Source organism: Streptomyces viridochromogenes, from assembly GCF_001270495.1.
In the GTDB taxonomy this organism is placed as follows: Bacteria; Actinomycetota; Actinomycetes; order Streptomycetales; family Streptomycetaceae; genus Streptomyces; species Streptomyces viridochromogenes_A.
On the sequence record NZ_LGUR01000203.1, the window covers coordinates 1 to 85,991 of the forward strand.

The window sequence follows — 85,991 nt, forward strand, 5'->3', positions numbered from 1 at the left end:
GCTGAATGTGCGGGGGCGTCGGGGGTGGGGGTGACTGGAGTGATCGGCATGACGGGAGTGACCGGGGTGGGGACGACCGCTGCCGCTCCCGTGTGCTTCAGCGCGCGCCTGGCCAGACTGATCGGCCTGGCGTCGGCGAACACCTCGTCCAGGTCGATCTCCATGCCCAACTCGTCCTCCAGCACAGCGACGAGTTCCACCGCGCTCACGGAACTGCCGCCCGCGTCGAAGAAGTCGGCGTCCGCTGCGAGGTGTCCTGAGGGGAGGTGCCGGCCGGCCCTGTCGGCGATGGCGGCGGCGAGTGCGTCGACGTCACGGGGTGGGGCGGAGTCGGTGGCCGGGGCCGTCTCCCTGCCCGTGTCCGCGTCCGGAGCCGTCTCCCCGTCCGTGCCCGGGTCCGTGTCCACCGCACCCGCCGCCGCCACCTTGGCCAGCAGTTCGTCCACGCTGAGCCCGACTCCGCCCCGCTCGATCGCCTCCGCGGTCGCCCGCACGGCGGCGTGCGTCGACGTGTCCTCGTTCACCTCACGCATGAGAGCCCTTCATGATGTCGCTCGTCCTTTCGTCGCTCCGGGCGGTCACTGCTGCCGCCAGGAGCGGAACTTCCGCAGCTGCTCCGGGGTGAGAACGGTCTCCAGCCGGTCGTCGTCCTGATCGCCGCCGCCCAGTGCCGCCAGCAGACGGCGGGCCGGGGTGTTGCGCGGGGTGCGTTCCGCGGTGAGGCGGACCTTCGCGCAGTCCAGTTCCTCGGCGCGGTCGGCCAGCCATTGCAGCAGGCGTTCCTCGACGCCCCGACCGAGTGCGCGGCAGCTCATCAGCCAGGCCAGGACGTCGAGTCGGTCGCCCTCGCGGCGCAGGGCGAGGAGGCCGATCTGGCCGTAGTCGCCGAAGCGGTCGCGGGCCGTCGCGGTCCAGATCTCGCCGTGCTCCCGCCACCGGGCGACGTCTCCGCCGTCGGCCGAGCGTGCGCGGAGGGTGAACTGGTTGGTGCGGCTCACGAGTTGCTCCGCACGCCGCACATCGGCGTCGGACAGGGCGCGAACGTCGACCAGCAGGTCCAGCTGTTCCAGGAACTCCTCGAAGCCGGCCTGTTCCCGGACGGCGTCCCGTTCACGCTCCTGCTCGTAGAACCGTGCCCGGAGCCCGTCCTCGGCGGTCGCCGCCGCAGGGACCAGGGGCCACAAGCGGCCCAGGAACCGCGGTAGTTCAGCCGGCGACGGGCAGGTCACCGACAGCACCTGCGGCAGCGCGGCGCGCATCCTGGCGATCTCGGCCGGGTTGTCGTCGAGGAACAGGAAGCTGTCCAGGCCGAGGTCGAGCGTGCGGGCCGCATCAGCGAGGCGGGCCGGCTTCGGGCCCCAGGCCGCGGAGACCACGCTGAAGTGCTCGGCCTTGAGCGGGCTGTCCGGGCGGTCCAGTACGGCGCGGACGGTGTCCTCGTCGTTGTTGCTGACCAGCACCAGCAGCGCGCCCGCCGCCCGCCACTGCAGCAACCTGCGGGCGAGCAAGGCTCGCGGACCGGTCAGGTCCGCGGCGTCGGGGCCGACCTCCCCGGCGACGCCTCCCCACAGTGTCTCGTCGCCGTCGATGGCGATGACCTTCGGTGCCGGGCGCCGTACCGCCCGGACGGCCTCGGCGAGGCGGAGGGCCACGGCCGCCTGGAAGGGCGCGGTGAAGGGGAGGTGGGCCAGGCGTTCGGTGCGCTCGTCGAAGCGTTCCCCGACCGGGTGGTGACGGGTCCAGTCGTCGGGGCCGAGCACGGCGATGCCGGGCACCTCGGCCAACTCGGCGGCTGTCTCCCGCTCCCACCGGAGGAGGCGGTCCTCGCCCTGGGCGGCGGGCAGGAAGCCGACGATCAGCGGCTTGCGGGTGCGCTCGGCCACCGCGCGCAGGGCTGCCGGGTAGGCGGTGCGCAGTTCGGCCAGCAGCGCGTCGTCGACGGGACCGAAACGTTGCAGGTCCGCGGCCCGCAGCAGGACGGCGCCCGCTGTCGTGGCCGGGTCGGCGAACACCCCGGACGGGTCGCGCAGGCTCGCCAGTACGTGGTGGTACGGGGCCTCCGCCACGGTCGTCACGCCGCCGTCCCGTATCGCCTCGGCGATCGCCGTCTCGCACATCAGGGGCAGGTTGCCGAGGGCGAAGGTGGCGGCGAGGGCGAGTCTGCCGGGAGGAGTCGGCGGGGGCGGGCCCTCGGCCGTCTCGGCGAGCAGACTCAGCAGTTCCTCGCCGAGCGCGGTGACCGTCTCCGCGTCCAGGATGTCGAGGTTGTGATCGAGTCGGATCCGGCCCGCGTCCGGGGTCAGGGTGATCATCAGGTCGAGGTCGGAGTAGCCCGTCCCCGCCGGCAGCACCTCAAGGCCACTCAACCCGCCCGCGGCTCGCACGTAGTTGAAGTACACCTCCACCAGGGGCGCGTTGGCCCGGTAGAGCCCCTGCCGGGCCAGCACGGGCAGTACGTCGGAGAACATGGCCCCCTTGGTGAGCACCCGCTCCAGACGCCCGTCGGTGCGGCGCAGCACCTCCTCGATCCGCTCGCCCGCCTTCGCCTCGGCGGGGAAGGGCACCGGCACGCCGAAGAAGCCCACCGCGTCGTAGGCGTCGGCGTGGATGCGGGTGTCCACGGGCACGGCGATGACGAAGCGTTCACGCTCGCGCTTCCTGGCCAGCAGGACGGTCAGGGTGCCGAGGCAGAAGGCGGCCGGTGTCACGACCAGGCGGCTCGCGGCCGTCGAGATCCGGTCCATGAGCCCGTCGGGGATCGGCACCGTGACGCTGCCGGCCCGGTACGAGCGGGTCTCCGGTCGCGGTCGGCTCAGGGTCAGGTCGAGGCGTGCGCTGCCCTCGAACGCCTGGTGCCAGTCGCCCGTGTCGGTGCTCCCGTCGGTGTGCTCGTCCGTGCGCTGTGCCTCGATCAGGAGGTGCACGTCGCGGTTGGTGACGGTGTCGCCGAGCGCGTCCCCGGTCAGCTCCGTGTCGATCTCGGCCGCCACCAGCAGCAGCGACTGAAGATCACTGACGGCGTGGTGGGCGCCGTACACCAGGATCTGGCCGCGGTCCCCACCGTCCAGCAGCTCGAAACGCCACAGCGGCGCTGCCGCCAGGTCGAACGGCGCTGCCAACAACTCGCGCAGCCGGTCGGCGGCTTCGAAGGCGGCGTCGGCCGGCACGACCGTCCACCGGAGCGGCGGCTTGGGCAGTTCGCGGTCCACCCGCAGCCGGCGCCCGCCCTCGGCCGGGGTGACGATGGCGGTGCGCAGGGCAGCGTGCCGTGCGGTGAGGCGGGTGAGGATGCCGGTGAGCGTCTCGCGGGTGGTCGGTGTGGTGAGACGTACGGCCAGGCCGACGGCGTGGGCCGCGTCGGGCATGCCGGGCCGGGCGCTGCGCAGCAGGCGTACGACGTCGCGGGTCACGGGGTGCAGTTCGGTCGCCGGTACCTCGGCGAGGTGCCGCGGCTCGTCCGGTGTCGTGGTGTCCCGTTCGGGGAGGGCCGTGCTCAGGGCCTGGGCCAGGCCGCGGATGTCGGCGGCCGAGAAGACGGTGGCGGCGGGGAGTTCGACGCCGAGTTCGCGGGCGAAGGCGTTGCGCAGCCGCACGAGCATGAGGGAGTCGAGGCCGAGTTCCTTCAGGGCGGTGGTCGCGGAGACCTGGACCGCCCCGCCGGAGACCTCGCCGACCCGGGCGCGGACGTACGCCTCCAGTCGTACGGCCCGCTCGGTGTCGGTCGACGCCGCGAACACCTTGTCGACGAGGTCGTCGGTGCCGGGCGTACCGGTGGGGGCGGTGACCAGGTCGGCCAGGATCGGGCGGCTGCGGGCCGCGTCGGCGTCGAGGGCCAGCAGTTCCCAGTCCAGGGCCATGGGGGCGAGCTGGCGGCGGGCGGTGCCCAGTACGCGTTCGAGGAGCTCGCCGCCGTCCTGCGCGGAGAAGGCGACCAGTCCCGAGCGGCCCGTCTCGGCCTCGCGGACGCCGGACTCCGCCACCATGCCCACGCCCGACCAGGCGCCCCAGTCCAGGCTCAGGGCGCGACGGTCCGCGTGGGCGAGGTGATGGGCCCAGGCGTCGAGGAAGGCGTTCGCCGCCGAGTACGGGCTCTGCCCGGCCGAGCCGAGCAGTCCGGCCGCCGAGGCGAACAGTACGAAGTCCTGTGCTTCCGGGGTCAGTTCGGTGAGGAGTGCCGTCCCGAGGACCTTGGGCGCGAGGACGCGCAGCACCCGCTCGTCGGTCAGGTTGCCGATCGTGGCGTCGTCCAGGACGCCGGCCGCGTGGACGACCCCGGTGATCGGGCCGAGCGCGCGGCGTACGGCGTCCAGGGCGGCGGTCAGGCCGGTCCGGTCGGCGACGTCCGCGTGCGCCAGGTGCACGGTGACGCCCCGCTCTTCGAGCCCGTGGATCCAGCCCATGGCGTTCGCGGTGGGTGCGCTCCGGCTCATCAGGGCCAGCCGACGGGCGCCCCGGCGGACCAGCCGCTCGGCGACGACGCGGCCCAGGCCACCCAGGCCGCCCGTGATCAGGTACACCCCGTCCGGGGTGGTGGCGCCGTGCCCGGCGTCGTCCGGGCGGGTGCGGGTCAGCCGGGGTACCAGTCGTCCGGTGCCGCGGAGCGCGACAAGCCGTTCGTCGTCGGCGTGCCGTAGCTGGGTCCACAGAGCGTCGGCGCCGTCCGTTGCCGGGAGGTCGACGAGGGTGGTCCTCAGCTCGGGGTGCTCCTGCGCCACCGCGAGGCCGAAGCCCCAGGCGAGCGCCTGCTGGGGCTGTGTCACCTGCGTGCTGTCACCGGCGGCTTGGCTGCCTCGTACGACGACGAAGAGGCGGGGCGCCGGTCCCTGGGCCCGCCCGGCGATCGTGCGCACCAGGTGCAGGGTGCTCAGGCAGCACAGCCGGGCCGCCTCCTCGGCCGTACCGGCGTCCTCGATGGCGGGAGCGTCGAGTGCGGACAGCTGCACGACTCGCTCGGGTGGTTCGTTCGCGAAGGCCTCGTCGAGGAGACGGGCCAGGTGTTGTGGATCGGACGGGTCGAGGACGTAGTGGCCGGGGCCTTCGGCGGTGAACTCGTCTCCTCTGCGGGCGACGACATGGGGCACCGAGGTGCCGAGTCGCTCGACGAGTTCGGCGGCGATCCCCGACTCGTCGGCCAGGATCAGCCAACTTCCCGGTGCGGGCGGCTCGTCGGCGGTCGGGCGGGACTGCCAGCGCGTCTCGAACAGGGCTCCGTCCAGCGGAGACAGCGCGGCCAGCGCGAACTCCTCAGCCTCCAGGATCAGTTGGTCCTCCTCGTCGTACAGCCGAAGGTCCACGGTCGCGGTGTCGCCGGACAGGGACCGCAGCTCGCACGTCACCCACACGGGGGTGGTGCGCACTCCGGTGTGGCGCAGTCGTCCCACCCCGGCGGGCACGAAGGCGCGACCCTGCGGCGCGTCGCCGGGCAGGGCGGCCGTGTGGAAGGCGGCGTCCAGGACGGCCGGGTGGAGCAGATGACCGGCGGCGGGCTTGTCGGCGAGCCGGGCGAGAGCGCTGGAGTGGGTGCGGTGGCCCGACTCCAGGCCCCGGAAGGCGGGCCCGTAGTCGATGCCGAGGGCGGCGAGACCGGCGTAGACGGCCGGCAGGTCGGCCTGCTCGGTGCACCGCTCTCGCAGCGCGGCCGGCGGCTCACCCGGGTCGGCGGCGGGTTCGGCGGGCGCGACGGCGATGCGTCCGTCGACGTGACCTTCCCAGCTCGCGCTCCGCGCGCCGCCAGGCGCCGAGGCGATGGTGAAGTGCCGGAAGCCGTCCGCGGCGGGGCGCAGGACCAGCTGCAGCCGTGTCGGCCGGGACTCGTCTAGGCGCAGTGGCCGAAGGAACCTGACGTCGGTGAGCCGTACGTCGTCGCCGCGTTCCCGCACGGCGGACGCGGCCTCCAGCGCCATGTCGAGGAAGGCGGCACCGGGCAGCCACACCTCGCCGGTGACACGGTGGTCGGTCAGATAGGCGAAGCGGCTGTCACGCAGGTCCACCTCGCCCTGGAAGATGTGCCGACCGGCCTCGTCGCTGGCCTCGACGTGGGTGCCCAGGAGCGGCGAGGCGCCGGTCGCGGTGGCCGGGGCGGGTGCGAGCCAGTGGCGTTCGCGGGCGAAGGCGTAGGTCGGAAGGCCGACGCGGCGGCCGACCGGGAACAGTGCCGGCCAGTCGGGCGTGTGGCCGGCCGTGTACAGCTCCCCCAGCCTGCGCAGCAGGTCGTCCCGCCCGCCCCGCTGGCGGCCGAGGGAGCCGACGCTCACCGCGTCGGTCCCGGCCTGTGCCGCCACCGCCTCGACGGACGAGCCGAGCGAGGGGTGCGGGCTGAGCTCGACGAAGTAGCGGTAGCCGTCGTCCAGCATGCGTCTGATCGTGTCCGCGAAGCGGACGGGCTCGCTGAGGTTGGCGTACCAGTAGGCGGGGTCCAGACGCTCGCCGGGCACGGGTTGCGCCAGCACCGTCGAGTACAGCGGAGTCGTGGGGTGCGCGGTGGGTCGGATGCCGCGGACGCGGTCGAGCAGTTCGTCGCGCAGCGGGGCCATCAGCGGGGTGTGCGAGGCGAACGGGGTCGACAGCGGCCGGGCCTCGACGCCCTGCTCGTCGAGGCTGCGGCGCAGCTCGGCCAGCGCGTCGCCGTCGCCGGAGACGGCCGTGGAATGCGGGCTGTTGACGGCGGCGACGAACAGCCGGCCGGTAAAGGGGACGAGCAGTTCCTCGACCCGCGGGCGCGGCAGGTCCAGGGACAGCATGCCGCCCTTGCCCGCGACCGGCACGACCGTCCGGGCGCGCCCGGTCACCACGGCCACGGCGTCGTCCAGGGTGAGCGCGCCCGCGCTGTACGCGGCGGCGATCTCACCCAGGCTGTGCCCGGTCACACCGTCCGGGGTGACGCCGAGCGAGCGCCAGGCGGCGGTCAGTGCCGCGTTCACCGCGAACAGCGTCGGCTGGAGAAACTCGGTCCGCTCCAGCGGGGAGAACTCCTCCGGCGCCCGCAGCGCGTTGAGCACGGACCAGCCGACGTGCCGCTGTACGGCCTCGTCGATCCGTGTCAGCTCCTCGCGGAACGCCTCCGACTCCGCCAGCAGGTCGAGGCCCATGCCGGGCCACTGACCTCCGTGCCCGGAGTAGACGAAGGCGACCTTGCCCGTCTGTTCCTCCCGCAGTGGTGGCAGCGGGATCCGTCCCGCCGCGAACTCGCCCAGCACGGAACGCAGTTCGTCCCGGCCCTCGGCCACGACCGCCGCACGCCGCTCGAAGTGACTGCGATGGCGTGCCAGGGTGTGGGCGATGTCCGGCAGTGCGGCGGAGGCGTCGGCAAGGTGGCGCGCCAGCGCGCCGGCCTGCCCGCGCAGGCCCGCCTCGCCGCGGCCGGACAGGACGAACAGGTGCTTCCCGGAGGGAAGTTCAGCGGCCTCGGACGCGACGTCGGAGTCGTTGTCGGACTCGACCGCGGATCCGGCCCGGGGCTGGACATCGGATCCGGCCTCCTCCACGATCACATGCGCGTTCGTGCCGCTGATCCCGAAGGCGCTCACGCCCGCCCGCCGGACCCGCTCCCGCGTCGCGGGCCAGGCGGTCTCCTCCCGCAGCAGACGCAGCCCGCTGTCCGCCCAGTCGACGTGACGGCTGGGCGTGTCGGCGTGCAGGGTGCGCGGCAGACTCTCGTTGTGCAGCGACTGCACGACCTTGATCAGGCCGAGCACGCCCGAAGCCGCCTGCGCGTGCCCCACGTTGGACTTCAGCGAGCCCAGGTACAGCGGGCGCCCCTCGGGGCGTGAGTCGCCGAAGACCTCCGCGAGGGCGTTCGCCTCGATCGGGTCGCCCAGCGTCGTGCCCGTGCCGTGCGCCTCGACGTGGTCGATGTCGGCGGGCCGGAGTCCGGACTGTTCCAGCGCTCGCCGGATCACCCGTTCCTGCGCGGGTCCGTTCGGCGCGGACAGGCCCTGGCTGCGGCCGTCCTGGTTCACGGCGGTGCCGCGCAGCACGGCCAGGACCCGGTCACCGTCGCGCCGGGCCTCGCTCAGGCGTTTCAGTACGACCATGCCGGCGCCCTCGGCCCAGATGGCACCGTCGGCGCCGTCGGAGAAGGAGCGGCAGCGGCCCGTCGGCGACAGGCCGCGCAGCCGGCTGAACTCGACGAAGGTCTGCGGCGTGACCATCAGGGTGACTCCGCCGGCGAGCGCCAGATCGCATTCGCCCGCGCGCAGCGCCTGCGCCGCCAGGTGCACCGCCACCAGCGAGGACGAGCAGGCGGTGTCCACGGTCAGCGCGGGGCCGTTCAGCCCGAGCGTGTACGCGAGCCGTCCCGAGGCCACGCTCAGCGCGGAACCCGTACCGACGTAGCCGTCCAGTTGGTCGAGCCGGGTGCCGGAGAGGTAGTCGCTGCCGAACATCCCGACGTACACGCCGGTGGTGCTGCCCGCCAGGTCGGCGGGCACGATCCCGGCACGCTCCAGCGACTCCCAGGCCGTCTCCAGCAGCAGTCGCTGCTGCGGGTCCATGGCCGCCGCCTCCTTCGGGGTGATGCCGAAGAAGCCGGCGTCGAAGGACTCGATGTCGTCGAGGAAACCGCCCTCGCGGGCGTACGACTTGCCGAGCGCGTCGGGGTCGGGGTCGTAGAGCGACTCCACGTCCCACCGTCCCGCCGGGAACGGTCCGACCGCGTCCCGCCCCTCCGCGACCAGGTGCCACAGCCCCTCCGGGTCGCTCACGCCGCCGGGCAGGCGGCAGGCCATGGCCACGAGGGCCACCGGCTCGTCCGACGAGGGCGTGGACACGGACTCGGACGCGACTTCACGGCTCGTGCGGCGTGTTGTCGCCAGGGCGCCGGTCAGCAGGTACTCGGCGAGGCGGGTGGGTGTGGGGTGGTCGAAGAGGAGGGTGGCGGGGAGTTTGGTGCCGATGCGCGTGCCGATGCGGTTGCGCAGGTCGACCGCGGTCACCGAGTCCATGCCGAGGTCGCGGAGCGGCTGGTCGGGGCGGACGGATTCCGCCGAGCGCAGGCCGAGCGCGTGGGCGGCCTCCTCGCGGACCAGCGCGAGGACGCGTGCGGCGCGTTCGGGCTCCGGCAGCCGGGCCAGGCGGTCGGCCGGCGTGCGGCTGCCCGCCTGAGCGGGGTGGGGCGCGGGGAGCAGGGAGCGCCACAGCGCCCCGGTCGGCGCGGCCGCCCTGAGCCGAGGCAGGTCCAGTGCCCAGGCGACCAGGTGCGGGGCCTCGCGGCGCAGGGCGAGTCCGGTCAGCTCGCGGCCCTGGTCGGGGGTGAGGGCACGGTGGCCGAGGCGAGCCATCCGCTCCAGGTCGGCATGGTCTGCGGCGAGCCCCTCGCCCGCCCACGCGCCGAAGGAGACGGAGACACCGGGCAGGCCCAAAGCCTGTCGGTGATGGGCGAGTTGGTCGAGGAAGACGTTGGCGGCCGCGTAGTTGGCCTGGCCCGCGTTGCCGACGACTCCTGCCGCCGAGGAGACCAGGAGGAAGAGGTCGAGCGGCCGGTCCGCGGTGAGCCGGTGCAGGTGGGCCGCGCCGTCGACCTTCGGGCGCAGCACCTGTGCGAGGCGGTCGGCGGTCAGCTCGGCGACCACGCCGTCGGCGAGGACCCCGGCACAGTGGACGATGCCCCGCAGGGGTGACTCGTCCCCGATCCGGGCCAGGAGTTCTGCCACGGCGGCAGCGTCCGCGACGTCGCACGGGGCGATCTCCACCTCGGCGCCGAGTGCGGCCAGTTCGGCGACGACGTCCGTCGCACCGGGGTCGCCGGTTCCCCGCCGAGACGTCAGCAGCAGGCGCGGTACGCCGTTCTCGGCGAGCAGGCGAGCGATGCCGCGACCTACCGCGCCGAGACCTCCGGTGATGAGCACGGTGCCGTCGGTGGGGATCGGGGAGGGCCGGCCGGACGGGGCGGGACGGGCCCGTACGAGACGCGGTGCGAGCAACTCTCCAGCACGCAGGACGAGTTCCGGCTCGTCGGCGTGTGCTGCGGCACAGAGCAGCGGCGGTTGGCCGCCGTCGAGGTCGAGCAGGGTCAGCCCGAGATCGGGGTGTTCGGTACGAGCGCCGCGGGCCAGACCCCACAGCACCGACTGGGCGACGTCGGGAACCCTGTCCCCGTCGGTCGCCGCGATCGCTCCCCGTGTCACCCAGATGGTGCGCGTGGGCGCCCGGTCCGGCGGGAGAGCGATCAGAGCCTGGAGTTCGGCCACGGCGGTGGCCGCCAACTGGTGTGCCGCTTCGGCCGGTTCGGTGTCGGGCGCGGTGCGCGGCCAGACGCGTACGACGGTGTCGGCGCCCTCGTCGGTGACCTGGACGCCCGCCGCGCGCAGGTCGCGCAGGGCCGTCATGACGGCCGGGTCCGACCCGTCGCCCCGGACGGCCCACGCTGTGTCGGGCACCTCGGCCGGCTTGTCCGGTGCGGCCGTCCACGCCACCTCGTACAGGTGCCGGCCGTTCTCCGAGCCGCTGTGCAGATCGGCCGGGTTCACGGCCCGCAGGCGTACGCCCTCCAGCCGGCCTGCCGGGAAGCCGTCCGCGTCCCACAGGGTGACGTCCAGGGTGAGGTCCGGTGCGCGGTCCGGTGCGGGGTCCGTGCCGGAGCCGCCTGTCCGGCGTACGGACGCGGTCAGGTCCGTCGCGCCGCCGGGCGGCAGGACGCAGCGGGCCATCGCCACGGGCAACATGACCCGCCGGTCGGAGCTGTCGAGGGCGGCGGCCACGTGGAGAGCGGCGTCGAGGAGCGCCGGGTGCACCGGGTACGGGTCGGCTCCGTCGCGGGCGACGGGCGGGAGCGTGAGGCGCGCCAGCAGGGTCCCGTCGCCGGTCGCGGCGGCCTGTCGTACGCCCTGGAAGGCCGGGCCGTAGCCGAGGCCGAGCTCGGTCAGTCGCTCGTAGGTGTCCTCGGGCCAGGCCGGTTCGGCCGTCTCGGGCCACGTCGGTGGTTCGCCGCCCGGCGCGGCAGCCGGCTCGGCCGCGGACGCGGTGGCGTGCAGGGTCCAGTCCGTGGGCTCCTGGCCGCGAGGACGGCTGTGGACCGTGATCTCCGGCACGGCCCCGGCGGTGACCACTTCCACGGACACCTCGACCGTGCCGGTGCCGGGCAGGGTGAGGGGTGCGAGGAGAAGCAGGTCGCAGACGTCGGCGGGGGTGTCCGGGCGGACCACGGCGAGGGCGGCGCGGCAGAGTTCGAGCAGGGTGGTGCCCGAGACCACGGTCCGCCCGAAGACGGTGTGGTCGGGCAGCCAGTCAGCGGTGGCCGGGGACCACTCGTCGCGGAAGGTCCAGCGGGTCCGGTCCGCCGACTGGAGCTGGACGCCGAGCAACGGGTGCGCGGCGCGGTCGAAGAGGCCGGGCCCGGTGGCGGAGGCGGCGGGTTCGATCCAGTGGCGCTGTGCGTCCCAGGCGTACGTCGGCAGGTCCGCCGGGGTGGTGCACGGGACCGGGCGGCGCCAGTCGATCCGCCGTCCGTGGACGTGGAGTTCGGCGGTGGCGCGGTCCAGGCAGGCGGGGCCGTCCTCGTCGCGGCGGAGTGATCCGACCGCCACCAGGCGTTCGTCGATGGTGTGCAGGGCGGTGAGGAGCGAGGGGTGCGGGCTGAGTTCGACGAAGTAGCAGTAGCCGTCGGCGGCCATGCGCTCGACGGTGGATGCGAAGCGGACGGGTTCGCGGAGGTTGGTGTACCAGTAGTCGGCTGCGAGTTCCTCGGTGACCGGCTCGGCCGTGACCGTGGAGTACCAGGCGACGGACGTGGGGCAGGTGGTGACTCCGTCGAGTTCGTCGAGGATCGTGGTGCGGACCGGCTCGACCCGGTCGCTGTGGGAGGCGTAGTCCACGTCGAGGCGGCGGACGAAGATCTGCTGCCGGTCGAGGTCGGTGAGCAGGGCGTCCACGGCGTCCGCGGCCCCTGCGATGACCGTGGAGCGTCCGCTGTTGACGGCGGCGACGCCGATCTCGCCCCCGTGGTCGGCGAGTCGGGCCTCGACATCGGTGTGCGGCAGGGCTACGACGGCCATCGTGCCGGTGCCGGACAGTTCGGTCAGGGCCTGGCTGCGCAGGGCGACCACCGCCGCGGCGTCGTTGAGGCTGAGCGCTCCGGCGACGCAGGCGGCGGCGACCTCGCCCTGGCTGTGTCCGACGACCGCGTCCGGCCGTACGCCGCGAGCGCGCCACACGGCGGCCAGCGACACCATCACGGCGAACAGGACCGGCTGGACCACGTCGACCCGGTCCAGGGCCGGGGCGCCGTCGTCCCCGCGCAGAACGGATGGCACCGACCAGCCGGTGAAGGGGCGCAGGGCTGCGTCGCAGCGGTCGAGTTCGTCGGCGAACACCGGGTCGCGGTCGAGCAGATCGCGCGCCATGCCGGCCCACTGGGCCCCCTGCCCGGGGAACACGAACGCCAACCTGCCGACGGTGACGGCGTGTTGGGGGCCCGTGATCAGCTCGGGGTCGGGGCGGTCGTCGGCGAGGGCCCCCAAGGCGGCGAGCAGTTCGTCGCGGTCGCCCGCCCGGACGACGGCTCGGTGCTCGAAGTGGGTGCGGTGGTGGGCCAGGGTCGCGGCGACGGCGGGGAGCGGCAACTCCGGCTGTTGATCGAGGGTTTCCAGCAGCCGGCCGGCCTGTGCCCGCAGGGCGGGGAGGGTCCTGGCGGAGAGCGGGAAGAGTGCTGTCCCGGGGAGGTCCGCGGCCGGCTCCCCCGGTTCCTGGGGCGCTTCCTCCAGCACCACATGGGCGTTCGTGCCGCTGATGCCGAAGGCGCTCACGCCGGCGCGCCGCACCCGCTCGGGGTTCCGGGGCCAGGTCCGGGGCTCGCCGATCAGACGCAGACCGCTGCGCGCCCAGTCGATGTGCCCGGTCGGGGTCCCGGTGTGCGGGGACGCCGGTATGAGTTCGTGGCCGAGGGCCAACACGGTCTTGATGACCCCGGCGATGCCCGCGGCGGCCTGGGTGTGCCCGATGTTGGACTTGAGGGAGCCGACGCCGAGGGGGCGGTCGGCCGGACGGTCGGGGCCGAAGACCGCGGCCAGGGCGCCGCCCTCGATGGGGTCGCCCAGCGGGGTGCCGGTGCCGTGCGCCTCGATGTGGTCCAGGTCGTGCGGCTGAAGGCCGGCCACTTCGAGCGCGGCCCGCAACACCCGTTCCTGGGCGGGGCCGTTGGGGGCGCTGAGGCCCTGACTGCGGCCGTCCTGGTTGATCGCCGACCCCTTGACGACCGCGAGGATCCGGTCGCCGTCGCGGCGCGCGTCCGCGAGCCGCTTGAGCAGTACGACGCCACAGCCCTCGGCCCACACCACACCGTCCGCGTCGGCCGAGAACGGGCTGCACCGCCCGGACGGCGACAGCCCGCGCAGCCTGCTGAACTCGACGTGCCCCCGCGGGGTCACCAGCAGCGTCGCACCGCCCGCCAGCGCGAGGTCGCACTCGCCGCCCGCCAGGGCCCGCGCCGCCAGATGCAGGGCGACCAGGGAGGACGAGCAGGCGGTGTCGACGGTGACCGCCGGCCCCTGGAGGCCGAGCGTGTAGGCGATTCGACCGGACGCCACGCTGGACGCGGAGCCGGTGCCGACATGCCCGTCGAGCTGTTCCAGGGCGGCCGAGGCCAGATAGCCGCTGTCGTACAGACCGACGTAGACGCCCGTGGAGCTGCCGTTCAGCGTGTCCGGGACGATTCCGGCGCGTTCGATCGCCTCCCAGCTGGTCTGCAGGAGCAGCCGCTGCTGGGGGTCCATCGCGGCGGCCTCGCGCGGCGAGATCCCGAAGAAGCCGGCGTCGAAGCGGTCGATGCCGGTGAGGTAGCCGCCGCGCAGGGAGTACGCCTTGCCGGTGGCGTCCGGGTCCGGGTCGTGCAGTCCCCGGGTGTCCCAACGACCCGCCGGGACCTCGGTGATGGCGTCCTCACCGGCGGCCAGGAGCCGCCAGAGCGCCTCGTGGTTGTCGGCGCCGCCGGGGAGACGACAGGCCATGGAGATGATCGCGATGTCGTCGTCGGCGCGCGTGGGCGTACCGTCCGAGGGCGGAACGGCCTCCGGCGTGGTCCGCGTGGGTGTCTCGTCGGACACCGCCCGTGCGAGGGCCGCGATGGTGGGGTGGTTGAAGATCAGTGACGGGTCCAGGGGCCGGCCGGCCGAGGCGGACAGGTCGGCGGCCAGTGTCACCAACTGCCTTGATCCCAGCCCGAATTCGGCGAGGGGCCGGTCCGGGTCGACGGCCAGCGGGTCGAGCCCGGCCGCCTCCGCGACGGCCGACTCCAGCCAGGCCCGCACGCCTTCCGGAGTGGTGAGCGACGGCTCGCAGAACTGCTTCGGGGACTCGTGCGCAGGCATCTAGACAGGTGTCCTCGTGGATTCGGGCAGCGGCGGTGGCCGTACGGCGGGGCGGGCAGGGCTCGCTCGGGTGGTACGGCCGACAGGGCCTACGCGGCGTACGGCGGTTACGTCGGTGTACGACGATCGGTGGGCTGTGTCAGCTCAGGGCGGGCGCGGCGATCGCGGCGAGGGTGCCGTCCAGGTAGGCCGCCCGGGTGGCGTGGCGCTGGATCTTGCCGCTGGACGTCTTGGGGATGGTGCCCGGCTCGACCAGGACGACGTCGGGGACCGACAGGCCGTGGTCCTCGCCGATCCGGCTGCGGATGACGTCGATGATCTTCTCCGCCTCGGGAGCCGCGTCGGAGGCGATCTCGGCGACGATGACGGCCTGTTCGCCGCCCGCTCCCCCGGCTCCGCCCTCGATGGAGAAGGCGGCGGTGCAGCCGGGGCGCAGGGCCGGGTGGGCCATTTCGGCGGTCAGTTCCAGGTCCTGCGGGTAGTGGTTGCGTCCGTCGATGACGATGAGGTCCTTGAGGCGGCCGGTGACGAAGAGTTCGCCGTCGCGCAGGAATCCGAGGTCGCCGGTGCGCAGGAAGCGGCCCTCGTGGCCGGTCAGGGTGGCGCGGAAGGTCTCGCGGGTGGCGAGGGCGTTGCGCCAGTAGCCCTTGGCGACGCTCGCGCCGCGCACCCAGATCTCGCCGACCTCGCCCTCGGGCAGTTCCTCGTGCCGCTGGGGGTCGGCGATGACGACGGTGACCTGGTGACCGGGGCGGCCGCAGCTGACGGCCGCGGCGTCGGTCTGGCCGGCGTGCGGGCCGGTTTCGGAGGGCTGGAGGAGGGTGGGCGGGGTGTGGGCCGTGCTGCCGGTGACCATCAGGGTGGACTCGGCCAGGCCGTAGCAGGGGTGGTGCGCCTCGTCGCGGAAGCCGGCCGGGGCGAAGGTCTCGGTGAAGCGCCGGAGGGTGGCGGCCCGGACCGGTTCCGCGCCGTTGACGGCGACCTTCCAGCTGCTGAGGTCGAGGCCGTCGAGCAGCGCGGGGCCGGCGTGCTTGAGGCAGAGTTCGTACGCGAAGTTGGGGCCGCCGCTGGTGTGCGGGCGATAGCGGCTGATCGCGGTCAGCCAGCGCTGGGGCCGTTGCAGGAAGTGCAGCGGCGAGAAGAGCGTGGCGGTGACACCGAGGTAGACCGTGTTGAGGACGGGACCTATGAGGCCCATGTCGTGGTAGACGGGCAGCCAGCTGACGAACATCTCATGGCCGTACTCCTCGATGGTGTCCGGCGTGTGGCCCATGGAATCGGTGAGGATCCGCTCGTTGTCGAGCAGGTTTTTGTGGGTGACCATCACGCCGCGCGGTGCGGCGGTGGAGCCGGAGGTGTACTGGAGGAAGGCGACCGAGTCGGCGGTGAGGTCGGGCTCGCGCCAGGCGGCGGCCGCCTCGTCGGGTATGTCCTCGGTGGCGACGCAGGTGATGTCGGCGAGTTCGGGCAGGTGCTCCACCATGCCGGACAGGGCCGTGACGGCCTCGCGGCCGCCCAGGATCACCTTGGCGTCGGCGTCGGCGATGAGCCGCCGCATCCGGGTCAGGGCACGGTGGTTCCGCGTGCGGCCCTGCGGCGGGACGCCCGGCACGGCGACGACACCGGCCGCGAGGCAGCCCAGGTAGCCGCTGACGAACTCAAGGCCGGGCGGGTACAGCAGCATGGCCCGGGCGCCGGTCAGGCCGCGCTCCTGGAGCCGGGCGGCGATGGCACGGGAGCGGTCGGCGAGGCGGCCGTAGGAGATCTCCTGGATCTCGCCGTCGCAGTCGCCGGTGACCAGGTAGCGATAGGCGGTTCGGTCGGGGTGGTGGGCGGCGTGCTGGGTCAGCAGATCGACCAGGGATCGAACCATGTCGCGAGTCTCACCTGTCTGGATCGGTGGGCGAGGAACTGGAGTTCGAGGGGCGCGCACTGGACGCGCGCAGACACCTCGGTCGGCCCGGCCCCCTTGCCGGACCTGCCGTCTCTACGACCCGCCGAGGAGCGGCGACAGTGATCCGCTCACCCCTCGCGTCCCCCGTTCGGCATTGCTACCGGCGAGTAGCACCATAGCAACTCCGTTCGGTCCGACGGGCCGAACGGAGGTAAACCCTACGTGTCACAAGGCGGTTCGCGCAGTGAAGTATGCCGCACCCGGTCCGCCACCGGCCCTGAACAGGCCAAAGCCCGGACGCCGTGAACTTCCCGGCGTCCGGGCCGTGCGGGCGGCCGCTCGGTCAGCCGCCGTTGAGTCGCCTGCGCAGCAGCGTCTTGCCCAGTTCGGCGCCCTTGCGGCTGTCCGCCTGCGCCTTGCGGAACAGATCGGCCACCTCGGTGTCCTTGCCGCGCTCCGCGTCCTCGATGTAGCCCTCCAGCCGCAGCGCGTTGCTCAGGCACGCCTCCACATACCAGATCAGGTTGTAGTCCTTGTCCTGCGTACCGGTCACGCCACCGGTCTCGGTGCCACTGGTCATTTCGGGCCTCCTCCGGCGTTGTCGTTCCTGGCCTCGCCGAGTACCCGCCGTCCGACCCGGCACACACCGCACCACCGGGGACAGACATGCACCCCAACGTCCCTATCTTGTATGGCAATTCAGACTGTCTGCACAGAAGTAAGCAGAGCCCGGACAGTTTCGAAATGAAGTATCGATCGACCGTGCGAGATCGGTCGATGACGGTGTGTACTGTGCTCCGAGCGCCTCGCCCCACGGCCGTGGAACCAGCCCTGACCACCCGCCCGCGAACCGACCTTCTGGGAAACCGACTCGATGATCGAACTACCGGACCTGGCGACCGGCGGTCTCGCCGTCGGCATGCTGTCCGCACTCGCCCTGGGTGGCGGACTGCTGCGCGCACAGCGACAACAGGCCAAGCAGCGGGCCGAGATCGACGCGCTGCGACGTCGGCTCAAGGGCGTGCTCCCGACGTTCACCGCCGAGGTGGAGCACCTGGCGCACCAGCGCGTTCCCGCCGCCGCCCGGCAGCTGACGCATCCCCACGTCGCCGTGCCGGGGCCGCTGCATCCGCAGACCGCGGGATCCGCGCTGGGCCACGCGTTGGAGCAGGTGCTGGGCAAAGTGCGCACCGAACTGGACACGCAGCGCACACGGATCGACGCGGCAGCGCAGGCCGGCATGCGGGGAGCGACACGCGAGATCCAGGCGGCCCTGTACCGGCTTCAGGACGCCTTACGCCAGCTTCAACAGAAGTACGACGACCCGGAGTTGGCGCAGACGCTGTTCCAACTGGACCACGAGAACGAGCAGTCGCTGCGGCGGGCGCAGGTCGCCGCCGTGGTGTGCGGGGCCTGGGTCGGGCTCGCCCGCGAGGAGTCGCACCTGGTGGAGGCGGTGACCGGCGGCCAGGCCCGGCTCGCGGGCTATCACCGCGTCCGGGTCCACAACCACCTGGCTGCGGGCACCGGGCTGGTGTCCCACGCCGTGGAACCGGTCGCGATCATCGTCGCCGAACTCCTCGACAACGCCCTGCGGCACTCAGCGCCGGACACGGACGTCGTGGTCAACCTGGAGCACGTCCATCACGGCGCCTGTGTCACCGTCGACGACGCGGGCCTGGGCATGACCCAGGACGAACGCGCCCGCGCGCAGCGGTTGGTGGCGGGTTCCGAGCCGATCCTGCTCACCGACCTGGGCGATCCGCCGCGCATGGGGCTGGCCGCGATCGGGCAGCTGACCCGGCAGTTCGACCTGAGCGTGGATCTGTCGTCGCCGTCGCCCTACGGCGGGGTCCGGGCGGTGCTGCGCGTCGACAGCCATCTGCTCAGCGACATCGACCCGGCCGAGCGACCGCCCGCGGCGAGCGCGCCGCGCTCCACCCGCACGGCCACCCGGGCCGAGGCGTCCACCGGCTCCGGAGCCGAGCCGTCCACCGCCTCGCACGGGTACGGGGCCGACCGGGACGACGACGCCTCCGGTGCCGACGCCGACGCCGTGTCCGGGCATCACGCTCCACGCGACGCCGGTGGTCTGCCGCAGCGCCGGCGCCGTGCCCGGGTGGCCGCCGCGGCGAGGGACGTGCCCGCGGCGCGGCCCGCGACACGCCACCCGGACCGGGCCGCCGCCGCACTGGGCGCGCTCCAGGCCGGTACCGCCGCGGCCCGGACCACGGCCGGTGAGCCCACCAAGGACGACTCCACCGCCGTACCGGAAGCCGGGCAGGCGGCGCGGCGGCGGCCCGAAGCCGCGCCGGACGACACCGGTGAGACCGACAAGACCGATAAGACCGATCGGAACGATCACACCCACCAGGACGTCAACGAAGGGGGAACGGCTCGATGACCAGCCGCGATGCGGGAGACACGGCGTGGGTGCTCGAACCGGTCCTGCAGGTGCCGCATGTGGTGGCCGCCGTACTGCTGACGCGGGACGGGCTGGTGACCGGGTACACGGACGCGCTCACCCGGGCCTCGGCCGAGCGGGTGGCCGCGATCACCAGCACCGTGCAGGGGGCGTGCCGTACGGCGGCTGCCGCGTTCGCCGACCGGGACGGGGCCGAGGTGCGGCAGGTCGTCATCGAGTCGGACCACGGCTATGTGCTGATCGTGCCGACGGACCACGGCACCTGCGTGGCCGCTTACGGGGACGAGGAGGTGCGTCTGGACCTGCTCGCGCACCGGGTGCACTCGCAGGTGGCGAGACTGGGCGAGAAGGCGATGGCCGCCGCGCCCCGGGACGCCGACGGCGGCGCACCGGTATGACGGGCCGCCCTGGCGGCCGTCCCCTGGTTCCCGCGTATCTGTCGACCGGCGGCGTGGCCCGGCCCAGCCGGCCCCAGCTGGAGCGGCTGTCGGTGCTCACCGGCACCGGCACCCCGCCGCCCGCCGGTCTGCCCGCCGCCCAGCTCGCCCTGCTGGACGCCCTGGACGACGGTTCCCTGACGGTGGTGGAGGCCGCGGCGCTGCTGCGGCTGCCGGTGTCGGCGGTGCGCGTCCTGGCCGGCGAACTCGTCGACCGGGAGCTGGTGCTGGCCCGTGCGCCGATCCCGCCCGCCGGACGCTTCGACCCCGACCTGCTGGAGAGAGTGGCCGATGGCCTTCGCGCCCTCAAGCACACCTAGCCCCGCACCGCCTGCGGCGGACGCCCACGCGAGCGCGACCGGCGCCGCCCGAGGCGCGAGCGAGGGCGTCCACCTGCCCGACACCGCCCGTGACCTGGTCAAGATCCTGGTCGCCGGTCCCTTCGGCGTGGGCAAGACGACTCTGATCGACTCCGTCTCCGAGATCCGGCCGCTGCACACCGAGGAGCCGCTCAGCGAGGCGTCCGCGCAGGTGGACGATCTCGCCGGGGTGCGGGACAAGTCGACGACCACCGTCGCCGTCGACTTCGGCCGGATCAGCCTGTCCGGCGGGGTCGTGCTGTATCTGTTCGGCACGCCCGGCCAGGAGCGGTTCCGGGCGCTGTGGGACGACATCGCGTACGGCGCGCTGGGCGCCCTGGTGCTGGTCGACAGCCGTCGGATCGACGCGTCCTTCGACGTGCTGGGGCTGGTGGAGGAGTCGGGGCTGCCGTACGCCGTCGCCTTCAACGCCTTTCCGGACGCGCCACGGCACCACACCGAGCAGGAACTGCGCGGCGCCCTGGACCTGGAGGCGGGGACGCCGATGGTGACGTGCGACGCGCGGGACTCCGACTCGTCCGTCGACGCGCTGCTCGCGCTGGTCCAGCACCTGATCGACCGCAACGCTCCGGAGGACGCCCGGTGACCACCCACTCCCCCGACCTGCATGCCTTCACCCGCTCGGCACCCGTGCGGCTGTGGGAGGACGGCTTCGCCCTGGATCCGTACCGCTACTACGACGCGCTGCGCGCCCAGGGCCCGGTCGGCTGGGCGGAGTTGGCGCCGGGCGTGCCCGCGTACGTCGTCACCGACCGGCGGGCGGCGCTGGACCTGCTGCACGACACGGAGACGTTCTCGCACGACCCGCGGCCGTGGGAGGCCACGGTCGCCGACGACTCGCCGATCCTGGGCATGATGCGCTGGCGGCCCAACACACTGTTCGCCGACGGCGCGGCCCATGTCCGGTACCGCACCTCGCTGATCGACACCTTCGACCTGATCGAGCCGCACGACCTGCGGGCGCGGGTGCACCGGGCGGTGCGGGTGCTGGTAGGCCGGTTCGGGCCGAAGGGCGAGGCCGATCTGGTGGGCGAGTTCGCGCGGCCGCTGATGGCGCTGGTGTTCAACAACCTCTTCGGGCTGCCGGACAGCCAGAGCGACCGGCTCGACGGAGCGCTGGGCAAGATGATGGAGGGCGGTGCCGAAGCGGCCGAGGGCGAGGCGGAGTTCGGCGGTTACGTGCTGGAGCTGATCGCGGCCAAGGCCGAGCGCCGGGGTGACGATCTGCCGAGCCGGCTCCTCGACCACCCCGCCGGGCTCACCCCCGAGGAGGTCACCTGGCAGGTGTTCCTCACCCTGGGCGCCGGGCACGAACCGACGGCCAACCTGGTGTCGAACGCGCTGTCCCGCATCCTCGGCAACCCGCTGTACTACTCCACCCTCACCAGCGGGGCGCGCCCCGTGACGGACGCCGTGGTGGAGGTGCTCCACCACGAGACACCACTGGCCAACTACGGCATCCACTACGCCCGGGGCCCGGTGTCCTTCCACGGGACCTGGATCAGGGCTGCGGTGCCGGTGGTCGTCTCCTACGGGGCGCTCGCGCACTTCGCCGAGCGGGAAGCCACCAGCGGCCGCCATCCCAAGGACGCCTCGCATCTGTCCTGGTCGGCGGGCCCGCACGCCTGCCCGGTCCGGCAGCACACGCTGCTCATCGCCACTGAGGCGATCGAGCGGCTCACGCAGTGGCTTCCCGATCTGGAGCCGGTCCTGCCCCGCGAGCGCCTGTCCTGGCGGCCCGGCCCCTTCCACCGCTCCCTGACCGCCCTGCCCGTCCGGTTCAGCCCTCGCTCCCCCGACCAGCCAGGAGTTGCCTCGTGACCGTGACCGACCGCATCGACCGCTTCGCCATCGACCCGTTCGGCGCCGACATCGCCGCCGAGAGCGCCCGGCTGCGCGCCCTCGGCCCGATCGTGCCCGTGGAGTTGCCCGGCGGCATCCCCGCGTGGGCGCCCACGGGTTACGACACGCTCAAGGGACTCATCCTCGATCCTCGGGTGAGCAAGGATCCCCGGCTGCACTGGCGCCTGTGGCCGGAGATCGGCGAACACCCCTCCTGGGGCTGGATCCTGGGCTGGGTCGGCGTGGTCAACATGCTCTCGACGTACGGCGCGGACCACGCGCGGCTGCGCAAACTGGTCGCGCCGAGCTTCACCCAGCGCCGCACGGAGAAGATGCGTGCGCGCGTGCAGGCCATCACCGCGGAGCTGCTCGACGCCCTCGACGACGGCGGGTCGGTGGGCGAGCCGGTGGTGGATCTGAGGGCCGGGCTCGCCCACCCGCTGCCGATGCGGATGATCTGCGAACTGTTCGGTGTGCCCGAGGAGTTGCGGGAGGACACCGGGGCACTCATCGCCGCGATCATGGACACCTCCGACCCGAGTCCGGAGCACACCGCGTTCGTGCAGCGGCAGATCGGTACGGTGCTGGGGGCCCTGATCGCCCACCGCAGCGAGCACCCCGGGGACGATCTGACGACCGAGCTGATCCGGGTGCGCGACGAGGACGGCGACCGGCTCAGCGACGAGGAACTCGTCTACACCCTGCTGCTGGTGATCGGCGCCGGTTTCGAGACGACCGTCAATCTCATCGGCAACGCGGTCGTCGCGCTGCTGACCCACCCCGAGCAGCTGGCCGCCGTACGCTCCGGCGAGATCGGGTGGGACGCGGTGGTCGACGAGACACTGCGGGTGCATCCGTCGATCGCGTCGCTCCCCCTGCGGTTCGCCGTCACCGACATCGAGGTCGGGGACGTGACCGTGCCGGCCGGGGACGCCATCATCACGACGTTCGCCGCCGCGGGGCTGGATCCCGCACACTACGGGCCGGACGCGGACAGCTTCGACGCGTCACGCGGAGCGGACGACCATCTGGCGTTCGGGATCGGGGTGCACCGCTGCATCGGCGCCCCGCTGGCCCGCGTCGAGGCCCTGACTGCGCTGCCCGCCCTCTTCGACCGCTTCCCCGGCCTGCGGCTGGACGTCGATGAGAAGGAGCTGCGTCAGGTGCCGTCGTTCATCGCGTTCGGCTGGCAGGAGATCCCGGTGCGGTTGCGGGCCTGAACGGCTGCGCGCGCGGGGACGCGACCGGTCCCCCGTTCCGGTCGTGCCCCCGCGGGAAGTCGAACTTACGTCTATGGCGGTGGCCTTGGGTATCGCGTCGGTGCCCGCTGCGCCGCCGCCGGGACTCACCTGTGCACAAGTGAGTCCGGAAGGCCCGATTTCGTCGTCGGCAGGGCGGGCTCGTCCAGATCGCCGACCGCGAGATGGGCCAGCACGATCTCGTACAGGTCGCTGCCGCCGGCGAGGAGCTGGCGTTCGAGGACGGGTTCCGCGCTGCGGACGTGCTCCCGGACGGTCTGGGCGTGGACACCGAGGGTCTGCGCGGCGCGTTCGGCGTTGCCGCCCTCCGCGATCCAGGTACGCAGGCTGCGGCGCAGGTCCCGGGTGTCCTTGTCCAGGCCGGCGAGGACGTCGTGCGCCCAGGTGAGCATGGCGGGCCCGGACAGCAGATCGCGCAGCGAGGCATGGCCGGCCTCCGGCGTACCGGTGTCGGCCGGGGCGTCCGCGAGGCTCACCTGGGTGTTGAGCGCCAGGTGGACGACGGCACGGGCCGTCAGGTCGGAGAAGTCCGTGCGCAGCAGTGTTTCCACGCGTTCCATCCGGGCGCGGACGGTGTTGCGGCTGACGCCGAGGACCTTGGCCGCGCTCACGGCGGTGAACTCCAGGCCCAGCCGGGTGGTGGCCAGCAGTTCGGCGCGGGTGTGGTGCGCCAGCGTGTCGAGCGGGCGCAGCAGACGGGCCGCCCAGCCGCGCAGGGGCGCCGGGTCGATCAGGCGTTCGGGGTGGGTGCGTTCGGCGTAGACCGCGGCCTTGTCCGGACGGAAGTGCGCGACGGCCAGTGCGCTCACGGCCTGCCCGTAGGCGGCGGCGGTGCGGGCCAGGCTCTGCCGGGCGCTGCCACCGATGAACGTGCGGGGGCGCGGGCCGATCAGCGACCGCAGGTCCCGGGCCGCGCCGTCGTCGGGCGTCACGACGATCACATGCTCGTCGACCGCCGGGCAGAGCACGACCAGTGCCCGCTCGCCCGTCACGTCCAGGCATTCCACGACGAGCCGGTCGCGCTCGTCGGCGGGGCACTCGACGACGTGGACGCAGGCCGTGTCCGTGTCGAGCAGGCCGGGCCACAGTCCCGCGGCCACCCGGCGGGCGGAGACGGTGTCCTCCACCATCAGCAACTGGAGGATCGCCAGGCGCAGATCGGACGTCGCCCGCGCGAGCCGGCGGCCGGCGGCGATCGTCTCCCCCGCCTTCAGCAGGAGCTCGATGACCTGGACGGTGTGCGTGACCATGTCGGAGACGCGCCGGTCGAAGGGCGCCTCGCGCGACACCGCGAGCACACCCGCCGACGCGGGGTTCGGATACGCCACCCTGACCAGCCGCAGATGACGGCCCTGCCCCTCCCAGGCGGCGGAGGCGATACGGCCGGCGGCGACGGCCGCGACGAGGTTGTCGTCCAGGTGGGGCCGCGCGCCGGCGAGGAGCGTGCCGGTGTCGTCCTGAAGCGAGGCCGTGCCCTGCACGGCGTTCGCGAGCCAGGCGACGACCCGGCCGACGTCCCGCCCGTTCGGCCGCAGGTGGTCCAGCAACTCCTGCGCCCACACCGAGGCGTCGGCGCCGCCCACCCCCGCCTGACGGATCCCGTCCTCTCTGCCAGCCACGTCGGCCTTCACCTCGTCCTGCACTTCACTCACGACATACCGCTCGGGACGTTACCTCACCCCTGCGCGGCGGCAACCCGTGCTCGTATCGGGGACGGGTTTCCCGGGATCCCGGCGCGCAATCCGCCGGCCTGCCCGGGCCTGCGCGTCCGCCAGGCTTCGAGGGCATAGGCTCGGCGGATGGCGAAGTACTTCGACGTGCACCCCGACAACCCTCAGCCGCGCACCATCTCCCAGGTCGCCGACAGCGTCCGGTCCGGTGCGCTCATCGCGTATCCGACGGACTCCTGCTATGCGCTGGGCTGCCGGCTGGGCAGCCGTGACGGCATCGACCGGATCCGGACCATTCGCCGCCTGGACGACCGGCATCACTTCACCCTCGTCTGCCAGGACTTCGCGCAGCTCGGCCAGTTCGTGCTGGTCGACAAGGACGTGTTCCGCGCGATCAAGGCATCGACGCCCGGCAGTTACACCTTCATCCTGCCCGCCACGAAGGAGGTGCCGCGCATGCTCCAGCATCCGAAGAAGAAGACGGTCGGCGTGCGCATCCCCGCCCACGTCGTCACCCAGGCGCTGCTCGCCGAGCTCGGGGAGCCGCTGCTGTCCAGCACGCTGCTGCTGCCCGACGAGGACGAGCCGATGACGCAGGGCTGGGAGATCAAGGACCGGCTCGATCATGTGCTGGACGCGGTGGTCGACTCCGGGGACTGCGGCACCGAGCCGACGACGGTGATCGACTTCTCGGGCGGCGAGGCCGAGATCGTACGCAAGGGGGCGGGCGACACGTCCCGGTTCGAGTAAAGCGGGCCCCAAGCGGGAGGGGCTGCCGCGGGCCGTTGGATGGTGCGTGAAACCATGTGCGCGGCCCGGCTCCACCGGGTCGGCGACCCGTTCGCCGTGAACTGCGCAGAGAGGCAGCCCTCATGACCTCCGTCCAGGGAACCGACGTCGACATCCCCACCGAGGACGGCACCGCCGACGCCTATCTGACCCATCCCGCCGACGGCGAGCCCCGTCCGGCGGTCCTGCTCTACATGGACGCCTTCGGTCTGCGGCCGCAGCTGCGGACGATGGCGGACCGGCTCGCCGAGGCCGGTTACACGGTGCTGGTGCCCAACGTGTTCTACCGCCACGGGCGCGCTCCGGTGTTCGACCTGCCCGAGTTCATCGACACCGGGGCCCGGCCGGAGATCTTCGAGAGCATCGTGCCGGTCATGCAGGCGCTGACGCCCGAGGCGTCGATGCGGGACGCCGATGCCTATCTGCGCTGGCTGGCCGACTGCCCCGTGGCGGCCGGCGGTCCGGTGGCATTGACCGGTTACTGCATGGGTGCCCGGCTGTCCCTGCTGACCGCCGGCACATATCCGGAGCGGGTCGCGGCAGCGGCCGGCTTCCACGGCGGCCGGCTCGCCACGGACTCGCCGGACAGCCCGCACCTGGTGGCCGAACACATCACCGCCGAGCTGTACTTCGGCCACGCCGACCAGGACCCGTCGCTGCCCGTCGAGCAGATCGAACGCCTGGAGACCGCGCTCACCGAGGCGGGGGTACGGCACCACTGCGAGGTCTACCCGGGTGCGGGGCACGGGTTCACGCAGGCCGACAGCGCGTCCTACCACCGTGAGGGGGACGAGCGGCACTGGGCCGCGCTGCTCGATCTGCTGAAGCGGACCTTCTGAGCCGCGTTGCTCGAATGGCGTTCCCCAAACCGGATTTGACGCCGCATCAGCATAGGGCGCGGGCACGACCCGCGGGCACAACCGCCCGTTGGCCAGGGGCAGGAGCACGATGGCCGGGGGCCTGGGATAGCGTCCCTCTCACTTCGGTCGAGTGAGAGGGACGTTGTGCAGGTTCAGGTGCGTGGGCGGCGGGCTCGCTGGTGGGTGGCCTTCGGGACGATCGCGTTCGGGACGGTGTTCCTGGTCGTCGGGTTGATCCTGGCGGGGGTGTCGGTCTCGTTCCTGGCAGACGCGAAGCGTGCCCAGGGCACGGTGGTGGCGCTGGAGTGGCGGACCGACGGCAGCGGCGCCTCCCGTAGGACGAGGGGGAACGACAAGCCCGCCGCTTACCCGGTGGTCGAGTTCACGTCGGCGGACGGCACGCCCAGGACGTTCCGCGGCTCGACGGGATCCAATCCGCCGTCGTACGACGAGGGCGAGCGGGTCGAGGTGCTGTACCGCGCCGACTCCCCCGAGGACGCCCGGATCAACGGGTTCGCCTCGCTATGGCTGTTGCCGCTGATCTTCGGCGGGATCGGGCTGGTGATCGGAGGGATCGGGACGGCCGTCGCCCTGGTGGGCCGGCGGCGTTCCTAAGGCTTCGGATCACTCACGAGGCGATACTTCAGGTGGGTGGCGAGCGGCGTGCCGACCACCCTGACCGGCTCGATATTCCGCGGCCCGGTGCCCACGCCCTCGAAGAGCCGCAGCCCGTCGCCGAGGAGCGCGGGCACCACGTGCAGTTGCAGCTCGTCGATGAGCCCCTCCCTGAGGTACTGCCGCACTGTGCTCGCCCCGCCCGCGATGTCGACGTTCCTGTCCCCGGCGGCGGCCTTCGCCTGGTCGAGGGCGCTGTGGATGCCGTCGGTGACGAAGGTGAAGGTGGTGCCGCCCTCCTTCACGAGGGTCGGCCGGGGGCGGTGGGTGAGGACGAAGACCGGGGCCCGGAACGGCGGGTCGGCGCCCCAGAACTCCTCGCCGGTGTCGTACATCATCCGGCCCATGACCACCGCTCCGGTGGCGTCGAACCACTCGCGCATCAACTCGGAGTCACGGTTCTCCTCCCCGCCGGTCATACCCTGGCGCTCCCGCCAGCTCGCCAGGTCGTGGATCCACTCGAAGAGCGGCTCGGCGCCGTCGCCTCCCGGGTTGTCCACGGCGACGCCGGTGCCGGCGATGTAGCCGTCGAGGGAGATGGCCAGATCCGCGGTCACGGTCACGATGAGGGCTCCTGAATCGTGGGGAGTACTGCCTTCACTCTCACGTCGATCGGCGGCCGCCACATTCGACACACTTCCGCGGGCCCGTCGGCTCGATGACCTGACCGCGGCCCCGCCCTCTCCCCCGCACGACCGCCCGAGCCTGCGATGATGATCCACATGACCAACTCCAGTGATCCCGCGACGCAGGCCGGGCCCACACAGGACATAGCGGAAGCCTTCTTCGCTCGCTCCGGGGCGGGCCCGGATCCCGTCACCGTCCTCACCTACCCGGCCGGAGCCGATCGTCTCGCCCGTCGGGAGGCGCTGCGCCCGGTGTACGAGGCGATCGTGGCGCGGATCGGTCCGCCCACCCTGCTCGGCGGCTCCGTCGCAGGACCCAGCGTGCGGTGGTGCACCCGGGAGCGGATCGTGCTGCTGTCGGGCGACCGCAACCGCGTCGAGCTGTCGGTGCACGACGCCGACAAGTTCGTGGATGACGAATGGAACGCCTTCGAGCGCACTCGTCCCGGGCGCAAGGGAGAGCCCCACCGCTTCGACGCGCTGCCCTACACCTGGCAGCTCGACCGCAAGGGGCCCGGAAACGCTCCGGGGTGGACGTACAACGGGGTGATGGTCGCCGGCAGCTGGGACCACGCGGTCACGGGCCTTGAGCTGATGCTCGGCTCGTGGGTGGAGCAGTATCCCGTGCAGTCCCCGGGAGACTGGATCGGCTTCACTCTGTGGACGTCCCGGGACTGGCGCCGCGACATGATCGTGTCGTACTCGCCGGCCGACCATGGGCGTGAACTGGCCGTCTGTATCCATGACCGGGGTATCGAGCAGACCGGGGAGCGGCAGGCGCAGATGCGTGAGCGTGGCTGGCGCACCCTGGACGAGCATCAGTGGTGGCGGACCGCGTTGCCGGAGACGGATCCTGACGCGCCCCGGCTGATCGCCGAGCTCACCATCGCCGAATGCCTTGCCCGCAAGGCCACCTGTCCCGCCGAACTGCGGGCGCACGACATCAGCGCGGGCGACAACGGCGAGCTGTGGCTCACCGGCCTCGGCCTGCCGACCCACCCCTCCCGGGGCGAGCACTTCTGAGCCCCCGGGCAGGCGATACGGTGCGCCGGGCGTCCCCGGTCCGGCGTGCACCGGTCGGCCTCAGCCGAGGATGCGCTGAGGGACTGCCAGGTCCGGGTGGCCGAACAGACGGGTCAGGGCCGGCGGATCGTCCCGGCGGCAGGCATCGGCGACCTCGTCGATCAACCGGTCGTAATCCGGTCCGGTCGCGCCCTCGTAGGCCGCTGTCATGCGGCCCCACTCGTCCCAGTTCAGGGTCTCGTGCTTGCGAAGCGCGGCGAGGTCGCGGACGGCGTTGCCGCTGATCTCGTGCGGTCCCCAGGCGTGGTCGGTGCCGGCGGTGCCGAAGGTGTGGGGATCGATGACGCCGTCCCGGTACCGGGCCCATGCTTCGCCGCCGGTGAGGAACTCCCCCGGAGCCAGGTCGTCGGGGCGGGCGACGAAGTTGCCGCCGAGGTGTTCGGTGTCGACGCGCACCCATCGGCCCTGGTCGTCGTCCCGGTATTCGGTGATCCAGTGGTCGAAGCCGCGCCCCTGCTGGAAGTAGGTGCCGAAGCCGCACCGGGCGCGGGAGGCGACACCTCGGGCCCGCAGGATCGCGCAGGCGATCGTGGCGAAGTGACGGCAGGTGCCGATCACGCGGGTTCCGGGCGTGCGGGGCCGGTGCAGTGGTGCCGGATCCAGGTCGGTCAGTGTGGCGATCAGCTGGTTGACCGGCCGGATGTTCCTCTCGGCCATCCGGTCCTCGGAAATCCCCAATTCGGCGGCGTCCGTGGGCTGGAGGACCAGGCCCTGCACGGCGGCGCAGATACCGACGGGATCGTCCGGCAGTCCCTCGATGAGCGGGAGTTGCGTCGCGTCCAGGGTCGTCAACGGCCCGGGCTGCGCGTAGTCGAGCTTGTCATCGGCCATGACCGGGCATCGCAGCGGTGGAGGGCTCCGTGTCCGCGTCCCTGGTGGCAGCGGTGGCGGAGCCGGCTCGGTGTGCGGCGACGGCCATGACCAGGACCGAGGCCAGGACGATCCCGGCGCCGACGTAGAGGGGTGCCCGGTAGCCGAGGCCCGCGGTGAGGGCCAGGCCCCCGAGCCAGGCGCCGAGGGCGTTGCCGAGGTTGGACGCGGACACGTTGGCGCTCGCGGCCAGTGCCGCCCCGTGGGCGTGGTCGGTGACGCGGGTGATCATGCCGGGGACGCCGGCGAACCCGGTCACCCCCATCAGGAACACGAGGATCACCGACGCGACGGCGCTGTCGGCCAGGAGGCCGAACACGGCCAGGGTGAGGGTCAGTCCGAGCAGGGAGAGGAGCAGGGTGCGGTCACGGTCGTGGTCGGCCGCCCGCCCGCCGACCAGGTTCCCGACGACCAGGCCGACGCCGTAGACCATCAGCAGCCAGGCGACGTCGGCGGAGGAGAAGCCGCCGACCTCGGTGAAGGTGTAGGCGAGATAGGTGAAGGCGCCGAACATCCCGCCGTAGCCGAGCGCGGTGGCCGTCAGGGTCAGCCAGACCTGCCAGGACCGGAACGCACGGAGCTGGGCCCGCAGGCCGGCGTCCGGGAGCGGGCCGGGACGGCCGCCCGGTGCCGGGGGCGGCGGCGCCTGGCCCGCCCGGCCGGGGACGAGCGCGACGATGCCCGCCAGCGCGAGCACGCCGATCGCGGTGACCGCCCAGAAGGCCGCCCGCCAGCCCCAGCGCTCCCCGACCAGCGCGCCGAACGGCACGCCCAGCACGTTCGCCAGTGTCAGCCCGGCGAACATCACGGCCACCGCGCGGGACTTCCTCTCCGGCGCGACCAGGCTGCGCGCGACAAGCGAGCCGATCCCGAAGAACGAGCCGTGGCAGAGCGCCGCGACGATCCGCCCGAGCATCATCACCGGATAACTCGGCGCGATCGCGGACAACAGGTTGCCGATGACGAACAACGCCACCAGGCCAACCAGGACCTGTTTTCTGGGCAGGCGTGCCGTGGCCGCGGTCAGCGCGATCGCGCCGATCGCGACGCTGAGCGCGTATCCGGAGATCAGCCGGCCGGCCGCCGCCTCGGACACCGCGAAGCTCGACGCGACCTGCGGCAGCAGCCCGGCGATCAGGAACTCGGTGAGCCCGATGCCGAAGCCGCCGAGTGCCAGGGCGATGAGTCCGCTCGGCATCCGACGCCGTTCGGTCATGCGTCCGGGTAAGAGGAAGTCCGGGTCCCCGGCCCTGGATTCGGTCATGGTGCCACCCTCACGCGTGGTGGCGGATGCGGCCATGGACAAAGACCGACGGCGCTTGGACGAACGCGCCGGCGCACCGTGCACACCCGGGGCCCCGGATGTGCGGCGCCGGTGCGGCGGGAGCAAGCTGGAGGAGTGCCCGCTTCGCCCGGGCAGGGCCGCCTGACGCACCAGACCTGTGGGGAGATCCCGGATGACTTCATTGGCGAACCTGCCGGAGGTCGTGTCACGCGAGGAGTGGCTCGCCGCCCGCAAGGAGCTGTTGGCCAGGGAGAAGGAGCTCACGCGGGCCCGGGACCGGGTCAACGCCGCGCGGCGGCGGCTGCCGATGGTCCGCGTCGACAAGCCGTACACCTTCGAGGGCCCGGACGGCCCGGTCGGCCTGCTGGATCTGTTCGAGGGGCGGCCCCAGCTGGTCATGCACCACTTCATGTGGACCTACGACATCGACGCCGACGGCACCGAGCACCCCCGCGACACGGGGTGCAGCAGTTGCTCCTCCGCAGCCGACCAGATCCCCGCCCGACTGCGGCAGCTGCACGTCCGCAACACGTCGCTGGTCGCGGTGAGCCGCGCACCCTACGAGAAACTCGCCGCGTACCGCGCGCGCATGGGGTGGACGTTCCCCTGGTACTCCTCGGCCGGCAGCGACTTCAACTACGACTTCCACGCCACCGTCGACGACCGGGTCGCTCCGGTGCAGGTCAACCTCCGTTCCGAGGCCGAGCTCGCCGAGGCCGGCACGGAGTGGTCGCAGGAGTGGCGGGGCGACTATCCGGGCATCAGCGCGTTCCTGCGGGTCGGCGACGAGGTCTTCCACACGTACGCCACGTTCGGCCGCGGGATCGAGGAGTTCCACAACGGCTACCCGTACCTCGACCTCACCGCCCTCGGCCGCCAGGAGGCGTGGGAGGAGCCGGAGGGGCGCGCGGAACCTCTCGGGCTCGAGGTCGGCGGGCCAGGTATGCGGCTGCCCGACGAGTACGACGCCTGACCGGCCGGTGGCGTGCCGGGCCGGGTCCGGGCGGTGGGCGGCGTTACCGTCGGCGCCATGGACGGTGACCGCCGAGGGTGGCGTGCGTGTGTGCTCAGCGGGGCGGTGTTCGCCGTGTGCATGGCCGGCACCACGCTCCCGACTCCCCTCTACGGCCACTACCAGGAGAAGTTCGGCTTCTCCGAGCTGATGGTCACCGTCGTCTACGCCGTGTACGCCTTCGCGGTCATCGGCGTGCTGCTGCTCGCGGGCAACGCCTCGGACACGGTGGGCAGACGCCCGGTGATCCGGTGGGGCCTGGGCTTCGCGGCCGCGAGTGCCGTCTGTTTCCTGTGCGCGACGGGGCTGGGCTGGCTGTTCGTGGGGCGGCTGCTGTCGGGGCTGTCCGCCGGTCTGCTCACCGGGGCCGCCACGGCGTACGTGATGGAGCTGGCGCCGCCCGGTGGCGCCGCCCGGGCCACCCTGGTGGCGACCGCCGCCAACATGGGCGGGCTGGGCTGCGGCCCGCTGCTTGCCGGAGTGCTGGCGCAGTACGCCCCTTGGCCGCTGTATCTGCCGTTCGCCGTGCACCTCGCCCTGGTGGCGGGCGCGGCCGTCGTGCTGACGTCGCTTCCGGAGACCGTACGGGAGCGGAGTTCACCGCGTGCCGTACGGCCGCAACGGCCCAGCCTGCCCCCGCAGGTGCGGTCGGTGTTCGGGCCGGCCGCCACCGCCTCGTTCGTGGGCTTCGCCCTGTTCGGGGTGTTCACCTCGGTCAGCCCCGCGTTCCTCGCCCAGTCGCTGGACGAACGCAACCACGCCGTGAGCGGGCTGGTCGTGGCGCTGGCGTTCTTCGCCTCTACCGCCGGCCAACTGGCCGTCGACCGGGTGGGGGTCGGGCGATCGCTGCCACTGGGCTGTGCCGGGCTCCTCGCCGGGCTGGCGCTGCTCGCGGGCGCCCTGTGGGGCGACCTGCTGGTGCTGGTCGTGCTGAGCGCGGTCGTCGGCGGGGTGGGGCAGGGGCTGTCGTTCCGTGGGGCGCTGTCCTCGGTCGCCGCGGCGTCTCCGGCGGAGCAGCGCGCGGCAGTGATCTCGACTCTGTTCGTGGTGGCTTACACGGGCATCTCGGTGCCGGTGATCGGTGTGGGGGTGCTGGCGGAGCCGATGGGTCTGGAGGGCGCGGGGCTGGTCTTCATCGCCTGCATGACCGTCCTGGTCTCCACCGCGGCCGCCTATCTGCTGCGTCGGCCGGTACCGGCGAGGACGTGACAACTCACCTTGGCGGCAAGGGGAGTTGAGCACGGGCCCGCGCCGACAGCCCTCGGCGCAGGCACTCGGTGAGGCGGCGGGCGATCGTACCGTCGGGGTCCAGGCGAGGATTGAAGATCGTGATGTCGAGTCCCACGGCTCCCGGGTCGCCCAGTGCCGTACGCAGCACGGTCTCCAGCTCTTCCCAGCTCAGCCCGCCGGGGAGGCGGTAGTCGACGGCGGGCATGACCGCGTCGTCCAGGACGTCGACGTCCAGGTGGACCCAGAACCCGGCTCGGGCACTCAGGCCCTCGACCGCCAGGCGTGCCGCCGCGGCGGCACCGGACGCGCGTACGCCGTCGAGGTCGATCGCGTGCAGCCCGGGCGAAAGCGGCTGCATCCCGGCCTGGGCCGATTCGTCGGCGTCGCGGAAACCGAACGCCACGACGTCCTCGTCCCGCAGCAGCGGGCCGCGGCCTTCGAGGTCGGCGAGCAGTTGGGGGCCGCGCCCCGTGACCAGGGCGAGGTCCATCGAGGCCACCTCGCCGAACGGCTCGGCCGACGGCTGGTAGAAGTCGGTGTGACCGTCGAGGAACAGCAGGCCGTGACGGGGGCCGCGGCGGCGCAGGGCGAGAAGGTTGCCGAGCAGGATGCTGCAGTCCCCGCCGAGGACGACCGGGAAACGGCCCGTGTCGAGGACGTCGCCGACGGTGTCGGCCAGGCCGGCGGAGTAGTCCGCGATGGCGTGCGGGTTGAGGACTCCGGTGCCGGCGTCCCGGGCCGGGTCGTAGGCGGGTGGTTCGACACGGCCGCTCCGCACCGCATCGAGGCCGTCCAGCAGACCGGCGTCGAGCAGGGCCGTCGGCAGGTCCTGGACCCCGGAGGGCCGCAGGCCGAGCACGGACGGTGCCTCGATGATCGCGAGTTCCTGCATGTCCGGCCCTTTCCGCCGACCCCCTGTCCGCCGCCGCCCTCACTCACTGAACGCACTCAGCCGCTGTGCCGTTCAGCCACTCACTCCATCTGTGCCACATCTCGCGGGCGGCCACCACTCGTGACCGGCCGGGGCGGCAAGGGGACGCGACTCGCCGACGCCCGTGCCGTAGCACGCGCCGTCGAGAACAGTCCCCCTCTGGCCAGAACTCGCCCGTACGTGACCTGAGTTGACTCACGGTGATGCAGAGTTCAACTGCTACCGACGGTAAAGGCTTGATTCGCGAACCCCTGACACGTAGACCTGTCCTCCACAACAGGCCAGGACTCTGGGGGGAGTTGGCTCATGCAAGGCACGGTTGACGGGTTCCGCTATGGTGCGGTGACCCCACTGGCGGCCTATCTGATGGCCTGCCTGGGAGGGGCGTTAGGACTGCGGTGCATCGTCCGGTCCCTGCTCAACGGAGAGTCGTGGAAGCCCGGTTGGCTGGCTCTCGGCGCCGCGTCGATCGGCTGCGGCATCTGGACGATGCACTTCATCGCCATGATCGGCTTCCAGGTCGAGGAGGCCCGGATCCGCTACGACGTGGGGCTCACCGTCCTCAGCCTCGCGGTGGCGATCGTCGTGGTCGGCGCCGGAGTGTTCATCGTGGGCTACCTGGGGGCGGGCAAGGGCGCGCTGACCTGCGCGGGCGTCATCACCGGGCTCGGGGTGGCGGCGATGCACTATCTGGGCATGGCGGCGTTGCGCCTCGACGGCAGCATCCGGTACGACGCGCTCACGGTGGGCCTCTCCGTCGTGATCGCGATCGTCGCCGCGACCGCCGCGCTGTGGGCCGCCGTCACCGTCCGCGGCTTCCTGACCAGCCTCGGTGCCAGCCTGGTCATGGGCATCGCCGTGTCCGGGATGCACTACACGGGCATGGCCGCCGTCAGTGTGCATCTGCACGGCACGACCGGCGCCTCCTGGGCGGGCGACTCGCCCTCCTCGCTGCTGCTTCCCATGCTCCTGGGCCCGATCGTCTTCCTCGTACTGGCCGGGGTGGTGGTGATGTTCGACCCGCTTCTGGTCCTGGGCGAGGGCGGGCGGAGCCCGTCCGGCACGGCTCCCCGGACCCGGCCGGCCAACGGCGGCTCCGGGCAACGGCCCGGACGTGACCACGAGTTCGGGCCCACGGCGAACACGCCGCGGCCCAACCGGGAGTCGTACGCCCGTAAGTGGTGAGCCGGGGGCGGGAGTGCGGCGACGCGCCGGGCCCGCGCTCCCCCTGCTCGGCCTTCTCTAGATCATTGTTACGGTGCACGGGTGTCTGACTCCTCACGCGATACCGCCGAGGGCGCCGGCTGGGGCGCCGCCGAACTCGGCACGTACAAGCGGCTGATGCCGCACAAGGTCGAGAAGATCTCCTGGCTCGACCCCAGGATGCTGTGGGCCGCCCGCAACGGCGTCCTGGCGTCCTGGTTCGGGGACCCCACGGGCCGTACCCGCAGCCGGTGGGTGGCACAGCGGACGGCCGCCGGGGCGCCCGCCGACAAGGTGATCCGGCGCGACGACCCGGACCGGTTTTCCTTCCTCGTCATCGGCGACACTGGAGAGGGCGACGATCCCCAATACGCCGTCGTTCCGGGCCTGTTGAAGACGGGTCAGGACACCCGGTTCGCGGTCATCGCGAGCGATGTGATCTATCCGGTCGGCAGCGCCGACGACTACGGCACCAAGTTCTTCCGGCCGTACCAGGACTACCAGGCCCCGATCTACGCGATACCGGGCAACCACGACTGGTACGAGGACCTCGGCGCGTTCATGCGCGTCTTCTGCGACGACGCCCCGCCCCTCCCGCGCGAGCCCGCACCGCGTCCGCCCAGCCGGGCCTGGCTGCGGTCGCTGCTGTGGCACCGCCCCCGCAAGGGAGACGGTCAACGGCTGGCCGAGCACGGGAAGTTGAGGTCGGCGGACGTCCAGCGGGCCGTCCAGCCGGGACCCTACTGGGCGATCGACGCCGGGCCGGTGCGGATCGTCGGCATCGACACCGGGCTGCTCGGGACCCTCGACGCCGAGCAGGGCGCCTGGCTGCGGGAGGTGTCGAAGGATCCCCGCCCGAAGATCCTCATCACGGGCTCACCCCTGTACGTGGACGGCGAACACCACCCCTGTGCGATCGAGGGCGGCGGGACCGTCGACGAGATCGTCCGTGACCCGGCGCACCGCTATGTCGCGGCGATCGGCGGGGACATCCACAACTACCAGCGCTACCCGGTCCAGGTCCACGGCCGCACGATCCAGTACGTGGTCGCGGGCGGCGGCGGCGCGTTCATGCACGCCACGCACACCATCCCGCGGGTCGACATCGCGAACGTCACCGAGAAGGAGTTCCGCTGCTATCCGCTGCGCGGCGACTCCCTGGCCTTCTACAGCACGCTGTACGGCCGCCGGCTGCGCCTGCGCCGCTTCTTCACCCTCACCGAGGCCGAGGCGTCGGCCGTCGTCGCCGAGCGGCTCGGCATCCCGCTGACCCGGGCCCAGCAGACCACGGCCCGCCTCACCTGGCGCACCCGTCTGGTCGCCGGCCTGCTCGGCGCCGGCCGGCGCCCCGACCGCACGGCGCGGTTCCGCCTCCCCGTGCGCAAGATCTACACGCAGTTGTTCTCACCGAGCTCGGCGACCTACAGCCCGCCGTTCTTCAAGTGCTTCCTGCGCCTGGACGTCACGCCGGAGACCGTCCGCCTGCGCTGCTACGCCGCCACCGGCAGCCGGGCGCAGGAGGTCGACCCGCCGGTCGAGGACGAGGTCACGATCCCCTTGAACTGATCACGGGCGCCCTTTGAACTGATCGCGGGCGGCGGGAACAGCGCGGGCCGTGATCGAGTTGGCACCGCCGTAAGCGCCATTGAGAGTTCAATGACGGAGGGGTTCATGCCGCCGACCTCACGCCCGCTGCGCAAGCTGGGCTTCCTCACCATCGGACTCTTCGACGAGGCGGATCCACGCCGGGGCCACGAGTCCACGCTGGAGATCATCGAGCTCGGCGAACGGCTCGGCTTCGACAGCGCGTGGCTCCGCCAGCGTCATCTCCAGTTCGGCATCTCCTCCCCCGTCGCCGTCCTGGCGGCGGCCTCGCAGCGCACCAGCCGCATCGAACTCGGCACCGCGGTCATCCCGCTCGGCTGGGAGAACCCGCTGCGGCTGGCCGAGGACCTGGCGACCGTCGACCTCCTGTCCGGCGGCCGCCTCAACCCGGGCGTCAGCGTGGGCCCGCCCATGCACTACGACCGGGTGCGGGAGGCGCTGTACCCCGACACGGCCGACGCCGAGGACTTCGGCTACGAGCGGGTGCGACGGCTGCTGGACCTGGTGCGGGGCAAGCCGGCCACGGACTTCAGCGGGGTCGAGGTCGAAGCCGCGCGGCGGCAGCCGCAAATCGAATACAGCTCGGACCGGGTACAGCCGCACTCCCCCGGCCTCGGCAGCCGTATGTGGTACGGCGGCGGCAGCCTGAGTTCGGCGCGGTGGGCCGGTGAGCACGGGATGAACTTCCTGACCAGCAGCGTCGTCAAGGCGGAAGGCCCCGAGGACGCGGCATCCACGGCACCGGACTTCGCGGAGATCCAGCGCTCTCACATACGCGCCTTCCGTTCCCGCCACCCCGACGGCGAGAACGCCCGCGTCTCCCAGGGCCTCGTCGTCATCCCTACCGACTCCGCGACGCCGGAGCAGCGCGCACGGTACGAGGAGTACGCCGCGGAGCGCACGCCGCGCACCGCGTCACCGCAGGGTCCGGCACGCCTGCTGTTCGCGCCGGACCTCGTCGGCACCTCGGCGGAGATCGCCGAACGTCTCCACGCCCATGCCGCGTTCCGCGAGGTGGACGAGGTGGCGTTCGCGCTGCCGTTCACCTTCGAGCACGAGGACTATGTGCAGATCCTCACCGACATCGCTACCGGGCTCGGCCCGGCCCTGGGATGGCGCCCGGCGCGATGACCCTGTCCAGCAGATGCAGCGGGGCGGGCCTCACCCCGGCGGCCTCCACCGCGTCCCAGTGAGCGAGGGCGCGGGGCAGGTCGACGAGGCCATGCGTCAGGGGCAGGTCGTTCGGAGGCCGGCCGGCCTCCGCGAGATGGGCGTGGAGCAGTGACTCCAGGCGGCACGAGGCCATGGTGCCCGGGATCCCGGGCGGCCGGACGGCGAGGCCCGCGCTCGCCACTGCCGGCAGCCCCTCGCTGAGCCGTGTCTGCGTCCGGTCGAGGGCCAGCAGTCCGCCTCCGACGACCAGCACGTCCTGTTCGCGGCTCATACGGTCCAGTGCGCTCGCCGTGTCGAAGCAGTGCGGGAAGGAGTCGTCGACCACGATCGTGCCGGGGCGCATCCGGTCGACGTCCAGGAGAGCCGTCGCGCCGCTGACGGCGGTGACGATCAGGTCGGCCTCGTAGACCGCCGCGGGCAGCGTCCGCCCGGACTCCGCGACCTGGACCGGCATCGCCGGATGCCCGGACGACAGGTCGGCTGCCAGCCGATCGAGCCGCTCGCTGCTGCCGGGCAGGTCGCACAGCAGCAGCCGGGCCGGGGGACGGGGTGCCGTCGCCAGCAGCAGTCGTAGGGACGAGGTGCCGATCGAGCCGCAGCCGACGACGGCGAGGGACAGGTCTTCGAGGCCGCGGCCGGTCGCGTCGAGCGCGGTGTGGACGGTCTTGGTCACGGCGACGGTCGTCGACGCGTGTCCGGTGGTGATCGCCGCGCTCGTCGTGGCCTCGCGCAGGACGTCGTAGCCGTAGCCGGTGAGGGACGGGATCATGCCCGCGAGCGAGACGCAGCGGGCGCCGAGGGAGGCCGCGTGCTCGACGGCGCGAGCGGTACGGACGGCCAGATCGCCGGCCGGGCCCAGTTCGTCGGCGAAGAACGGGAGGGCGACGAAGCCGGAGTTCCCCAGCGGGGTGCTCGTCTCCTCCAGCAGGCGGGCGCGACCGTCCGGGAACAGGAACGCCCGGATCTCCTCGCGGCCCAGGCCGGGGCTGTCGTACGGCACTCCGGCGAGGGCAGCCAGGTGGTGCGGGGCGGGCAGGTAGCCGACGAGTGCGGCGTCCAGGCGAGGCGGCCGTCGGCGGCTGCTGTGGTCGGGGGCGGGACCGGTCTCTCCCAGGGCCTCCCGCAGCTGCCTGCGCATCTCCTCGGCGAAGCCGGTGACTTCACCGGGCGTGAGGGCCGCCGCCGAGGCGCGCACGGTGACGCGAAGTCCCTCCCCGTCCGCCAGCGGCCGCACGGCCAGGAACACGTCCGTGCCCAGGGGCGGCGGGGCGAGGGCGGTGTCGGACTCGTCGGCGTGCAGGGTCAGCCTCCCGTCGGTCCCGGAACCCAGGGAGGTGAAGTCGAGGAAGGTGAAGAAGAACTGGGCGTGGCACGGCAGTCCCGCAGCCGTGCGCACCTCGCTGGGGCCTGCGGCCCTGGCCAGGTCGGCCTCGGCGGCGAGACGCCGCAAGTCGTCGTCGAAGGCGGCGCGTTGGTGCCGTCCGTCTCCGCCGGGCAGGGCCGGGCGCAGGGCCACCGCCTCCGCGAACGGGCCGAACACCCGGTGCGCGTCCGCCGTGGACTCCTCGCGTCCGGTGACCGCGAGCCCGAGCATCAGGTCACGCCGTCCGGTGAGTTCCGCGAGGGCGCGGTAGTACGCGGTGAGCAGCGGCGCGTACAGGGTGCGGTGTCCCGAGCGGGCGAGCCGCCGCAATCCCCCGGTCGTGACGGCGTCCACGGTGAACCCCGAGGTGTGGTACGCCGGTTGGCCATCGGCGGGCTCGGCGCTTTCGGGGTTCGGCCGACGCAGTACGGGGGGTTTGTAGGGCGCACCCAGGCGGGCTCGGTATGCCTCGGCCGCGGGGCCGTGCGGCTGGGGGCGTTCGGAGGAGCTGGTCACGTGGTCGCGGAAGGTGGTGTCGAGCGGCGGCAGGCCGTGCGGCAGACCGCGGTCGAGGCGGTCGTACGCGGTGAGCAGTTCCCTGGCGAGGAGGGCGGCGCTGAAGCCGTCGCCGATGAGGTGGTGCGCGTGGACGAGGAGCACGTGCTCGCCGGGTGCCACGGTGAACAGCCGTAGCCGCAGCAACGGCCAGGCCCAGGGCTCCAGTCGGCGCCCCGCCTCCTCGGCGATCCGCTGCTCCAGCAGGTCGGGGTGTGCGAGGGACTCCGTCTGCACGGGCAGGCGCAACGAGTCCGGCAGTTCCTGCTGCACGGGCGGGCGGGCGCCCGCCGGGAAGACGGTGCGCAGCATCGGATGCCGGGCCACCAGGACGTCCACGGCACGCTGGAAGACGTCATGGCGCAGTGGGCCGCGCAACCGGAAGCGGGCGAGCCAGCCGGAGCCCGACCCCGGGTTGATGGCCTCGGCGAGCAGGAAGCCCCGTTGGGAGGGCGTGAGGGGGTAGGGCCCCGGCGGCTGCGCGGGGCCGGGGTCCGCGGCCGGGTCGGGCGGCGGCTCGGTGGCCGCGCTGTCGAGGGCCGCCGCGAGTGCGCCGAGCGTGCGGTGGGTGTAGACGGTGGTCGGCCGTGGGACCGCGGGCAGGTCCTCACGCAGGCGGGCGAAGAGTTCGAGCACCATGATGGAGTCGCCGCCGAGTCCGAAGAAGTCGTCCTCGCGGGTGACGTCCGGTACGTCCAGCAGGGCCGACCAGATACGCGCCAGGGTGCGCTCGGTCGGTGTGGTGGGCGGGGTTCCCGGGCCGCGCCGCCGCGAGGGCTCCTGGGCGGGGTGGCCGTCCGCGGCGTCGCCTCGGCTGAGCCGGCCGTGCCCCTCGGTCCCGTCGGAGTCATCCGTGCCGGGTGTTCCCTCGGACTCGGAGGCGGCCAGCAGCTTGCGGTCGATCTTGCCCGTGCCCGTCAGGGGGATCGCCGCGATCGAGCGGATGCGTCCGGGCAGCATGTAGGGCGGCAGCACACGGGACAGGAAGGCCCGCACCTCGCGCGGGTCCGGATCGGGCGAGCCGGTCCGGGGCTCGGCGTACGCCACCAGGCGTCCCCCGACGAGGAGTACGGCGGCCCGGGCGATGTCCGGGTGGGCGAGGAGCGCGGCCTCGACCTCGCCGGGTTCCACCCGGTGGCCGCGGACCTTGACCTGGTCGTCGAGACGGCCGAGGAACTCCAGTACGCCGTCCGGGGACCGGCGGACCCGGTCACCGCTGCGGTACCAGCGCCGGCCGTCGCGCTCGACGAAGGCCGCCGAGGTGAGCCGCGGTTCGCCGAGGTATCCGGGGGTCAGTCCGGTTCCGGCGATGAGCAGTTCACCGGCCTCGCCGGGCGCGCTGGGACGCCCGTCCTCGGTGACCACGGCCAGTTCGGTCCCGGCCACCGGCCGGCCGATGGGCAGCTGCCGTACGTCGTCGGCCGGCCGGGTGTCGATGATGTGGCAGGTGGCGTTGATGGTGGACTCGGTGGGCCCGTACAGGTTGGAGATCCTGTGCTCCGGTCCCCCGCATCCGTCGAGCAGGTCGAACCACCGCCGCACGTGCGCGGCGGGCAGTGCCTCGCCGCCGACGTGGACCCAGCGCAGGGCCGACAGGTCCGGGGGTGTTCCGTTCCGTCTCACCCGGGTCTCGGCGGCGGTCAGCAGTCGCTCCCACAGCGTCGGCACCGAACTCCACACCGTGATCCGGTCGTTGACGACCAGGTCGAGGAGCGCCTCGGGGTCCCGCAGAAGGCCCCGGGTGAGGGTGTGGACGGTGGCGCCGGCCAGGAGCGGTGCCAGCAGCTGGCGCACGGAGGCGTCGAAGCAGACGGACGCGGTCTGCACGAGGCGGTCCCCGGGGCGGTAACCGAAGGTGATCAGTGACCAGTCGAGGTAGTTGAGCATGGAGCGGTGCGTGATCGGAACCGCCTTGGGGCGGCCGGTGGATCCCGAAGTGAAGATCACGTAGGCGATGGCGTCCGGGCCGGGGGCGGCGTCGGCGGGCGGAGTGTCGTACGCGGACGGCGCGGCTGAGGGCGGTTCGTCCACGGCGACCGGTGTGATCCCGTCCAGCGCGGCGACGGCCTCGCGCGTCGCGCCATGGCAGACCACCACGCCGATCCCTGTGCGTTTCGCCTGGTCACGGACCCGGGACAGGGGATGGGTCGGGTCCAGGGGCACCCATCCGGCGCCCGCCCGAAGGATGCCCACGACGCCGACGACGGTGTCCTGCGCGCCCGGTTCGGTGAGCAGGCCGACCAGGTCGCCGGGGTGTACGCCACTCGCTCGCAGCCGGGCCGCGAGGGTGTCGGAGGCGGCGTCGAGTTCGGCGTAGGTGAGCCTGGTACGGCCGGTGTCCACCGCCACGGCCCCTGGGGCCGCTCGGAACCGGGCGCGGAGGCGGTCGACGATCCCCCCGCCGCTGTCGTCCCGTTCGGCAAGGGCGGGCTGGTCGGCCATGGCCCGCAGTTCCGCCATGTACTCCCCCGCGAGGCGTTCGACGGTCTCGTGTCGGAAGAGGTGCGCGGGGTGGTTCCAGGAGAAGTGCAGGGTCGCGTCCGACTCCCAGCACAGCAGTCCCAGCCGGGTCGCGGCGGACGCGGTGGCCGCCGCGGTCGGGGTCACGGTGAGCGGCCAGTCCTGGCCGTGGCTCACGGGGAAGCGGGCGAAGCTGAACCCGGCCGGGGCGACCGTACGCGGGGCGGTACCGGTAGTGGGCAGCAGCGCGGCGATGTCGGGACTGGCGAGCGTCGCGTGGGCCTCCGCCTCCCGCCAGATCTGCCGCAGCCGCCGGGCCAGCACGGTCACGGGCTCGTCGGGTTCGACGACGGCGAACACCGGCAGGGTGTCGGCGAGCGGGCCCACCAGGCGGTCGATGCCGGGCAGGGGCGCCTCCCGGCGGGCACGCGCCACGTTCACCGCGACGGCCCGCTGTCCGCCGCTCCAGCGGGCCAGACAGCGGCCGTACACCGCGAGGAGCAGGTGGAAGAGGGAGACTTCGTGCCGGGCGGCCATCGCGCGCAGCGCCACCGTGAGCGAGGTGTCGGCGGTGGTCTGGTGGTGAGTGAGCGGCGGCGTCGGGAGCGCCTCCGGGTCGCCGTCGTACGGCAGGTCCGGCTGCCGCCCCTCAGCCGCGGCGGCAGCGGTGTGCTCCGCGACGCGGTCCCGCCAGTACCGCTGGTCCCGGGTGAAGGCGGGGGACTGACGGCCGGCGGTGTCGAGGGCCGCGTAGTCGGCGAACTCGGCGCGAGGGGCGGTCAGTTCGGGTGAGCGGCCATGGGCCAGCTCGGTGTAGAGCGCCCAGAGTTCCTCGCACAGCAGCTTGAGGCTGAAGCCGTCCACCGCGCTGTGGTGGACGGCCAGCAGCAGGTGGGCGACGTGCGCGTCCCGCCGGTCGCGGACCAGGACGGCACGTGCCGGGTCCTCGGTGGTCAGGTCGAACGGCCGGTTGTACAGCCGCTGTTCGAGGTCGGACAGGGGTGGCGGGGTGGCGTCGGGCTCGTGGACCTCGTACCAGCGGGGCGCCCGGTCGGTGGGCTCGGCGGGCGCGGTGTACTGGGTCGGTGGTGTGCCGTTCCCGGTGATCCGCAGGCGCAGCATGGGGTGGCGGGCGGCGAGGTGGGCGAGGGCTCGGCCGAGGAGGCCGGGGTCGAGGGGGCCGCGGACGGTCTGGCGGATGTAGCCGTAGGCGGTGACGCCCTCGTACAGGGCCTTGGTGGTGAGGAAGGCCCGCTGGAGGGGCGTGAGTGGGTACGGCGTGTGGGCCGCCGGGCCGCGATGCACGGTGGCGGGCGCGCGGGATGCTCGCGGGCCCGGTGCGCCGAGGTGGGTGGTCAGTTCGCCGATCGTCCGGTGTTCGAAGAGCAGGGTGGCGGACAGGGGCAGCCCGAGTTCCGTCTCCAGTCGGCGCGCGAGGTCGACGGCGGTCAGCGAGTCCAGCCCGAGGCTGAGGAACTGCTCGTCGTCACCGATGTCCTCGGGGGCACGGTGCAGGGCCTCGGCCAGCAGGCGGCGGATCAGGTCGGCCAGGGGGGCCGGGTCGGGCAAGCAGGCCGGGTCGGGCACCGTCCCGTCTGCGGGCGATGCCGGACGAGTCGCGGAGTGCCGACTGTCGGCCGAGCGGTCCATGGCGACGACCGCCGCTACGGGCGCCGCCGAGGAGCTCACCAGCACGTGCGCGGCACCGGTGGAGATGGCCGTCCGCAACCCCGCGATCGCGACCCGCGCGGTCATGGAACCCAGTCCGCGGGCACGCAGCCGGGCCTCGGCCGGTGACCCGGCGGCCAGTCCCGCGTCCGCCACCGGCCCGAACCCGACCGCCAGCCAGGGCCGGCCCGCCGTGCGCTCGGCCGCGGCGAAGGCGTCCAGGAAGGCGTTGGCGGCCGCGTAGTCGCCGAGTGCGCCGGCGAGACCGGGCAGTACCGAGGAGACGGAGGAGAAGGCGACGCGTACGGCCGGTTCCTGGCCGTGTCGGCGCAGGGCGGCGGCGAGCAGCGCCGTGCCCCGCACCTTCGCGGCGAGCACCTGCTCGATCTCCGCGTCGGTCTTGGCGCGGAGGGTGCCGGGCCGGACCGTACCGGCGGCGTGGAAGACCCCGTCCAGCGGGGGCAGGGTGGCGAACAGGGCGTCGACGTCGGCTTCGTCGGACACGTCCGCCGCCTGGTACCGGGCACGGGCGCCGTGGGCACGCAACTCGGCGAGCAGTTCGTCCGGCACCCTCGCGGAACGTCCGGTCAGGATCAGTTCGCAGGCGCCGCGGCCCGCGAGGTCGCGCGCGAGGGCGGAACCGAGCCCTCCGGCTCCCCCGGTGATCAGGTACGTACCGTCCGCCGGCAACTCCTCGCGTGCCGTGGCCACGTCCGTCACGTGGGCCGGTGTGCGGCTGACCCTGCGCCCGGCGCGCCAGGCGACGGCGCCCTCGGCGCCGGCCTCGTGGGCGGAGTACAGCTCGCGTTCCAGGGCGTCGACGCGGGCGTCGAGCGGGTCGCGGGAGGACAGGTCGACGCTGCGGGTGGCGAGTCCCGGGTGTTCCTCCGGGAGTGCGAGGGCGAAGCCGTGCGGGAGTGCCTGGATCGGGTGTGCCCGTTCCGGCGAAGCGCCGGTGACGTAGGCGTCCTCGGTGACGACCAGTAGCCGGGAGCAGTCGGCGGAAAGCAGGTCGAGTACCTGGCGCAACGAGGTGGTCGCGGTGGTGTGCGGGGCCTGCCGTCCTCCGTCTGCGGCGCCCTCCTCTCCCGCCAGCCACACCACGGTGTCCGCCGACGCCGCGTCCGGCCCGTGAGCGAGGTCGTCCCCCAGGACCGTGACCCCACGGCCGGTGAGCCGCTCGGCCAAGGCGCGGCCCAGCGCCCGGCCGCCCCCTGCCAGCCGTACCACGCGGGGCCCGCCCGCGGGCGTGAGCGGAGCGTCCCCCCAGCCGAGCCGGCACACGACAGGCGCCGCGTCGGGCCTGCGTGGCCAGTGGCGGACGCGCTGGAACGGGTACGTCGGTACCGGCACCCTCGGACGCCCGGCGGCGTGAGCGGTCCGGGTCCGGTCCAGAGCCGCACCCCGTGTCCACAGCCGGCCCGCCGTCTCCAGCAGCGTCCGCGCCCCCGAGGAGTCCGCGTCACCGCCCGCGGCTGAGGGAAGTCCCGTCGTCGACACCGCCACGTCCAGAGCGCCTTGCGCCCTCGCGACCGCGCGGACGGCCCCACCAAGGGTGTTTCCCGGCCCGAGTTCGAGGAAGGTGTCGTAGCCCTCCTCCAGAAGCTTCGCCACTGCCGCACCGAACCGCACCGGCCGCACGGCATGCGCCTGCCAGTACGCGGGCGAGAGACCGGGCTGCCATGCGCCGCTGACCGTGCTCAGCATCGGTACGGTCCCCGACTTGACCGTCAGTGCCTTCGCGGCGTCCCCCAACGCATCGAGGACAGGCTCCAGCAGCGGTGAGTGGAAGGCGTGGGAGACCCGGAGCCTGCGTGCGGCCACGCCCCGGCCGCTCAGTTCAGCGATGGCACGGTCGACGGCGTCCCCGGCGCCCGAAACCACCACCTGATCGGGCGCGTTGACCGCGGCGACGCTCAGCGTGCCGCCGGATGCGGAGACCAGCTCGGCGACGGTGTCCTCGGCGCCCCGGACGGCGGCCATGGTTCCGGGCAGGGCCAGTTCGGCCACCAGCCGCCCGCGCTCCGCGGCGAAGCCCACCGCCTCGTCCAGGGTCAGCGAACCGGCGACACACGCGGCCGCGATCTCGCCCACGCTGTGCCCGGCGACCGCGTCGACCGGCACCCCCCACTCCGCCAGCTGCCGGGCGAGCCCCACACCGAACGCGACGAGCAGCGGCTGGGCCACCTCCGTCCGGGCCAACTCCCCGGGATCCGTACCGGGATCGAGGCACCACTCGGCGAGCGAGCGCCCGCGTATGGGCCCCGTCAGCGAGGACGCCTCGTCGAGAACCTCCCGGAACGCCGGAGCCGACCGGTACAGGGCGCGCCCCTGGCCGGGTCGCTGGGCTCCCTGTCCCGGTAGCAGGAACACCGTCCGTGGGCGGGACCGGGCGGGCGTGAAGTCCGCCGTGCGGGCGGCGTCGAGGCGGTCCGCCAGGTCACCGTCGGCGATCACGGCCAGCCGGTAGGGGCCGTCGTCACGCGCGGTGTTCACGGTGGCGCAGAGGTCCGCCTCGTGCGCCTCCGGGTGCGTGCGCGCATGGGCGGCCAGGTCGACGGCGGCCGTCCGCAGGGCGTCGGCGCTGTGGGCCGACAGCGTGAGCAGGTGGGGGCCGTGGGCAGGGGCGGGAGTCCCGGAGGGGGTCCGTGCGGGTGGTTCCTCCAGGACGGCGTGGGCGTTGGTACCGCCGAAGCCGAAGGCGTTGACGCCCGCGATCAGGGGCCCGGGGGCCCGCCATTCCCGCTGCTCGGTGACGAGTTCGAAGCCGGGCGCGACGCGCGCCAGGTACGGCGCGGACCCGGTGGCGTGCGGAGAGGGCGGGAGCCGGCGGTGCTGGAGTGCCAGGACCGTCTTGACCAGGCTCGGCATGCCGGCCGCGTTGAGCAGGTGCCCGATGTTCGCCTTGACCGAGCCGAGCAGGCGCGAAGTCCCGTCCGCGCGGGGCGGAAAGGCGTACCCGAGTGACTGCGCCTCGACGGGGTCGCCGACCGGTGTGCCGGTTCCGTGCGCCTCGACGTACGACACCGCGTCGGGGTCGATGCCGCACGCGCCGTACGCCCGGGTGATGACCTCGCGTTGGGTGCGCGGGTTGGGGGCGAGCAGGCTCAGCGACCGCCCGTCGTTGTTGACCGCGGTGCCGCGGACCAGGGCGAGTACCGGATCGCCGGCGCGCAGGGCGTCGTCCAGGCGGGTGAGGACGAGGACCGCTCCGCCCTCGCCCGGCACGATTCCGTCGGCGGCTGCGTCGAAGGGGCGGCTGCCGCCCGTCGGGGACAGCGCGCCCGCGCGTTCGAGCAGCCGGTGCCCGGTCGGGGTGAGGGCGAGCTGGACGCCGCCCACCACGGCGACATCGCACTCGCCGCTCTGGAGGCTGCGCCGTGCCAGGTGGAGCGCCACGAGGGCGGAGGAGCAGGCGGTGTCCACCGCCAGGGCGGGGCCGTCGAGGTCGAGTGCCTGGGAGAGGCGGGCGGCGATCAGGTTGGGCAGGTTCCCGGTGAGCGCGCCGGGGTGGCCGGCCAGGTCGCCGTCGGTGGCGGCGGCGAGGATCTCGCGGTATCCGCTGTCGCCGACGGCGGCGAACACGCCGATCCTGCGGCCGGTGCGGCGCGGTCCCGCGTACCCCGCGCGCTCCAGGGCTTCGTGGGCCAGCTCCAGGAAGATCCGCGCCTGGGGGTCGGTCGCACGGGCGTCCTCGTCGTCCATGCCGAAGTAGGCGGCGTCGAAGAGCGAGGGGTCGGGGAGGAAGGAGCCGAAGAATCCGGGGGCGTCGTCCCAGCGGTCGTCGGGTACGGCCGTCAGCGTGTCGCGGCCGGAGAGGAGCAGTTCCCAGAATGCCTCGGGGGTGTTCGCACCGGGGAATCGGCAGGCCATGCCGAGTACGGCCACCGGTCCCCGCCCCGCGTGCTCGCCGGCCGGCGGCGCGACAGCGTCCCGCCGCGCCTCGGACGCTCCCCCGGTCTCCCGGACCAGTGCCAGCACATGGCCGGCCAGTGCGGCCACGGTGTGATGGTCGCGCAGGTCCCGGGGCTCCACCGTGACGGAGAAGGCGTCCTCGATCTCCGCGAGAACCGACATCGCCTTCAATGAGGAACCGCCGAGGGCGAGGAAGCGGTCGTCCCGGCCGATGGCCGCCGGGGGGAGGTCCAGGGCCTGTGCCCAGATCTCCCGGATCGCTTCCTCGACGTCACGCCGGGAGCGTGGCCCGGCCCCCCGCGAACCGCACTCCGCCCCCCGGGCGGTCCGCGAACCCTCGGCCCGCGCGGCGCCCAACCGCTCCTCGACGGCCGTGTAGGCCCCCGCCGCGAACCGCTCCCGCATCAGCGCCCGCCGCAGCTTGCCGCTGGTCGTCCGGGGGAACGCCCCCGGCGGCAGCGGCAACACCCGTACGTCGTCATGCCCCAGCGCCTCGCGAACCCGGGCCGCCGCGGAGTCGAGCACCGGCAGGGCCGTGGCGAGGGCGGGCCGGGCCCACTGCACGAACACCGCCACGCGATCGCCCCCGGTACGCGGATCGGTGGACCCGACCGCCGCCACCGTCCCACCCGGCAGTCCCGGCGTGGCGGCGACGGTCTCCTCCAGATCGGGTGCGTGGAAGGTACGGCCGCCGACGAAGACGACGTCCTTGTGGCGGCCGGTGACGCACAGTCGGCCCTCGTGCAGGAAGCCGAGGTCGCCCGTGCGCAGCCAGCCACCGCGGAACGCGGCCGCGCTCGCCTCGGCGGCGCGGTGATAGCCGCGTGCCACCTGGGGTCCGCGTACCTCGATGTGACCGACCCGCCGGTCGTCCACCGGGTTCCCGGCATCGTCGGTCACCCGGAGCTCGCACTCCGGGACGGGACGGCCCACATCCATCAGTTCGACGGTGTCCGGGCCGGTTCCGGCCGGGACGGCGCGGCCACGGCTGAGGGCCTTCCGGTCCAGTCGCAGGGGCGCGGCGATCTCCCCGAGCGGGGGCACCGTCACGGCGAGCGTGGCCTCGGCCAGCCCGTACACGGGGAGCATGGCCGTGGCGTGCAGTCCTGCCGCACCCCCCTTGGCGCTGAACTCCCGCCACACGCGCGGTGCGATCGGCTCGGCACCGACGAGCATCAGGCGTACGCAGCTCAGGTCCAGTGCGGCCCAGGTGCTGTCCGGCACCCGCCGCGCCGTGAGCGCCAGCGCGAAGTTCGCTGCCGAGAGGAGGGTGGCCCGGTGCCGGTCCACCGCTTCGAGCCAGCGGGCCGGGCGCTTGGCGAAGGTCAGCGGTTCCAGTCGTATCTGCTTCAGGCGTGCCGCCATGGGGACGAGGTGGGTGCCTATCAGACCCATGTCGTGGAAGTACGGCATCCAGCTCGCCACCACGTCGTCCGGCGTGATCGCCATGGCGGCGCGGATCTGCCGGAGGTTGGCGAGCACGGCCTCGTGGGTGAGTTCCACGCCCTTCGGGGCGCCGGTGCTGCCGGAGGAGAACTGGACAAACGCGAGGTCCTGAGGCTCTCGGCGGGGCAGCGCGCGCAACGGGCGGCCTTGGCGCAGCGCGTCCAGCCGCACTGCGCGCACCGCCCCCGGGATCTCGGCGAGCAGGGGGCCGGTGGCGGTGGCGTCGTCCACCACGACGGCGGGCCTGCCGAGGAACTCCCACACCGGCCCCACGCGACGGGCCTCCGGGGCGAGCGGAACCGGCACGAGCCCCGCCGCCAGCGCTCCCCAGAACATCGGCTGGAAGTCCTCGCCGCGATCCGCGAGCAGCGGTACGGGCGTGCCGGGCTCCAGCCCCGCCTCGCGCAGCCCTCCCGCCACGCGCAGTGCGTCGTCGCGGAGTTCGGTGAAGGTGACGGTGTGTTCGCTGCCGTCTCCCCGGACATGTACGACGACCTGTCCGGGTGTCTCCTGTGCGGCGTGCAGCAGCACGTCGAGGAGCGTGGCGGCGGTGCGGCGCCCGGGAGTCGGCATGCGCTTCCTTCCTCGTCGCACGGGGCCCCGCCCGTGGACGCGCCCTGCCGGAGTCCGGTACCCGGGCCGAGCGTTGTCGATCATTCACCTGTACGACGACGAGTTTCGTCGAACGGTTCACCGGCGAAATGACCAGTTGTCGGCTGCCGTACCGCCAAGGGCCCGTGGGAAAGTCGTCGAGCCCGGCCCGAACGGGACTACCAGCGCCCCGGTTCGGTCCCGGTGATCGGCTCCGACGGTTTGCCGTCCACGCCGACCGGCACGTCCCCGGCGAGCATCACCCGGTGCATGGTCCGGGGGAAGTCGAGGTGGGCGTTGTCGCTGGGGGCGAGGTGGATGGTGGCCCGGTTGTCCCAGAAGGCGACGCTGCCGGGCTCCCAGCGGAAGCGGACCGTGTACTCGGGCCGCACCGCCTGCTCCAGCAGCATGTCGAGGATCGCCCTGCTCTCGGCCCGCGAGAGGCCGGCGATCTGCTCGACGTAGTAGCCGTTGACATAGAGCACCCGCTCCCCCGTCTCCGGATGGACGCGCACCAGCGGATGCAGCGAGGCGACCTGGTGGTCCAGCAGATGACGGACGTACGCGTCGTCGCCGGGCCGGGGCTGGTAGCCGACGCCGAGTCGGTGCTCGGCGCGCAGCCCGGCCACGAACTCCCGCACCGGGCCGGAGAGTCCGGCGTACGCGGCCGCCAGGTTCGACCAGGTCGTGTCGCCGCCGTACGGGGGTACGGTCTCGGCGCGCAGGATCGTCGCGGCGGGCGGGTCGATACGGGCGCCGTGGTCGCAGTGCCAGCCGCGCAGCAGGGTGTGGCGGCGGCGCCGCAACCACTCGTCGTGCTCCATGCCGAACTTCCCGCCCAGCTCCAGCCGGTCGGCGGTGGTCTCGATCTCCGGGAAGTCCGCCGGGGAGGCGCTCCCGCGCTTGCGCAGGACGACCGGTTCGCCGAACCGGCGCGCGAACGCCACATGCCCGGCGTGGTCCAGCCGCTGTCCTCGGAAGAACACCACCTTCCAGCGCAGCACCGCCGCCCGGATCGCGGCGACCACGGAGTCCGCCAGGTCACCGGCCAGGTCGACGCCCGTGATCTCCGCGCCGATGTGCCCGGCGACCGGTCGCACCCCGATCCCTGTGCCGTCCGCGATGGTGCTGTCCGTCGTCATGCCCGCTCCGTCGGTCGTCCGTCTCCGCCGGCTCCGGTCCGAGCCGGTTCCAGGAAGATCGTGACAGTGTTCGGCGGGCATGGCGACAGGGCCCGGGACAGCGGTTCACAGCGGCGTCAGACGGCGAACTCCCGTATCACCGTGTTCCGGAACACCGCCGTGCCGTCGATGGTGAACAGGGCGAGCCCGGTGTCGGCCGGGTCCGGGAAGACCTCGGTGGAGTGCACGTACCGGCCGTCGTCCACGAACATCTCGATGGACGTACGGTCGATCAGGATGCGCAGTCGCACCGTGCCCGCGGACGGGGCGAAGGGGCTCCGGCTCTCCTGCCACCGGCCGGTGCTGTCGGGGCTCACGGTGTATCCGCGGTTGACGAAGGCGTAGTCGCCGTAGATCCCGGCGTCGATGTGGCGCCCACCGTCGGAGGAGCGCCGCAACTGGAGCCCCACGCCGGTCAGTCGGTCCCAGCTGATCTCGGTGGTCAGCTCGTAGGCGGTGCCGGTGTAGTCGAGCAGCAGACTCCCGTTCACCTCCAGGTCGCCGAGGTCGACCGTGCGGGAGACGTGGCCGTCGAGGCCGGCGACCGGCTGGGAGGCCAGGTAGTACGTGCCGTCCGTGGCCCGCTTCAGGGTGACCTCGCGGACGATCGAGTCGGTGCCGTTGAAGCCGTCGCACTCGATGGTGGGCGTGGTGTTGGCGTAGTCCCAGTGGTTCATCCAGCCGATCGCGTACCGTGCCGCCGGGTCGAGCGTGCCGCCGGCGTCCCGCTTCTCGAAGGTGACGGCGGCATACCAGTCCCAGCCGTGATCGAGCCACTGCGGGTCGCTCCGGTCGGGCGTGAAGGTGGTGCCGTCGAAGGATCCCGTCCAGTAGGCGTACGTGCTCGGCAGCCCGGATCCCTTCCCGTTGGCGCTGACGCCCAGCACCCACTTCCAGGTGCCGTCCGCAGCCCGGATGCGGAACAGGTCCGGGCACTCCAGGACGCCGATGCCGCCCTTGATGAAGCCTCCGACGTACGTCCACGACTTGAGGTCGGCGGAGTGGTAGAAGCCCACCTTGTCGTTCTCGGCGAGGGCCATCACCCAGCGCCCGCGCTCCTCGTCGCGGATGACCTTGGGGTCGCGGAAGTCCCGGACGCCGGGGTTGGGCAGGACCGGGGCGGTGCCGTGGTTGGTGAACGTACGGCCGCCGTCGGTCGAGTAGTACAGGTACTGCGCCTGGGTGACGTCGCCGGGCGCCATGGTGGCGAGGACGATCACCGCGCCCGCGCCGAAGCCCGCCGTGTTGTCGGTGTCGACCACCGCCGAGCCGGACCAGACGTCGCCGTTGGGTGTGGTGTCCTTCGGCACGGCGATCCCGCGGTCGGTGAAGGAGACCAGGTCGGTGCTGGTCGCCAGGCGCCAGGTCGTGCCGGCGGTCGTGCCGCCCGTCGAGTAGTCGGGGTTGTAGAGGTAGTAGTAGTGGTACTCACCGTCGATCCACACCGGCCGCTGCGGGTCGTTCATCCACTGGTCGGGGACCGTGAAGTGGTACTCGGCGCGGTAGCCGCCGGTGCAGGCGGCGGCCGTCGCGGACGCCGCCACGGCGGGTCTCGGACCGGCCGGCAGCACTGCGCCGGCCGCGCCCACGGCCGAGGCGATTAAGAGTGACCTCCTGGACATTCCGGGCATACCAAATACGCCACGCATGGTGCGGCTCCTTCCCCGACGCCGTCGTCAGGACTGTGGCTCGTGGAGCAGGACTTTGCGACCTAACTCGTTAAAGGTCAAGTGGTTCGCGACTATTGACAGGGACGTAACACCCTTCACATCATCTGGGGCATCACTACTCGACTAACACGAGTTAGGCCCGTTAGATGACCGACGCGCACCTCACTCGCCGCACGCTGCTGCGGTACGGCGCCTACGGCGCGGGAGCCGCCGCGCTGGCCGGCACCGCCGCGAGCTGGGACCGGCTCACGGGAGCCGACATACCCGGCCGGGACGACGGCTCGCTCGTCGTCGCCACCCTCGGCCCCGCATACGGCCCGGAGGCCATCCGCACGCTCACCGAGGGCTTCAAGCAGGTCCACCCCGACATCAAGCTCCGCATCAACGCCGTGCAGGCCGTCGACTGGTCGGACTTCTTCGCGAAGATCCTCACCCAGATCGCTGCGGGCACCGCTCCCGACCTCGTGTACGTCGCCACCGAAGGCGTCCAGCTGTTCGCGCAGCGCCTCGGGGTCCCGCTGGACGACTGGGTGAAGCGGGACGCCGAGGAGCTGCGCGAGTACTTCGCCGACGTCCATCCCTCGCTGGTGGAGTCGATGATGTACGAGGGGAGCCTCTACCAGCTGCCGGTCGAGTTCAACGCCGCCGACATGTACCTCAACAACCAGGTGCTGAAGCGGGCGGGGGCGGACTTCCCGGCGGCCGACTGGACCCGCGACGACTTCACCGGCCTGCTGCGGGACATGAAGAAGTCCAGCGGCTCCCAGTTCACGCCGTACTTCTGGACCAACCGCCTGTGGGGCGGGGTGGTGCCCTGGCTGTTCGCCAACGACACCAACCTGCTCACCGAGTCCAAGGCGCCGGGCGGCGGCTGGCTGTGGGACTCCTTCTATCCGGCCGCGGCACGGCAGGGGCGCGGGGGCGGCTTCCGGTGGACGACGCCGCAGGCCACCGACGCGCGGGTGGAGGAGGCGTACGACTATCTCGCCTCCCTCGTCCAGGAGGGCCTGTGCAGCCGGCCCGAGGGCGGCAACGGCCAGAACCTCATCGGCGTGTTCTCCACCGGCCGGGTCGGCGTCACTCCGGCGGGCGGCTTCTGGGCGGGCGGCCTGCACCTGGCCGGCATGAAGGCGAACGGCTTCGACGTGCAGTACTTCCCGCGCTGGCGCACCCAGCGCATGCAGTACGGCGCGGCGGGCTACGCGCTGCTGCGCACGTCGAAGCGGCAGGAGGAGGCCTGGGAGTTCATCAAGTACGCCGCCCGCCGGGACACCCTGACGCGGCTGTTCGAGACCAACCAGACCACTCCGGCGCGCCGCTCCATGCTGACCGCCGACCGCTACCGCGAGACCGGCCCGAACCACTGGCAGGTCTTCTACGACACCCTCGACAAGTTCCCCGACACCGGTCCGATCCCTGCCCCGCCGCAGGTCGCCGAGGTCGAGCAGGTGCTGCTCAAGCACACCGGTACCGCCCTGGCCTCGCGGCGCTCGGTCGCCCCCGCGCTGCGCCGGATGCAGAGCGATCTGGAGAAGGCCATGGAGCGTGACGTATGACGAACACCCAGATACCGGCCGTACGGCCGCAGCAGCCGGCCGCGCCGCCGGCGTCCGCGCCCCGGCCCCCCACCCGCGACCGTGGCACCCGGCTGCTGGCCACGCTGTTCCTGGCGCCCACGATCGTCGGCATCGTCGTCTTCACGGTCGTCCCGATCATCGGCTCGGTGGTGCTGAGCCTGTTCCACTGGAACGTGATCGACGACCCGAGCTTCGCCGGGGCCGCCAACTACCGCGAGGTCTTCACCGATTCGACGGTGCTGGTGTCCTTCCGCAACACGCTGGTGTTCATGGTGTTCGCGGTCGCGCTGCAACTGGTCGTCGCCCTGGTGCTGGCCCTCGCGGTGAACGGGCGGATGCCGGTGTGGCTGCGCTCGGTGTTCCGGTCGGCGTTCTTCTTCCCGCTGGTGCTGTCCGCCGCGTCGATCTCGGTGGTGATGAAGTACCTGTTCAACCAGGACTTCGGCGTCGTGAACTGGCTGCTCGGGCTGGTCGGCGTCGCGCCGGTGCCGTGGCTGACGTCCGAGAACGCGGCGATGGCCACGGTGATCCTGGTCTACGTCTGGCAGCAGTTCGGGTTCTCGTTCCTGCTGTTCGTCGGCGGTCTGAACAACATCCCCAAGGAGATCCACGAGGCCGCCTCCCTCGACGGCGCGACCGGTCTGCGCAAGCACCTGAACGTGACGCTGCCGCTGCTCTCCCCCACGCTGCTGGTCGCGTCGGTGGTCGGCATCATCAACGCGCTGCAGGTCTTCGAGCAGCCGTACGTCCTCACCAACGGCGGGCCCGGAGACGCCACCCGGACCGTGGTGATGGTGATCTACGAGAGCGCGTTCGAGCAGCTGCGCTTCGGTGAGGCCTCCGCGGTGGGTGTGCTGCTGTTCGTGCTGATCATGGCGGTCACCGCCCTCCAGTTCCGGCTCAGCCGGCGTTTCGTCCACTACCAGTGAGCCGGGTGAGTCCTCCATGAGCCAAGCAACCCTGTCCCTCAGCCGCACCCGGCACTCGCTCGCCCCATGGGCCCGGATCGCCGCGCTGGCCGTGTGCGCGCTGCTGACCCTGGGCCCGGTCGTCTGGACCGTCTCCACCTCGCTGCGCACCCCCGCCGAGGCCTTCGACCTGCCGCCGAGCATCATCCCGACGAACCCGTCGACGGAGGCGTACCGCGGGGTCTTCGACCAGATCGACGTCTGGCTGCTCGCCCTGAACTCGACGCTGGTGACCGCGCTGATCGCGGTGGGCCAGATGATCACGGCCGGGCTGGCGGGGTACGCCTTCGCGCGCCTCGAATTCCGGTTCAAGAAGCCGCTGTTCGGGCTGGTCCTGGCGACGATGATGGTGCCGTTGCAGGTCACGATCGTGCCGGTGTTCCTGGTACTGAAGTCGATGGGCCTGACCGACACGCTGCTGGGCCTGATCATCCCGGCCTTCCCGACCGCGTTCGGGACCTTCCTGATGCGCCAGTACTTCCTGGGCATGCCCAAGGACCTGGGCGAGGCGGCGATGCTGGACGGCTGCGGGCCCTGGCGGATCTTCCGGTCCGTGTACGCCCCGCTGGCCGCGCCCGGTCTGGCGATCGTCGGCGTGCTCGCCTTCAACTACCACTGGAACGAGTTCTTCCGCCCGCTGATCCTGGAGACCTCCGGCCAGAACTACACACTCCCCCTGGGCCTGGTCTCCCTCCAGGGCAATCTGGGCACCGGCTCCATCTCGGTGGTCCTCGCCGGTGTCGTGCTCTCCATGATCCCCGCCGTCGCCGTGTTCGTCGTCGGCCAGCGCCCTCTGCGTGAGGGCATCACGTCCGCAGGAGTCAACCGTTGAGCCTCACCGCTCAGTCCACGGACCCCAGCGCCCCGCGCTTCCGGGTCCGTCCCCCCGCCAACTGGATCAACGACCCCAACGGGCCCTTCCGTTGGCGGGACCGGTACCACCTCTTCTACCAGCACAATCCCGCCGCTCCCGTGCACGCGAACGTCCACTGGGGGCATGTCTCCAGCGCCGACCTCGTGGAGTGGGAGCACCATCCGATCGCGCTCACGCCGACGCCAGGCGGCCCGGACGAGGCGGGCTGCTGGTCCGGGTGCGTGGTCGACGACGACGGTGTGCCGACGGCGGTGTACACGGGCGTCGACCGCCACCACACCGGCCTCGGCGCGATCTGTCTGGCGCGGGCGGTGGTCCCGGAGGACGAGACGCTCACCGACTGGAAACCGCGGCCGACGCCCGTGGTGACCGGTCCGCCCGCCGACCTGGACGTGGTGATGTTCCGCGACCCGTTCGTGTTCAGGAGCGGCGGGCGCCGCTGGGCGCTGGTCGGCGCGGGGCACGCCGACGGGACCCCGTCGGTGCTGCTGTACGACTGCGACGACCTGACCGACTGGCGGTTCGCGGGCGTACTCCTGGACGGCAACGACCCGGTCACGGCGGATGCCTTCGGCGACAAGGCGGTAGGCTGGGAGTGCCCGCAGCTGTACGCGACGGAGGGCGGGGAATGGGTACTGGTGTTGTCGCTGTGGGACGGGGATCCCTGCGCCACGGGGTACCTGACGGGTCGTCTGGAACCGTGCGGTGAGGCGGAGTTGCGGTTCACTCCCCGCACCGGTGGGCGGCTCGACCACGGGCGGGACTTCTACGCCCCCGCCGTGCTCCAGGAGGCCGACCGGGCGTTGCTGTGGGGCTGGTCGTGGGAGGCCCGCGAGCAGGGCGAGGTCGACCGGGTGGGCTGGGCCGGGGTCCTGACGGCGCCGAGGGTCGTGGACGTGCACCCGGACGGCTCGCTGCGGGTCGTACCCGCACCGGAGCTCGAACTGCTGCGTGCGGCCGAGCCGTTCGTCACCGCACCGGGTCGACGCGCCCCGCTCCCTGAGGCGTACGACCTGACCGTCACCGCGTCCGGCCGCACCACCGTCAGCCTGCTGCGTTCCGCCTCGGGCGCGGAGCTGACCGTCGTGCTGGACCCGGACGAGGGCGCCGCGACGCTCGACCGGGGCGACTGGCCCCGGTCCGGGCCCGAGGGTTCGGCGCCGATCGTGGTGCGGGCGCCGGCCGGCGCGGTGCGGATCCTCGTCGACGGCTCACTGTTCGAGCTGTTCGTCGGCGATCGGGCGATGGTCACCGAACGGGTCTACCGGCGCCCGGACGACGTGCCCGAGCTCGTCGTGTCGGGCGGCCCCGGGGCCGCGGTCACCGGGTGGGAGCTGGTCCCACCGACGCACGACTGATCACCGGGCACGCGAGACGCCGTACCGTCGGGGGCGGCGTCCGGCCCGTTTCGATGGCGCCCAGGAGCAGCCGGGCGGCCGCGTCGCCCATCGCCCGGTGGGGCAGCGCGACGCTGGTCAGGGGCGGGGTGAGGAACTCGGCCATGTGTTCCTGGTCGTCGTAGCCGACCACCGACAGTTCGCCGGGGACGGTGATGCCGAGCCGGGTCGCGGCGTGCAGGGCGCCGGCCGCGACCCGGTCGTTGTAGCAGAAGATCCCGGTGGGGCGCCGGTCGGCGGGGGCGCCGTCGAGGACGCGCATCGCGCCCTCGTACCCGCCGGCGATCTCGCCGCCGGTGCGGACGACCCACTCCTTGGGGACGGTGATGCCCTCGGCGCGCAGCGCGTCCCGGAAGCCGCGCAGGCGGTCGACGGAGGCGAGGTCGTCCTGGCCGCCCACCATGGCGACCCGGTGGTGCCCCTCGTCCAGCAGCAGCCGGGCCGCCGTACGGCCGCCGGCGCGCTCGGCGGGGATGACGGCGGGCAGGGAGTCGTCCTCGGGCAGGCAGTTGGCGAGGACGCAGTGGGTGCGGTGCAGGCCCTCGGGGACGCGGACGCGGCGCAGCGACATGGCCGCGTAGATGATGCCGTCCACGCGCCGGTCGAGGAGTTCGGCGACGGCCGCGTCCTCCTTGGCCGGGTCGCCGCCGGAGTCGATGGTCAGGACGAGGTGGTCGCTGTCCCAGGCGGTCTCCATGGCGCCGCGCAGCAGCCGGCCGGCGAAGGGCGAGGAGGCGATCTCGTCGGTGACCAGGCCGATCACGGCCGTACGGCGGCGGCGCAGGCCGCGGGCGACGGGGTCCGGACGGTAGCCGAGCTGGGCGGCGGCCTGGCGGATGCGTTCCTGGGTGGCGGGCGAGAGGTTGCCCTCGGCTCGGCCGTTGAAGACGAAGGAGACGGCGGTGTGCGACACCCCGGCGAGCCGGGCGACGTCGCGTGACGTGGGCCGCCCGGATCCCGCCGGCTGCTTCTCCTCGGTGCCGCCCATGCCGTCCGCTGCCCTCATCCCCACCCGTCCGGTTGATCGATCCTCACCCTATCCGTGACGCTGGGTGTACGGCACAGTCGAGGGAAGGTCCGACAGTGATCAGCATTCCGCTGCACACGCTCAACGACGGTACGACGATCCCCGCCGTCGGCCTGGGTACCTGGCCGATGGACGACACGGAGGCGGAGCAGGCGGTCGGCGACGCCCTGGAGCTGGGCTACCGCCTGGTCGACACGGCGACGAACTACCGCAACGAGACCGGCGTGGGCCGCGGGATCGCCCGCAGTGGCGTCCCGCGCGAGGAGCTGGTCGTGACGACGAAGCTCCCGGGCCGGCACCACGGCTACGAGGAGACCCTCGCCTCCTTCGAGGAGTCCCGCGCCCGTCTCGGCCTGGACTACGTGGACCTCTATCTCATCCATTGGCCGCTCCCCCGGGTCGACAGGTACGTGGAATCCTGGAAGGCCATGATCAAGCTGCGTGAGGACGGCCTCGTCCGGTCGGTCGGCGTCTCCAACTTCACGGCCGGGCACATCGAGCGGCTGGGGAAGGAGACCGGGGTCCTGCCCTCCGTCAACCAGATCGAGCTGCACCCCCTCTTCCCGCAGGCGGAGCTGCGCGCCTTCCACGCCGACAGGGGCATCGTGACCGAGAGCTGGAGCCCGCTCGGCCGGGGCACGGACCTGCTGGACGACCCCGTCGTCGGGGCGGTCGCCGAGGCGCACGGGGTGACGCCCGGCCAGGTCGTCCTGCGCTGGCACGTCCAGCTGGGCGCCGTCCCGATCCCGAAGTCCGGCGATCCCGGCCGGCAGCGCGCCAACCTCGACGTCTTCGGGTTCGAGCTGAGCCCTGCCCAGATGACGGCGATCACGGACCGCGCCCACCGGCGCCTCGGTGGGGACCCCGAGGTGCACGAGGAGTTCTGACCGTGCGTCGCGGGCGCCGCCGCGGGTACTCGGGGCGCCCGGGAAGGAGGCGCTCGTGGGTGAGAACGACCGGTTGCGGGACTACCGCGGCAAGCGTGACTTCGGGCGGACCCGAGAGCCGCAGGGGAGCGCGGAGACCTCCGGTGCGCAGCCGCGGTTCGTGGTGCAGATCCATGACGCCCGCACCCTGCACTTCGACTTCCGGTTGCAGGTCGACGACGTACTGAAGTCCTGGTCGGTACCGAAGGGGCCGTCCGACGATCCCCAGGACAAGCGGCTCGCCATGCCCACCGAGGATCATCCGCTGGAGTACGAGGACTTCGAGGGGGTGATCCCGCGGGGCGAGTACGGCGGCGGCACGGTGATCGTCTGGGACATCGGGACGTACGAGCCGCTGAGCCATGACCGCAAGGGGCGGCCCGTCGACTTCGGGGAGTCGATCGAGCGCGGTCATGCAACGTTCCGGCTGAGCGGGTCGAAACTGCACGGCGAGTACGCGCTCACCCGGTTTCGTGACGGGCTCGACGGTGAGCGGGAGGCGTGGCTGCTGGTGAAGGCCGGCAAGGGCGGGGCGCACGGGCACGGCACGCCCGACCCGTACCGGGCCCGTTCGGTGCGGACCGGTCGTACCCTCGGCCAGGTCGCGGCGGACGGCGACGAGGGGTGAACGTGGCGGCCGGCCGCCGGCGCGGCCGGTGTGTCTTGCGGATCTTCGGGTTCCGCCCCCAACTGGGCTTCTCTGCCCTTATGTTCGCGGCGAAACCCATCCCCAGGAGGCTCTCCGCATGCGCACCGCACTCCGTGCCACCCTCACCGGCGCCGTCGCCGCCGCCACCGTCCTCGTCTGCGGCCCCGCCCACGCGACTCCCCCGGGCCCGGGAGTCACCGGCCGGACCATCAGCCAGACCACCGTCGGCGACACCGACTACGTCCTGCGAGAGGTCACGGTGCCGCCCGGCCAGGCCACCGGCTGGCACTACCACGACGGTCCCGTGTACGGATACGTGAAGCAGGGCACGCTCAGCCACTACCACTCCGACTGCGCCTCCGACGGCGTCTATCCGCAGGGCACCGTCGTGCGCGAGCCGGGCGGACCGAGCGACGTCCACCTCGGCCGGAACCTGGGCGACACCACGCTCGTCCTGGAGGTGTTCTACATACTCCCGCACGGCGCGCCGTTCTCCGAGGACGTGCCCAACCCGGGCTGCCCGTTCCAGTGATCACACCGGCGGCAGCGGCTGTTCCGCCCAGATCGTCTTGCCGCTGCCGGTCTGCCGGCTGCCCCAGCGCTGGGTGAGCTGGGCCACGAGCAGCAGTCCGCGGCCACCCTCGTCGTAGGCGTGGGCCCGGCGCAGATGCGGGGAGGTGGAACTGCCGTCGGAGACCTCGCAGATGAGGGTGCGGTCGCGGATCAGGCGGAGCTGGATGGGCGGGGCGCCGTAGCGGATGGCGTTGGTGACGAGTTCGCTGACGACGAGTTCGGTGACGAAGGACGCCTCGTCCAGTCCCCATGCGGTCAGTTGGTCCGTGGCGGCCTGCCGGGTGGCCGCCACGTGCTCGGGGTCGGGCAGGACGTCCCAGGTGGCGATACGGTCCGCGCCCAGGGCCCGGGTGCGGGCCAGCAGCAGGGCCACGTCGTCGCTGGGATCCTCCGGCAGCACGGCCTTGAGGACGGTGTCGCAGAGGTCGTCGAGGGTCTCGGCGGGCGCGGTCAGCGCACGGCACAGTTCGGCGGTGGCGTGGTCGATGTCGCGGTCGCGGTCCTCGATGAGTCCGTCCGTGTACAGGGCGACCAGCGAGTTCTCGGGCAGCTCCACCTCCACCGCCTCGAAGGGCAGCCCGCCGACACCCAGCGGGGGTCCGGCGCTCACCTCGATGACCTGGCTGGTGCCGTCGGGCAGCACGAGGGCGGGTGGTGGATGGCCGGCGGAGGCGAGGCCGAGACGGCGGGTGACGGGGTCGTAGACGGAGTAGAGGCAGGTGGCGCCCAGTTCGGCGACCTCGGCGGTGTCGTCCCCGGCCAGGTGGGTGACCAGGTCGTCGAGGTGGGTGAGGAGTTCGTCGGGCGGCAGGTCCACGTCGGCGAGGGTGCGTACGGCCGTGCACAGACGCCCCATGGTGGCCGACGACGGGATGCCGTGTCCGACGACGTCACCGACGACGAGGGCGACGCGGCCGCCGGACAGCGGGATCACGTCGAACCAGTCGCCGCCGATGCCTGCCTGCGATCCGGACGGCCGATAGCGGTGGGCCACCTCGACGGCGGCCTGTCCGGGCAGGCCCCGGGGCAGCAGGTTGTGCTGGAGGGCCAGCGCGGTGGTGCGCTCACGGGCGAAGCGGCGGGCGTTGTCGATGCAGACGGCGGCCCGGCTGGCGAGTTCCTCGGCGAAGACGGCGTCGTCCTCGCCGTAGTCGTCCGGCTGTCTGATGCGTACGGCCACGGCGACGCCGAGCGTGGTGCCACGGGCCCGCAGCGGCACCGCCATCATCGAGTGGGCGCCCACGCGGTGCTGCCGGCCCTCCGGGGCCCGGGTGTTGCGTTCCGCGACCCACCGCATGAAGGCCGGCTCACCCGCCTGGCTCTGCAGGACCCTGCTTTCCAGGATCGCCCGCGCCGGCGGCGAGAACGGCGGGTAGTAGTCCACCTCGCCCAGGCGCACGGCGGCTTCCGGAGTGCCCTCGGTGCCGGAGCCGTGGGCGACCCGGCGCAGGGCGATGTCCGTGCCGGACAGGGCGGGCGGCTCCTCCGCTCCCAGGACCCAGTCGAACAGGTCCACGCTGGCGAAGTCGGCGAACCGGGGCACCACGATCGCGATCAGTTCCTCGGCGGTGCGGACCACGTCCAGGGTGGTGCCGATGGCGGCGGCCGCCTCGTTCAGCAGGGCCAGCCGCTGCCGCGCCCAGTACTGGTCGGAGCTGTCGAAGGCGGCGAGCGCGGTGCCGATCAGCTCGCCGGAGGAGTCCCGCACCGGCCACATGTCGGTGGTCCAGGCGTGCTCCCGGTTCAGTGCGGGGGCGCCGGTGAAGCTCTCGTAGCGCAGCGGTCTGCCCGTCACCGCGACCTGGCGCAGATGCCACAGAAAGCCCCGGCTGTGCTTCTCGTCCGCCACTGTCTCCGGGAAGTGGCGTCCGATCAGGACCTCCTCCGGTACGCCCATGACCTTGCAGGCGGCCTCGTTGAGCCGTAGGTAGCGCTGATCGGTGTCGAAGACGGACATGGACATGGACGCCTGCTGGAAGGCCCTCTCCGCCAGGGTGGGTTTGTGCTCGTCGGGGGCCAGAGCGGTGATCGCGTATCCGTCCGCAGCGCCGTCCTGGCCCAGCAGGGCGGACGCCGTCACCTGCAGGGCGACGGTCGAGCCGTCCGGGTGGCGCAGCACGACGGTGCCGGTCAGCGCCGCCACGGCCTCGGGGAGCGGCTGCTCGGCGAGCAGTTCCCGCGCCGGCCGTCCCACGGCCTCCTCGGCCGTACGGCCGGTGAGCTGCCGGGCACCCTCGCTCCACCCCTTGACCACACCCTGGGCGTCGAGGATCGCCACGGCGGAGACGCGCTCCATGTCGTCCAGCATGAGTCCTCCGCGGCACCGCATCAACCGCGACGCCACGACGGTTGCGTCCGCGTGGCGGCCGGGTCAGTCGCGCAGCGCGGCGAGGGCCCGGTCGGCGTGGGTGTTCATCCGCAGTTCGCTGCGGACGACCTCCAGGACCGTGCGGTCCTGCCCTATGACGAAGGTGACCCGTTTGGTGGGGGCCAGCGAGAAGCCACGTGCCACGCCGAACCGCTCCCGGATCGTCCCGTCGGCGTCGGAGAGCAGGGTCATGCCGAGCGTGTGGCGGTCGGCGAACTCCTGCTGTCGTTCGACCGCGTCACCGCTGATGCCCACGGGCCGTGCCCCGACTGCGGCGAACTCGGCGGCGAGATCCCGGAAGTGGCAGGCTTCCGCGGTGCAGCCGGGGGTGAGGGCGGCGGGGTAGAAGAACAGCACCACCGGTCCCTCGGCGAGCAGGTCGGTGAGGCTGCGGGTGGTGCCGGTCTCGTCCGGCAGCGAGAAGTCCTCGACCTTGTCGCCGACCTTCAGCTGTGCGCTCATGCCCGGCCCTCCGCGTTCCTGGCGACGCCCCGCGCCCAGAGCACGAGGGGGATCTGGAGCGGCAGCCGGCCGAAGGCGGCCGCCTTCTGCGGGGCCGGGCGGTGCCGCCAGTCGGCGGCCATCTTCACGTTGGCGGGGAACACGCCGACGAAGAACGCCGCCGTGGCCAGCGCGGCGGCCTTGCGGGTGCGCGGCAGCGCGAGACCCGCCGCCAGCGCGAGTTCGGCGACGCCGCTGGCGTACGTCCAGGTCCGGGGTGTCCCGGGAAGGGCGCGCGGCACGGTCGCGTCGAACTGGCGGGGGGCGGCGAAGTGGGCGACGCCCGCGGTGGCCAGCAGGCCGGCGAGCAGCAGGGGTGAGCGTTGGGACCGGGGCACGGATCCTCCTTGGACGGCCTGCTCCTTTTGGATGGCCTGCCACCGGATGCTACCGGAGGGTAGGCCACCGCCCGGCACCCGCCCCCGCCTCTTCATCGGCCCTGTGATGGGCGGCGGTTGTGGGTTCCGGGCGTGTAGCCGAAGGAGCGGCGGAAGACGTCGATGAAGGCGCTGGCGGAGGACCAGCCGCAGCGGTGGGCGACGGTGGTGACGGGCGTGTCCTCGGCGAGCAGCCGCAGCGCGTGATAGAGACGCGACTGGGTGCGCCACTGTGGGAAGGTCATGCCGAACTCGCTGCGGAAGAGCCGGCTGAGGGTGCGCTCGCCGACGCCGGTCGCGGCGCCGAGTGCGGCGAGCGTGCGGGGGTCGGCGGGGTCGGCGTGGACGAGCGCGCAGACCTCGGCCAGGCGTGGATCCGTGGGGGTGGGCAGCCGCAGGGGCTGCTGCGGCGATGCCCGCAGTTGGTCGCGCAGGACGGCGAGCAGGCGGCGGCGCTCGGGGCTGTCGTCGGCCGGGTCGCGGGTGTAGGCGAGGATCAGCTCGCGCAGGAGCGGTCCGACGGCGAGGACGGTGGGGGCGTCCAGGCCGAGCGAAGCGAGAGGGGGAGGGTCGTCGTCGGCGGGCAGCCCGACCAGGTGCAGGTCCAGACGGCCGTGGGCACGATGTGCGTGCGCGGTGCCGGCGGGGACCCAGATGGCGCGGTTGCCGGGTGCGAACCAGGTGCCGGCGTCGGTGGTGACGGCGAGGACGCCGGAGCCGGCGTAGACGATCTGGTGGTCGTCGTGCCGGTGCGCGTCGATGCGTTCCCCGGCGGCCAGGACCTGGGCGCGGGTCGGCGCGGTCGGGGTGTGGCGGATGGTCGACACAATCAGGCAGATTATCGAAAGCGGGCCAAGGACCGCGCCCGCGACGATCGCAGGGTGTCCACGAAACGCAACCGAGCCATCACCCTGCTGTCCCTGGGCCACGCCTGTGTCGACGTGTACCAAGGGGCCACGGCGGCCCTCGTCCCCTACTTCGTCGCCGAGCGCGCCTACAGCTACGCCGCCGCTTCGGGCGTGGTCCTCGCCGCGTCCTTGCTGTCCTCGGTGGTGCAGCCGCTGTTCGGAGCGCTGACCGACCGGTGGGCGATGCCCTGGCTGCTGCCGCTGAGCGCGCTGACGGGCGGCGCCGGGGTCGCGCTGAGCGGTGTCATGGGTTCCTACGTCCTCACGCTGACGGTCGTCGCCGTTTCGGGGATCGGGGTCGCCGCCTACCACCCGGAGGCCGCCCGCGCGGCCCGCGACGCCGCGCACGGCAGCCACACGGCGATGGGCTGGTTCTCGCTCGGCGGCAACGTCGGTTTCGCGCTGGCCCCGCCGCTGGTGGCCGCGGTGGCCGCCGCCGGTGGGCTCGGCGCCTCTCCTCTGCTGGTCGTACCGGCCGTCGTGGGAGCGGCGCTGTGCGCGGCGGCGGTGCGTTCGGCCCCCGGCGGAGGGGTGGCCGCCGACAAGGCCGCGGGGGTCGGCACCGACGACTGGCGGTCGTTCCTGCGGCTGTCCGGTGCCGTCGCGTGCCGGTCGATCGTGTTCGTCGGCCTGAGCACGTTCGTCTCGCTGTACGTCCGGCAGCGGACCGGCGGTGGGAACGTGGCCGGTACGGCCGCGCTGTGTGTGCTCTACGTCGGCGGCGCGGTGGGCACGGTGGCCGGGGGCCGGCTCGCCGACCGGTACGGGCGGCTCACGGTCGTACGCCACGCGTATGTGCTGACCGTGGTCGCGGTGGCCGGGGTGGTCCTGGTTCCCGGGCCGTCGGTGTATCTGTTCGTCGCGCTGACGTCGGCCGGCCTGTACGTCCCGTTCTCGCTGCACATCACGCTCGGCCAGGACTACCTGCCCCGGCGCGTGGGCACCGCGAGCGGGGTGACGCTGGGGCTGACCGTGAGCGTGGGCGGTCTCGCCGCGCCGGTCGTCGGTGCGCTGGCCGACGCCACCTCGCTGCGGACCGCGCTCGTCCCGCTCGTCGCCCTGCCCGCGCTGGGACGGCTGCTGCTGTGCGGGCTGCGGGAGCCGGAAGCGCCCGGACGGGTTTCCACGGCGCCCGGCGCCTGCGGTCGGCGTCACCGCACGGCGTCGGGGTGACCGGCGCCCGCGCGGTACGGTCAGGCGGTCCCGGCCGGTGCGGTCGGCTGCGGTTCGCTCTCCTCGTCGACGGAGTGGGCGAGGAAGTCGTCGACCATGCGGTGGAACAGGGTGGCGAGCTGCTGCAGCTCTTCGGGGGTCCAGTCGGCCAGGGCGAGCTGCATGCCGCGGGCGCCTGCGTCACGGACCCGGGCGATGGCCTGGCGGCCGGCCTCGGTGAGCTCGATGCGCTGGGCGCGGCGGTCCTGCGGGTCGGGGACGCGGGTGACGTATCCGGACTTCTGAAGCTGCTGCACGGTGCGCGTGACGTGCGATGCCTCCACACCGAGGCGGTTGGCCAGCTCCCCGGGGCGCAGCGACTCCGAGTCGGCGACCTGCCGCAGCAGCGCCACGGCGGCCCGGTCCAGCGGCACTCCGGCCAGGGCCATGAGCCGTTCGTGCTGGCGGGCGCGCGTGCTCAGGTAGGTGATGCGGGTGAGCGCGCGCTCGATCTCGCTGGCTTCGGGGGACGCGGGGGTGTCGGGGAGTTCGGGGAGCGAGGGTGTGGACATGGAGCCATTTTAACATCTCGTTGCGTAACTCAATTAATTTACGCCGGAGGTGAGGCCGAGGGCCGGCGCCCCGAGACGCCGACCGTCCGCCGAGCCCCGGGCCCCGGGCGCGCGCCGCATCAGGCGGGTGCGCCGCCCGGGACGGCCTCGGCAGTCCTCCCGGACGGCACGGTCCCGGCCCAGCCCGCGCCCGTCATGATCGCCTGCCGCCACTGGCGTATCGCCTTCGGCGGCATCCCCACCGCCAGTGCGCCGGTCACCCGGTCGCCCCTGCGGTAGGCGGCCACGAAGCGGCCCTCTGCGAGGTCCCCCGCGACGACGGTGACCTCGTCGTGGCCGCGCAGACAGCCGTACGCCCGGATCTTCATGTCGTACTGGTCGGACCAGAAGTACGGCACCGGCGCGAACGGTTTGCGCGCGTCCGGGTTCAGCAGGTTGCGGGCCGCTGCCATGCCCTGCTCGGCGGCGTTGGTGCGGTGCTCGATCCGCATCGACTGCCCGAACAGCGGGTTGTACCAGCGGGCGACGTCCCCGGCGGCGTACACGTTCCGCGCGGCCTCGCAGTACTCGTCGCACACCACGCCGTCGCCGACGGCGAGCCCGCTGCCGTCGAGCCAGTCGGTGTTGGGCAGCGAGCCGATCGCGATCAACACCTCGTCGGCCTCGACCAGTTCACCGTCGGCGAGGCGTACGCCGCCCTCGGTCACCTCGGTCACGGTGGTCCCGCAGCGCAGGTCCACGCCCCGCTCCAGATGGGCGCGCGTCAGCATCGCGCCGACCTCCGCGCCGACGGCGTGGGCCAGCGGCACGGGCGCGGGTTCGAGGAGCGTCACCTCGCAGCCGAGCCGCCAGGCGACCGCGGCCGCCTCGGCCCCGAGGAACCCCGCGCCCACCACGACCAGTCGCCGGCCCGGCGTCAGCCGGTCCCGCAGCCGCAGAGCGTCGTCCAGGGTGCGCAGCACATGCCCGCCCGCCCCCGGCAGCCGACGCGGACGCACCCCGGTGGCGAGGATCAGGCCGTCGTACGGCAGCGTCGTGCCGTCCGCCAACTCGACTGCACCCCCCAAGAGTTGGAGTCCGGTGGCGGCCACGCCGAGGCGCAGGTCGAGGTCGAGCCCGGCGAGGTCGTCGGGGGTGCGCAGGGCCAGCCGCTCGGGCTCCCACTCGGCGGCCAGCACCTGCTTGGACAGCGGTGGGCGGTCGTAGGGGGCGAGCGGTTCGTCGCCGACGAGGGTGAGGGAGCCGGCGTAGCCCTCGCGGCGGAGCGTCTCGGCCGCCGCGAGCCCGGCGGCCGAGGCGCCCACGACGACGATGCTCCTCACTGGTCCACCAGTCGGATCGCGGCGGCGGGGCAGATCGCCACGGCCTCGCGTACGCCGTCCAGGTGGTCGGCGGCGGGCTGCTCGTCGAGCAGGATCGCGATGCCGTCGTCGTCCTGGTCGAACACGTCCATCGCGGCGAGCACACACTGTCCGGACGCGACGCACTTGTCGGCTTCCAGCTCCACCTTCATGGTCGGATTCCCTTCTTCACGCACGGGGTGTGGTTCGTTGGCGGATGTCGCGGAGCTGTCACCAGGAGACGGGCAGTTCGTGGACGCCGTAGATGAACGCGTCGGTCTTGAAGCGGACGTCCTCCATCGGGGCGGCCGGCCTCAGCGTCGGGATGCGCTTGTAGAGGGTGCCGTAGACGACCTGGAGTTCCATGCGGGCCAGCGGCTGGCCCAGACACTGGTGGACGCCGAAACCGAAGGCGACGTGGTGGCGGGCGTCGCGGGTGAGGTCGAGGCGGCAACAGCCTTGGCCCAGAGTCGATTTCACCGTCGTACTCCTTGTGTCGTCAGCCTGCTGCGGTGGCGTCAGCGGCCCGGCGTGACGGGTGCCAGCCACATGCCGACGACGGCGTCGGTGAGGCCCGTGGCGGCGTCGTCCCAGGTGGACCGTGGGGTGGGGGTGTGCTCGGCGAGGGCGCGCTCGCGCTCGGCGGCGACGTGGACGATGAGGTGGCGGACCATCTCACCGCGTTCGGCGCTCACCTCGGGCGGGAGGTCGGACAGGCGCCGGTTCAGGCCCTCGATGATCTTCTGGAGGGACGGGGCGGCGAGGGCCTCCTCGACCATGATCCGGTGCAGTGCCGGGTCGGCGACGACCTGGGCGCAGAACCGGGCGTACCAGGTGGGGCTGCCGAGTGCGGCGAGGTGTTCGAGGGCGGGACGGACCAGGCAGTCCACCCAGCCGCGCACGTCGTCGGGGTCCGTCAGGTCGGCGACCAGGCGGGCACGGATCTCCTCGATGCGGGTGGCGTGCTTGCGCACGATGGCGCGGACCAGGTCGGCCTTGGTGCCGAAGTGGTAGCCGACGGCGGTGTTGTTGCCCTGGCCCGCGGCCTCGCTGACCTGACGGTTGGAGACCGAGTGGACGCCGTGTTCGGCGAAGAGCCGCTCGGCGGCCGTCAGGAGGAGCTCCCGGGTCGCGCTGGCCTGTTCCTCTCGCAGCGTCCTGCCTGCCACCATGATCACCGCCGCACCGGGACTTCACCGAGCACCGCGACGGCCAGTCCCTCGAGCCGCCCGCGGGTTCACAGACCTACAATCTAAGTCAATTGATTTAAAGAAGTGGTGAACGGTGAACACGGTCAAGCGGGCTACACCTGCGCCCCGGGTGCCCGCGCCCCCGCGCGCCGCGCCCGGCTCGCCAGGCGTGCAGGGCATGCGGGCGACGATGCGGCAGGCCGGACGCGTGACGGTCCGTCTGACGGTGGCCGCCGCGATGGCCTTCGGGATGTACCTCTTCGTCACCGTGCTGCTGATCACCGCCATCGGGACGGTCGCGGTGGTCGGCACCTGGCTGCTGCCCGAGACGGTGCTCCTCGTCCGGCGGATCGCGGGGGCGAAGCGACGGCTGACCACCGCTTGGACGGGGCGGGAGATCCCCGAGGCGTACCAGGCCATCGAGGGGCCGCTGACGCAGCGGCTGCGGACGGCGGTGCGCGACCCCGGCACGGCACGGCGGTGCGGACGAGCGGAGCGCTACGGGGGAGGGCGGTTCGGGCCTGCTCGGGGCCCGGCGCCGGGTCGCCGCGCTCGGCGGCGCCGTACGGGTGTCCAGCCCGGCCGGGGGGCCGACGGTGATCGAGGTGGAGCTGCCGTGCGTGTGGTGAGCCCGCGGCCGTCCGGGGGACCGGCACGGGCTCTCCTGCTCGGGGATGACACGGACGACGGCGCATACTGCGTTCCGAGTAGGCGCGATGGTCGGCAGCCGTACGACGACGTGGCGGGCCGAACCGGGCATGCTGAGCGCCGCCCCACGTTTCGGAACCGGAAGAAACACCACCCATGACCATCCGCGTACTGCTCGCCGACGACCAGGCCCTGCTGCGGGCCACCTTCCGGATCCTGATCGACTCCTGCCCGGACATGGAGGTGGTCGCCGAGGCCACCGACGGCGCCGAGGCCGTCGACCTCGCCCGGACCCACCGTCCCGACCTGGTGCTGATGGACATCCGTATGCCCGGCACCGACGGACTGACCGCCACCTCCGCGATCTGCGCCGACCCGGACCTCACCGCCGTGCGGGTGCTGATCCTCACCACGTTCGAGATCGACGAGTACGTCGCACAGGCGCTGCGGGCCGGGGCGAGCGGCTTCCTCGGCAAGGACGTCACCGCGGACGTCCTGCTCGACGGCATCCGGACCGTGGCCGCCGGTGACTCCCTGCTCTCCCCCACCGCGACCCGCACGCTGATCACGCGGTTCCTGGCCTCCCCCGCCGAGAGCTCGCAGTCTGCGGCGCCCGAGCACCTCACCGCGCTCACCGCCCGCGAACGGGAGGTCATGGCCTGGGTGGCCGAGGGCCACTCCAACGAGCAGATCGCCGAGAAGCTCTTCGTCAGCCCGCTGACCGTGCGCACCCATGTCCACCGGGCCATGACGAAGCTGGGCGCCCGTGACCGTGCCCAACTCGTCGTGATGGCCTATCAGTCGGGCCTGGTGCGGGCCGTACCGCCGCACGAGGGTCACTGACGTACCGGCCGCCGTTCAGGGGAAAACGGCGGCCGGGGTGCGTGGCGGTGGGCCGGGCCGTCGACAACTGACCCGTGAGCCTGCCGCTGATCCCTCCCATGCTCGCCACGCCCGGCACCCTGCCGCCCGCAGCGCAGGACGCGCGCTGGGCCTACGAGACCAAGCAGGACGGCCAGCGCGCGGTGGTCTATCTCGAAGGGGACGGCACCCTGCTGCTGCGTGCCCGTTCCGGGGAGGACATCACGGCCGCCTATCCCGAACTGTGGCCGCTGCGCGACGCGCTCGGCGCCATGCCCGCCGTACTGGACGGGGAGATCCTCGCGCTGGACGACGAGGGGCGCGCCGACTTCCAGTTGCTCCAGTCCCGGATGGGTCTGGCGCACGCCCCGGCGCGGGCCGCTCGGATGGCCGCCCGGACTCCCGTGCATCTGGTGCTGTTCGACGTACTGCACCTGGCGGGCCACTCCCTCCTGAAGACCCCCTATGCCCGGCGGCGCGGACGGCTGGAGGAGTTGGGCCTGGGCGGACCGTTCTGGTCGACACCGGCCGCCCTGGTCGGACATGGCGCCGAGGCGCTGCGCGCCACCCGCGAGCACGGCCTGGAGGGGCTGGTGTGCAAGCGGCTGGACTCGGTGTACGAGCCCGGGGTGCGCTCCCGCACCTGGATCAAGATCCGCAACATGCGCAGTGAGGACGTGATCGTCGGCGGCTGGCTGCCCGGCAGGGGACGCCTCACCGGCCTGCCGGGCGCGCTGCTCGTCGGGCAGTACGCGGCGGGGCGGCGGCTGCGCTACGTCGGCGGTGTGGGCACCGGCTGGAGCGCGGCCGAACGGACCCGGCTGGCCGAACTGTTGCGGGCCGCCGCGAGCGACGTGTGCCCCTTCGATCCCGCGCCTCGGGTCGCGGGCGCGCACTGGGTGCTGCCCCGGATGGTCGGCGAGGTCCGCTACAGCGTCCGCACCCGGTCCGGCATGCTGCGCCAGCCGTCCTGGCTGCGCCTCAGGCCCGACCTCGCACCCGAGGACTCGGCGGCCTACCTTCCCGACGGCAGCTGACACACAGGCTGAGCGGCAAGTCTTGCCCTGTCCTTCATCTTTGGTACGTCCGTGGCTCTTGGCGCGTAAGTGAAAACCGGGGATCCTGAACTGCCTTTCCCCCCACAGCCGTTGGGCTGCGCCCGGACCCCCGAGGAGACGCAGTGTCGTCACAGACCTTCCGCACGCACCGCAGGAGGTGGCTCACCGGTCTGACCGGTGCCGCCGCGCTCGTCATGGCCTTCCCCAGCGTCGCCTTCGCCGCCCCGCCCGCGGCGCTCCCGGCCAACGCCGAGGCGGCCGAGAGGACGTACCAGCCCGCCTTCGACTACGACACCGACGGCTGCTACGCCACCCCGGCCATCGGCCCGGACGGGACCGTCAACGGCGGCCTCAACCCGACCGGTTCGCTCAGCGGCGACTGCCGTGACGCGTCCGACCTCGACAACACCAACGGCTACTCACGCTACAAGTGCAACAACGGCTGGTGCGCCTACATGTACGGCCTGTACTTCGAGAAGGACCAGGCGGTCGCGGGCAGCAGCATCGGCGGGCACCGGCACGACTGGGAGCACGCCGTGGTGTGGGTGCAGAACAACGCGGTGCGGTACGTCTCGACGTCCAACCACGGCTCGTTCACGATCAGCCCCGCGTCCTCCGTGCGCTTCGACGGTACCCACGCCAAGATCGTGTACCACAAGGACGGCGTCCGCACGCACTGCTTCCGCCTCGCCAACTCCAACGACGAGCCGCCGGAGAACCACAAGGGCACCTGGCAGTACCCGCCGCTCGTCGGCTGGAACGGCTACCCGTCGGGGGTGCGCGACAAGCTGGTCGCGTACAACTTCGGCAGCGCCAACTTCGGCCTGAAGGACGCCAACTTCGCGAACCACCTGGCGTCGGCGAAGCCGTCCGGCATCGCGTTCGACCCGAACGCCTGAGCCGGCGACATCATCGGGCGCGGGTCCTAGGACCCGGGCACCCGCGGATTCCGTCCCGCGCCCGATCCCGGCCCGCCGCCGGACGCATAGCGTCACGCTCATGGACACCAGCGACACGAGCGGTACGAGTGAGACGAGCGAGACGAACAAGCCGACCGACACGAGCGGGCGGCTCGAGGAAGCCCTGGACCGCCTGCACGCCTGCGGCCCGGAACGGGACGGCTGGCTCTCCAACCACGCCCCCATGGTCGTGGAGGCGCTCGCCGCGCACGGTCAGGGCGAGCGGGTGCACCACTGGCTGGATCTCTACCGCGACAAGCTGGAGGACTTCCCCGACCGCGTGGCCCCCGTCACCGACGACAACTGGGCCTCGGCGCTGGGCGATCCGCGCCGCATCGCCGACTGGACCGATCATTTCTCCCGCGCCCTGGCCGAACGCCCCTGGCGGGACGTCCTCGCCGAGTGGTGGCCGCGTCTGCTGCCCGGCCTGGTCGGCGGCGCCACGCACACCGTCATCCGGGCCGGCCACGCCGTACGCGCCCTCGAAGCCGACGAGAACGCCCCTCGGCTCACCGAACTCGCGCACGCGCTCGGCTACTGGGCGGCACGGCACCAACCCGTCACCGGCGTCGCCGCCCTGCCGGGCGCACGGACGGCCACCGAGTCCCTGGACGCCGTACCCGCGATCGAGCCGGGGCACCTGGGATTCCGCGACCGGTTGGCCGCCCTGCGCCGACTGCCCGCATGGGCCGAGGAGGTCACCGACCCGGACACCGCGCGTGACCGCCTCACCGAGCTCGTCCGTGCCGCGACCCACCGCTACGCCACCCACGGCCACGGCGAGCCGACCATGCTGGTGCACGCGGCGACCGCCCCCAACGCCGTGCTGCGGACGCTCGATTCGCTGCCGCGCGAACTGTGGGCACCCAGCCTGCACGCGGCATGGACGGCGTCCGCGGCCGTCACCGCGTTGTACGCCCCCGTGAAGCCGGTGGCCGGTACGCCCGCCCGGCTCGCGCCGGAAGAGGTTTTGGAGCGCGCCCTCGCCCACGGGGACGAGCACGTCATCAAGTTCACGGACACCGCCCTGGACGTCGGCGACGAACTCGCCCTCGCGGCCGCGCTGCGGGCGGTCGAGATCAGCGAGCCACTGGTCTGACGCCGCCGTCGACGAGGGTGTCGCCGAGGGCTGTCCGCCCGTACAGCACGGAGTGGCCCTGCCGCCGGGAGTCCAGTAGGCCCGCCTCCTTGAGGACCGAGAGATGGGCCGACACGGTCGACGGGGCCAGGCCGTGCCGTCGAGCCAGCTCCGTGGTCGAGGAGGGGGCGGTGAGTCCGGCGAGGACGGCGGCGCGCTGCCGGCCGAGGAGCCGGGCGAGCGCCTCCGGCGGGCGCGGCGCCGGGGTGGTGTGCAGACGGCCCATGCCGCGGGCGGGGTAGATGACCGTCGGCTGCCAGGGCCGGGCGAAGCCGCTCACCACGTCCGGCCACACGAACACGCTCGGCATGAGCAACACACCCCTGCCGTCGGGACGTTGGGCTTCCGCGACGTTCCGGTACTCGCGCAGGGTGAGGGTGTGGCCGGCCCAGTCGACAGCGGGGTGCAGGCCGGTGAGCAGCGCGTCGAGGCCGTGGTCCGCCGCCCGGCGCGAGCGGTGCGCGATGTCCGCCTCCAGAACGGCACGATGACGGGGCCAGTCCGGGGCGAGCAGGGCGTGCCAGGCCCGTTCGGTGAGGTCGGCGAGGCGCCGTACGGTCGCGGCGGGGTCGTCGAGCACTGCGCGCCCTCGGGGCGACTCGGCGAGTCCCGGGGTGCAGGCGAGCGAGCGGGCCATCTCCGCGTGGGCCAGAGCGGGGTCGGTGGCGCGCATCCGCGCCAACTCGTCCTCGATGGCGGGGTACGGCTCCTGGGGTGGCGCGCCGAGGAAGTCCGGGGTGTAGCCGCCGACAGGCGGGACGAACAGCCACAGCGGCGCCAGGTCGAGGCCGGCGACCGTACGGCGCATGCGGCGCAGCCAGCCCCGGTGGTAGCCATGCCGGGCGGGCCGGCGGAGCATGCGCAGCGCCTCGTGGGTCTGGCACAGCGGCGAGATCGCGAACCGGCAGCGCGTGAGGTCGTCGGTGCCCAGGTGCAGGGCGAGCGGCATGGCGACCCCCGTCATGAGCAGCGATCCGCCCCCCGGACCGCAGGATTCGTCCTGGGTCGAAAGAATAGAGCGACCTGCCGCGGCCCAGCACGCTTGCCCCGACTCCCCCTGGCGAAAAGGCGATCGGAAGGCAGCGGAATGGAGAACGTACGTCGGGTGCCCGAGGCAGCTCCGGCACGCCCCGCAGCCGTGCGGCGTGCCGCCGTCGTCGCGGCCCTGATGCTCGCGGCGTTCACCTTCAACACCACCGAGAACCTGCCGGTCGGCCTGCTCACGCTCATGGCCGACGACCTGCGGGTGTCCCTCGCGGCCGTGGGCGCCCTGGTCACCGGGTACGGCCTGACCGTGGCCGTCGTGTCGCTGCCGCTCGCCCATGTCACACGGTCCGTGCCGCGCCGCCATCTGCTCGCGGGGCTGCTGGGGCTGCTCGCCGTGGGCAGTTGGGTGTCGGCGCTGGGCGGGGTGTCGTACGGGGTGCTGCTGGCGGCGCGGGTGGCGACCGCGTTGGCGCAGGCGGCGTTCTGGGCGGTGATGGGGCCGGTCGCGGTCGGCCTGTTCCCGCCCGAACGCCGGGGGCGGATCATCGGGCTGCTGTCCGTAGGTGGTTCCCTGGCCACGGTGGCCGGCGTTCCGGCCGGGACCTGGCTGGGCGGGCACACCGGCTGGCGGACGCCGTTCGCGCTGCTCGGCGTGCTGGCACTGGTCTCGCTCGTGATGATCGGCGTTCTGCTGCCGTCGTCCCGTCCTGAGGACGGCCACTCGGCGTACGGCGCGACACCGGACCGACGCGGGTTCTCCGTCGTGCTGGCCGTCACCGTCCTGTCGGTGACCGGTGCCTTCGCCGGGTTCACCTATGTCGTCGTCTTCCTCCAGCAGGTGAGCGGGTTCAGCGAGGAGGCCGTGAGTGCCGTGCTGTTGGCGTTCGGCGGGGCGGCGCTGGCAGGGGTCACGGTGGCCGGGCCGCTGCTGGACCGCTTCCCCCGTGCCACGCTGACCGTGCCCGTGGCGGCCCAGGCGGTGGCGCTCCTCGGCCTTCGCGCGGCGGGCCATGTCCCAGCGGCGGCCGTCGTCCTGGTCATGCTGCTGGGCGCGGCGGTCGCGACCACCTTCATGGCGACGCAGAGCCGGGTGCTGTCGGTGGCGCCGGGCCGCACCGAGACCGCGCTCGCGGCCAACTCGGCCGCCTACAACGTGGGCATCGCCGCCGGTGCGCTGCTCGGCGGCGCGTTGCTGCCCGCGGTCGGGGTGCGCGGGACGTTCCTGGTCGGCGGACTGCTCACGGTGGGGGCGCTGGCGGTGCTGGCGTGGGCGGGCGCCGAGGGACGGGCGGGAATAGGGCGGTACCGTGCGGGCGTGGGGTTGTGACGGTCTATCGTGTCCGCATGTCCGTCCCTGAACTGATCCGTATCGTCTCCCGTGACTCGCCCATGGCGCTCGCCCAAGTGGAGCGCGTCCGCGCCGAGTTGGCGGCCCTCCACCCCGGTGTGCGCACCGAGGTCGTGCCGGTGAAGACCACCGGCGACAAGTGGATGGGTGATCTGTCCCAGGTCGAGGGCAAGGGCGCGTTCACCAAGGAGGTGGACGCGGCGCTGCTGGCGGGCGAGGCCGATCTCGCCGTGCACTGCGTCAAGGACATCCCGGCCGACCGGCCGCTGCCCGCGGGGACGACGTTCGCCGCGTTCCTCAAGCGGGACGACATCCGGGACGCCCTGATCCACCCGGGCGGCCGCACGCTGGACGAGCTCCCGGCCGGAACCCGGATCGGCACCTCCTCGGTGCGCCGGGTCGCCCAGCTGGCCGCGACCCACCCGCACCTGGAGTGCGTGCCGTTCCGGGGCAACGCCAACCGGCGGCTGGAGAAGCTGGCGGCAGGCGAGGCGGACGCGCTGCTGCTGGCAGTGGCCGGCCTGGAGCGCATCGGCCGCCCCGACGTGATCAGCGAGGTCCTCTCCCCCGAGGTGATGATGCCGCCGATCGGCGCGGGCATCCTCGCGCTGCAGTGTCGCGAGGGCGACTCCGAGCTCATCGACGCGGTCAGCGGTCTCGGCGACCCGGACACCTACCGGGAGGCCACCGCCGAGCGCATGTTCCTGCACGTCCTCCAGGGGCACTGCAACAGCCCGATCGCCGGGTACGCGCGCGTGGACCGGGGCGGCGAGCTGTCCCTGCGGGCCTGCGTGTTCACCCCGGACGGCAAGACGCGGCTGAACGCCCACGAGTGGGCGGGCCGACTCGACCCGGCCACCCTCGGTACGTCGGTGGCGGTGGCGCTGCTGCGTCAGGGTGCTCGCGAGATCATCGACGGCATCCCGCACTGAGCCCGCCGGGCACCGATGCGTTCGCGCGTCAGGCGGTGCCCTCTTCGGCCTGCTCCCGCAGGAAGTTGCTGACCTGGAGCGCGAGGCCGTCCCGCAGGGTGGTGGCGTGAGCGCCGACGGTGGTCTCCTGGAGGCCGAGGCCGCCGGTCCACAGTCGGCGGTCGGTCCACTCCTCCTCGACGCGCAGCTGGATCTGGACGTCGACCTGGGTCAGGCTCGCCTCCGGGCCGGCGGCGTACATGACGGCGGTGGCCCGGCGCAGCGGGTAGACGTCGAAACCCTCGATGAACTGCGAGTTGCGCCAGTCGATGAACGCCGCCTCGCCGTCCCGGCCGAGCCGCACGTCGATCTGGCCGTCCTCGAGATGGACGCCGAGGTGCCGCTCGCCGCGGTTCTCGATGGTGACGCGAACCCTGAAGTACGTCAGCCCTTCGGCGGCCTCGTCCCGTCCGCGCGGCGGTTCGGCGGCTTCCAGGCAGTGGACGCGGACACGCAGACCGGCATGCTCGTCGTACTCGTGCCAGTCCCCGACCACGTTCGGCTCGTACACAATCCACCTCTCGACCCAGAGAGCTGCTTCCTATCTTTGCGCTCAGCGCACTGTCAAATGAGCAGAATGCGCTGTGGCCAGCCCATTCGCCCCCTTGATCACCGATCAAGCCGTGGGCAGGAAGAATCCGCTTACTGGTGTGCGCACCGGATTCACCTACGTGCCGCACATCACGTTCCGCACCAAGATCAGCGAGCCAGCCGGCCCAGCAGTGAGGAGGCCGCGGCGACGCCGAGTGCGGCAGCCACGAGCAGGACGGCGAAGTCGAGCGCGAGGTGGTGGGGCGTACCGAGGAGGAGGCCGCGCAGCGCGTCGACCTGATAGCTCAGCGGGTTGGCCTTACTGACCGCCTGGAGCCAGCCCGGCATCACGGACAGCGGGTAGAGGGCGTTGGAGCCGAAGAACAGCGGCATGGTGATGGCCTGGCCGAAACCCATCAGCCGGTCGCGGTTGAGGACGATACCGGCGATGGTCATCGACAGGCACGAGAAGAACACCGACCCAAGGACGACGATCGCGGCGACGCCGAGCAGTTTCAACGGGTTCCAGGTCAGCGCGACGCCGAGCAGTGCGGCGATGAGGATCACGACGACGGCTTGGACCAGGGACTTCACCCCGGCGGCGAACGCCTTGCCGGTGATCAGGGCCGAGCGCGGGGTCGGGGTGACGAGCAGCTTGTTGAGGATGCCGGCGTCGCGCTCCCAGATGATCTGGATGCCGTAGAAGATGGCGATGAACATCGCGGACTGGGCGATGATGCCGGGTGCCAGATAGTCGATGTAGGGGACGCCGTCGGTGGGGATCGCCCGGAGCCGGGTGAAGGTCTGGCCGAAGATCAGCAGCCAGAGGGCGGGTTGGACCGCCCGGGTGTACAGCTCGGTGCTGTCGTGGCGCAGCTTCTGGAGTTCCACGGCGCACATGGCCACGACGCGGGCGGGCAGCAGGCGCCAGCCGGCCCTGGGCTCGGGCGGCCGCAGCAGCAGGTCGATGCCGTCGGCGCGGTACTGGTCAGCCGACCCGGCGGGCGGTGCGGCGGGTGCTTCGGACATCGCGGAAGTCTCCTGAACTCTCGTCGAGTCCGCTGCCGGCGATGTCGCGGAAGACGTCCTCCAGCGTGGGCAGCGGGTCGGTGCCGGCCGTTCCCGCGGCACGTCGGCGGGCGCCGAGCCCCTCCCTGAGCTCGGTCGGGGTGCCGAGGGCCCGGATGCGGCCGCGGTGCATCAGGCCGACCCGGTCGCAGTACTGGTCGGCCTCGTCCATGTAGTGGGTGGTGACCAGGACCGTCATGCCGGTGGCGGCGCGGACGGCGCCGATGTGCTCCCACACGCCGGTGCGGGCGATCGGGTCGAGGCCGATGGTCGGTTCGTCGAGGATCAGCAGGCGGGGGGCGCTGACCAGGGCCTGGGCGAGTTCGAGGCGGCGGACCATGCCGCCGGAGTAGGTGCCGGCCAGCCGGTCGGCGGCGTCGGTGAGGCCGACGGCGGCCAGTGCCTGGCCGACGCGTGCGGCGCGTTCGCGGCGGGGCACGTCGAAGACGCGGGCGAACAGGGCGACGTTCTCGCGGCCGGTGAGGCTCGCGTCGGCGGACAGCTGCTGCGGGACGTAGCCGAGCAGGCGCCGTACGGCCATACGGTCGCCCGCGGCGTCGTGCCCGAAGACGCGGACCATGCCGGCGAGTACCGGCAGGAGGGTGGTCATACAGCGGATCGCCGTGGTCTTGCCTGCGCCGTTGGGGCCGAGCAGCCCGAAGACCTCGCCCTCGCGCACCGTCAGGTCGAGCCCGTCCACCGCGTTGGTCTCACCGAAGGCATAGGCCAGCCCGGTGCAGGCCACGGCCTCGGCGACGTCTGGTGTCATGGTCACTCCGCCTCCTCGCGCAGGGTGTCCGCCAGCCTGCGCAGCGCCGGGACCGCCGCGAGCAGCGCCTGACGGTCCGGCTCGTCGAGGCGGGACACCTGACGTCGTACGAGATCGGCGCGCCGCGTACGCCACTCGCTCAGCCGGGCCTCAGCCGCGGGCGTGGGCAGCAGCCGGGCGGCGCGCCGGTCGGCCGGGTCCGTCTCACGGACCAGATAGCCCTGCCGGCCCAGCTGGTTGACGAGCGTGGACACCGAGTTGCCCGCCAGCGAGAGTTCCCTGGCCGCGTCCGAGATGCCGATGCCGGGCCGGTCCACGACCAGCCGCAACAGCTCCACCTCGGCGCCGCGCAGCTGCGGGGCGGGCATGTCGCGGCGCAGTCGGCGCCGGACCAGCCGCTGGACGCCGACCAGCGCGTCGGCCAGATCCTCCGGGAAGGTGTCCTGTTCCACACATCCGAGATTACCTCTGTAGCAGAGGTAATGACTAAAGGAAGAGTCAAGGCTCATCTACGCCCGAACGGCCGACGCCGAGTCACCCCACCGTCACATGTAGTCGTATTCACGAATTTTGTTTCGGATGCACCTTCAGGGGGAATTGACCCATATGTGCTTCGGACCGGAGGCACGTCCGTGGGAGCCGGCAGGCCGAGCCCCGGAGTGTCCTCCGTATGGTCCGAATCCGCGCCTCCCACGGTGTTCGTCAACCCGGCACCTGCTGAGGAGGTGCGCACGGATGAGTGCCACCACCAGAACAAAGCACTCCCACGACGACGCCCCTGACACCGCCGCAGCGTTCGACCGGCTCGTGGGGCTCCCCGACGGGCCGGAACGCAAGGCTCTCAAGGACGATCTGGTGCGGGCCTGGTTGCCCATGGCCGAGCGGATCGCCGTCCGGTTCAAGGGACGCGGCGAGTCCCTGGAGGACCTGTACCAGGTGGCCGCCCTGGGGCTGGTGAAGGCCGTCGACCACTACGACCCGGACCGCGGTCACGCCTTCGAGGCGTACGCGGTGCCGACCATCACCGGTGAGATCAAGCGGCACTTCCGCGACCACATGTGGACGCTGCACGTGCCGCGCCGGGTCCAGGACCTGCGCAACCGGGTGCGGAGCTCCGCGAAGGAGCTGGCGCAGCTGACCCCGGGGCGCCCGCCCACCGTCGCCGAGATCGCCGACCACGCGCATCTGAGCGAGGCCGAGGTACGCACCGGGATGGAAGCCCTGGAGTGCTTCTCCGCGCTGTCGCTGGAGGCGGAGATGCCCGGCACGGACGGATACGCGCTGGGGGACGCGATCGGCGGCCCGGATCCGGCGTTCGACGTGGTCGTCGACCGGGTGACCGTCAAACCGTGCCTGCAACGGCTTCCGGAGCGGGAGCGGACCATCCTCTATCTCCGCTTCTTCGGCGGGATGACCCAGAGCCGCATCGCGCAGCAGCTGGGTATCTCGCAGATGCATGTCTCCCGGCTGCTGAGCGGTTGCTTCGCGCACCTGCGGGAGGAAATGCTCGCCGAGGTCCGCTGACCGGAAGGAGTGAGTCACGGGGTACCCGGCACCCTGATGACTCACTCCTGGGCCGATCCCGGAATCTGCGTCGGGCCGTGACGTTCGAGGGCGTCTTCCAGTTCGCCGCGGATCTCGGGCGGCATCTTCCCGTCCCGGCCCCAGGTGAGGATCAGTTGGGCCACCTGGCGGAGCTTGATGTTGGTGTGCTGGGAGACGTCCTTCAGCACGGCCCACCCCTGGTCGGGTGACACCCGGCCGAGCGCCACGACCATGCCGATCGCCTGGTCCACGACTGCGTGTGAGACCACCGCCTCCTTGAGCTGTGCGACCTCCTCCTCCAGTTCGAGGATTCGGTCGGTCCCGTCGGCGGGCTCGTGCGGTACGTGTGCCACGCCTCCATCCTCGTCGCTCCGACGGCCGCATGCCAGTGAGGCGGACGGGCGGCACCGCGGCCGTTTCGGCGCCCCGCCGGGGGTACTCGACAGGACCCGGAGCGGATCCGGCTGGACACTGGGAGCAGACCGGTGGCCGCCGGTCGGGCGAGACCAGGACGCGACTGCCATGAATCACGATGCGAGAAGTCCCCGGAGCACGGCCGAGGTCGTGTCCACACACTCCGTGTTCGGCGCACCCTGCTGGGTGAGCCTGACCAGCCGCGATCTCGAGGCCACCCAGGAGTTCTACACAGCGGTGCTGGGCTGGCGCTGGCGGCCGGCCAAGCTGGGCGAGCGTTTCCGGATCGCGCTGGCGCAGAGCGTGCCGGTGGCCGGGATCGGAGCGGTCGCCTCGATGTGGCAGATGGCCGTGGCCTGGACCCCGTACTTCGCCGTGCCCAGCGCCGACGAGGCCGTCGCACGGGTACAGGAACGCGGCGGTACGGCGGCGGTCGGGCCGCTCTCGCTGCCGCCCGGGCGGGCGGCGCTGCTGGCCGACCGGGACGGTGCGACCTTCGGGGTCTGGGAGGGCGAGCTCATCTCCAACTGGGAGACCTGGCGCCGCGCCGCGCCGGCCTTCATCCGCCTCCACACCCGCGACGCGTTCGACGCCGCGATGTTCTACGGCGAGGTCCTTGACTGGGCGACCGAGCGGCCCGGCTGCTGCGAGGTCCGCTACGAGGGCGGCGAGGTCGTGCTGCGCAGTGGGGGCGATGTCGTGGCGCGGATCGAGTCAGGGGCGCTGGAGGCTGCGCCGGACCCGACGATTCGGCCGCACTGGCAGGTTCACTTCGCGGTGTCGGACGTGGCGGAGTGTGCGCGGGCGGCGGAGCTGCACGGGGGGAGCGTGTTGTCGAAGGTGAGCGACGAGGCTGTGCTGCGGGATCCCGACGGGGCGCAGTTCACGGTGACGTCGCGTCGGGGGCGGTAGCGGTTCACCGCGCCCCTTGAGCCCGTTGTCGCGAGGGCCTGGACAGGAGCCGTAGGCTGCGGCGCTCTACCAGGACCGCGGTTGACGCCTTGTACTCCGACTCGTCGGGCGGGCCCTGGGGTTCGGCCGTGTCGATCAAGGGCGTCCAGCGTTCGCCGAACGGGGCGTCCGGCAGACGGAACTCCACCGGCTCCCAGTAGCTGTTGAGCAGGAGCAGGAAGGAGTCGTCCACGACGGGCTGCCCGCACCCGTCGGGTTCGGCGATGGCGTCGCCGTTGAGGAAGACGGCGACGGAGTGTGCGTCGGGGCGCTGCCAGTCGTCGTCGGTCATCTCGCGGCCGTCGGGCAGGAGCCAGACCAGGTCGGGCAGGGGCTGGTCCGGGTGGGTCGCGGTCTCGCCACGGAAGAAGCGGCGGCGGCGCAGGACGGGGTGAGCAGCGCGCAGCCCGATGACGTAACGGGTGAAGTCGGCGAGTGCGCGCTGCTCGTCGGTGAGCCCCCAGTCGATCCAGGAGACCTCGTTGTCCTGGCAGTAGGCGTTGTTGTTGCCGCCCTGCGTGCGGCCGAGTTCGTCGCCGTGGCCGAGCATGGGGATGCCCTGCGACAGCAGCAGTGTGGCCAGGAAGTTGCGCTGCTGACGGGCGCGCAGCCGGCGGACGGCCGGGTCGCTGGTCTCGCCCTCGACGCCGCAGTTCCAGGAGCGGTTGTGGCTCTCGCCGTCCCGGTTGCCCTCGCCGTTGGCCTCGTTGTGCTTGTCGTTGTAGGAGACGAGGTCGCGCAGGGTGAAACCGTCGTGCGCGGTGACGAAGTTGACGCTGGCGCGCGGGCGGCGCCGGCTGTGCGCGTACAGGTCGGAGGAGCCGGTCAGCCGGGAGGCGAACTCGCCGAGCGAACCGGGCTCGCCGCGCCAGAAGTCCCGTACGGCGTCCCGGTACTTGCCGTTCCACTCCGACCACAGCGGCGGGAAGTTGCCCACCTGGTAGCCGCCCTCGCCGACGTCCCACGGCTCGGCGATCAGCTTGACCCTGCTGATCACCGGGTCCTGCTGGATCAGGTCGAAGAACGCCGAGAGGCGGTCCACCTCGTGGAACTGCCGGGCCAGGGTGGCAGCGAGGTCGAAGCGGAAGCCGTCGACGTGCATGTCGGTGACCCAGTAGCGCAGCGAGTCCATGATCAGCTGGAGGACGTAGGGGTGGCGCATCAGCAGGCTGTTGCCGGTGCCGGTGGTGTCGTAGTAGTGCGCCCAGTCGCCGTCCACCAGGCGGTAGTACGAGGCGTTGTCGATGCCGCGGAAGGAGAGGGTCGGCCCCCGCTCGTTGCCCTCGGCGGTGTGGTTGTAGACGACGTCCAGGATCACTTCGAGGCCGGCCGCGTGCAGCGCCTTCACCATCGACTTGAACTCGTTGACCTGCTGGCCTCGGGTGCCCTGGGCGGCGTACGCGTTGTGCGGCGCGAAGAAGCCGATCGTGTTGTAGCCCCAGTAGTTGGACAGGCCCCGGTCGAGGAGCACGCCGTCCTGGACGTACTGGTGCACCGGCATCAGCTCGACGGCCGTCACACCGAGGGCGGTGAGGTGCTCGATGATCGCCGGGTGCGCGAGTCCGGCGTAGGTGCCGCGCAGGTCCGGGGGGATGTCGGGGTGGGTGCGGGTGAGGCCGCGTACATGCGCCTCGTAGATGACGGTGTCGGCGTACGGCCGGCTGGGCGGACGGTCGTCACCCCAGTCGAAGTACGGCTCGGTGACCACGCCGAGCATGGTGTGCCCGGCGCTGTCGGCCGGGGCCGGGGCGCCCGGGGTGCGCTCGAAGAGGGAGGCGTGGTTGTCGAACCGGCCGTCCACCGCCCGGCTGTACGGGTCGAGCAGCAGCTTCGCCGGGTTGCAGCGGTGGCCGAGGCCCGGGTCCCAGGGGCCGTGCACCCGGTAGCCGTAGCGCTGGCCGGGGCCGACGCCGGGCACATAGCCGTGCCAGACGAAACCGTCGACCTCGTTCAACGGAACGACGGTGTGCCGGTCCCGGTCGTCGACGAGGACGAGTTCGACGCGTTCGGCGACCTCGCTGAACAGGGCGAAGTTGGTGCCCCGCCCGTCGAAGGCGGCTCCCAACGGGTAGGGGTGCCCGCTCCACGCGAGCACCCCTTTGCTGCGCTTTCGCGCCGTCACCGGGCCTCCTCCAGCACGTCGTCCCGGGTGCCCGCGGCATCGGCGATGGTCGTGACGGGCACCTCGCGGGGCACCTGCAGCGCCTCCCGGAGGTTGGGCGCGGGTGCCGCGGGCACCAGCGGGGCACGTTCGCCGGCGCGGGCGCGCTGCGAGAACCAGATGACCTTGCTGCCGGTCTCGGTGGCGCAACAGCCCCAGCCGTCGCTCATCGCGGCGAGGCGCTGGAGGCAGTCGCGCAGTTCGTGGTCCGGGCGCAGGGCGCGGTCGTTGTCGCCGATGGCGGTGATGAGGTGGTGACGGTTCCACCACATCTCGATCGAGATGTTCTTGTCCGTCGCGTGCTCGTCGATGGCCCGCAGCAGCATCTCCGTGCTGTGACAGACGGGCTCGACAAGTGTCTCCAGGTACCAGTACCTGAGGTGAGCGGCCAGAATTCGGCTGACCTGCCCCACTCGTTCGGGGCTGACTTCCACGTCGAGGTGGTAGTAGCAGGGCACTGCGGTCTTCACCGTCGTTACCTCCTCACCGCGAATGCTCCCGCTCTCCTCGCCCCTGCGGGACGGGCCCCGAGCACGGAGCGTGAGCGCCGATCGCTTCTGAGTCACTTCAGGGTGAGGGCGGTACGCCATTCGTGCAACAGGAGCACACTCCTGAGGTAGTTGAAGATCCAACAGGACGCTGCGTCGCCGAGCATGCACCATGTGTGAAGACCACGATGCCCGTAACGGAACCCGTGCGTGTGCGCGCACGGGTTTCCGCCCGACGGTCGGGAGACGGTCATCGAGCCCGGAAGGTGAACGGCGCCATGCTGCTACCGGCAAAAGCCGAGGTCGCCCGGCATCTGCGGCGATACAGGGCATGGGAGCGCGCCATGCTCGCGGCCCCGGCCGACCTCACGGTCCGTGCCACCTTCGAGGACCACGGCTACACCCTCTGCGTGCTGATGGGAAAGCGTTGCGCACGCGAGGCCGCGGACGCGGCCGAACGCTATCTGCGTATCACCCCGGCCGCCTATCTCCGCGAACAGGACGAACGGCCCCGCGCGGCGAGCATCTCCGCACGACGAGGCCCACCCGGAACACGGCGGTGGAGTTTCCACGCGGGGAGGTGAACAGCTTCCCGCACAGGTTGGATCCCCCGGCCGGGCCTTGTGCCCGGCCTCGAGCACGGTGGAGGTGAACCATGGGCAGGACCAAGAGCAGGACCGGTGCCGGCACCGGGGCCATCGGCCGCATCCCGGTACGGGACGTGCGGCCGGCCGTGGAGTGCGGCAGGCATCCGGCGAAGGCGGTCGCGGGAGAGACCTTCGAGGTCACCGCCACCGTGTTCCGCGAGGGTCATGACGCCGTGGCCGCCAACGTCGTGCTGACCGACCCCGACGGCCGTCCGGGCCCCTGGACGCCGATGCACGAACTCGCCCCGGGCACCGACCGCTGGGGCGCCAAGGTGACACCGTCGGCGGTGGGCCGCTGGACGTTCCATGTGGAGGCCTGGAGCGATCCGGTGGCCACCTGGCGGCACCACGCCCGGATCAAGATCCCGGCCGGAATCGATGTCGGGCTGGTCCTGGAGACGGGCGGCGAGCTGTACGAGCGCGCGGCGGCCGGGGTGCCCGACGAGGCGCAGCGGGCGACCGTGCAGGCCGCCGCCGACGCGCTGCGGGACGACTCGCTCCCGCCCGAGTCACGGCTGGCGGCGGCGTTCGCGGCGAACGTGGACGCGGTCCTGGGCCGGTATCCGCTGCGGGATCTGGTGACGGCGTCGGATCCGCTGCCGCTGCTGGTGGAGCGGGAGCGGGCGCTGTACGGCTCCTGGTACGAGTTC

The 85,991-nt window shown here is 72.6% G+C and carries 63 protein-coding genes and 1 pseudogene; 34 read left to right on the top strand and 30 right to left on the bottom strand.

What is annotated here, in order from left to right; all coding sequences use genetic code 11:
- From ADK36_RS23815 to ADK36_RS23830, 4 genes are all read right to left on the bottom strand, one after another.
- Positions 1 to 533: acyl carrier protein (locus ADK36_RS23815; protein WP_199830233.1), on the bottom strand; the 533-nt coding region annotated here is incomplete at its 3' end.
- A 45-nt stretch (positions 534 to 578) separates the two neighbouring features.
- Positions 579 to 14,300, bottom strand: coding sequence for a type I polyketide synthase (locus ADK36_RS23820; protein ID WP_053198978.1), 13,722 nt, complete (start codon positions 14,298 to 14,300; stop codon positions 579 to 581).
- A gap of 139 nt (positions 14,301 to 14,439) precedes the next feature.
- Positions 14,440 to 16,173: a fatty acyl-AMP ligase gene (locus ADK36_RS23825; protein ID WP_053198980.1), complete on the bottom strand. Its 1,734-nt coding sequence runs from the start codon at positions 16,171 to 16,173 to the stop codon at positions 14,440 to 14,442.
- 364 nt (positions 16,174 to 16,537) lie between these two features.
- Positions 16,538 to 16,774, bottom strand: a complete 237-nt coding sequence (locus ADK36_RS23830; protein WP_048583799.1) for a hypothetical protein — start codon at positions 16,772 to 16,774, stop codon at positions 16,538 to 16,540.
- 294 nt (positions 16,775 to 17,068) lie between these two features.
- Between ADK36_RS23830 and ADK36_RS23835 the strand changes: the two genes are divergently transcribed.
- Genes ADK36_RS23835 through ADK36_RS23860 form a run of 6 tightly spaced genes read left to right on the top strand, consistent with a single transcriptional unit; the run spans position 17,069 to position 22,498 of the window.
- A complete protein-coding gene (locus ADK36_RS23835) occupies positions 17,069 to 18,598 on the top strand; it encodes a sensor histidine kinase (RefSeq protein WP_234329856.1) in 1,530 nt (509 codons plus the stop codon).
- Complete coding sequence (locus tag ADK36_RS23840) at positions 18,595 to 19,017, top strand: roadblock/LC7 domain-containing protein (RefSeq protein ID WP_048583800.1); 423 nt, start codon at positions 18,595 to 18,597, stop codon at positions 19,015 to 19,017. The genes ADK36_RS23835 and ADK36_RS23840 overlap by 4 nt, the downstream gene beginning before the upstream one ends.
- Positions 19,014 to 19,376 (top strand): DUF742 domain-containing protein, encoded by a 363-nt coding sequence (locus tag ADK36_RS23845; RefSeq protein WP_048583801.1) that lies wholly within the window; start codon positions 19,014 to 19,016, stop codon positions 19,374 to 19,376. Before ADK36_RS23840 ends, ADK36_RS23845 begins: the two co-directional genes overlap by 4 nt.
- The gene (locus ADK36_RS23850; RefSeq protein WP_048583802.1) at positions 19,348 to 20,022 is read left to right on the top strand and encodes a GTP-binding protein; all 675 of its coding nucleotides are present in this window, start codon (positions 19,348 to 19,350) and stop codon (positions 20,020 to 20,022) included. Before ADK36_RS23845 ends, ADK36_RS23850 begins: the two co-directional genes overlap by 29 nt.
- Complete coding sequence (locus ADK36_RS23855) at positions 20,019 to 21,257, top strand: cytochrome P450 (protein WP_048583803.1); 1,239 nt, start codon at positions 20,019 to 20,021, stop codon at positions 21,255 to 21,257. The genes ADK36_RS23850 and ADK36_RS23855 overlap by 4 nt, the downstream gene beginning before the upstream one ends.
- Positions 21,254 to 22,498 carry a cytochrome P450 family protein gene (locus ADK36_RS23860; protein ID WP_048583804.1) on the top strand — a complete coding sequence of 415 codons (1,245 nt, stop codon included), beginning with the start codon at positions 21,254 to 21,256 and terminating at the stop codon, positions 22,496 to 22,498. Before ADK36_RS23855 ends, ADK36_RS23860 begins: the two co-directional genes overlap by 4 nt.
- Before the next feature lie 125 nt (positions 22,499 to 22,623).
- On the opposite strand, the gene ADK36_RS23865 is transcribed toward ADK36_RS23860, so the two are convergent.
- Complete coding sequence (locus tag ADK36_RS23865; protein WP_048583849.1) at positions 22,624 to 24,156, bottom strand: helix-turn-helix domain-containing protein; 1,533 nt, start codon at positions 24,154 to 24,156, stop codon at positions 22,624 to 22,626.
- 180 nt (positions 24,157 to 24,336) lie between these two features.
- On the opposite strand from ADK36_RS23865, the gene ADK36_RS23870 reads away from it, so the two are divergent.
- From ADK36_RS23870 to ADK36_RS23880, 3 genes are all read left to right on the top strand, one after another.
- Positions 24,337 to 24,957, top strand: coding sequence for an L-threonylcarbamoyladenylate synthase (locus tag ADK36_RS23870; protein WP_030054015.1), 621 nt, complete (start codon positions 24,337 to 24,339; stop codon positions 24,955 to 24,957).
- Positions 24,958 to 25,079: 122 nt separating this feature from the next.
- Positions 25,080 to 25,835, top strand: a complete 756-nt coding sequence (locus tag ADK36_RS23875; protein ID WP_053198982.1) for a dienelactone hydrolase family protein — start codon at positions 25,080 to 25,082, stop codon at positions 25,833 to 25,835.
- Between the two features lie 204 nt (positions 25,836 to 26,039).
- A complete protein-coding gene (locus tag ADK36_RS23880) occupies positions 26,040 to 26,471 on the top strand; it encodes a DUF3592 domain-containing protein (protein WP_234329857.1) in 432 nt (143 codons plus the stop codon).
- On the opposite strand, the gene ADK36_RS23885 is transcribed toward ADK36_RS23880, so the two are convergent.
- The gene (locus ADK36_RS23885) at positions 26,468 to 27,094 is read right to left on the bottom strand and encodes a dihydrofolate reductase family protein (protein WP_053198985.1); all 627 of its coding nucleotides are present in this window, start codon (positions 27,092 to 27,094) and stop codon (positions 26,468 to 26,470) included. The two genes, ADK36_RS23880 and ADK36_RS23885, sit on opposite strands and share 4 nt — an antisense overlap.
- A gap of 159 nt (positions 27,095 to 27,253) precedes the next feature.
- On the opposite strand from ADK36_RS23885, the gene ADK36_RS23890 reads away from it, so the two are divergent.
- Positions 27,254 to 28,180, top strand: coding sequence for a hypothetical protein (locus tag ADK36_RS23890; protein WP_159029222.1), 927 nt, complete (start codon positions 27,254 to 27,256; stop codon positions 28,178 to 28,180).
- 60 nt (positions 28,181 to 28,240) lie between these two features.
- Here the strand turns inward: ADK36_RS23890 and ADK36_RS23895 are convergent, their stop codons facing one another.
- On the bottom strand, positions 28,241 to 29,071 hold the full coding sequence (locus ADK36_RS23895; RefSeq protein ID WP_053198986.1) for a transglutaminase-like domain-containing protein: 831 nt from the start codon (positions 29,069 to 29,071) through the stop codon (positions 28,241 to 28,243).
- Positions 29,061 to 30,308: an MFS transporter gene (locus ADK36_RS23900; protein WP_048583850.1), complete on the bottom strand. Its 1,248-nt coding sequence runs from the start codon at positions 30,306 to 30,308 to the stop codon at positions 29,061 to 29,063. Before ADK36_RS23900 ends, ADK36_RS23895 begins: the two co-directional genes overlap by 11 nt.
- Positions 30,309 to 30,567: 259 nt before the next feature.
- Here ADK36_RS23900 and ADK36_RS23905 point away from each other — a divergent pair, with 259 nt between their 5' ends.
- Together ADK36_RS23905 and ADK36_RS23910 are read left to right on the top strand one after the other, a co-directional pair.
- Entirely contained in the window at positions 30,568 to 31,368 is an 801-nt protein-coding gene (locus ADK36_RS23905) for a DUF899 domain-containing protein (protein WP_048583810.1), read from the top strand.
- 57 nt (positions 31,369 to 31,425) lie between these two features.
- On the top strand, positions 31,426 to 32,616 hold the full coding sequence (locus ADK36_RS23910; RefSeq protein WP_048583851.1) for an MFS transporter: 1,191 nt from the start codon (positions 31,426 to 31,428) through the stop codon (positions 32,614 to 32,616).
- A gap of 4 nt (positions 32,617 to 32,620) precedes the next feature.
- On the opposite strand, the gene ADK36_RS23915 is transcribed toward ADK36_RS23910, so the two are convergent.
- Positions 32,621 to 33,529 carry an arginase family protein gene (locus ADK36_RS23915; RefSeq protein WP_053198988.1) on the bottom strand — a complete coding sequence of 303 codons (909 nt, stop codon included), beginning with the start codon at positions 33,527 to 33,529 and terminating at the stop codon, positions 32,621 to 32,623.
- Positions 33,530 to 33,874: 345 nt separating this feature from the next.
- Between ADK36_RS23915 and ADK36_RS23920 the strand changes: the two genes are divergently transcribed.
- The 3 genes from ADK36_RS23920 to ADK36_RS23930 all read left to right on the top strand — a co-directional run bounded on the left by ADK36_RS23920 (position 33,875) and on the right by ADK36_RS23930 (position 37,507).
- Positions 33,875 to 34,753, top strand: a complete 879-nt coding sequence (locus ADK36_RS23920) for an MHYT domain-containing protein (RefSeq protein WP_053198990.1) — start codon at positions 33,875 to 33,877, stop codon at positions 34,751 to 34,753.
- Positions 34,754 to 34,834: 81 nt separating this feature from the next.
- Positions 34,835 to 36,337, top strand: coding sequence for a metallophosphoesterase family protein (locus tag ADK36_RS23925; RefSeq protein WP_053198992.1), 1,503 nt, complete (start codon positions 34,835 to 34,837; stop codon positions 36,335 to 36,337).
- Between the two features lie 105 nt (positions 36,338 to 36,442).
- Positions 36,443 to 37,507, top strand: coding sequence for an LLM class flavin-dependent oxidoreductase (locus ADK36_RS23930; RefSeq protein ID WP_053199018.1), 1,065 nt, complete (start codon positions 36,443 to 36,445; stop codon positions 37,505 to 37,507).
- Here the strand turns inward: ADK36_RS23930 and ADK36_RS23935 are convergent.
- From ADK36_RS23935 to ADK36_RS23945, 3 genes are all read right to left on the bottom strand, one after another.
- Positions 37,464 to 49,529 carry a hybrid non-ribosomal peptide synthetase/type I polyketide synthase gene (locus ADK36_RS23935; protein ID WP_053198994.1) on the bottom strand — a complete coding sequence of 4,022 codons (12,066 nt, stop codon included), beginning with the start codon at positions 49,527 to 49,529 and terminating at the stop codon, positions 37,464 to 37,466. The genes ADK36_RS23930 and ADK36_RS23935 overlap by 44 nt on opposite strands.
- Positions 49,530 to 49,726: 197 nt before the next feature.
- Positions 49,727 to 50,689 (bottom strand): TauD/TfdA dioxygenase family protein, encoded by a 963-nt coding sequence (locus ADK36_RS23940; protein ID WP_053198996.1) that lies wholly within the window; start codon positions 50,687 to 50,689, stop codon positions 49,727 to 49,729.
- A 116-nt stretch (positions 50,690 to 50,805) separates the two neighbouring features.
- Complete coding sequence (locus tag ADK36_RS23945) at positions 50,806 to 52,377, bottom strand: glycoside hydrolase family 32 protein (RefSeq protein WP_425315470.1); 1,572 nt, start codon at positions 52,375 to 52,377, stop codon at positions 50,806 to 50,808.
- A 167-nt stretch (positions 52,378 to 52,544) separates the two neighbouring features.
- Between ADK36_RS23945 and ADK36_RS23950 the strand changes: the two genes are divergently transcribed.
- Genes ADK36_RS23950 through ADK36_RS23965 form a run of 4 tightly spaced genes read left to right on the top strand, consistent with a single transcriptional unit; the run spans position 52,545 to position 57,175 of the window.
- Entirely contained in the window at positions 52,545 to 53,954 is a 1,410-nt protein-coding gene (locus tag ADK36_RS23950) for an extracellular solute-binding protein (protein ID WP_048583817.1), read from the top strand.
- Entirely contained in the window at positions 53,951 to 54,904 is a 954-nt protein-coding gene (locus tag ADK36_RS23955; protein ID WP_048583818.1) for a carbohydrate ABC transporter permease, read from the top strand. The genes ADK36_RS23950 and ADK36_RS23955 overlap by 4 nt, the downstream gene beginning before the upstream one ends.
- Positions 54,905 to 54,920: 16 nt before the next feature.
- Positions 54,921 to 55,775 carry a carbohydrate ABC transporter permease gene (locus ADK36_RS23960; protein ID WP_048583819.1) on the top strand — a complete coding sequence of 285 codons (855 nt, stop codon included), beginning with the start codon at positions 54,921 to 54,923 and terminating at the stop codon, positions 55,773 to 55,775.
- Entirely contained in the window at positions 55,772 to 57,175 is a 1,404-nt protein-coding gene (locus ADK36_RS23965; RefSeq protein WP_053199001.1) for a glycoside hydrolase family 32 protein, read from the top strand. Before ADK36_RS23960 ends, ADK36_RS23965 begins: the two co-directional genes overlap by 4 nt.
- Here the strand turns inward: ADK36_RS23965 and ADK36_RS23970 are convergent.
- Positions 57,138 to 58,202: a LacI family DNA-binding transcriptional regulator gene (locus ADK36_RS23970; protein WP_048583821.1), complete on the bottom strand. Its 1,065-nt coding sequence runs from the start codon at positions 58,200 to 58,202 to the stop codon at positions 57,138 to 57,140. The genes ADK36_RS23965 and ADK36_RS23970 overlap by 38 nt on opposite strands.
- Before the next feature lie 95 nt (positions 58,203 to 58,297).
- Between ADK36_RS23970 and ADK36_RS23975 the strand changes: the two genes are divergently transcribed.
- From ADK36_RS23975 to ADK36_RS23985, 3 genes are all read left to right on the top strand, one after another.
- Entirely contained in the window at positions 58,298 to 59,128 is an 831-nt protein-coding gene (locus ADK36_RS23975; RefSeq protein ID WP_053199003.1) for an aldo/keto reductase, read from the top strand.
- A 55-nt stretch (positions 59,129 to 59,183) separates the two neighbouring features.
- Positions 59,184 to 59,795, top strand: a complete 612-nt coding sequence (locus ADK36_RS23980; RefSeq protein WP_048583823.1) for a DNA polymerase ligase N-terminal domain-containing protein — start codon at positions 59,184 to 59,186, stop codon at positions 59,793 to 59,795.
- Positions 59,796 to 59,913: 118 nt separating this feature from the next.
- Positions 59,914 to 60,348 carry a cupin domain-containing protein gene (locus tag ADK36_RS23985; protein ID WP_048583824.1) on the top strand — a complete coding sequence of 145 codons (435 nt, stop codon included), beginning with the start codon at positions 59,914 to 59,916 and terminating at the stop codon, positions 60,346 to 60,348.
- Here ADK36_RS23985 and ADK36_RS23990 read toward each other — a convergent pair whose 3' ends face one another.
- From ADK36_RS23990 to ADK36_RS24005, 4 genes are all read right to left on the bottom strand, one after another.
- Positions 60,349 to 62,685: a SpoIIE family protein phosphatase gene (locus tag ADK36_RS23990; protein ID WP_048583853.1), complete on the bottom strand. Its 2,337-nt coding sequence runs from the start codon at positions 62,683 to 62,685 to the stop codon at positions 60,349 to 60,351.
- Positions 62,686 to 62,760: 75 nt separating this feature from the next.
- Complete coding sequence (locus ADK36_RS23995) at positions 62,761 to 63,219, bottom strand: peroxiredoxin (protein WP_048583825.1); 459 nt, start codon at positions 63,217 to 63,219, stop codon at positions 62,761 to 62,763.
- Complete coding sequence (locus ADK36_RS24000) at positions 63,216 to 63,596, bottom strand: DoxX family protein (RefSeq protein WP_048583826.1); 381 nt, start codon at positions 63,594 to 63,596, stop codon at positions 63,216 to 63,218. Before ADK36_RS24000 ends, ADK36_RS23995 begins: the two co-directional genes overlap by 4 nt.
- Before the next feature lie 92 nt (positions 63,597 to 63,688).
- Positions 63,689 to 64,462, bottom strand: coding sequence for an AraC family transcriptional regulator (locus ADK36_RS24005; RefSeq protein WP_048583827.1), 774 nt, complete (start codon positions 64,460 to 64,462; stop codon positions 63,689 to 63,691).
- A 54-nt stretch (positions 64,463 to 64,516) separates the two neighbouring features.
- Between ADK36_RS24005 and ADK36_RS24010 the strand changes: the two genes are divergently transcribed.
- Complete coding sequence (locus ADK36_RS24010) at positions 64,517 to 65,716, top strand: MFS transporter (protein ID WP_053199005.1); 1,200 nt, start codon at positions 64,517 to 64,519, stop codon at positions 65,714 to 65,716.
- A gap of 20 nt (positions 65,717 to 65,736) precedes the next feature.
- Here ADK36_RS24010 and ADK36_RS24015 read toward each other — a convergent pair whose 3' ends face one another.
- From ADK36_RS24015 to ADK36_RS24035, 5 genes and pseudogenes are all read right to left on the bottom strand, one after another.
- A complete protein-coding gene (locus tag ADK36_RS24015; protein WP_053199006.1) occupies positions 65,737 to 66,267 on the bottom strand; it encodes a MarR family winged helix-turn-helix transcriptional regulator in 531 nt (176 codons plus the stop codon).
- A 119-nt stretch (positions 66,268 to 66,386) separates the two neighbouring features.
- Positions 66,387 to 67,589, bottom strand: a complete 1,203-nt coding sequence (locus ADK36_RS24020; protein WP_053199009.1) for an NAD(P)/FAD-dependent oxidoreductase — start codon at positions 67,587 to 67,589, stop codon at positions 66,387 to 66,389.
- Positions 67,586 to 67,780 carry a ferredoxin gene (locus ADK36_RS24025; RefSeq protein ID WP_048583830.1) on the bottom strand — a complete coding sequence of 65 codons (195 nt, stop codon included), beginning with the start codon at positions 67,778 to 67,780 and terminating at the stop codon, positions 67,586 to 67,588. The genes ADK36_RS24020 and ADK36_RS24025 overlap by 4 nt, the downstream gene beginning before the upstream one ends.
- Before the next feature lie 58 nt (positions 67,781 to 67,838).
- Positions 67,839 to 68,057: pseudogene (locus ADK36_RS24030) on the bottom strand (cytochrome P450); the annotation flags it as partial.
- A 68-nt stretch (positions 68,058 to 68,125) separates the two neighbouring features.
- A complete protein-coding gene (locus tag ADK36_RS24035; protein WP_053199020.1) occupies positions 68,126 to 68,776 on the bottom strand; it encodes a TetR/AcrR family transcriptional regulator in 651 nt (216 codons plus the stop codon).
- Between the two features lie 115 nt (positions 68,777 to 68,891).
- Here ADK36_RS24035 and ADK36_RS24040 point away from each other — a divergent pair, with 115 nt between their 5' ends.
- From ADK36_RS24040 to ADK36_RS24060, 5 genes are all read left to right on the top strand, one after another.
- On the top strand, positions 68,892 to 69,605 hold the full coding sequence (locus ADK36_RS24040; protein ID WP_234329858.1) for a sensor domain-containing protein: 714 nt from the start codon (positions 68,892 to 68,894) through the stop codon (positions 69,603 to 69,605).
- Positions 69,602 to 70,288, top strand: coding sequence for a response regulator transcription factor (locus ADK36_RS24045; protein WP_048583834.1), 687 nt, complete (start codon positions 69,602 to 69,604; stop codon positions 70,286 to 70,288). Before ADK36_RS24040 ends, ADK36_RS24045 begins: the two co-directional genes overlap by 4 nt.
- A gap of 74 nt (positions 70,289 to 70,362) precedes the next feature.
- Positions 70,363 to 71,343, top strand: coding sequence for a non-homologous end-joining DNA ligase (gene ligD / locus ADK36_RS24050; protein ID WP_048583835.1), 981 nt, complete (start codon positions 70,363 to 70,365; stop codon positions 71,341 to 71,343).
- Positions 71,344 to 71,486: 143 nt separating this feature from the next.
- Positions 71,487 to 72,263, top strand: coding sequence for an NPP1 family protein (locus tag ADK36_RS24055; protein WP_048583836.1), 777 nt, complete (start codon positions 71,487 to 71,489; stop codon positions 72,261 to 72,263).
- Positions 72,264 to 72,363: 100 nt separating this feature from the next.
- Complete coding sequence (locus ADK36_RS24060) at positions 72,364 to 73,422, top strand: questin oxidase family protein (protein ID WP_048583837.1); 1,059 nt, start codon at positions 72,364 to 72,366, stop codon at positions 73,420 to 73,422.
- Here the strand turns inward: ADK36_RS24060 and ADK36_RS24065 are convergent.
- Entirely contained in the window at positions 73,403 to 74,410 is a 1,008-nt protein-coding gene (locus ADK36_RS24065; RefSeq protein WP_048583854.1) for a DUF5937 family protein, read from the bottom strand. The genes ADK36_RS24060 and ADK36_RS24065 overlap by 20 nt on opposite strands.
- 138 nt (positions 74,411 to 74,548) lie before the next feature.
- Here ADK36_RS24065 and ADK36_RS24070 point away from each other — a divergent pair, with 138 nt between their 5' ends.
- Both ADK36_RS24070 and hemC read left to right on the top strand, forming a co-directional pair.
- Positions 74,549 to 75,775 carry an MFS transporter gene (locus ADK36_RS24070; RefSeq protein ID WP_234329859.1) on the top strand — a complete coding sequence of 409 codons (1,227 nt, stop codon included), beginning with the start codon at positions 74,549 to 74,551 and terminating at the stop codon, positions 75,773 to 75,775.
- Between the two features lie 17 nt (positions 75,776 to 75,792).
- Entirely contained in the window at positions 75,793 to 76,728 is a 936-nt protein-coding gene (gene hemC / locus ADK36_RS24075; protein WP_048583856.1) for a hydroxymethylbilane synthase, read from the top strand.
- A gap of 28 nt (positions 76,729 to 76,756) precedes the next feature.
- Here hemC and ADK36_RS24080 read toward each other — a convergent pair whose 3' ends face one another.
- The 4 genes from ADK36_RS24080 to ADK36_RS24095 all read right to left on the bottom strand — a co-directional run bounded on the left by ADK36_RS24080 (position 76,757) and on the right by ADK36_RS24095 (position 79,587).
- The gene (locus ADK36_RS24080) at positions 76,757 to 77,278 is read right to left on the bottom strand and encodes a hypothetical protein (protein WP_048583838.1); all 522 of its coding nucleotides are present in this window, start codon (positions 77,276 to 77,278) and stop codon (positions 76,757 to 76,759) included.
- Positions 77,279 to 77,466: 188 nt separating this feature from the next.
- Positions 77,467 to 78,327 (bottom strand): ABC transporter permease, encoded by an 861-nt coding sequence (locus ADK36_RS24085; protein WP_053199014.1) that lies wholly within the window; start codon positions 78,325 to 78,327, stop codon positions 77,467 to 77,469.
- Positions 78,287 to 79,135: an ABC transporter ATP-binding protein gene (locus ADK36_RS24090; protein WP_053199016.1), complete on the bottom strand. Its 849-nt coding sequence runs from the start codon at positions 79,133 to 79,135 to the stop codon at positions 78,287 to 78,289. Before ADK36_RS24090 ends, ADK36_RS24085 begins: the two co-directional genes overlap by 41 nt.
- 2 nt (positions 79,136 to 79,137) lie before the next feature.
- Positions 79,138 to 79,587, bottom strand: a complete 450-nt coding sequence (locus ADK36_RS24095) for a MarR family winged helix-turn-helix transcriptional regulator (RefSeq protein WP_048583841.1) — start codon at positions 79,585 to 79,587, stop codon at positions 79,138 to 79,140.
- Positions 79,588 to 79,870: 283 nt separating this feature from the next.
- Here ADK36_RS24095 and ADK36_RS24100 point away from each other — a divergent pair, with 283 nt between their 5' ends.
- Complete coding sequence (locus ADK36_RS24100) at positions 79,871 to 80,659, top strand: SigB/SigF/SigG family RNA polymerase sigma factor (RefSeq protein WP_048583842.1); 789 nt, start codon at positions 79,871 to 79,873, stop codon at positions 80,657 to 80,659.
- Positions 80,660 to 80,700: 41 nt separating this feature from the next.
- Here the strand turns inward: ADK36_RS24100 and ADK36_RS24105 are convergent, their stop codons facing one another.
- Entirely contained in the window at positions 80,701 to 81,033 is a 333-nt protein-coding gene (locus tag ADK36_RS24105) for an ANTAR domain-containing protein (RefSeq protein ID WP_048583843.1), read from the bottom strand.
- Between the two features lie 169 nt (positions 81,034 to 81,202).
- Here ADK36_RS24105 and ADK36_RS24110 point away from each other — a divergent pair, with 169 nt between their 5' ends.
- Positions 81,203 to 82,006 carry a VOC family protein gene (locus tag ADK36_RS24110; protein WP_048583844.1) on the top strand — a complete coding sequence of 268 codons (804 nt, stop codon included), beginning with the start codon at positions 81,203 to 81,205 and terminating at the stop codon, positions 82,004 to 82,006.
- A gap of 4 nt (positions 82,007 to 82,010) precedes the next feature.
- Here ADK36_RS24110 and glgX read toward each other — a convergent pair whose 3' ends face one another.
- Together glgX and ADK36_RS24120 are read right to left on the bottom strand one after the other, a co-directional pair.
- The gene (glgX, locus tag ADK36_RS24115; protein WP_048583845.1) at positions 82,011 to 84,167 is read right to left on the bottom strand and encodes a glycogen debranching protein GlgX; all 2,157 of its coding nucleotides are present in this window, start codon (positions 84,165 to 84,167) and stop codon (positions 82,011 to 82,013) included.
- Complete coding sequence (locus ADK36_RS24120) at positions 84,164 to 84,676, bottom strand: hypothetical protein (protein ID WP_048583846.1); 513 nt, start codon at positions 84,674 to 84,676, stop codon at positions 84,164 to 84,166. The genes glgX and ADK36_RS24120 overlap by 4 nt, the downstream gene beginning before the upstream one ends.
- Positions 84,677 to 84,972: 296 nt before the next feature.
- On the opposite strand from ADK36_RS24120, the gene ADK36_RS24125 reads away from it, so the two are divergent.
- Together ADK36_RS24125 and ADK36_RS24130 are read left to right on the top strand one after the other, a co-directional pair.
- Positions 84,973 to 85,278 carry a DUF5133 domain-containing protein gene (locus ADK36_RS24125; protein WP_030053390.1) on the top strand — a complete coding sequence of 102 codons (306 nt, stop codon included), beginning with the start codon at positions 84,973 to 84,975 and terminating at the stop codon, positions 85,276 to 85,278.
- Positions 85,279 to 85,349: 71 nt separating this feature from the next.
- Positions 85,350 to 85,991, top strand: a 642-nt coding sequence (locus ADK36_RS24130; RefSeq protein WP_159391189.1) for a maltotransferase domain-containing protein, incomplete at its 3' end; no start/stop codon positions are given.

Bases quoted from the DNA above. Each gene is read 5' to 3' on its own strand.
- ADK36_RS23820 (WP_053198978.1), bottom strand. From the start codon at position 14,300: ATGCCTGCGCACGAGTCCCCGAAGCAGTTCTGCGAGCCGTCGCTCACC.
- ADK36_RS23825 (WP_053198980.1), bottom strand. From the start codon at position 16,173: ATGGTTCGATCCCTGGTCGATCTGCTGACCCAGCACGCCGCCCACCAC.
- ADK36_RS23830 (WP_048583799.1), bottom strand. From the start codon at position 16,774: ATGACCAGTGGCACCGAGACCGGTGGCGTGACCGGTACGCAGGACAAG.
- ADK36_RS23835 (WP_234329856.1), top strand. From the start codon at position 17,069: ATGATCGAACTACCGGACCTGGCGACCGGCGGTCTCGCCGTCGGCATG.
- ADK36_RS23840 (WP_048583800.1), top strand. From the start codon at position 18,595: ATGACCAGCCGCGATGCGGGAGACACGGCGTGGGTGCTCGAACCGGTC.
- ADK36_RS23845 (WP_048583801.1), top strand. From the start codon at position 19,014: ATGACGGGCCGCCCTGGCGGCCGTCCCCTGGTTCCCGCGTATCTGTCG.
- ADK36_RS23850 (WP_048583802.1), top strand. From the start codon at position 19,348: ATGGCCTTCGCGCCCTCAAGCACACCTAGCCCCGCACCGCCTGCGGCG.
- ADK36_RS23870 (WP_030054015.1), top strand. From the start codon at position 24,337: ATGGCGAAGTACTTCGACGTGCACCCCGACAACCCTCAGCCGCGCACC.
- ADK36_RS23875 (WP_053198982.1), top strand. From the start codon at position 25,080: ATGACCTCCGTCCAGGGAACCGACGTCGACATCCCCACCGAGGACGGC.
- ADK36_RS23890 (WP_159029222.1), top strand. From the start codon at position 27,254: ATGACCAACTCCAGTGATCCCGCGACGCAGGCCGGGCCCACACAGGAC.
- ADK36_RS23895 (WP_053198986.1), bottom strand. From the start codon at position 29,071: ATGGCCGATGACAAGCTCGACTACGCGCAGCCCGGGCCGTTGACGACC.
- ADK36_RS23900 (WP_048583850.1), bottom strand. From the start codon at position 30,308: ATGCCGAGCGGACTCATCGCCCTGGCACTCGGCGGCTTCGGCATCGGG.
- ADK36_RS23905 (WP_048583810.1), top strand. From the start codon at position 30,568: ATGACTTCATTGGCGAACCTGCCGGAGGTCGTGTCACGCGAGGAGTGG.
- ADK36_RS23910 (WP_048583851.1), top strand. From the start codon at position 31,426: ATGGACGGTGACCGCCGAGGGTGGCGTGCGTGTGTGCTCAGCGGGGCG.
- ADK36_RS23915 (WP_053198988.1), bottom strand. From the start codon at position 33,529: ATGCAGGAACTCGCGATCATCGAGGCACCGTCCGTGCTCGGCCTGCGG.
- ADK36_RS23920 (WP_053198990.1), top strand. From the start codon at position 33,875: ATGCAAGGCACGGTTGACGGGTTCCGCTATGGTGCGGTGACCCCACTG.
- ADK36_RS23930 (WP_053199018.1), top strand. From the start codon at position 36,443: ATGCCGCCGACCTCACGCCCGCTGCGCAAGCTGGGCTTCCTCACCATC.
- ADK36_RS23935 (WP_053198994.1), bottom strand. From the start codon at position 49,529: ATGCCGACTCCCGGGCGCCGCACCGCCGCCACGCTCCTCGACGTGCTG.
- ADK36_RS23940 (WP_053198996.1), bottom strand. From the start codon at position 50,689: ATGACGACGGACAGCACCATCGCGGACGGCACAGGGATCGGGGTGCGA.
- ADK36_RS23945 (WP_425315470.1), bottom strand. From the start codon at position 52,377: ATGCGTGGCGTATTTGGTATGCCCGGAATGTCCAGGAGGTCACTCTTA.
- ADK36_RS23950 (WP_048583817.1), top strand. From the start codon at position 52,545: ATGACCGACGCGCACCTCACTCGCCGCACGCTGCTGCGGTACGGCGCC.
- ADK36_RS23955 (WP_048583818.1), top strand. From the start codon at position 53,951: ATGACGAACACCCAGATACCGGCCGTACGGCCGCAGCAGCCGGCCGCG.
- ADK36_RS23960 (WP_048583819.1), top strand. From the start codon at position 54,921: ATGAGCCAAGCAACCCTGTCCCTCAGCCGCACCCGGCACTCGCTCGCC.
- ADK36_RS23970 (WP_048583821.1), bottom strand. From the start codon at position 58,202: ATGGGCGGCACCGAGGAGAAGCAGCCGGCGGGATCCGGGCGGCCCACG.
- ADK36_RS23985 (WP_048583824.1), top strand. From the start codon at position 59,914: ATGCGCACCGCACTCCGTGCCACCCTCACCGGCGCCGTCGCCGCCGCC.
- ADK36_RS23990 (WP_048583853.1), bottom strand. From the start codon at position 62,685: ATGGAGCGCGTCTCCGCCGTGGCGATCCTCGACGCCCAGGGTGTGGTC.
- ADK36_RS23995 (WP_048583825.1), bottom strand. From the start codon at position 63,219: ATGAGCGCACAGCTGAAGGTCGGCGACAAGGTCGAGGACTTCTCGCTG.
- ADK36_RS24015 (WP_053199006.1), bottom strand. From the start codon at position 66,267: ATGTCCACACCCTCGCTCCCCGAACTCCCCGACACCCCCGCGTCCCCC.
- ADK36_RS24025 (WP_048583830.1), bottom strand. From the start codon at position 67,780: ATGAAGGTGGAGCTGGAAGCCGACAAGTGCGTCGCGTCCGGACAGTGT.
- ADK36_RS24045 (WP_048583834.1), top strand. From the start codon at position 69,602: ATGACCATCCGCGTACTGCTCGCCGACGACCAGGCCCTGCTGCGGGCC.
- ADK36_RS24060 (WP_048583837.1), top strand. From the start codon at position 72,364: ATGGACACCAGCGACACGAGCGGTACGAGTGAGACGAGCGAGACGAAC.
- ADK36_RS24065 (WP_048583854.1), bottom strand. From the start codon at position 74,410: ATGCCGCTCGCCCTGCACCTGGGCACCGACGACCTCACGCGCTGCCGG.
- ADK36_RS24070 (WP_234329859.1), top strand. From the start codon at position 74,549: ATGGAGAACGTACGTCGGGTGCCCGAGGCAGCTCCGGCACGCCCCGCA.
- hemC (WP_048583856.1), top strand. From the start codon at position 75,793: ATGTCCGTCCCTGAACTGATCCGTATCGTCTCCCGTGACTCGCCCATG.
- ADK36_RS24085 (WP_053199014.1), bottom strand. From the start codon at position 78,327: ATGTCCGAAGCACCCGCCGCACCGCCCGCCGGGTCGGCTGACCAGTAC.
- ADK36_RS24090 (WP_053199016.1), bottom strand. From the start codon at position 79,135: ATGACACCAGACGTCGCCGAGGCCGTGGCCTGCACCGGGCTGGCCTAT.
- ADK36_RS24100 (WP_048583842.1), top strand. From the start codon at position 79,871: ATGAGTGCCACCACCAGAACAAAGCACTCCCACGACGACGCCCCTGAC.
- ADK36_RS24110 (WP_048583844.1), top strand. From the start codon at position 81,203: ATGAATCACGATGCGAGAAGTCCCCGGAGCACGGCCGAGGTCGTGTCC.
- ADK36_RS24125 (WP_030053390.1), top strand. From the start codon at position 84,973: ATGCTGCTACCGGCAAAAGCCGAGGTCGCCCGGCATCTGCGGCGATAC.